103 protein-coding genes, 5 tRNA genes, 2 rRNA genes, 2 pseudogenes and 1 riboswitch (2 of these 113 only partly in view) are annotated in these 114,259 nt (G+C 63.4%); of the genes and pseudogenes, 48 read left to right on the forward strand and 64 right to left on the reverse strand.

Translation table 11 applies throughout. The features are described from left to right. The 4 genes from ACP2YO_RS44625 to ACP2YO_RS44640 all read right to left on the reverse strand — a co-directional run. Positions 1–1,099, reverse strand: a 23S ribosomal RNA gene (locus ACP2YO_RS44625); it reaches 1,747 nt to the left of the window's first position. Between the two features lie 407 nt (positions 1,100–1,506). Beyond that, positions 1,507–1,582: transfer RNA gene (locus ACP2YO_RS44630), tRNA-Ala, on the reverse strand. A 36-nt stretch (positions 1,583–1,618) separates the two neighbouring features. Next, positions 1,619–1,695: transfer RNA gene (locus tag ACP2YO_RS44635), tRNA-Ile, on the reverse strand. Between the two features lie 226 nt (positions 1,696–1,921). Beyond that, positions 1,922–3,412: ribosomal RNA gene (locus tag ACP2YO_RS44640) — 16S ribosomal RNA — on the reverse strand. The 16S and 23S rRNA genes sit together here with 2 tRNA genes alongside, the layout of an rRNA operon. A gap of 853 nt (positions 3,413–4,265) precedes the next feature. Between ACP2YO_RS44640 and ACP2YO_RS44645 the strand changes: the two genes are divergently transcribed. Beyond that, positions 4,266–6,332, forward strand: coding sequence for a M23 family metallopeptidase (locus ACP2YO_RS44645; protein WP_426437490.1), 2,067 nt, complete (start codon positions 4,266–4,268; stop codon positions 6,330–6,332). 88 nt (positions 6,333–6,420) lie between these two features. Here ACP2YO_RS44645 and clpB read toward each other — a convergent pair whose 3' ends face one another. Together clpB and ACP2YO_RS44655 are read right to left on the reverse strand one after the other, a co-directional pair. Continuing rightward, positions 6,421–9,057, reverse strand: coding sequence for an ATP-dependent chaperone ClpB (clpB, locus tag ACP2YO_RS44650; protein ID WP_426437491.1), 2,637 nt, complete (start codon positions 9,055–9,057; stop codon positions 6,421–6,423). Positions 9,058–9,248: 191 nt separating this feature from the next. Beyond that, complete coding sequence (locus ACP2YO_RS44655) at positions 9,249–9,815, reverse strand: helix-turn-helix domain-containing protein (RefSeq protein WP_426437492.1); 567 nt, start codon at positions 9,813–9,815, stop codon at positions 9,249–9,251. Positions 9,816–9,873: 58 nt separating this feature from the next. On the opposite strand from ACP2YO_RS44655, the gene ACP2YO_RS44660 reads away from it, so the two are divergent. Together ACP2YO_RS44660 and ACP2YO_RS44665 are read left to right on the forward strand one after the other, a co-directional pair. Further along, positions 9,874–10,389, forward strand: coding sequence for an N-acetyltransferase family protein (locus ACP2YO_RS44660; RefSeq protein ID WP_426437493.1), 516 nt, complete (start codon positions 9,874–9,876; stop codon positions 10,387–10,389). Positions 10,390–10,459: 70 nt separating this feature from the next. Beyond that, positions 10,460–11,236 (forward strand): MOSC domain-containing protein, encoded by a 777-nt coding sequence (locus ACP2YO_RS44665; RefSeq protein ID WP_426437494.1) that lies wholly within the window; start codon positions 10,460–10,462, stop codon positions 11,234–11,236. Between the two features lie 45 nt (positions 11,237–11,281). Here the strand turns inward: ACP2YO_RS44665 and ACP2YO_RS44670 are convergent, their stop codons facing one another. Then, positions 11,282–11,911 (reverse strand): TIGR02594 family protein, encoded by a 630-nt coding sequence (locus ACP2YO_RS44670; protein WP_426437495.1) that lies wholly within the window; start codon positions 11,909–11,911, stop codon positions 11,282–11,284. Positions 11,912–12,144: 233 nt separating this feature from the next. Between ACP2YO_RS44670 and ACP2YO_RS44675 the strand changes: the two genes are divergently transcribed. Further along, positions 12,145–13,017 carry an alpha/beta fold hydrolase gene (locus ACP2YO_RS44675; RefSeq protein ID WP_426437496.1) on the forward strand — a complete coding sequence of 291 codons (873 nt, stop codon included), beginning with the start codon at positions 12,145–12,147 and terminating at the stop codon, positions 13,015–13,017. 4 nt (positions 13,018–13,021) lie between these two features. Here the strand turns inward: ACP2YO_RS44675 and metW are convergent, their stop codons facing one another. Beyond that, positions 13,022–13,684 carry a methionine biosynthesis protein MetW gene (gene metW / locus ACP2YO_RS44680; protein WP_426437497.1) on the reverse strand — a complete coding sequence of 221 codons (663 nt, stop codon included), beginning with the start codon at positions 13,682–13,684 and terminating at the stop codon, positions 13,022–13,024. Continuing rightward, the gene (gene metX / locus ACP2YO_RS44685; RefSeq protein WP_426437498.1) at positions 13,681–14,889 is read right to left on the reverse strand and encodes a homoserine O-acetyltransferase MetX; all 1,209 of its coding nucleotides are present in this window, start codon (positions 14,887–14,889) and stop codon (positions 13,681–13,683) included. The genes metW and metX overlap by 4 nt, the downstream gene beginning before the upstream one ends. A gap of 84 nt (positions 14,890–14,973) precedes the next feature. After that, a riboswitch (SAM riboswitch) is annotated at positions 14,974–15,053 on the reverse strand. A gap of 173 nt (positions 15,054–15,226) precedes the next feature. Here metX and ACP2YO_RS44690 point away from each other — a divergent pair. The 3 genes from ACP2YO_RS44690 to ACP2YO_RS44700 are packed head-to-tail and all read left to right on the forward strand — an operon-like array spanning position 15,227 to position 18,195. Next, complete coding sequence (locus tag ACP2YO_RS44690; protein ID WP_426437499.1) at positions 15,227–16,090, forward strand: chorismate mutase; 864 nt, start codon at positions 15,227–15,229, stop codon at positions 16,088–16,090. Positions 16,091–16,147: 57 nt separating this feature from the next. Beyond that, a complete protein-coding gene (hisC, locus tag ACP2YO_RS44695; protein WP_426437500.1) occupies positions 16,148–17,245 on the forward strand; it encodes a histidinol-phosphate transaminase in 1,098 nt (365 codons plus the stop codon). Between the two features lie 8 nt (positions 17,246–17,253). Then, positions 17,254–18,195, forward strand: a complete 942-nt coding sequence (locus ACP2YO_RS44700; protein WP_426437501.1) for a prephenate/arogenate dehydrogenase family protein — start codon at positions 17,254–17,256, stop codon at positions 18,193–18,195. A 785-nt stretch (positions 18,196–18,980) separates the two neighbouring features. Here ACP2YO_RS44700 and ACP2YO_RS44705 read toward each other — a convergent pair. The 8 genes from ACP2YO_RS44705 to ACP2YO_RS44740 all read right to left on the reverse strand — a co-directional run bounded on the left by ACP2YO_RS44705 (position 18,981) and on the right by ACP2YO_RS44740 (position 27,233). Further along, complete coding sequence (locus ACP2YO_RS44705) at positions 18,981–20,960, reverse strand: DEAD/DEAH box helicase (RefSeq protein WP_426437502.1); 1,980 nt, start codon at positions 20,958–20,960, stop codon at positions 18,981–18,983. A 262-nt stretch (positions 20,961–21,222) separates the two neighbouring features. Continuing rightward, positions 21,223–21,570 carry a hypothetical protein gene (locus ACP2YO_RS44710; protein ID WP_426437503.1) on the reverse strand — a complete coding sequence of 116 codons (348 nt, stop codon included), beginning with the start codon at positions 21,568–21,570 and terminating at the stop codon, positions 21,223–21,225. Positions 21,571–21,701: 131 nt separating this feature from the next. Further along, positions 21,702–22,313, reverse strand: a complete 612-nt coding sequence (locus ACP2YO_RS44715; RefSeq protein WP_426437504.1) for a GNAT family N-acetyltransferase — start codon at positions 22,311–22,313, stop codon at positions 21,702–21,704. Next, complete coding sequence (locus tag ACP2YO_RS44720; protein ID WP_426437505.1) at positions 22,313–23,140, reverse strand: ABC transporter ATP-binding protein; 828 nt, start codon at positions 23,138–23,140, stop codon at positions 22,313–22,315. The genes ACP2YO_RS44715 and ACP2YO_RS44720 overlap by 1 nt, the downstream gene beginning before the upstream one ends. A gap of 14 nt (positions 23,141–23,154) precedes the next feature. Further along, on the reverse strand, positions 23,155–23,952 hold the full coding sequence (locus ACP2YO_RS44725; RefSeq protein ID WP_426437506.1) for an ABC transporter permease: 798 nt from the start codon (positions 23,950–23,952) through the stop codon (positions 23,155–23,157). Positions 23,953–23,971: 19 nt separating this feature from the next. Then, complete coding sequence (locus tag ACP2YO_RS44730) at positions 23,972–25,414, reverse strand: phenylacetate--CoA ligase family protein (RefSeq protein WP_426437507.1); 1,443 nt, start codon at positions 25,412–25,414, stop codon at positions 23,972–23,974. Positions 25,415–25,621: 207 nt separating this feature from the next. Beyond that, a complete protein-coding gene (gene blaBJP, locus ACP2YO_RS44735; RefSeq protein ID WP_426437508.1) occupies positions 25,622–26,515 on the reverse strand; it encodes a BJP family subclass B3 metallo-beta-lactamase in 894 nt (297 codons plus the stop codon). Positions 26,516–26,609: 94 nt separating this feature from the next. Further along, the gene (locus tag ACP2YO_RS44740) at positions 26,610–27,233 is read right to left on the reverse strand and encodes a CGNR zinc finger domain-containing protein (protein ID WP_426437509.1); all 624 of its coding nucleotides are present in this window, start codon (positions 27,231–27,233) and stop codon (positions 26,610–26,612) included. Positions 27,234–27,378: 145 nt separating this feature from the next. Here ACP2YO_RS44740 and ACP2YO_RS44745 point away from each other — a divergent pair, with 145 nt between their 5' ends. Both ACP2YO_RS44745 and ACP2YO_RS44750 read left to right on the forward strand, forming a co-directional pair. After that, positions 27,379–28,077 carry an alpha/beta fold hydrolase gene (locus ACP2YO_RS44745; protein WP_426437510.1) on the forward strand — a complete coding sequence of 233 codons (699 nt, stop codon included), beginning with the start codon at positions 27,379–27,381 and terminating at the stop codon, positions 28,075–28,077. Between the two features lie 73 nt (positions 28,078–28,150). Beyond that, positions 28,151–29,005: an alpha/beta fold hydrolase gene (locus ACP2YO_RS44750; protein WP_426437511.1), complete on the forward strand. Its 855-nt coding sequence runs from the start codon at positions 28,151–28,153 to the stop codon at positions 29,003–29,005. A 55-nt stretch (positions 29,006–29,060) separates the two neighbouring features. Here ACP2YO_RS44750 and ACP2YO_RS44755 read toward each other — a convergent pair whose 3' ends face one another. From ACP2YO_RS44755 to ACP2YO_RS44770, 4 genes are all read right to left on the reverse strand, one after another. Next, the gene (locus ACP2YO_RS44755; protein ID WP_426437512.1) at positions 29,061–29,804 is read right to left on the reverse strand and encodes an SDR family NAD(P)-dependent oxidoreductase; all 744 of its coding nucleotides are present in this window, start codon (positions 29,802–29,804) and stop codon (positions 29,061–29,063) included. A gap of 63 nt (positions 29,805–29,867) precedes the next feature. Further along, positions 29,868–30,614 (reverse strand): SDR family NAD(P)-dependent oxidoreductase, encoded by a 747-nt coding sequence (locus ACP2YO_RS44760; RefSeq protein ID WP_426437513.1) that lies wholly within the window; start codon positions 30,612–30,614, stop codon positions 29,868–29,870. 34 nt (positions 30,615–30,648) lie between these two features. Next, a complete protein-coding gene (locus ACP2YO_RS44765; protein ID WP_426437514.1) occupies positions 30,649–31,509 on the reverse strand; it encodes an alpha/beta fold hydrolase in 861 nt (286 codons plus the stop codon). Positions 31,510–31,550: 41 nt separating this feature from the next. Then, positions 31,551–32,297: an SDR family NAD(P)-dependent oxidoreductase gene (locus ACP2YO_RS44770; RefSeq protein WP_426437515.1), complete on the reverse strand. Its 747-nt coding sequence runs from the start codon at positions 32,295–32,297 to the stop codon at positions 31,551–31,553. 147 nt (positions 32,298–32,444) lie between these two features. Between ACP2YO_RS44770 and ACP2YO_RS44775 the strand changes: the two genes are divergently transcribed. The 4 genes from ACP2YO_RS44775 (at position 32,445) to ACP2YO_RS44790 (ending at position 37,251) form a co-directional block, all read left to right on the forward strand. Continuing rightward, complete coding sequence (locus tag ACP2YO_RS44775; protein WP_426437516.1) at positions 32,445–33,374, forward strand: LysR family transcriptional regulator; 930 nt, start codon at positions 32,445–32,447, stop codon at positions 33,372–33,374. A 170-nt stretch (positions 33,375–33,544) separates the two neighbouring features. Next, on the forward strand, positions 33,545–35,017 hold the full coding sequence (locus tag ACP2YO_RS44780; protein ID WP_426437517.1) for a cytochrome-c peroxidase: 1,473 nt from the start codon (positions 33,545–33,547) through the stop codon (positions 35,015–35,017). Between the two features lie 266 nt (positions 35,018–35,283). Continuing rightward, positions 35,284–36,375, forward strand: a complete 1,092-nt coding sequence (locus ACP2YO_RS44785) for a class I SAM-dependent methyltransferase (RefSeq protein ID WP_426437518.1) — start codon at positions 35,284–35,286, stop codon at positions 36,373–36,375. 24 nt (positions 36,376–36,399) lie between these two features. Continuing rightward, the gene (locus tag ACP2YO_RS44790; protein ID WP_426437519.1) at positions 36,400–37,251 is read left to right on the forward strand and encodes a hypothetical protein; all 852 of its coding nucleotides are present in this window, start codon (positions 36,400–36,402) and stop codon (positions 37,249–37,251) included. 153 nt (positions 37,252–37,404) lie between these two features. Here the strand turns inward: ACP2YO_RS44790 and ACP2YO_RS44795 are convergent, their stop codons facing one another. Continuing rightward, the gene (locus ACP2YO_RS44795) at positions 37,405–38,706 is read right to left on the reverse strand and encodes a PQQ-dependent sugar dehydrogenase (RefSeq protein WP_426437520.1); all 1,302 of its coding nucleotides are present in this window, start codon (positions 38,704–38,706) and stop codon (positions 37,405–37,407) included. Positions 38,707–39,134: 428 nt separating this feature from the next. On the opposite strand from ACP2YO_RS44795, the gene ACP2YO_RS44800 reads away from it, so the two are divergent. Continuing rightward, entirely contained in the window at positions 39,135–39,401 is a 267-nt protein-coding gene (locus tag ACP2YO_RS44800; protein WP_426437521.1) for a hypothetical protein, read from the forward strand. Between the two features lie 188 nt (positions 39,402–39,589). On the opposite strand, the gene glf is transcribed toward ACP2YO_RS44800, so the two are convergent. Then, positions 39,590–40,792 carry a UDP-galactopyranose mutase gene (gene glf, locus ACP2YO_RS44805; protein WP_426437522.1) on the reverse strand — a complete coding sequence of 401 codons (1,203 nt, stop codon included), beginning with the start codon at positions 40,790–40,792 and terminating at the stop codon, positions 39,590–39,592. A gap of 198 nt (positions 40,793–40,990) precedes the next feature. Between glf and ACP2YO_RS44810 the strand changes: the two genes are divergently transcribed. Beyond that, the gene (locus tag ACP2YO_RS44810) at positions 40,991–42,238 is read left to right on the forward strand and encodes a hypothetical protein (protein ID WP_426437523.1); all 1,248 of its coding nucleotides are present in this window, start codon (positions 40,991–40,993) and stop codon (positions 42,236–42,238) included. Positions 42,239–42,316: 78 nt separating this feature from the next. Next, positions 42,317–43,471, forward strand: a complete 1,155-nt coding sequence (locus ACP2YO_RS44815; RefSeq protein ID WP_426437524.1) for a caspase family protein — start codon at positions 42,317–42,319, stop codon at positions 43,469–43,471. Between the two features lie 19 nt (positions 43,472–43,490). On the opposite strand, the gene ACP2YO_RS44820 is transcribed toward ACP2YO_RS44815, so the two are convergent. From ACP2YO_RS44820 to ACP2YO_RS44835, 4 genes and pseudogenes are all read right to left on the reverse strand, one after another. Then, positions 43,491–44,000, reverse strand: a complete 510-nt coding sequence (locus tag ACP2YO_RS44820) for a peptidase S14 (protein ID WP_426437525.1) — start codon at positions 43,998–44,000, stop codon at positions 43,491–43,493. A gap of 136 nt (positions 44,001–44,136) precedes the next feature. Then, positions 44,137–45,579, reverse strand: a pseudogene (locus tag ACP2YO_RS44825) (MFS transporter). A gap of 116 nt (positions 45,580–45,695) precedes the next feature. Then, the gene (locus ACP2YO_RS44830; protein WP_426437526.1) at positions 45,696–46,676 is read right to left on the reverse strand and encodes a helix-turn-helix domain-containing protein; all 981 of its coding nucleotides are present in this window, start codon (positions 46,674–46,676) and stop codon (positions 45,696–45,698) included. A 218-nt stretch (positions 46,677–46,894) separates the two neighbouring features. After that, entirely contained in the window at positions 46,895–47,344 is a 450-nt protein-coding gene (locus tag ACP2YO_RS44835) for a DUF2059 domain-containing protein (RefSeq protein WP_426437527.1), read from the reverse strand. A 328-nt stretch (positions 47,345–47,672) separates the two neighbouring features. Here ACP2YO_RS44835 and ACP2YO_RS44840 point away from each other — a divergent pair, with 328 nt between their 5' ends. Beyond that, on the forward strand, positions 47,673–48,767 hold the full coding sequence (locus tag ACP2YO_RS44840) for an FUSC family protein (RefSeq protein WP_426437528.1): 1,095 nt from the start codon (positions 47,673–47,675) through the stop codon (positions 48,765–48,767). Positions 48,768–49,120: 353 nt separating this feature from the next. On the opposite strand, the gene ACP2YO_RS44845 is transcribed toward ACP2YO_RS44840, so the two are convergent. Beyond that, on the reverse strand, positions 49,121–49,435 hold the full coding sequence (locus ACP2YO_RS44845; protein WP_426437529.1) for a cupin domain-containing protein: 315 nt from the start codon (positions 49,433–49,435) through the stop codon (positions 49,121–49,123). Positions 49,436–49,764: 329 nt separating this feature from the next. Here ACP2YO_RS44845 and ACP2YO_RS44850 point away from each other — a divergent pair, with 329 nt between their 5' ends. Next, complete coding sequence (locus ACP2YO_RS44850) at positions 49,765–51,357, forward strand: alkaline phosphatase family protein (protein WP_426437530.1); 1,593 nt, start codon at positions 49,765–49,767, stop codon at positions 51,355–51,357. A 213-nt stretch (positions 51,358–51,570) separates the two neighbouring features. Here ACP2YO_RS44850 and ACP2YO_RS44855 read toward each other — a convergent pair. Further along, a tRNA-Phe gene (locus tag ACP2YO_RS44855) sits at positions 51,571–51,667 on the reverse strand. An 85-nt stretch (positions 51,668–51,752) separates the two neighbouring features. Here ACP2YO_RS44855 and ACP2YO_RS44860 point away from each other — a divergent pair. From ACP2YO_RS44860 to ACP2YO_RS44880, 5 genes are all read left to right on the forward strand, one after another. Continuing rightward, a complete protein-coding gene (locus ACP2YO_RS44860; protein ID WP_426437531.1) occupies positions 51,753–52,955 on the forward strand; it encodes a tyrosine-type recombinase/integrase in 1,203 nt (400 codons plus the stop codon). Positions 52,956–53,058: 103 nt separating this feature from the next. Beyond that, the gene (locus tag ACP2YO_RS44865; RefSeq protein WP_426437532.1) at positions 53,059–53,412 is read left to right on the forward strand and encodes a hypothetical protein; all 354 of its coding nucleotides are present in this window, start codon (positions 53,059–53,061) and stop codon (positions 53,410–53,412) included. Between the two features lie 315 nt (positions 53,413–53,727). Next, complete coding sequence (locus tag ACP2YO_RS44870) at positions 53,728–56,496, forward strand: AAA family ATPase (protein ID WP_426437533.1); 2,769 nt, start codon at positions 53,728–53,730, stop codon at positions 56,494–56,496. Positions 56,497–56,766: 270 nt separating this feature from the next. Next, complete coding sequence (locus ACP2YO_RS44875; RefSeq protein ID WP_426437534.1) at positions 56,767–57,099, forward strand: hypothetical protein; 333 nt, start codon at positions 56,767–56,769, stop codon at positions 57,097–57,099. Between the two features lie 775 nt (positions 57,100–57,874). Then, positions 57,875–58,021: a hypothetical protein gene (locus ACP2YO_RS44880; protein WP_426437535.1), complete on the forward strand. Its 147-nt coding sequence runs from the start codon at positions 57,875–57,877 to the stop codon at positions 58,019–58,021. 603 nt (positions 58,022–58,624) lie between these two features. Here ACP2YO_RS44880 and cpaB read toward each other — a convergent pair. Beyond that, positions 58,625–59,428, reverse strand: a complete 804-nt coding sequence (cpaB, locus tag ACP2YO_RS44885; RefSeq protein ID WP_426437536.1) for a Flp pilus assembly protein CpaB — start codon at positions 59,426–59,428, stop codon at positions 58,625–58,627. A gap of 512 nt (positions 59,429–59,940) precedes the next feature. On the opposite strand from cpaB, the gene ACP2YO_RS44890 reads away from it, so the two are divergent. Both ACP2YO_RS44890 and ACP2YO_RS44895 read left to right on the forward strand, forming a co-directional pair. After that, on the forward strand, positions 59,941–60,216 hold the full coding sequence (locus tag ACP2YO_RS44890) for an ArdC-like ssDNA-binding domain-containing protein (protein ID WP_426437537.1): 276 nt from the start codon (positions 59,941–59,943) through the stop codon (positions 60,214–60,216). Positions 60,217–60,416: 200 nt separating this feature from the next. Further along, complete coding sequence (locus ACP2YO_RS44895; RefSeq protein ID WP_426443473.1) at positions 60,417–60,818, forward strand: zincin-like metallopeptidase domain-containing protein; 402 nt, start codon at positions 60,417–60,419, stop codon at positions 60,816–60,818. Positions 60,819–61,187: 369 nt separating this feature from the next. On the opposite strand, the gene ACP2YO_RS44900 is transcribed toward ACP2YO_RS44895, so the two are convergent. From ACP2YO_RS44900 to ACP2YO_RS44950, 11 genes are all read right to left on the reverse strand, one after another. Further along, positions 61,188–61,263, reverse strand: a tRNA-Phe gene (locus ACP2YO_RS44900). 139 nt (positions 61,264–61,402) lie between these two features. Continuing rightward, entirely contained in the window at positions 61,403–61,585 is a 183-nt protein-coding gene (gene yacG / locus ACP2YO_RS44905; RefSeq protein ID WP_426437538.1) for a DNA gyrase inhibitor YacG, read from the reverse strand. 119 nt (positions 61,586–61,704) lie between these two features. Next, positions 61,705–62,334: a Maf-like protein gene (locus ACP2YO_RS44910; protein WP_426437539.1), complete on the reverse strand. Its 630-nt coding sequence runs from the start codon at positions 62,332–62,334 to the stop codon at positions 61,705–61,707. Positions 62,335–62,718: 384 nt separating this feature from the next. Continuing rightward, positions 62,719–63,183, reverse strand: coding sequence for a low molecular weight phosphatase family protein (locus tag ACP2YO_RS44915; protein ID WP_426437540.1), 465 nt, complete (start codon positions 63,181–63,183; stop codon positions 62,719–62,721). 141 nt (positions 63,184–63,324) lie between these two features. Beyond that, positions 63,325–63,828, reverse strand: a complete 504-nt coding sequence (locus ACP2YO_RS44920) for a UPF0262 family protein (protein ID WP_426437541.1) — start codon at positions 63,826–63,828, stop codon at positions 63,325–63,327. Further along, positions 63,825–65,120, reverse strand: coding sequence for a histidinol dehydrogenase (gene hisD, locus ACP2YO_RS44925; RefSeq protein WP_426437542.1), 1,296 nt, complete (start codon positions 65,118–65,120; stop codon positions 63,825–63,827). The genes ACP2YO_RS44920 and hisD overlap by 4 nt, the downstream gene beginning before the upstream one ends. Before the next feature lie 194 nt (positions 65,121–65,314). Further along, complete coding sequence (locus tag ACP2YO_RS44930; RefSeq protein WP_426437543.1) at positions 65,315–65,740, reverse strand: DUF2948 family protein; 426 nt, start codon at positions 65,738–65,740, stop codon at positions 65,315–65,317. A gap of 132 nt (positions 65,741–65,872) precedes the next feature. Further along, positions 65,873–66,697 carry an alpha/beta fold hydrolase gene (locus ACP2YO_RS44935; RefSeq protein ID WP_426437544.1) on the reverse strand — a complete coding sequence of 275 codons (825 nt, stop codon included), beginning with the start codon at positions 66,695–66,697 and terminating at the stop codon, positions 65,873–65,875. Positions 66,698–66,846: 149 nt separating this feature from the next. Next, the gene (locus ACP2YO_RS44940; protein ID WP_426437545.1) at positions 66,847–67,356 is read right to left on the reverse strand and encodes a hypothetical protein; all 510 of its coding nucleotides are present in this window, start codon (positions 67,354–67,356) and stop codon (positions 66,847–66,849) included. Between the two features lie 155 nt (positions 67,357–67,511). After that, positions 67,512–67,820 carry a UBP-type zinc finger domain-containing protein gene (locus ACP2YO_RS44945; RefSeq protein WP_426437546.1) on the reverse strand — a complete coding sequence of 103 codons (309 nt, stop codon included), beginning with the start codon at positions 67,818–67,820 and terminating at the stop codon, positions 67,512–67,514. A gap of 8 nt (positions 67,821–67,828) precedes the next feature. Next, positions 67,829–69,526, reverse strand: coding sequence for an FAD-dependent oxidoreductase (locus ACP2YO_RS44950; protein WP_426437547.1), 1,698 nt, complete (start codon positions 69,524–69,526; stop codon positions 67,829–67,831). A gap of 562 nt (positions 69,527–70,088) precedes the next feature. On the opposite strand from ACP2YO_RS44950, the gene ACP2YO_RS44955 reads away from it, so the two are divergent. Continuing rightward, a tRNA-Thr gene (locus ACP2YO_RS44955) sits at positions 70,089–70,163 on the forward strand. Positions 70,164–70,255: 92 nt separating this feature from the next. On the opposite strand, the gene ACP2YO_RS44960 is transcribed toward ACP2YO_RS44955, so the two are convergent. After that, positions 70,256–70,843: an exopolysaccharide biosynthesis protein gene (locus ACP2YO_RS44960; RefSeq protein ID WP_426437548.1), complete on the reverse strand. Its 588-nt coding sequence runs from the start codon at positions 70,841–70,843 to the stop codon at positions 70,256–70,258. A gap of 87 nt (positions 70,844–70,930) precedes the next feature. On the opposite strand from ACP2YO_RS44960, the gene ACP2YO_RS44965 reads away from it, so the two are divergent. Then, positions 70,931–71,455, forward strand: a complete 525-nt coding sequence (locus ACP2YO_RS44965) for a hypothetical protein (protein ID WP_426437549.1) — start codon at positions 70,931–70,933, stop codon at positions 71,453–71,455. Positions 71,456–71,502: 47 nt separating this feature from the next. Here the strand turns inward: ACP2YO_RS44965 and ACP2YO_RS44970 are convergent, their stop codons facing one another. Next, complete coding sequence (locus ACP2YO_RS44970) at positions 71,503–71,628, reverse strand: hypothetical protein (RefSeq protein WP_426437550.1); 126 nt, start codon at positions 71,626–71,628, stop codon at positions 71,503–71,505. A gap of 95 nt (positions 71,629–71,723) precedes the next feature. On the opposite strand from ACP2YO_RS44970, the gene ACP2YO_RS44975 reads away from it, so the two are divergent. The 6 genes from ACP2YO_RS44975 (at position 71,724) to ACP2YO_RS45000 (ending at position 81,667) form a co-directional block, all read left to right on the forward strand. Next, on the forward strand, positions 71,724–72,044 hold the full coding sequence (locus tag ACP2YO_RS44975; RefSeq protein ID WP_426437551.1) for a hypothetical protein: 321 nt from the start codon (positions 71,724–71,726) through the stop codon (positions 72,042–72,044). Between the two features lie 245 nt (positions 72,045–72,289). After that, positions 72,290–73,018, forward strand: a complete 729-nt coding sequence (locus ACP2YO_RS44980) for an outer membrane protein (RefSeq protein WP_426437552.1) — start codon at positions 72,290–72,292, stop codon at positions 73,016–73,018. A 206-nt stretch (positions 73,019–73,224) separates the two neighbouring features. Beyond that, positions 73,225–75,366: a methyl-accepting chemotaxis protein gene (locus tag ACP2YO_RS44985; RefSeq protein ID WP_426437553.1), complete on the forward strand. Its 2,142-nt coding sequence runs from the start codon at positions 73,225–73,227 to the stop codon at positions 75,364–75,366. 176 nt (positions 75,367–75,542) lie between these two features. After that, positions 75,543–76,613 (forward strand): MBL fold metallo-hydrolase, encoded by a 1,071-nt coding sequence (locus tag ACP2YO_RS44990; protein ID WP_426437554.1) that lies wholly within the window; start codon positions 75,543–75,545, stop codon positions 76,611–76,613. A gap of 200 nt (positions 76,614–76,813) precedes the next feature. After that, positions 76,814–78,043, forward strand: a complete 1,230-nt coding sequence (gene hemA / locus ACP2YO_RS44995; RefSeq protein WP_426437555.1) for a 5-aminolevulinate synthase — start codon at positions 76,814–76,816, stop codon at positions 78,041–78,043. A 114-nt stretch (positions 78,044–78,157) separates the two neighbouring features. Then, entirely contained in the window at positions 78,158–81,667 is a 3,510-nt protein-coding gene (locus tag ACP2YO_RS45000) for a PAS domain-containing hybrid sensor histidine kinase/response regulator (RefSeq protein ID WP_426437556.1), read from the forward strand. Between the two features lie 84 nt (positions 81,668–81,751). Here ACP2YO_RS45000 and ACP2YO_RS45005 read toward each other — a convergent pair whose 3' ends face one another. Both ACP2YO_RS45005 and ACP2YO_RS45010 read right to left on the reverse strand, forming a co-directional pair. Continuing rightward, positions 81,752–82,366 (reverse strand): glutathione S-transferase family protein, encoded by a 615-nt coding sequence (locus tag ACP2YO_RS45005; protein ID WP_426437557.1) that lies wholly within the window; start codon positions 82,364–82,366, stop codon positions 81,752–81,754. A 115-nt stretch (positions 82,367–82,481) separates the two neighbouring features. Further along, complete coding sequence (locus ACP2YO_RS45010) at positions 82,482–83,156, reverse strand: response regulator (RefSeq protein WP_426437558.1); 675 nt, start codon at positions 83,154–83,156, stop codon at positions 82,482–82,484. A 314-nt stretch (positions 83,157–83,470) separates the two neighbouring features. Between ACP2YO_RS45010 and ACP2YO_RS45015 the strand changes: the two genes are divergently transcribed. Further along, entirely contained in the window at positions 83,471–85,105 is a 1,635-nt protein-coding gene (locus ACP2YO_RS45015; RefSeq protein WP_426437559.1) for an MFS transporter, read from the forward strand. Between the two features lie 54 nt (positions 85,106–85,159). Here ACP2YO_RS45015 and ACP2YO_RS45020 read toward each other — a convergent pair whose 3' ends face one another. From ACP2YO_RS45020 to ACP2YO_RS45030, 3 genes are read right to left on the reverse strand one after another with little or no spacing between them, the layout of a single operon-like run. Next, on the reverse strand, positions 85,160–85,633 hold the full coding sequence (locus ACP2YO_RS45020) for a secondary thiamine-phosphate synthase enzyme YjbQ (protein WP_426437560.1): 474 nt from the start codon (positions 85,631–85,633) through the stop codon (positions 85,160–85,162). A gap of 24 nt (positions 85,634–85,657) precedes the next feature. Continuing rightward, positions 85,658–86,176, reverse strand: a complete 519-nt coding sequence (locus ACP2YO_RS45025; protein ID WP_426437561.1) for a hypothetical protein — start codon at positions 86,174–86,176, stop codon at positions 85,658–85,660. 31 nt (positions 86,177–86,207) lie between these two features. Then, a complete protein-coding gene (locus tag ACP2YO_RS45030) occupies positions 86,208–86,471 on the reverse strand; it encodes a hypothetical protein (protein ID WP_426437562.1) in 264 nt (87 codons plus the stop codon). A 191-nt stretch (positions 86,472–86,662) separates the two neighbouring features. Between ACP2YO_RS45030 and ACP2YO_RS45035 the strand changes: the two genes are divergently transcribed. The 5 genes from ACP2YO_RS45035 to ACP2YO_RS45055 all read left to right on the forward strand — a co-directional run bounded on the left by ACP2YO_RS45035 (position 86,663) and on the right by ACP2YO_RS45055 (position 89,303). Next, complete coding sequence (locus tag ACP2YO_RS45035; protein ID WP_426437563.1) at positions 86,663–87,034, forward strand: AtpZ/AtpI family protein; 372 nt, start codon at positions 86,663–86,665, stop codon at positions 87,032–87,034. Positions 87,035–87,106: 72 nt separating this feature from the next. Then, positions 87,107–87,856, forward strand: a complete 750-nt coding sequence (locus tag ACP2YO_RS45040) for a F0F1 ATP synthase subunit A (protein ID WP_426437564.1) — start codon at positions 87,107–87,109, stop codon at positions 87,854–87,856. A 57-nt stretch (positions 87,857–87,913) separates the two neighbouring features. Further along, positions 87,914–88,144 (forward strand): F0F1 ATP synthase subunit C, encoded by a 231-nt coding sequence (locus ACP2YO_RS45045; protein ID WP_016847054.1) that lies wholly within the window; start codon positions 87,914–87,916, stop codon positions 88,142–88,144. 102 nt (positions 88,145–88,246) lie between these two features. Continuing rightward, complete coding sequence (locus tag ACP2YO_RS45050; RefSeq protein WP_426437565.1) at positions 88,247–88,813, forward strand: F0F1 ATP synthase subunit B; 567 nt, start codon at positions 88,247–88,249, stop codon at positions 88,811–88,813. 4 nt (positions 88,814–88,817) lie between these two features. After that, positions 88,818–89,303, forward strand: coding sequence for an ATP F0F1 synthase subunit B (locus ACP2YO_RS45055; protein WP_426437566.1), 486 nt, complete (start codon positions 88,818–88,820; stop codon positions 89,301–89,303). A 75-nt stretch (positions 89,304–89,378) separates the two neighbouring features. Here the strand turns inward: ACP2YO_RS45055 and ACP2YO_RS45060 are convergent, their stop codons facing one another. The 4 genes from ACP2YO_RS45060 to thrC all read right to left on the reverse strand — a co-directional run bounded on the left by ACP2YO_RS45060 (position 89,379) and on the right by thrC (position 93,623). After that, entirely contained in the window at positions 89,379–90,053 is a 675-nt protein-coding gene (locus tag ACP2YO_RS45060; protein WP_426437567.1) for a hypothetical protein, read from the reverse strand. Between the two features lie 127 nt (positions 90,054–90,180). Beyond that, positions 90,181–90,768 (reverse strand): GNAT family N-acetyltransferase, encoded by a 588-nt coding sequence (locus ACP2YO_RS45065; RefSeq protein WP_426437568.1) that lies wholly within the window; start codon positions 90,766–90,768, stop codon positions 90,181–90,183. A gap of 150 nt (positions 90,769–90,918) precedes the next feature. Beyond that, positions 90,919–92,208, reverse strand: a complete 1,290-nt coding sequence (locus tag ACP2YO_RS45070; protein ID WP_426437569.1) for a M16 family metallopeptidase — start codon at positions 92,206–92,208, stop codon at positions 90,919–90,921. Next, positions 92,205–93,623: a threonine synthase gene (thrC, locus tag ACP2YO_RS45075; protein WP_426437570.1), complete on the reverse strand. Its 1,419-nt coding sequence runs from the start codon at positions 93,621–93,623 to the stop codon at positions 92,205–92,207. The genes ACP2YO_RS45070 and thrC overlap by 4 nt, the downstream gene beginning before the upstream one ends. A 337-nt stretch (positions 93,624–93,960) precedes the next feature. Here thrC and ACP2YO_RS45080 point away from each other — a divergent pair, with 337 nt between their 5' ends. The 3 genes and pseudogenes from ACP2YO_RS45080 (at position 93,961) to ACP2YO_RS45090 (ending at position 98,176) form a co-directional block, all read left to right on the forward strand. After that, complete coding sequence (locus ACP2YO_RS45080; RefSeq protein WP_426434766.1) at positions 93,961–95,001, forward strand: IS110 family transposase; 1,041 nt, start codon at positions 93,961–93,963, stop codon at positions 94,999–95,001. A gap of 256 nt (positions 95,002–95,257) precedes the next feature. Next, a pseudogene (locus ACP2YO_RS45085) lies at positions 95,258–96,145 on the forward strand (IS110 family transposase); the annotation flags it as partial. 1,056 nt (positions 96,146–97,201) lie between these two features. Next, positions 97,202–98,176 (forward strand): magnesium transporter CorA family protein, encoded by a 975-nt coding sequence (locus ACP2YO_RS45090; RefSeq protein ID WP_426437571.1) that lies wholly within the window; start codon positions 97,202–97,204, stop codon positions 98,174–98,176. 46 nt (positions 98,177–98,222) lie between these two features. Here the strand turns inward: ACP2YO_RS45090 and ACP2YO_RS45095 are convergent, their stop codons facing one another. Then, the gene (locus tag ACP2YO_RS45095) at positions 98,223–99,356 is read right to left on the reverse strand and encodes an IS630 family transposase (RefSeq protein ID WP_426434275.1); all 1,134 of its coding nucleotides are present in this window, start codon (positions 99,354–99,356) and stop codon (positions 98,223–98,225) included. 38 nt (positions 99,357–99,394) lie between these two features. Between ACP2YO_RS45095 and ACP2YO_RS45100 the strand changes: the two genes are divergently transcribed. After that, positions 99,395–99,676: a LexA family protein gene (locus ACP2YO_RS45100; RefSeq protein WP_283039996.1), complete on the forward strand. Its 282-nt coding sequence runs from the start codon at positions 99,395–99,397 to the stop codon at positions 99,674–99,676. Positions 99,677–99,683: 7 nt separating this feature from the next. Here ACP2YO_RS45100 and ACP2YO_RS45105 read toward each other — a convergent pair whose 3' ends face one another. After that, positions 99,684–100,067: a winged helix-turn-helix transcriptional regulator gene (locus ACP2YO_RS45105; RefSeq protein WP_426437572.1), complete on the reverse strand. Its 384-nt coding sequence runs from the start codon at positions 100,065–100,067 to the stop codon at positions 99,684–99,686. A 156-nt stretch (positions 100,068–100,223) separates the two neighbouring features. On the opposite strand from ACP2YO_RS45105, the gene ACP2YO_RS45110 reads away from it, so the two are divergent. Then, entirely contained in the window at positions 100,224–101,075 is an 852-nt protein-coding gene (locus ACP2YO_RS45110; RefSeq protein WP_426437573.1) for an SDR family NAD(P)-dependent oxidoreductase, read from the forward strand. A gap of 230 nt (positions 101,076–101,305) precedes the next feature. Here the strand turns inward: ACP2YO_RS45110 and ACP2YO_RS45115 are convergent, their stop codons facing one another. Next, the gene (locus ACP2YO_RS45115) at positions 101,306–102,019 is read right to left on the reverse strand and encodes a TetR/AcrR family transcriptional regulator (RefSeq protein WP_426437574.1); all 714 of its coding nucleotides are present in this window, start codon (positions 102,017–102,019) and stop codon (positions 101,306–101,308) included. Positions 102,020–102,225: 206 nt separating this feature from the next. On the opposite strand from ACP2YO_RS45115, the gene ACP2YO_RS45120 reads away from it, so the two are divergent. Then, complete coding sequence (locus tag ACP2YO_RS45120) at positions 102,226–103,509, forward strand: biotin/lipoyl-binding protein (protein WP_426437575.1); 1,284 nt, start codon at positions 102,226–102,228, stop codon at positions 103,507–103,509. Beyond that, positions 103,506–105,101 carry a DHA2 family efflux MFS transporter permease subunit gene (locus tag ACP2YO_RS45125; RefSeq protein ID WP_426437576.1) on the forward strand — a complete coding sequence of 532 codons (1,596 nt, stop codon included), beginning with the start codon at positions 103,506–103,508 and terminating at the stop codon, positions 105,099–105,101. Before ACP2YO_RS45120 ends, ACP2YO_RS45125 begins: the two co-directional genes overlap by 4 nt. Before the next feature lie 9 nt (positions 105,102–105,110). On the opposite strand, the gene gcvA is transcribed toward ACP2YO_RS45125, so the two are convergent. Then, positions 105,111–106,013, reverse strand: a complete 903-nt coding sequence (gene gcvA, locus ACP2YO_RS45130; RefSeq protein ID WP_426437577.1) for a transcriptional regulator GcvA — start codon at positions 106,011–106,013, stop codon at positions 105,111–105,113. A gap of 238 nt (positions 106,014–106,251) precedes the next feature. Between gcvA and ACP2YO_RS45135 the strand changes: the two genes are divergently transcribed. Next, on the forward strand, positions 106,252–107,574 hold the full coding sequence (locus ACP2YO_RS45135; RefSeq protein ID WP_426437578.1) for an aspartate aminotransferase family protein: 1,323 nt from the start codon (positions 106,252–106,254) through the stop codon (positions 107,572–107,574). Between the two features lie 18 nt (positions 107,575–107,592). Next, entirely contained in the window at positions 107,593–108,495 is a 903-nt protein-coding gene (locus ACP2YO_RS45140; RefSeq protein WP_426437579.1) for an amino acid ABC transporter substrate-binding protein, read from the forward strand. 117 nt (positions 108,496–108,612) lie between these two features. Here ACP2YO_RS45140 and ACP2YO_RS45145 read toward each other — a convergent pair whose 3' ends face one another. The 8 genes from ACP2YO_RS45145 to ctaD all read right to left on the reverse strand — a co-directional run. Beyond that, the gene (locus ACP2YO_RS45145; RefSeq protein WP_426437580.1) at positions 108,613–108,816 is read right to left on the reverse strand and encodes a type II toxin-antitoxin system prevent-host-death family antitoxin; all 204 of its coding nucleotides are present in this window, start codon (positions 108,814–108,816) and stop codon (positions 108,613–108,615) included. 116 nt (positions 108,817–108,932) lie between these two features. Then, positions 108,933–109,694 (reverse strand): SURF1 family protein, encoded by a 762-nt coding sequence (locus ACP2YO_RS45150; RefSeq protein WP_426437581.1) that lies wholly within the window; start codon positions 109,692–109,694, stop codon positions 108,933–108,935. Further along, a complete protein-coding gene (locus ACP2YO_RS45155; RefSeq protein ID WP_426437582.1) occupies positions 109,691–110,077 on the reverse strand; it encodes a DUF983 domain-containing protein in 387 nt (128 codons plus the stop codon). Before ACP2YO_RS45155 ends, ACP2YO_RS45150 begins: the two co-directional genes overlap by 4 nt. A 69-nt stretch (positions 110,078–110,146) precedes the next feature. Continuing rightward, positions 110,147–111,043: a cytochrome c oxidase subunit 3 gene (locus ACP2YO_RS45160; RefSeq protein ID WP_426437583.1), complete on the reverse strand. Its 897-nt coding sequence runs from the start codon at positions 111,041–111,043 to the stop codon at positions 110,147–110,149. Between the two features lie 116 nt (positions 111,044–111,159). Further along, positions 111,160–111,798, reverse strand: coding sequence for a cytochrome c oxidase assembly protein (locus tag ACP2YO_RS45165; protein WP_426443474.1), 639 nt, complete (start codon positions 111,796–111,798; stop codon positions 111,160–111,162). A gap of 5 nt (positions 111,799–111,803) precedes the next feature. Beyond that, positions 111,804–111,968: a CoxF protein gene (locus tag ACP2YO_RS45170; RefSeq protein ID WP_426437584.1), complete on the reverse strand. Its 165-nt coding sequence runs from the start codon at positions 111,966–111,968 to the stop codon at positions 111,804–111,806. Positions 111,969–112,005: 37 nt separating this feature from the next. Next, positions 112,006–112,944 (reverse strand): heme o synthase, encoded by a 939-nt coding sequence (locus tag ACP2YO_RS45175; protein WP_426437585.1) that lies wholly within the window; start codon positions 112,942–112,944, stop codon positions 112,006–112,008. A 62-nt stretch (positions 112,945–113,006) separates the two neighbouring features. Beyond that, positions 113,007–114,259 carry the 3' portion of a cytochrome c oxidase subunit I gene (gene ctaD / locus ACP2YO_RS45180; protein WP_426437586.1) on the reverse strand. Its footprint extends 376 nt past the window's final position, so 1,253 of the gene's 1,629 nt are visible here — the last part of the coding sequence; its start codon lies off the right edge, out of view — the gene reads right to left on this strand; its stop codon occupies positions 113,007–113,009.

Consider the following 114,259-nt stretch of genomic DNA (forward strand, 5'->3'; position numbering starts at 1 on the left):
GCCACGAATTAGGGGCCTTAGCTGTAGGTCCGGGTTGTTTCCCTCTCCACGACGGACGTTAGCACCCGCCGTGTGACTCCCGGATATTGCTCTCAGGTATTCGGAGTTTGGTTGGGTTTGGTAAGACGGTAAGTCCCCCTAGCCCATCCAGTGCTCTACCCCCTGAGGCATTCATCCGAGGCGATACCTAAATATCTTTCGCGGAGAACCAGCTATTTCCCAGTTTGATTGGCCTTTCACCCCTAACCACAAGTCATCGGAGTCTTTTTCAACAGACACCCGTTCGGTCCTCCAGTGAGTGTTACCTCACCTTCAACCTGCTCATGGCTAGATCACTAGGTTTCGGGTCTAATACAACGAACTTGACGCCCTATTCAGACTCGCTTTCGCTACGCCTTCGCCTATCGGCTTAAGCTTGCTCGTTAAATTAAGTCGCTGGCCCATAATACAAAAGGTACGATGTCACCCAGAACGTATCTTGGGCTCCATCTGTTTGTAGGTGTCCGGTTTCAGGTCTATTTCACTCCCCTCGTCGGGGTGCTTTTCACCTTTCCCTCACGGTACTGGTTCACTATCGGTCGCTGAGGAGTACTTAGGCTTGGAGGGTGGTCCCCCCGTGTTCAGACAGGATTTCACGTGTCCCGCCTTACTCGTGGATACATCATCGCATTACTCGTACGGGGCTATCACCCTCTGAGGCCCTGCTTTCCTGACAGGTTCCGATTGTCTTTGATGTATCACTGGCCTGGTCCGCGTTCGCTCGCCACTACTAACGGAGTCTCTGTTGATGTCCTTTCCTCCGGGTACTTAGATGTTTCAGTTCCCCGGGTTCGCTTAAAACCTCCTATTTTATTCGGAAGTCTCATACCTTCACTTGATAACTGGAAATCCAAAACCTCGCGGCTTGGTCTCAAACATTGCTGTCCAAACCCCAAGATCGGAGATCTTGGAGTTCCAGCTATCGAAGGTGGGTTTCCCCATTCGGAAATCCGTGGATCAAAGCTTCTTCGCAGCTCCCCACGGCTTATCGCAGCGTAGCACGTCCTTCATCGCCTCTCAGCGCCAAGGCATCCACCGAACACCCTTAAGGCACTTGATTGCTCTCATTATCAATGTCCACACACTCGGCAGAATGTTGACTGCGCAACTGCCACTTAAGGCGCGCATCCTCGATGAATGCGGTCGTCACAGCCGGGCATTGATTAGAAAGACCAGCTTGCTTCGTAAGATCGAACCGATAGCGAGGCGGTCAAGCTTCGCTAAAAAGATCGTTTTACAACTCATCCATCTCACTCACCTTGCGATGAGTTGCGATGGACGAGCGCCGAAAACGATCTGGAGATTATGAGTGAGCGCCCGCAAATTGCTTTGCAGACCCCAAACTCGGGTCGATCTCCTCTTTACGATGTCAGAAAACACGCATGTCACTGCCTATCCAGGCAATGCATGCGAAGCGATGTTTCGCGGACGATTTTGGTCGAGGCATTCTCGAACTTCGAAACCATCTGGTGGAGCCAGACGGGATCGAACCGACGACCTCATGCTTGCAAAGCACGCGCTCTCCCAGCTGAGCTATGGCCCCGTAACCAGAAGACGAATGCTCCGCACTCGATCAAAGTGGTGGGCCTGGGAAGACTTGAACTTCCGACCTCACGCTTATCAAGCGCGCGCTCTAACCAACTGAGCTACAAGCCCCTAACGCTCGTCTCTTTCGAGACGTCGGAGCCCGCTACGCGCATTCGGCTTGCGCCGATGCATCGCACAGCGCGAAAGCCCCTGGCGCGTGTTCGTCCGCGAAGAAAGAGAAACGAAGACGGCGAAATCCCGCCAATGGAGCTCAACAATCCTGAAACTGTTGGCCCCTGAATGTTTCTAAAACGATCCGATAGTTAGCCGAAGCTATCTGAAGGACCATCCTTAGAAAGGAGGTGATCCAGCCGCAGGTTCCCCTACGGCTACCTTGTTACGACTTCACCCCAGTCGCTGACCCTACCGTGGCCGGCTGCCTCCCTTGCGGGTTAGCGCACCGTCTTCAGGTAAAACCAACTCCCATGGTGTGACGGGCGGTGTGTACAAGGCCCGGGAACGTATTCACCGTGGCGTGCTGATCCACGATTACTAGCGATTCCAACTTCATGGGCTCGAGTTGCAGAGCCCAATCCGAACTGAGACGGCTTTTTGAGATTTGCGAAGGGTTGCCCCTTAGCGTCCCATTGTCACCGCCATTGTAGCACGTGTGTAGCCCAGCCCGTAAGGGCCATGAGGACTTGACGTCATCCCCACCTTCCTCGCGGCTTATCACCGGCAGTCTCCTTAGAGTGCTCAACTAAATGGTAGCAACTAAGGACGGGGGTTGCGCTCGTTGCGGGACTTAACCCAACATCTCACGACACGAGCTGACGACAGCCATGCAGCACCTGTCTCCGGTCCAGCCGAACTGAAGAACTCCATCTCTGGAGTCCGCGACCGGGATGTCAAGGGCTGGTAAGGTTCTGCGCGTTGCGTCGAATTAAACCACATGCTCCACCGCTTGTGCGGGCCCCCGTCAATTCCTTTGAGTTTTAATCTTGCGACCGTACTCCCCAGGCGGAATGCTTAAAGCGTTAGCTGCGCCACTAGTGAGTAAACCCACTAACGGCTGGCATTCATCGTTTACGGCGTGGACTACCAGGGTATCTAATCCTGTTTGCTCCCCACGCTTTCGTGCCTCAGCGTCAGTATCGGGCCAGTGAGCCGCCTTCGCCACTGGTGTTCTTGCGAATATCTACGAATTTCACCTCTACACTCGCAGTTCCACTCACCTCTCCCGAACTCAAGATCTTCAGTATCAAAGGCAGTTCTGGAGTTGAGCTCCAGGATTTCACCCCTGACTTAAAGACCCGCCTACGCACCCTTTACGCCCAGTGATTCCGAGCAACGCTAGCCCCCTTCGTATTACCGCGGCTGCTGGCACGAAGTTAGCCGGGGCTTATTCTTGCGGTACCGTCATTATCTTCCCGCACAAAAGAGCTTTACAACCCTAGGGCCTTCATCACTCACGCGGCATGGCTGGATCAGGCTTGCGCCCATTGTCCAATATTCCCCACTGCTGCCTCCCGTAGGAGTTTGGGCCGTGTCTCAGTCCCAATGTGGCTGATCATCCTCTCAGACCAGCTACTGATCGTCGCCTTGGTGAGCCATTACCTCACCAACTAGCTAATCAGACGCGGGCCGATCTTTCGGCGATAAATCTTTCCCCGTAAGGGCTTATCCGGTATTAGCACAAGTTTCCCTGTGTTGTTCCGAACCAAAAGGTACGTTCCCACGCGTTACTCACCCGTCTGCCGCTGACATATTGCTATGCCCGCTCGACTTGCATGTGTTAAGCCTGCCGCCAGCGTTCGCTCTGAGCCAGGATCAAACTCTCAAGTTGGACTTGAAACCTTGAACCGGCTGATCACAACGTTTTGACGAGGTCCCACCATTTTTCGCCGACCGAAGTCTGCGAGCTGCCCACGATTCACATCGTTGGCAACGATGGTGTAACCTTTAAAACGTGTACCGCCGAAGTCTTTCGTCCACCCTCAGAACGTCAAAAGCCGAGGCTTTCAAGTATTCCGAGAGACGCAAGGACTCCGCCGTCCACGTTTCTCTTTCTTCATCTTCACTTGTCAAACAGCCCGGGATCCGAAGGTCCCACACCCTATTGGGTGGTTCTGAGCCCCTCATCCGACAGCGATTCACAACCGATTTACACCGGCTGTTGAGTCGCTCGACGAGTTGAGGAGCATAAAGGGCGCGAATGCTTGCCTTGGCCGGTGGGCCAATGCAGCGCCGCGCTCAGTGGGTGTCTTATAGGCCCGCCCCTTCGGACCTGTCAACACTCATCGTCAAGAAATCGTCGCATGACGACCAAGTTTTTTCAGGTACGGAAAAGTCCTGATATTTTGGGACCTTGCGCCGCACTTGAGCCACAATCCTACGACGTTCTGGCTATAGCGTATGCAATGAACCACTCGAAACCTGTGGGGGCTCGGGTGGTTTTTCAGGGGAACTGGCGATTTCTCCAAGAACCCGTCGCCTCTTTCCCTTCACGGCCGAGCAACATCGAGAGATCTGCACACCATTGACGTTCGAGATAGCGGCTAGCTGATGGCCTTCATCTCCCGGACTTTGATGCGTGTGGCTCGCCACGCTGCCGCAAACCCTTTCTAAGGGGTTAAAGGCAGGGTACGAGGACGAGCAAAGGTCGATCGCATGTTGATGGAATTTGGGGGGATACAGGGTTGAGCCAACGGGCGTCACGCGGGAGCGGCTTTGGGCGCGAGACCGGGATGATCGATCTCGGTCATGAGCCGCCACTTTCCGTCGACGGCACCGAAGCTGCGGTGATTGATCGCCGCCGCGTCTCCGTGCAGTGGTTCAGCGGCACTATTCTCACCGGTCTGTGCGGCGCGGCTCTCATCGGCGGCGCCGTTTTTGCGTCGCTCGACGGTGAGATGACCTTCGCCAGGGTGCCGGAGCGCGTCGAAGGCGCACTTCGCGGCGCGTTCGCCGCCAATGATCGCGTCGTCAGCCTGCACAAGGGCGATCGCCTGCCGCCTCCGAGCGATTCCTCCGCCTCCCGCAGCCTGGTGCGCGTCTCGACCGTGACCCGCGTCGGCAACCGCGACGTGATGCGGGTGCGGCCTTTCATCCGCATTTCCGGCAATCTTTCGATGACCACGAGCGATCTGTCGGCGAAGATCCCGCCGTTCAACGCGCAGCGGCTGCTGACCGACGTCGGTGCCGAAACGTCGAACCCATCCGACAATCCGAACGCGGCCGAGGCCGCCGAGCCCGACGCCGAAGTCTCCTTTGTCACCAAGGATCTCGCGACCGTGCTGCCGAAGGCGAAGCTCGCCGCCGTCGTCGCGCTCGATGACGTTCTGATGCGGGTACGAGATGCCGCCAACTGGCGCGGCGCCGGCGGTTCGGTGCGCTACACGCTCGCCAATGCCGCGGCCGACGCCACCGGCGCCGGGCCTGACATGAAGATGGCTTACGCCGGCGAGGGCAATGTCTCCGATCCCTATGCCGGCTTCGAGACCCGCGTGGTGCCGGAGAACGTCACCCTGCTGCCGAAGACGAAGGATCAGGTCACCGGCGGCAATCCGACCGGCGAACGGATTCACGTCGTCAAGAAGGGCGACTCGATCACCTCGATCCTGCGCGATCAGGGCGCGACGGCCGACGAAGCCAAGGCCATTGCAGCAATGCTCGGGCCCCGCGGCCGCGACGGTGGCCTGAAGGAAGGCCAGAAAGTGCGGATCCTGATGGCGCCATCCGCCCCAGGAATGCGGCTGCAGCCCTATCGCGTGATCGTCGCCAACGATTCGGTCATCGAAGCCGTGGCCGCGCTGTCCGATATGGGCAAATATGTCGCCGTCGACGTGCAGAGCATGAACACCGTCACCGACACCGCGGACAATTCGAAGGACGACGATGACGAGGATGACGGCACCGGCGTCCGGCTCTATCAGAGCATTTACGAGACGGCGCTGCGCAACAAGGTTCCGCCGAACGTCATCGAGGACATGGTCAAGATCTATTCCTACGACGTCGACTTCCAGCGCAAGGTGCAGCCCGGCGACTCCTTTGACGTGTTCTATGCCGGCGAGGACGAGGGCGTTGCCAGCACCGAAAAGAGCGAGGTGCTGTACGCCTCGCTGACGGTGGGCGGCGAGACCAAGAAATATTACCGCTTCCAGAGCTCCGACGACGGACTGGTCGACTACTACGACGAGACCGGCAAGAGCGCGAAGAAGTTCCTGGTGCGCAAACCCGTCGCCAACGCGATCATGCGTTCCGGCTTCGGCGGTCGCCGCCATCCGATTCTCGGCTATGTGAAGATGCACACCGGCGTCGACTGGGCGACCGCTTACGGCACGCCGATCTTCGCCTCCGGCAACGGCGTCCTCGAGACGGTCGGGCTTGAGGGCGGCTACGGCAAATATATCCGCATCAAGCACGCCAACGGCTATGAGACGGCCTATGGCCACATGTCCGCCTTCGCCAAGGGCATGGAGATCGGCAAGAAAGTACGGCAGGGCCAGGTGATTGGCTTCGTCGGGTCGACCGGCCAATCGACCGGCCCCCACGTCCACTATGAAATTCTGGTCAACGGCCGCTTCGTCGATCCGATGCGCGTGAAACTGCCGCGCGGCCGCTCGCTTGAAGGACCGATGATGGCGAGCTTCGAGAAGGAGCGCGACCGAATCGATGCGCAGATGAACAGCCGGGGCAGCTCGCGCATCGTCTCCGACGCCACCGGCACCACCACGTCGCAGACACGATCGATCAGCAACCGCTGATCACGCTGCGTCCTATAGCTGGAACCAACCGAACGACGCCAAACAAAACCCTCCCCGCAGCTTGCGGAGAGGGCTTTTGCATCGAACATCAGTTCAATTTGCGTTTCGGAACCGGCGCGTCGAACAGCACGATCTCGGCGGTCTTGGGCACCTCACCGTTGAAAGTCAGCACGTTACCTTTCTCCGAGATCACGACGCGATCGCCATCCCTGACCTCGCCGGCCAAAATCATCTCGGCCAGCGGATCCTGCACGCTGCGCTGGATCACGCGCTTTAACGGGCGGGCGCCGTAGGCCGGATCCCAGCCCTTGTCCGCCAGCCAGTCCCGTGCTTTCGCGTCCAGCGACAGCTCGATCTTGCGGTCCTCCAGCAGCTTGGTCAGCCGCGCGAACTGGATCTCGACGATCCGGCCCATCTCGTTCCGCTGCAGGCGATGGAACAGGATGATCTCGTCGATGCGGTTCAGGAACTCCGGCCTGAAATGCGCCCGCACGACGCCCATCACCTGATCGCGCACCGTTGCGGTATCTTCGCCTTCCGGCTGGTTCACCAGGAAGTCCGAGCCGAGGTTCGAGGTCATGATGATCAGCGTGTTGCGGAAATCGACGGTGCGGCCCTGACCATCGGTCAGGCGGCCGTCATCGAGTACCTGCAGCAGCACGTTGAAGACATCGGGATGTGCCTTCTCGATCTCGTCGAACAGCACGACCTGGTAGGGCCGCCGCCGCACGGCTTCGGTGAGCGCACCGCCCTCATCGTAGCCGACATAGCCCGGAGGCGCGCCGATCAGTCGCGAGACCGAGTGCTTCTCCATGTATTCCGACATGTCGAGCCGGACCATCGCGGTCTCGTCGTTGAACAGATAGGCCGCAAGCGCCTTGGTCAACTCGGTCTTGCCGACGCCCGTGGGCCCCAGGAACATGAACGAGCCGGTCGGCCGGTTCGGGTCCTGCAGGCCGGCACGCGCGCGGCGCACGGCGGTTGCCACCGCACGCACGGCTTCGGCCTGGCCGACCACGCGCCTGGCGAGGCTGTCCTCCATCTTCAGGAGCTTATCCTTTTCGCCCTCGAGCATCTTATCGACCGGCACGCCGGTCCAGCGCGAGACGACCTGCGCGATGTGGTTGGCGGTAACCGCCTCCTCCATCGTCTCGCCGTTCTCTCTCGCCTCGATATCCGCGAGCTTCTTCTCCAGATCGGGGATCCGGCCATAGGCCAGTTCGCCCGCGCGCTGGAATTCGCCGCGGCGCTGCGCGTTGGCAAGCTCGACGCGAAGCGCATCGAGTTCGCTCTTCAGCTTCTGCGCGTTGGAGAGCCTGTTCTTCTCCGCGCTCCAGCGCGCGGTCAGCGCCGCCGACCGCTCCTCGAGGTCAGCGAGCTCCTTCTCCAGCGTCTGCAAGCGGCTCTTCGAGCCGGCATCACTTTCCTTCTTCAGGGCCTCCTGCTCGATCTTCAACCGGATGATGTCGCGATCCAGCGAATCGAGCTCTTCGGGCTTGGAATCGACCTGCATCTTCAGCCGCGCCGCCGCCTCGTCCATCAGGTCGATGGCCTTGTCGGGCAGGAAGCGGTCGGTGATGTAGCGATTCGACAGCGTGGTCGCGGCCACCAACGCGGAGTCGGTGATGCGGACGCCGTGATGCTGTTCGTATTTGTCCTTCAGGCCACGCAGGATCGAGATCGTATCCTCGACCGTGGGCTCGCTGACATAGATTGGCTGGAACCGCCGCGCCAGCGCGGCATCCTTCTCGACATGCTTGCGGTACTCGTCGAGCGTGGTCGCACCAATGCAGTGCAGTTCGCCGCGCGCGAGCGCGGGTTTCAGCAGATTGGACGCGTCCATCGCGCCATCGGCCTTGCCGGCACCGATCAGCGTGTGCATCTCGTCGATGAACAGGATGATGCCGCCCTCGGCGGACGAGACCTCCTGCAACACGGATTTCAGCCGCTCCTCGAACTCGCCACGGTATTTTGCACCCGCGATCAGCGCGCCCATGTCGAGCGACAGGAGTTTCTTGTCCTTCAGGCTCTCCGGCACGTCGCCGTTGAGGATGCGCAGCGCCAGGCCCTCGACGATCGCGGTCTTGCCGACTCCGGGCTCGCCGATCAGCACGGGATTGTTCTTGGTTCGCCGCGACAGCACCTGAATGGTGCGGCGGATCTCCTCGTCGCGGCCGATCACCGGATCAAGCTTGCCGTCGCGCGCGGCCTGGGTCAGGTCGCGGGAATATTTCTTCAGCGCGTCATAGGCATTCTCAGCGGTCGCACTGTCAGCGGTGCGGCCCTTGCGCAGCGATTCGATCGCCGCGTTGAGGTTTTGCGGGGTGACACCGCCCTTGCTGAGGATGCTGGCGGCCTCGCTGTTCTTGTCGAGCGCGAGCCCGAGCAGCAGCCGCTCCACGGTGACAAAGCTGTCGCCGGCCTTGTCGGCGGCTTTCTCCGCCGCATCGAAGGCGCGCGCCAGCTCCGGGGCGAGATAAACCTGCCCGGCACCATTGCCCGAGACCTTCGGCAGCTTGTTGAGCGCCTCTTCGGTCGATTTCAGGATTGCGCGGGAATTGCCGCCAGCACGGTCGATCAGACCGCCGGCGAGCCCCTCGCTGTCGTCCAGCAGCACTTTCAACAGATGCAACGGCGAGAACTGCCGGTGACCATCGCGCATTGCGAGCGACTGGGCGGACTGGATGAATCCGCGCGCGCGCTCGGTGTACTTTTCTACGTTCATTCGTTTTCCCTCGGCCTGCCGTCACCACCCATCAAGGCATGGTTCCGGCATCTTCATTGGGTTTCCGCGGGCCGCGTTGACGTTCCTCAACTAGCCTTTGGTCGTCGCCATCATTTTTCAGGCTTGCCGCAGATGTGGGCACTTGGTTCCAAAACGGAAGAGCCACGGTTTGCGATTTCGCCTGATCGAGCTCAGCGCCGCACGACGGCGACAAGGTAGCGACAGGACTGAGCACTCTCATTACGGAAGACAACGTCCGATGGCGGGCCGAGCTCGACGCGGTCGCCCGCAGCAAGCTCGTGGCTGATAGCCCCCTCGATCAGGGTAAGGCGTCCACTGATGACCCAGACCACCTGACGGATCAGGTGATAGGCGCTGGCGGGAAAGCCGACCTCCTGCCGCGCGGGCAGCTCGATTTCCACCAGTTCCAGCGGATTGGCCGGGTGCAGAAACACCTGCCGCCGCAGATAGGCCGCCTTCGGATCGCGCCACACAGGTTGATCCTTGGCGCGCTGAAGACGGGCATGACCGGGGGCGACCGCCTCGAACAGCGCCGCCATGGTCAGGCCATAGGCGGTTGCGATCCGCGACAGGGTCGCTGCCGTCGGGCTCGCCTCCGCTCGCTCGATCTTGCTCAGCATGGCCTTGGACACGCCGGCCCGCCCCGCGAGTTCCGCCAGCGACCAGCCCCGCGACTCGCGCTCGGAGCGGATCCGCCGCTCGAGGCCCTCACCCGCCATGTCCTCTATAATTGACATATCGTCTTATATAGTAGACGATCTATCTACTTCAAGACCCCCGCCCGAGGAACTTGCGATGACCATCCGCCCAGCCACCGAACAGGACGTTCCAGCGATCACGGCAATCTATAACGAAGCCGTCGCCAACTCGAACGCGGTATGGACGGAGAAGCAGGACACCGAGGCCGAGCGGCTGGCCTGGATGAAGGCGAGGCAGGCCCTAGGCTATCCGGTGCTGGTCGCTGCCGAGGGATCGACCGTCCTCGGCTACGGCACGTTCGGCGATTTCAGGGCGTGGCCGGGCTACCGCTACAGCGTCGAGCACAGCGTCTACATCCATGCGGATCACCGCGGCCGTGGGCTTGGGCGCGTTATCGTGGACGAGCTCGTGGCCGCCGCCACGGCGCTCGGCAAGCACGTCCTGATCGCCGGGATCGACGGCAGCAATCCGGCCTCGCTGCGGCTGCACGCGCAGGCGGGCTTTATCGAGGTGGGGCGCATGCCGGAGCTTGGACGCAAGTTCGGCCGCTGGCTCGATCTGGTCTTCATGCAGCGCATCCTGGACGCGCCGGGCGCCATGCGTTCCGATTGACGGCCCGTGTCTCGGGGCGGTTTTCCTCGCGCGCCAAACAGGATAATGCGGGCCCCTGGAAGGAACGCGCATGTCCTCTGCCAAGATCACCGGCATCTACCGCTACCCTGTTAAGGGCCTCACGCCGGAGGCCCTGTCACGCACTGAGCTGAATGTCGGCCAGACGCTTCGGTCCGACCGCCGCTACGCGATCGAGAATGGCCCGAGCGGTTTTGATCCATCGGAGCCGAAATGGCTGCCGAAGCCGCATTTCCTGATGCTGCAGCGGGACGAATGGCTGGCGCCGCTGCATGCCCATTTCGACGATGACAGCCATGTACTGACACTGCGCCGGGATGGCGCAATGGTGGCGCAGGGCGATCTCGAAACCGCCGAGGGCCGTGCGGCGATCGAGCGTTACTTTGCCGATACTCACGCCGGCGCGATCAAAGGCCCGCCAAAAGTGCTGACAAGTCCCGGCCACAGCTTCTCCGACGTCCCCCGCAAGGTCGTCTCGATCATCAATCTCGCGAGCCTGCGCGCCATCGAGAACCTGGTGCAGGCACCGGTCCATCCGTTGCGCTTCCGCGGCAACCTCTACGTCGAGGGCTGGCCGGCCTGGCATGAAGCCGGCCTCCTCGACCAGACGATCGCAATCGGCAATGCACGAGCGAAAGTGGTGAAACGCATCACGCGCTGCGCCGCGGTCAATGTCGATCCCGATACCGGCATGCGCGACCTCAATATCCCGCAGGCGCTGATGCAGCGCCTCGGGCACAATGAATGCGGCATTTATGCCGAGATCATTTCCGATGGCGGGGTCGCCGTCGGCGACATGATTGCGGCGGAACAGTCGACGTCGGTGTAGGCGCGTAGGGTGAGCGAGCGTGCACACCCTACGACCTACCGCACCTCAGTTCGTCGGCATCACGTAGGCGTAGATCCGGCCGCGCGATACCGGCGCCTCGCGGACACGATTGCCGTTATTGCCCGAGATCATGATCGGATTTCCATTCGCATCGACGCCGGTGATGATGCCGACATGACCGCCGCCACGGCGGCCCATCACGGCGATGGCTCCGACCTGCGGGCCCGAAACGCGCTGCCCGTATCTGGCGAACGAACTCGCCATGTCGGAGCCGGTGCCGTGATAGCCGGATTTCTGCAGCACCATGTTCATGAACCGCGCGCACCACAGGCTGCCGCGACCGGTCGGATTGCCGCCGAGATATTGGCGCGCTTCAGCGACGATGCCGGGCGAGCCGAAGCCGCCGGAGTTGGGCATCACACTGGCGTTTGCCTGGGCGAGACCCTGCGTCTGCATCCGCGCGACGCCGCGCTCCCAGCGCGAGACACGCGCTGCATGCCGATAGTGGCGATGGGCGTAGTGGCGCGCGTGATAGCCGGCATGGGCCGAATGCGCGTGACGCGAGTGAGTGGGTCGTGCGGAAGCCGGAGCGGCTGAGACAAGGGCGAGAGTGAGCGAACACAGAGCCAGCGCGACAAGACGAAGCGACCGGCGATACGCAAGCAACTGAACCATACTCGATTAGATCCTCTGTAGAGCCCCCCATTCCCCATCGCGCTCCCTTGCGGAAACGCGGTGGGGGGTTTGAAAGTCGGGATGTGGCGAGAGGAAGATTTCATGCGGCGTTGCGGAAACGATTTCTGGGTCATTCCGGGATGATTCGATGACGAAAAAGAAACCTGACTGCCGCATTGCAGCCCCGAAAATTAACTGCAAAATTGTGGGCGGCCGACGAGAAGGAATGCCAAATGTCCCACGCCATCACGAAAGATAATGTCCGCCTCTATTTCGAAGAGGCCGGCAGCGGAACTCCGATCATTTTCCTGCACGAGTTCGCCGCTGATCACACCAACTGGGAACCGCAGATGCGGTACTTCTCGCGCGGACACCGCTGCATCGCCTATTCGGCACGCGGTTACACGCCGTCGGACGTGCCGCCAGCCGCCGACGTCTATACTTTCAAGCATTTCTATACCGATGCGCTCGCGGTGCTCGACCACCTCAAAATCGTGCAGGCGCATTTCGTCGGTCTCTCGATGGGCTCCTATTCCTCGCTGCAGATCGGCCTCAACGCACCGGAGCGCGCACTCTCGATGACGCTCGCCGCGGTCGGCTCCGGCTCGGCCATCGAGAATCTCGACGCCTTCCGCGCGCAGTGCCGCGCCAATGCCGAGCAGTTGGAAGCGATCGGCTCCGTCGAAGTCGCGAAGGTGACCCGCGAGGCGCCGAGCCGAATTCCGTTCCTGCTGAAGGATCCGCGCGGCCACGCCGATTTCTACGCCGCGCTGGCGCGCCATGACGCCAAGGGCTCGGCGAACACGATGCGAAGTTTTCAAGGCGGCCGGCCCTCGATCTACACGATGACCGAGGCGATCCGGCGCGTGCCGACGCCGGCGCTGATCCTGTGCGGCGACGAGGACGATAATTGCGTCGCACCGAGCCTGTTCCTGAAGCAGCATTTGCCGGCCGCGGGCCTCGCCTTCTTCCCGAAGGCCGGCCACGTGCTCAATCTGGAAGAGCCGGCGCTGTTCAACGAGATGGTCGAGCGCTTCATCGCCCTGGTCGAGGCCGGGCGCTGGCCGGTGCGCGATCCGAGATCGATGGTCGCCGCACCGGTTTAGTCCTTCACTTCGCTGCGCCCCGGCTCAGCAGGAACACGCCCTGCTCGCCGAACATGTTCCAGACCCACCAGGGCAAATTCAGCGGCACCGGGCGGCCGTAAAGGTCGAGCGCGACCGCGCGCTCCATCTTGACGTTGATCTCGTCGCAGAGCTGCACGAAATCCTTGATGGTGCAGAAATGGATGTTCGGCGTGTCATACCAGGTCGCCGGCAGGTTCTCGGTCCGCGGCATCTGGCCGCCGATCAGAAGCTGTAGTCGCATCTTCCAGAAGCCGAAATTCGGGAACGAGACGATGGCGCGCTGGCCGATGCGCAGCAGGTTTTCCAGCACCACTTTCGGCTGCCGCGTCGCCTGCAGCGTTTGCGACAGGATCACATAATCGAAGGCGTCGTCGGGATAGTTGACGAGGTCAGTGTCGGCGTCGCCCTGCACCACCGCCAACCCCTTGGCGACGCAGTGATTGACGCCCTCGCGCGACAATTCGATGCCACGGCCATCGATGCCGCGGGTCTCCAGCAACTGCAGCAATTCACCGTCGGCGCAGCCGACGTCAAGCACGCGTGAGCCCGCGCGAACCATGTCGGCGACCAGCAGGTGATCGGTGCGATAATTTCCGGTCCGCTCGGGCGCTACACCCTGCAATGGCAATGTTTGCTGGATGTTCATGACTGGCCGCCGCCACCTTTAAGTCCGCGCGCCTCGCCCGCTGATTGCAAGAAGGCCCGGGCGATATCGAGGAATTCGGGCACATCGAGCAGGAAGGCGTCATGGCCGCGATCGGTCTCGATCTCGGCGAACGAGACCCGCGCACTCGACGCATTGAGCGCGTGGACCAGCGCGCGCGATTCCGAGGTCGGAAACAGCCAGTCGCTGGTGAACGACACCACGCAGAAACGCGTCTTGATACCGGCAAATGCTTTCGCCAACGCACCATCGTGATCGGCGCCGATGTCGAAATAATCCATCCCGCGGGTCAGATAGAGATAGCTGTTGGCATCGAAGCGCTCGACAAAGGACGAACCCTGGTAGCGCAGATAGCTCTCGACCTGGAAATCGGCGTCGAAGGAGAAGGTCGGCAGCTCGCGGTCCTGCATCCGCCGTCCGAACTTGCGATGCAGTGCGGCGTCCGACAGATAGGTGATGTGCGCCGCCATCCGCGCCACCGCGAGCCCGCGATGCGGATGCGTGCCCTCATCGACATAGCGGCCGCCACGCCAGTCCGGATCGGCCATCACGGCCTGCCGTCCCAGTTCATGGAACGCGATGTTCTGCGCCGAATGCCGTGTCGAGCAGGCAATCGCGAGCGTCGCGAACACGCGCTCGGGATAAGCCGCGGTCCATTGCAATGCCTGCATGCCGCCCATCGAGCCGCCGACCACGCAGAACAGCGTGGTGATGCCGAGGCGATCGATCAGCATCGCCTGCGCGCGCACCATGTCGGGGATCGTGATCACAGGGAAGTCGAGACCCCACACTTTCCCAGTCGCGGGGTTGACCGAGGCCGGCCCGGTCGAGCCCAGGCAGCCGCCGATCACGTTGGAGCAGATGATGAAATACTTGCCCGGATCGAGCGGCTTGCCGACGCCGACCATGGTGTCCCACCAACCGGCCTTGCCGGTGACGGGATGGATATTGTTGACGTGCTGATCGCCGGTCAGCGCATGGCAGATCAGGATCGCATTGGAGCGATCGGCGTTCAGCTCGCCATAGGCCTGATAGGCAATCTGGAATGGCGCGAGATCGACGCCGCAATCGAGCTTCAACGGCTGGTCCATGCCGAACTTCGCCACCAGCGAGGTGGGATGATCGGCCTCATGGGCGCGATCGTCGCTGTGGATCGGAGGGCTCGTTATCGGACGCACGTTGCTCATGTAGGCGACCTCGCCCCCGCGCGGGAGGCCTCGAACGGAATCAGGCCATAAAAAACCCGGCCTGAACAAAAGGTTCGGCCGGGAGCTGATCTGTCCCCGGCCTGTTTAGCGAGTTGTTTAACGTGGCTGCAAGCCGGCCGGCTCAAATGACCACGGAGTCCAACAAAGCTAATCCTCAGCCCGCCCAACGTCAAGGCAGCCCGGCCCGCCTGCATGGTTAACCCGATCGCGCAGGGCTGGGCCGCAAAGGTTTCTCTTTGCTTTCGGCGCCCGTCTTTCCTAATCAGGGGCCTTGTCTGACGCGGCATCGGGCCGCCAGGACGACAAGGTTTTCGAGATGTCCAAGCCGCCCCCATCACCGCCGACCTTGCAGGAGCTGCGCAAGGAGATCGACGCGATCGACGAGCAGGTTCACCGCCTGCTGATGGCGCGCGGCGACATCATCGATCGCCTGATCCGGGTCAAGCAGACCCAGGAGGTCGGCTCGGCGTTCCGTCCGGCGCGCGAGGCCAGCATGATGCGCGGCCTGGTCGAACGCCATCGCGGCATCCTGCCGCTCGACACCATCGAGGGCATCTGGCGCGTCATCATCTCGACGTTCACCTACGTCCAGGCGCCGTTCTCTGTCCATGCCGACGTCTCGGTCGGCGAGCCCGCGATGCGGGACTCGGCGCGGTTTCATTTCGGCTTCGTGGTGCCTTACGTGGCGCATTTCAGCGCGCAGGCCGCGGTCGAAGCGGTGGCGAAATCCAAGGGCGACCTCGCGCTGGTCTCGGCGATCTCCAGTCGCACGCCGTGGTGGAGCGCGCTCGAAGCCGACGGCGCGCCGAAGATCATCGCGCGGCTGCCGTTCCTCGAGCGCGCCGACCATCCCGCCGCGCTGCCGGTGTTCGTGGTTTCGCGCGTCGCCGACGACGCCATGGTCACCGAAGTTCAGATGTGGAGCGTGCGCGTCTCGGGCTGGAACGCCGACGTCGCACGCGCGCTGGCGCCGCTCGCCGAGATCGTCGCCGTGCCCGACACGGCCTTCGACGGCGCGGCCCTTTTGATCTCGGTCGCGAGCCAGAACCGTGAGAACAGCGGCTTCGAGACCATCAAGCTTGCCCTGATCAAGGCCGGCGCTTCGGTCCGCTCGTCGGCCCTCGTCGGCAGCCACGCAACGCGCTATACGGTGCCCACCAACGGGTCCGCCAAAATTTGAAGTAAGCTTTGAAGCAAGATTTGAAGTAATAGCTGACCCGCCTATCCGGAGTTGAAGATGTCCCGCCCCGTGCCGAATCCCGGCATTCTCGATATTGCGCCCTACACGCCCGGCAAGAGCCCGGTGCCGGAGCCGGGCCGCAAGGTGTTCAAGTTGTCCGCCAACGAGACGCCGTTCGGCCCGTCGCCGAAGGCGATGGCCGCCTACAAGCACGCGGTCGACCACCTCGAGGATTATCCGGAAGGCACCTCGCGCGCGCTGCGCGAGGCGATCGGCCGCACCTACGGTCTCGATCCCGACCGCATCATCTGCGGCGCCGGCTCCGACGAGATCCTCAATCTGCTCGCGCACACCTATCTCGGCCAGGGCGACGAGGCGATCTCGACCACCCACGGCTTCCTGGTCTACCCGATCGCGACCATGGCGAACGGGGCGAAGAACGTCGTCGCGGCCGAAGCCAATTTCACAGCTGATGTCGATGCGATCCTCAAGGCGGTGACACCGCGCACCAAGCTCGTGTGGCTCGCCAACCCGAACAATCCGACCGGCACCTATCTGCCGTTCGACGAGGTCAAGCGGCTGCAAGCCGGCTTGCCGTCGCATGTGGTGCTGGTGCTCGACGCCGCCTATGCCGATTACGTCTCGCGCAACGACTATCAGATGGGCATCGAGCTGGTGGCGACCACCGAGAACACGGTGGTGACGCACACCTTCTCGAAGATCCACGGACTTGCCGCGCTCCGCATCGGCTGGATGTTCGGTCCAGCGCATATCGTCGATGCCTGTAACCGCATTCGTGGTCCCTTCAACGTCTCGGCGCCGGCGATGCTGGCGGCGGCGGCGGCGATCGAGGACTCCGCGCACGTGCGGATGTCCAAGGTCCACACCGAGACCTCGCGCAACTGGCTGACCGAAGAGATCGGCAAGCTCGGACTGAAGGTGACGCCGAGCGTTGCGAATTTCGTGCTGATCCACTTCCCGACCGAGACCGGCAAGACCGCCGCGGAGGCCGACGCCTATCTGACCAGGCGCGGCCTCGTGCTGCGGGCGCTTGCCAATTACAAGCTGCCGCATGCGCTGCGCATGACGATCGGCACCGAGGAGGCCAACCGCCTCGTGGTCGACGGCCTGCGCGACTTCCTGGCCGGAAAGTGACCGTAGACGTGACCACGGCTCCCATCTTCCAACGCGTCGCGCTGATCGGCTTCGGCCTGATCGGCGGCTCGATCGCGCGCGGCGCCCGCGCGCAGGGACTGGTCGGCGAGATCGTGACCACCGCACGCTCGGAGAAGACGCGCGCGCGCGTCGCCGAGCTCGGCATCGTCGATCAGGTGGTCGCGACCAACGCGGAGGCCGTGAAAGACGCCGATCTCGTCATCCTCTGCATTCCCGTCGGTGCTTGCGGTCCGGTCGCGGCCGAGATCGCTGAATACCTCAAGCCGGGCGCGATCATTTCCGACGTCGGCTCGGTGAAAGGCGCCGTCGTCAAGGAGATGGCGCCGCATCTGCCCGATGGCGTGCACTTCGTGCCGGCGCATCCCGTCGCCGGCACCGAGCACTCCGGGCCGGATTCCGGTTTCGCCGAACTCTTCATCAACCGCTGGTGCATCCTGACGCCGCCCGAGGGGACCGATCCCGCCGCCACCGACCGGCTGCGCGCGTTCTGGGCGGCGCTCGGCGCCAGGGTCGAGATCATGACGCCGGACCATCATGATCTCGTGCTCGCGATCACCAGCCATCTGCCGCATCTGATCGCCTACACCATCGTCGGCACCGCCGACGAACTCGCGCAGGTGACGGAATCGGAAGTCATCAAATTCTCCGCCGGCGGCTTCCGCGATTTCACGCGCATCGCAGCCTCGGATCCGACGATGTGGCGCGACGTGTTCCTCGCAAACAAGGACGCCGTGTTGGAGATGCTCGGCACCTTCACCGAGGATCTCGCAAAACTCACCCGCGCGATCCGCCGCGGTGACGGTGAGGCGCTGTTCGATCACTTCACCCGCACCCGCGCGATTCGCCGCGGCATCGTCGAGATCGGCCAGGACTCGGCCGCGCCCGATTTCGGCCGCCCGCACGCCAATCTGGCGAAGAAGCCGGAGTGAGGCACCCTTTGTAGCCCGGATGGAGCGCAGCGAAATCCGGGGTGTTATATCTGCTGGCGAACGGCCCCCGGGTTGCGCTGCGCTCCATCCGGGCAACGGCCTGCTTTAACGTCACTCTCGGTGTCGTTGCCCGGCTTGACCGGGCGATCCAGTATTCCAGAGACAGTTGTGCTTGAGCCGATGGGCCGCGGCGTACTGGGTCGCCCGGTCCCAGTGCGCAATTGCGCACAAGGCCGGGCGATGACAGCGGTGGGTGCGGCTGCGCATTCTCGCGACATGATTTGCCCGAGCTTTGTCTTTCGTTCCGCCCTCTCCTTGAATAGAGGGCGCAGGGAAAGCCGGGTGCCGATTGCACCCATGGGCCCGGTGCAACAGGAAGCACCGGGGTAGGACCACAGGTGTAACCGGGAACGCCGGCTTTCCCTGCACGATGGTGTTACGGTTTCCTTCGTGATCTCCCCGGTGAGCGCTTCGTTGCCACCGTCGTCCGCGAGTTGCTTTTGGCGTTTCTTGGATTTTCCGCCTGCATTGCAGCGTCAGGACCACACGACTTCGCCGTCCGCTTCATGCGCGCTCGTCTGTCGCGCATTTGGCGTCCACCGCATCTCGCCGCGCGCTGGTGACGTTGCGCAACGCCCCTCTCATCGGGTGAGACGGGCGGATTTATACATCTATTTGTATTTCTGATAAAGCGAAATATTTCTGTGGAGGCTTGCATCGTCGGGCAAATCGGTGATTGGCCCGTCAGGGACGCCGCACCACACCCGCTGCGGGAAGACGGCAGATCAGCCGCGATGCTTCTTCTTTGGCTTCTTTTTCCCGAATGCGCCTTTCGCGGGTGCCGCACCTGACGCGTGCGGTTTCCCGGAGTGGCCGGACTCGTTGCGATGTTTGTTTTTCTTCTCGAAACCCGGCTTCTTCCCAAAGCCCGGCTCGCCAGCGTATTTCGGCCCCTTCTTGCCGTGAGGCTTGCCGCGGTGCTCGCTTCCCGTTTCGTCACGGGAATCGTCACGTCGGGGCGCGCGGTGACCGGTGTCGCCGGCATCGCGCCAAGGTGCCTGCGACGGCCTTTCCGAAGACGCCTGACCTGGGGAAGCGTCCGCGAGCGGCGCGATGCGGATGCTGTCTTCCTTGTCGGGACGCCGGATCTTGACCGCGAAGGAGTCCGCGACCCGTGCGGCAATTTCGAACTCCGTGGTGGTGTCCAAGACCTTGATGGAGCCGATGTCGGCCTTGTCGATGCCGCCGCGGCGGCAAATCATCGGCAGAAGCCAGCGGGCTTCCGCATTCTTCCGTCGTCCAATCGAGGCGCGGAACCAGACGCTGCCCTCCCCCATGCCGTGACGCGCCGATGATTTTCCCGGCTTCGAGCGGGGCCCGGCGGGACGGTCGTCGCCGCGCGATGGCCGGACGTTGTCCCGGCCGCGATCGTCACGATCCCGGCCTCGACTTTGGCCCGGATCGAGAATGTCTTCGGGTGAAGGAAGCCGCGCACGATAGAGACGCGCGAGCGCCGCGGCGATCGTCTCGGGCGACTGCTCGGCGAGCAATGCCTGCGCCAGGATCAGATCGTCGGGAGTCGATTCTTCGGTGAGCACCGGATCGTGCAGCATGCGCTCGTGATCGAGCTTGCGGATCTCGTCCGCCTGAGGCGCTGTGCCCCAGATCGCATCGATGCCGGCCATCCGCAGCAGCAGTTCCGCACGGCGTAGTCTGGCCGGCGGCACCAGTAGGATACTGACACCTTTTCGGCCCGCGCGGCCGGTACGGCCCGAGCGGTGCTGCATGACCTCGGCGTCATTGGGCAGATCCGCATGGATGACGAGGTCGAGATTGGACAGGTCGATGCCGCGCGCCGCCACGTCGGTCGCCACGCAGACGCGCGACCGTCCATCGCGCAGCGACTGCAGCGCCTGGGTGCGCTCGTTCTGGGTCAGCTCGCCCGACAGCGCGACCACGGAAAACCCGCGCTCCAGCAGCGCGGCCTGCAAATGCCTGACCGCATCCCTGGTATTGCAGAACACCAGCGCGCTCGGCGCTTCGAAGAAGCGCAATACGTTGACGACGGCATGCTCGACATCGCTTGGGGCGACGCGGATGGCGCGGTACTCGATATCGGCGTGACCGCCTTCATCGCCCGCGACCTCGATCCGAAAGGCGTGTTTCTGATACTGCTTTGCCAGCGCGACGATGCCACGTGGGAAGGTCGCCGAGAACAGCAGCGTTCGGCGCGTGTCCGGCGTGGTCTTGAGGATGAATTCCATATCCTCGCGGAAGCCGAGATTGAGCATTTCATCGGCCTCGTCGAGAACGACGGCCTTCAATCCGGAAATGTCGAGATGGCCGCGCCGCAGATGATCGCATAACCGGCCAGGCGTGCCGACGACGATGTGAGCGCCCGCGGCCAACTCGCGCTGTTCGCGGCGCGGGTCCATGCCGCCGACGCAGGCGACGACGCGGCCATCCGCATATTCATAAAGCCATGCGAGCTCGCGCTGGACTTGCAGGGCGAGTTCGCGCGTCGGCGCGACGATCAAGGCCAGCGGCGCGGCGGCCCGCTCAAACCGCTCGAGGTCCCCCAGAAGGTCGGTTGCGATGGCCAGCCCGTAGGCGACGGTCTTGCCGGAGCCGGTTTGGGCTGAAACCAGCAGGTCGCGGCCGACGGCTTCGTCCGCCAACACGGCGAGCTGAACGGGGGTCGGCTGATCATAGCTGCGCTCGGCCAAGGCTCGGGCGAGCGGCGCACTTGTGGTCGGAAAGGACACGGGATGGAAACCTTGGTTGGTTCGGGCGCAGATCATCGAGCCAGGTGACCTGAGGCTGCCTGGCCGGCGGGCGGCAGGGCCGCGCGTGTCGCGATCTGATGCGGATGCTTTACGCCAAGAAGGACCAAATCACCATATGCTGATTATATCGTCAGCGGCTCCGCAACCTCGATGCGAAAACGTCAACGCCGGAATCCGCTGTCCCATACGTCGTAGCCTTGGAGTGAACAGTTGATGCGCGAATAACCCGCCCCAGCTAACTTTATTTCGCCTTGAGCGTCTTTTCGTGGGTCTCCAGCGCCGAGGCCATCAGTTTCGGCAGGTGCCTCGCATAGGTCTCGATGAAGGTCGCGTCGCCGCAGGCCTTGGGATCCTGCGCAGCCTGTTCGGCGAGACGCGCGGCCTTGGCCTCGCACTTCGCGAACATGTGCCAAAACCAGTCCGCGTTCTCGCCGAGCGCAGCCTTGTTCCTCTTGATGACGGCCGCCCCGACCGCACTCATCGCGCTCACGGCGCCCGCGCTCAGCGTGCTGATGGCGTGCGGGTTCAGAATATCCTCGCGCTCAAGCGCGTGGGCCCTGGTCGCGGTCGCTCGTCCCTTGGTCGGCATGTTCGGCTCCTGCCATGTCCAGTTCGGCGCGCGTGAGCATCGGCCTCGGCGGTTGACGAACACTCAAGGGAGATGGGTTGAAAAGCGTTTGGGATTTCGCTCCGGTTTTATGCGTTTCAGAGGTATCGGGATCAAGCGGGTTGTCCGATCGGCGCCTCGCTGCCGGCCATGCGGTTCATGAGCCTGGATAGCCGCGATTGCCGCGGGCACGTCGCGGCAATTAGCCCGCGCGCGCCGCGGAGTGCATCCGGCACGAATTCGCAGGCCAGCAGGCGATCTCGCTCATAGGGGCCGGGCATGCGGAGCGCGCCGGTCCTTTCCGCCGAGAAGCCGAAACGGGTGTAATAGGCGGCGTCGCCGACCAGGAGGACTGCGCGGTGGCCGAGCGCGCGGGCCTTGTGCAGCGCCTTCCGCATCAGCGCGGCGCCGATCCCGCAACCTCTGGCGTCGGCAGCGACCGCGAGCGGGCCAAGCAGCAGGCACATGTGGCCGGTTCCGGTAACGACCGGCCACAGCCGCAGCGTGCCGACGAGACGGCCGGCTTGACGCGCAACAAAGGCCAGGCCGAGTGCGGGCTTGCGCCCTTCGCGCAACCGCTCCGAGGTTTTGGCAAGGCGGCCCTGACCGAAGGCTGCATCGAGCAAATGTTCGCGATCGGCGACGTCGGAGCGCCGCTCGCGCCGGATCTCGATCCGCGCCGGCCGTCGGCGATGTTCGGAACGTCCGACGTGAAGTAACGGCATCACGCGACCCTCGCCAGATAGATGAAGACCTCGTCGAGATCCCGGCATTTGAAACGCTCGGCGAGCTCAGCCGGACGCCCCATCGCGACGACACGGCCATGGCTCATGATGACGACGAAGTCGCAGAGTTGCTCGACCTCCGACATGTTGTGCGAGGACAGCAGGATGGTAGCGCCGCGGCGCTGCTGATAGGCGCGCAGCCGGCTGCGCACCCATTCGGCGCGGTCGGGATCAAGTGACGCCGTCGGCTCGTCGAGCAGCAGCACGTCGGGGTCGTTGATCAGCGCCTTGGCGACCGCGACGCGGGTTTTCTGGCCGGCGGAGAGCTGCCCGGTCGCGCGATCGAGCACATCGCCGAGCTCGAAATCCTCGATCAACTCTTCAATGCGGGTCTTGAGGTTGGGGACGTTATAGAGCCGTCCGAACACCGTGAGATTCTCGCGCACCGTGAGGCGCCCCGGCAGCGCGACATAGGGACTTTCAAAATTCATCCGGCTCAGGACCTTGTGACGGCCTTTCGCCATGTCGCAGCCGAGCACCATGGCGCGGCCGAAGGTCGGGACCACCAGGCCCATGATCATGGCGATGGTGGTGGTCTTGCCGGCACCGTTGCCGCCGAGCAGGCCGACGGTCCAGCCTTTCGGGACGATGAAATTCACCTCGTCCACGGCACAATGCGTGCGGTACTTCTTGCAGAGGTCTTCGACCGCGATGGCCGGCGCGTCGCCGGCGTCGGCGCGCACCGGCGAATTGCCCGGCGTAGGAACGGCACTCGCTGGAGCTGACATGACGCGCTTGGCAGGCACGAATTGTTCGATGCGGCTCATGGCTGAATCCCCAATTACTCGCCCATGGTGAGCAGGCCGCCTCGGTGGCGGGCGCTGTGCAGCAGGGCAATGAAGGCGGTGAAGGCGAGAGCAAGGTAGACGAGATTGAGCGCGAGGCACTCGATCATCAAATCGGTGCGGAACACGCCGCCGATCAGCACGGCCCGCATGCCCTCGAATACGTAGGTCGGCGTCAACGACCATGCGATCGGGTGCAGCCAGGCCGGCAATGCCTCCACCGGATAGTAGACGCAACACAGCGGCAGCAGCACGATCATGATCGAGTAGGCGAGGCTTTCCGCACCAAGCCCCTGGCGGATCACGAGGCCGGCGACGACAAGCCCGATCGCCCAGCTGGTCAGCACCAGGTTGAGGAAGAATGCGATCAGTCCGGGGCCCAGCGCGTAGATGTTGAAGCCGAACAGCAGCAGCGTGAGCAGTGTCACCGGAATGGTGCCGATCAAAAGCCGGATCAGGCTCATCAGCATCAGGGAGGCCGCAAGCTCGACCGGTTGCAACGGGCTCATCATCAGGTTCGCGAGGTTGCGCGACCAGATCTCCTCCAGGAAGGTGAAGGTGAAGCCGAGCTGGCCGCGGAACAGCACGTCCCAGAGCAGCACGGCGCCGAGCAGCAGGCCCGCGGTATCGGCCATCGCCGACCTGCTCTGATAGAGGTAGGTGTAGAGAAAGCCCCACACCATCATCTGCATCGCCGGCCAGTAGATGATCTCGAGCAGTCTCAGCCATGACGAGCGCAGGATGTAGTAATAGCGCGCCGTCATGGCAGCTATACGGTTCAACGAACATGTCATGGCGGGTCACCGTTCTCGCTTATGCCATCTCGCGGCGGATCGGGCGGCGCTTGCCGACCTGCGGCGGAAACGCATCGAGCGCATGGGCCTTCACCCGGACCGGATGCTCGAGGCAGGCCGCGAGCAGATCCTGCAGATGCGCGACCGAGTCGTGCAGCCGCTGTAACGGCGTATCGGCCCCGAGCACGACGCGGGCCTCCACCAGATCGACGTCGCGCTGCACGATCTCGAACTGCGCCAGATGCAAATTGCAGTCGAACATCCAGCGATAGGTCGCATCCAGGATGCTGCCGGCGGGGACCTTGCGGCCGCCGCGGTTGACGAAGGCATCGTTGAGCCGGCCGTCGATGCTGGCGATCTGCGACCAGTTGATGTCCGACGGTGCCGGGTTGACCGGCTGGGTGATGTAATCGCCCTGCACATAGCGGATAAACGGCATCGCCTCGTTGAGCAGATTGGTGATCACGGCGATGCCTGACTGACCCGGGACCTGCGGCTGCATCGTGACGGGATCGAGCACGTCGAGATGCACGGTGTCCTCGCAGACATGATACTGTCCGTTGGGCATTTCGAGCGCGATGCGCGTCGCCTCCTCGGAGGAGTATTCGTCGAGCACGGGCACCCCGAGCTGCCGCGACCATTCCTGCCGGGCGGTACGCGAGGAGTATTCCGAATGGGTCACCGCGAGATTAAGGGAGGTGCGGAACTCGTCGACATGCGGCATCAGCGCATCCAGGCTCGACGGGTAGAGCGAGAGAATTTTTGGTCCGAGGTAACGCAGATGCTGGGCGACGCGGGCCGGCGGGATCAGGTTCGAGATGAACGCGGTCGGATATTTGCCGCCGATCGAATCGAACCACCACGGCACTGTGTAGACATGCGTGAGCAGGTCCTCCGCGTGATAATTGCCGCCGCTCTGCATCGCGAACTGGCGGACGCCCTGGATGGTGTCGGTGATGACGGCGTCGTAGTCGACGCGGATCAGGAGCGTCTGGCCGGAGGAACCCGACGAGCGCGTCGGAAACAGATCCTCGGGCTTGTACTTCCTGTTGACGCACTGGTCCGGGAAGGCGGCGACCAGGTCCGGCTTGGTGATGACGGGGATCTTCTGGATATCGTCGTAGTCGCGCAGATGCGCCGGCTTGAACCCGGCCGCATCGTATTTGGAGCGGTAGACCGGGATGTCGCGGTAGGCGAGCTCGACCAACTGCTTGATGCGGGCAAACTGTTGCGCGCGGATTTCTGAAACAGGCAGATAAGGATGGCGCAGGCATTCGCCGAGATAATTTTCGGTCGCCGCGACAAGCTCGGGAGCCGCGTCATTGCTGGGCTCGAAATCCGGCCTCGTGTGCTCGGTTTCCCAGAACTGGCGTTGCGGCGCATCGGCGCCATGGACCTCGGCGGGAACCAGAGAGGCCAGCTTGCTGTCATCGGAAACGAGAGTCGCAAGAGAGATATCCATCGTCAGCTCCATGATTGACTGGGACGCTTCGATCCATCGCGGGGATCGCCCAATCATGGTGCTATCAATGGCTCTCCGCGTTCATTCGCGCCGTGACGCGCATCACACGCGACTGCATGCATCGCAGCGCGCAAGATTTGCAGCCGGCATCATTCCCGGCACCGCCCCCGCTGGCTGCGCCGGGATGACGGACGGAACAGCTTCCGGCTAATTGGCTTTCTGCAGGGCGGCCATCTGCTTGGCGAGCTGCTTGTCGAAATCCTGTTCGAGCCGCGCCACGTAGGTCGCATTCTCACCGGGCTTGATGAACGGGTTCTGCGAGGCGTCCTTCATCTGCGCCCGCTTCTCCTGCATGCCGTAGACCTCCGGGTGAGGCCCAAGGAGCACATCGACCTTCATCCCCTTCACTTTCGCGAAGGTCGCGCGGTAGTCGTCGACGATGCCTGCATGCGTGGGATTACCGACCAGCCGGTTCAGCGCGACGGTGCCGCTACAGAAGAACAGCACCGTGCGGTCCTGATCGCTGTCGCTGACGGTCATCTCCCAGCTGGTGCAGCCGGGCGAGTGGCCGGGCGTTTCGTGCGCGATCAACGTGGTATCGCCGAGCGTGACCTTGTCGCCCTCGGAGACCGCGCGATCGACCTTCACCGGCGGAAAAGCGAGATCGGCGTTCTTCTCATCGCCCGGATAGTATCCGCCTTCGATCAGGGGCACGTCGCGCTTGCCGGCGACCAGTTGCGCGCCGGTCTCCTGCTTGATCTCGGCAAAGCCGCCGGTGTGATCGAAATGCGCATGGGTGTTGAGGATGTACTTGATGTCGCCGAGCTTGAAGCCGAGCTTGGCGATGTTGTCCTTGATCATGCCGGTCGACTGCGGGAGCGCCGTGTCCATCAGGATCAGACCATGCGAGGTCTTGATGATGTAGACCGCGATCCCGTCGGTGCCGACGTAGTAGATGTTGCCGATCAGCTGGAACGGCTCGAACGGCGTGGTCCACTTCTTGGTGACGGCCGCCAGAAAGTCCTTCAGCGTCTGCGCCTGCGCCTGCGCACCGGTTGCGATCAGCGCCAGGGCGCACAGCGCAGCTGTGAACGTCCTCATCGTTGCCTCCCTGCATATTGTTGTTGCTTATGACCGGGAGTTACTGTGCGTGTTTTTGCTTTTCGTCGCAAGCCCACGTCGACGCGGCAGGCTCTCAGCCGCTGTCCTTCATCCGGTTGCGATGCGCGGCCTGCTTGGCGCGATTGCCGCAGATCGCCATGCTGCACCATCGCCGCGCGCGCGCCCGCGTGTGATCGGCAAACATCAGCGTACAGGCCGGACCTTCGCACGCCTTGATGTCGGTAAAATTTTCGTCGCAGACGACTTTGGCCATCGCCTCGCCGACCGGCAGCAGCAATGATTCCGCCGAGCGCCAGCGCCGCGTTCGTTCGAGCGCGAAACCGCCGCCGTTATCGTGACGGTGCGGCACGATGCGGTTGAACGCCTCGTCGCGTTCGAGCAGCCGGTTCAGCGGCTCGAGTTCCCTAAGCGCGCGCGCGGTCAGCGGACGGCCCATATGCTTGCGGACGAAGCCGCGGAACCATTCGCGCATATCGCGCGCCTGATCGGCGACTTTGTCGAGCTCGCCGGTAACAGCGCGGGCCTTCAGTTCGTCGATCACATCTGAGGGGACGAGGTCCGCCTGTCTCAGCCAGCGCAGCAGGCCCTCGCCGTCAGCGATCCAGTCGACCGGCGTATCGACGGGGGTCGCGATCGAATTGATGAAATCGAGGCCCAGCGTATCGGCGATGAAGATGGCTGGCGGATGGGATTGCAAAATGAGGCCCTCCTGGCGGTCTCTTTCGGCTCGTCGCAAATAACCTGCTTGTAGCCTGTTGACAAGTTACTACCAGTGAGCCATAAGCGTTGTAACCTGTCAAGTGGCATTTATACGGTTACTATTGAAAACACAGGAGCGGAAGATGGCGAACAGGGATGTCAGCGTGGTGCTCGCGCATGGGGCGTGGGCCGACGGTTCGAGCTGGGCACGGGTGATCACGGCGCTTGACGCCGATGGAATCAAAGCTGTGGCGGCGCCGCTGCCGCTGACCTCGCTGGCTGACGATGTCGCGGCGTTGAACCGCACGCTGGAGCGCGTCGAGGGACCGATCGTGCTGGCCGGTCACGCCTATGCGGGCGCTGTGATCGCCGAAACCCGCATCCCCCGCGTCAAGGCGCTGGTCTATGTCGCAGCGCTGGCGCCCGACCAGGGCGAGACGGTTGCCGACGTATTCTACCGTCTGCCGCCGCATCCGTTCGCGCCAAAACTCGCGCCCGACGCCAATGGCCTGATCTGGCTTCCCGAGCCGGCGTTCGCTGGGGCCTTCGCGCAATGCGCCAAGCCTGAGGATCTCGCCGTACTCGCAGCGGTGCAGCGGCCGATCTCGCCGGCCTGCATCACGGTGCCGGTCGGCCGTCCGCTCTGGAAGGACGTGCCCGCCTGGTTCCTGGTCGCCGAGGATGATCGGATGATCGCGCCCGAGACCCAGCGCAGCATGGCCGCGCGGATGAAGGCGACCGTGAAGTCGCATGCCGTCGATCACAGTCCGATCGTGTCAGCGCCGGCGCAGGTCGCCGACATCATCCGGGTTGCGATCCGCAACGTTGCGGCCAAGTCATAGCGGGCAAGTCATAGCGGTCAAGTCATCGCCTTCCAAAACCCATCAACGCGTTACGACCTGCAAGGAGCGATCAATGTCAGAGATCAAATACCGCTTTGCCGACGTCGACGGTTTCAAGGTGTTCTATCGCGAGGCCGGTTCGCCCGGTGCGCCAAAACTGCTGCTGCTGCACGGCTTCCCGAGTGCGGGGCACATGTTCCGCGATCTGATTCCGCTGCTTGCGGATCAATTCCATATCGTGGCGCCGGACCTTCCCGGCTTCGGCCAGTCCGACATGCCGGCGCGCGACAAGTTCAAATACACATTCGACAACATTGCCGGCGTGATCGATCGCTTCACCGAGGTGATCGGGTTCGATCGCTTCGCGGTCTATGTGTTCGACTATGGCGCGCCGACCGGCTTCCGCATCGCCGCCAAGCATCCCGAACGGATCACCGCCATCATCTCGCAGAACGGCAACGCCTATGAGGAAGGCCTGAGCGACGGCTGGACTCCGATCCGCGCCTATTGGCAGGACCCGTCGCCGGCCAACCGCGACGCGCTGCGCGCCTTCCTGACGCCGGAGACGACGCGCTGGCAGTACAGCCATGGCGTCGGGGATCCGGAAACGGTGTCACCGGACGGTCAGAACCTCGACAATTTCTACATGGCGCGTCCCGGCGCCCACGACGTCCAGCTCGACCTGTTCGGCGACTACAAGAGCAACGTCGCGCTCTATCCGGCCTTCCAAAGCTATTTCCGCACGCATCAGCCGCCGTTCCTGGCGGTGTGGGGCAAGAACGATCCGTTCTTCCTGCCGCCGGGTGCGGAAGCGTTCAAGCGCGACAACCCGAAGGCGATGGTGCGCTTCCTCGATACCGGCCACTTCGCGCTGGAGACGCACGCCGCCGAGATCGCGGACAGCATCCGCGATCTCCTCGGTCACTGATGTCGTCGCATATAAGAGAGGCGCCGTTCGTTGAACCGACGGCGCCCCTTGCGTGTCAGGCGTTGGTGCCACCGTCCACGGTCAGGTTCGCGCCCGTGATGTAGGAGGCCTCCGGGCTGGCGACGAAGGCCACCAGGGCGGCTACCTCGTCCACGGTGCCGTACCGATTGAGCGCAGTGGCGGCCTTCTGCGGGACCGCCCACTCGCCGGCGGCCGGATTGAGATCGGTGTCGATCGGTCCGGGCTGGACGTTGTTGACCGTGATGGCGCGGTCTCCGACCTCTCGCGACAGGCCCTGGGTGAACATCCTGATCGCGGCCTTGGTGGCGGAATATGGCACCAGTCCCGGCGTCATCATGCGCTCGCCGACACATGACCCGATCGTGATGATGCGGCCGCCCTTGCGCATCACCTTCAGCGCCGCCTGCGTAGCGATGAAGACACCGCGGATGTTGAGGTTGATCACCTGATCCAGTTCCTCCAGCGTCGTGTCCTCGAATTTCTTCGGGATCGCGGTACCGGCGTTGTTGACGAGGACATCAAGCCCGCCGAACGCGGCGACGACCTTCTCGACCGCGGCCTTGACCGCGGAGGGGTTGGTGGCGTCAGCCTGGATCGCGACGGCCTTGCCGCCGGCGCTCTCGATCGCCTTGACGACCGCAGCGGCAGTGTCGACGCCCTTGCTGTAGGTGATCGCGACCGTGGCGCCATCGGCAGCGAGACGCTTGGCGATCGCAGCTCCAATCCCGCGCGAAGCGCCGGTGACGATTGCAGTCTTGCCTTCGAGCTTCTTTGACATTGTCATTCTCCATGTGATCGGGATGAACAGGCCGTCGAATGACAGCCTGGCAGAGACCAAAGTTCAGAGTTTCGAGCCGCCGTCGACGCGGATCGTATCGCCGGTGATCCAGCGCGCGCCTGTTGAGGCAAGGAAGGCGATGGCGTCGCCGACGTCGTCCGGCTGCGCCATCCGCTTGAGGGCCTGCATGCCGAGCGTGTAGTCGCGGCCCTCGTCGGTCTTGGCAAAGGACGACATGTCGGTTGGGACCACGCCGGGCGCGACCGCGTTGACACGAATGCCGCGCGCGCCGAGCGCGCTCGCCAGGTGCTTGACCAGCGTATCGATCGCGCCCTTGGTTGCGGCATAGGCTGGCAGCGTGCCCACCACCGCGTGCGCCGCCAGCGACGAGACCAGCACGACGCTCGATCCCTCGCACAGGATCGGCAGCAATTGCTGCACCAGGAAGAACGGCGCGCGGACGTTGACGGCATACAGCCGGTCGAAGTCCTCGATCGTGGTGTCCTCGATCACGGCCGCCTTGGCAACGCCCGCATTGGCGACGAGGATGTCGAGCCGGGCGCCGACGATGGTGCGGACCTGGCGAGCCAGTTGATGCGCGCCGTCAGCCGCGGCGAGATCGGCCGCGATAGCGTCGGCACGGCCACCGGCCTTGCGGATCTCGGCGACCACGGCCTCCGCTTCCTTGGCGGCCTGGCCGTAATGCACCAGCACTTGCGCGCCGAGCTTGCCGAGCGCCAGCGCGGTGGCGCGGCCGATGCCGCGCGAGCCGCCGGTGACGAGGGCTGTCTTTCCCTTGAGGCTGGTCATGGTGATTCTCCCTGCGAGATGCGACGCCGCCGCCTCACGCCCATTGTGTCTGATCGAGAAACGCCGAGACGTCGGCCACGAACATCGCCGGATACTGGTAGAGCGAGCCGTGCGCCGAATCCGGGTAGACGATCAGCTTTGCGTTCGGCAGATACTGCTGCAGGATGAACGAGTTGACCGTATAGATGATCACGTCGCTGCTGCCGTTGACGACCAGCGTCGGCTGCTTGATCTCTTTCAGATAGTCCCAGGCGTGCTCGCGCTTGACGCCCCATTGCGCGATCGCCGCGCGCTGCGCCAGCGCCGCCTGCTGCGACACTTCGGGGTCGCGGTTCTCGGTGCGCGCCCGGAAGCGCTTGATGAATTCGCGCCCCGCGGCCTGGCTCGCGGCCGACGGCGTGAACTGCACGCGGAGCCAGAGATCATCGGGATCGGCGTAGGTCGCGCCGAAGATGTCCTTGCCCTCAGGGGTGCCGGTATCCATGCTTTCGCCGCTACGCGGCCCGGTGCCCACCAGCACCAGCCGGCGCACCAGATCGGGCGCCTGCACCGTGATTTCCTGCGCGACCAGGCCGCCGATCGAGAAGCCGAGCACATCGACCTGCTTAAGGCCGAGCGCACGGATGAAGGCGATCGCATTGGCGCCCATTCCGGCAATATTCTCGGGCACCTCGCCCGAACTCGAGGACAGGCCGGCATTGTCGAACAGGATGACCTCGCGATCCCGTGCGAAGCCATCGGTCACGGCCGGATCCCAGTAGTCCATGGTGCCCATGAAGTGGATGTTGAAGACGAGCGGTACGCCGCCTTGCTTGCCGAAGCGGCGATAGGCGAAGCGGATGCCGTTGGCCTCGACGAATTGCGTCGGCGCGGTGTGATGGGTGTGCGTGGTCATGACAGAATTCCCGTATTGGCGTTGCAAGGGTTGTCGCGCGATCAACTGGCGGTCTTGCCGCCGTTGACCCGGACGATCTGGCCGGTGATGAACGCGGCCTTTTCCGAGGCGATGAAGGTGACGGCGGCGGCGATCTCCTCGGGCCGCGCGCCGCGCTTGAGCGGCACCGCGGCGTAGAACGCAGCCTTCTTGTCCGGCGTGCCCGTCAGCCGGTCGAGCATCGCGGTCTCGGTCGGACCGGGCGCGACGGCGTTGACGCGGACACCAAACGCCGCGGCTTCGAGCGCGGCCGATTTGGTGAGGCCCTCTACTGCGTGCTTGCTGGCCGTGTACAGCGCGAGATTGGCTGCGCCGCGTTCGCCCATCGTGGAGGAGATATTGACGATGCTGCCGGCGCCCTGCGGCTGCATCACACGCAGCTCGTGCTTCATGCTGAGCAGCGTTCCCAGGACATTGGTGTCGAACATCGCGGCATAGCTGTCGGGCGTCTGCTCGGTCAGCGGACCGGACTCGCCCTCGGTGCCGGCATTGTTGACGGCGACATCCAGCCGGCCAAACCGCGCCATTGTCTGATCGACCAGACGGCGTACATCGTCCTCGTGGCGCACGTCGGCGGCAACGAAGACGGCCTCGGCACCGAGGCGCCGCAGCTCGGCTTCGAGCGTCTTGCCCTCGGTCTCGCGGCGGCCGGAGATAACGACGGTGGCGCCTTCACCGGCGAAGGCAATGGCGGTGGCGCGGCCGATTCCGGTCAGCGCGCCGGTGATCAGCACGACGGGGGCAGGCATGGTCATTTGTCCTTGGCGAGCGCGCCGCACCCTGCCGGAGGGGCATGGTCGAAGCGGAGCGCTCATCGTTGGTGAGCTATTTGGTGCGGGCTGGCGGTTTTGAAAAAGACTTTGTAGGCTGGTATCCATGCCTGATAGGTATGGAACATGGAGCTTCGGCATTTTCGCTATTTCGTCGCGGTCGCCGAGGAAGGCAGCCTGACGGTCGCCGCCGAAAAGCGGCTGCACACGGCTCAGCCATCGCTTAGCCGGCAAATCCGCGATCTCGAATACGAGGTCGGCGTGCCGCTGCTGACCCGCAGCGTGCACGGCGTCGAGCTCACCGCCGCGGGGCGGGCCTTCCTTGACCATGCGAGACTGGCGCTGACGCAAGCCGAGGCAGCCGCGGAAGCGGCGCGACGCGCGGCCCAGCCAAGCAAGCGGGTCTTTGCGATGGGATTTACGACCGGCCAGGAGGTCGCCTGGCTGCCGCGCGCCACCAGCCTGCTGCGCGACGACCTCGCCAGTATCGAGATCCGCGTCTCCAGCGACCACTCGGCGACGCTCGCCGACGAGCTGATGCACGGCCGGCTCGACGTCGCCTTTCTGCGCGCCGAACAATTGCCCGACATCGAAATCAAGATTGTCGCGAAAGAGCCGCTGGTCGCGATCCTGCCCAGCGACCACAGGCTGGCGCAGCGCAAGACCGTCGACGTCAGGGAATTCGCCGGCGAGACCTATATCGGCATCTCGAAAGTGCCACAGGTGCTGCGCGGCATCATCGCCGACTACTTCAAGCGCCACAAAATCGAGATCACGCCGTCACTGGAGATCGACAATTATGCGATGGCGGTTTCGCTGGTCGCCTCGACCCGCGGCGTGGCGCTGCTGCCGGCCTCCGCGAAATATTTCCTGCCATGGTCGGTCGTCAGCCGCCCGCTCAAGGGCGAAGCACCGACGATCGACATCGCGATCGGCTATCACAAGGCGAACACCTCGCCGATCCTGAAGAGTTTTCTGTCCAGGATCGGTGAACTTTCCGCCATGCATCCCGACGAGGGCAGACCAGCCAGATCGCGGCCCGCCGCGGCGCGTTGATGGAACCTTGCTGCCGCTCGCCCAACACAACTGGACACCTCCTGACCCGGTCGCGCTACGAATAGCCATCAGGACCGATTGTGTGCCAAAGACGTGACTTGCACGCTGCTACCCTCGCCGTCTATTTCGCGCAGGCTGCATGGCGAGAGGCAAATCCTGGGGGATGCCAGATGAGTATTCGGATCGTCGCCTCGATCGCCGTTGCCGTCGCGGCAACATGCTCGGCAATCCCGATCTTGTTTGCGCAGGATCGCGTGGGGCCGTTTTCACCTGCCACCCTTTCCGATATCTCGCGCGTCGAAGCCGAGATCGACCGGATCGAAAACGATAGCCTGGCGCGCCTGACGTCCGGTTCCGACAATCAGGTTCAGCAGATCGAACTGCTCGGCAAGCTGTTGCTGTTCGACAAGGAGCTTTCGGTGAACCGGAACGAAGCTTGCGCCTTCTGCCATATGCCCGATACCGGCTTCACGGGACCGATCTCGGAAATCAACCGGACAACGGGCTCCTATCCCGGCTCGGTCCGCACCCGCTTCAGCGAGCGAAAGCCGCAGACCCACACCTACGCGCCGCTGTCGCCGGTGCTGCACTACAACGAAGGCCAGGGCGATCTGGTCGGCGGCAATTTCTGGGACATGCGCGCGACCGGACGGCGTCTCGGCAATCCCGCCGCCGAGCAGGCCGAAGGACCGCCGACCAATCCGGTCGAGATGGGCCTGCCCGATATCGCCTGCGCGGTGTATCGCGCGTCACACCGACCCTATCGCGGCCTGTTTGAAGCGGTGTGGGGCGCACAGGCCTTCGCGATCACCTGGCCGTCCGATGTCGATGATGTCTGCAACACGCCGGGCCCGCCGCCCGCCAACGATCCGCTCCCCGTGCATCTCGGCAGCGTAGATCGCGGCCGAGCCGCCACCACCTTTGACCAGATGGCACAGTCGATCGCCGGCTATGAGGCTTCGCACGAGGTCACGGCATTCTCCTCGAAATACGATGCGGTGCAGGCCGGAAAGGCCACGTTCACAGCGCAGGAGCAGCAGGGATATGAAGTGTTCCGCGGCAAGGGCCGGTGCAACGAATGTCATCGCGACGGCGGCCCCGGAGAAGATCCGCTGTTCACCGATTTCACCGCGAGCAATATCGGCACGCCGGCAAATCCGGAGCTGCCCTATTATGCGGAAAGCGCCCCCGATGATCGCGGCTATGTCGCGAACAAGGACGGCTCCGCGTTCGTCGATGGCGGGGTGGGCGCCTTCCTGGCCGGCGGCCATCCGCTCAGCCAGCCGTCGGCGGTGGATGCGCGCTGGAAACCGCTGGCGCCGCAGACTCGCGGTCGCTTCCAGGTCCCGACATTGCGCAATGTTGACAAGCGGCCATCGCCGGACTTCGTCAAGGCGTACGGCCACAATGGCTACTTCAAGAGCCTGAAGGAGATCGTCCACTTCTACAATACGCGCGACGTGCTGCCGCGCTGCGCGTCGCACGACCCGCGCGAAGGCATCGGCTGCTGGCCCGCGCCGGAGACCACCGAGAACATGAACACCAGTAAGACCGGCCATCTCGGCCTCACCGGCCCGGAGGAAGATGCGCTGGTTGCGTTCATGCAAACGCTGACGGACGGATACGCGCCGGCGAAGAACTAGAGCGCGTACCCACAAATCCGTAATGTCCTTTTGTCTCCAAACAGCGACGCAAAAGCGGACATTGCACTAGGTCCAAGAAGGGCCAATAGGCGAAATTCAAAATGATAGAGGCGGCGCGCCAATGCGGCCTTAATCGGCGCCGAGCCAGTCTCATATGGCCTATGTTAATCAATCATTAACCATACTTGGCAATCCTCGGGCGACTCACGTGCGTGAGCATCGACACATTCCGATGCGTCAGTAGGCGTACCGGCGAGGGGGCGGCCGTGACCGAACACGTACTACAATCAAACGAGCGGGCGAGCGCGACCAAGCTTGAGGAAACGCAGGCCTTCAGAGCTCTCGATCGACTGGCGAGGGACATGGAGGATGGCCTGGATCATCCGGAGCTCTGGCTGCTCCTCAAGGTCGTCGTCGAGGAGGGCAATGCTGGCGACCTCCTTGTGGTCCTACGCGCTTTGCGCTCTGTTCAGCAGCCAAAGGTCGTCAAGATTTTTGATGTCCTCGAGGCGTTCATTCAAGGCATCGCAGGTCCGCGCGACGAGGCCATCACAAAGCTGAAACAGCTTCAAGCGCAGGATCTCCTGTGCCCCCAGGTGGCTGGCGCGCTCTCTTATTTGATGCACGACGGGCAACCACCACCTGAAATCCACATACCGATTGTCCCGAAAAACCCGACGAGGATCCCGTCAGCAGGAATGAACTTTCCCAAACCCCGGGGGGATAGCTTCGACATTTTGGACGTCGCCTGTTTTAAGGCAGCTCTCGACAGCGCGGAGCACTACGAGAAGCATTTTCTGACATGCCCCGCGTTTGACAACGATCTGTCGCTGCTGTCGAAAGCACTGGATCTAGCTCAACCAAACGGCCTCTTCCTTGAATTTGGGGTGGCGTCGGGCCGCACGATCAGCCACATGGCTCGGAACACACCGCAGACCCATTTCTACGGCTTCGACTCTTTTGAGGGGCTGCCTGAGGCGTGGCGGAGCGGATTTGACAAGGGAGTATTCGCGCAGGCACACCTGCCAATTGTTCCGCCCAACGTGACGCTGATCAAGGGGTGGTTTGACGATACTCTGCCAGCTTTCCTTCATGATCGGCCACAAATGCCGCTCTCACTTCTTCACGTCGACTGCGATCTCTATTCGTCAACCAAAACGATCCTGGCAAATTTGAAGGATCGGATCGTACCGGGCACTCTTATCGTGTTCGACGAGTACTGGAACTATCCGGGTTGGCGCGATCACGAGTTCAAGGCCTTCGAGGAGCTGCTCGCCGAGACCGGCATTCGAGCCAAACCGTTCGGCTTTGTGCCAAGCCATCAACAAGTCGGGTTTGTGATTTCCAGGCTGGACTGAGCCCTTGCAGGACACCGCGCTATTATGAAAGTGATCGCCGTCACGCCGGCTGGCCGCCGTAGGTATCTCGAAGTGTTGGCCAAGTATATTCTCAGCGACGAAACAGTCGCCGAATGGCACCTGTGGGATAATTGTCGGGATCCGGCCGACCGAGTCTATATTCAATCGTTGGTCAGTCCCAAGATCAAGATCGTTTCGCTGCCGAACTCAAAGGGTGACAACAAATCGATCAACAAGTTCTATCGGACGATGACCGATCCGAACGCCTTTTACGTCAAACTGGATGACGACATCTGTTACCTGCCTCCAGGTTTTTTTGGGCGCTTTGCGGCAAAAGCCGCAGCAAGCAAGACAAATGCGATTTGGTTCTCGCCGGTGGTCATCAACAATGCGATCTGCTCCTGGCTGCTATCGTTCCATGGTAAGGTCAAATGCTCGGATGCATTGTCGTGTCAGGCTAGCTGCGAAATCGGATGGAAAAACCCTGCATTTGCAGTGCTCCTCCACCGTGCTTTTCTGAATAAGATCGAGACCGATCGGGTTGATTCCCTCCACATTCCAGACGCCACGATGACGATGGGGCGGTTCTCGATCAATTGCCTTGGAGTGTTCGGAGGAGATCGAAACGCGCTTGGTGACGCCTTTTGCCCGCTTGATGTTGATGACGAGGAATATATCTCTGCCTTCCTTCCCATGCTGACAAAAAGACCGGGGCAAATTATCGGTGACGAGATCGTCGCCCACTTCAGTTATTACACACAAGAGCGCGTCGTCTTGGACACTGATATTCTCGCGAGGTATCAATTAGAGGCTATGCGGGTCCGTCCATCCAACTCGCTCATTTCCGCTGAAACAGTTTTGGCGAGTGCAGGATAACTTCACAATCCGACTCCAAAGTTCCTCCTGACATGATATTGCCGCCTGCGACGCTCGTGTCGCGCTTACGGTTCCGTGCTGTTGCACGGTCATATCCAAAAGCCGACGTCCGCGCATTTGTTTGATGAATACAGGCCCTCGCCCGTTCGCATCTCACGCCCCCGTCACACGCCAGATCACGTTGCCGACATCGTCCGCCATCAGCAGCGAGCCGTCGGGGCCGAGCGCGACGCCGACCGGGCGGCCGTAGGACACCTTCTCGTCGGGTGCGAGGAAGCCCGACAGGATGTCGCGCGCGGGGCCGGAGGGGCGGCCGTTCTCGAACGGCACGAACACCACCTTGTAGCCCGACAGCGTCGAACGGTTCCACGAGCCGTGCTGGCCGATCACCATGCCATCCGGAAAGCCCGGCAGCGTGCCTGAAGGCATCCAGCACAGGCCGAGCGAGGCGGTATGGCCGCCGAGCGCGTAGTCCGGCTGGATCGCCTTGGCGACCATGGCCGGATCCTGCGGCACACGATCGTCCACCGTCTGCCCCCAGTAGCAATAGGGCCAGCCGTAGAAGCCGCCGTCGCGCACCGAGGTCAGATAATCCGGTGGCGTCTCGTCGCCGATCCCGTCGCGCTCGTTGACGACGGTCCAGAGCACGTTGGTCTTTGGCTCCCATGCGAGCCCCACCGCGTTGCGCAGGCCGCTGGCGAAGATGCGGCTGTTGCCGCTGGCAAGGTCGAGCTCGTAGATCGCGGCGCGGCCTTGCTCCACCTCCATGCCGTTCTCGGCGATATTGGTGAGCGAGCCGACGCCGGCATAGAGCTTCGTGCCATCCGCGCTCGGCAACAGGCTGCGCGTCCAGTGCCCGGCAGGCTTGAAGGTGACGAGTTTGCGTCCCTGCGCGGTGATGCGATCCGCGCCCGCGACGTAGGGGAAGGCGACCACGCCGTCGGTGTTGCCGACATAGAAGGTGTCGCCGACCAGCGCCATGCCGAACGGCTGGCTCAAACCTTCCATGAAGGCGCCGCGCGTCTCCGCCACGCCGTCGCCGTCACGATCGCGCAGCAGCGTGATGCGGTTGGCGCTGACGCCGAGTGCCGCAGCGCGACGCATCGTCGCCTGCATCGCATAGTGAAACACGGTCCGCGGTGTGCCCGCGATCTGCGTCGCCTCCGCGATCAGCACGTCGCCATTGGGCAGCACGTTGATCCAGCGCGGATGGTCGAGGCCGGTCGCAAAGGCATTGACCTTCAGGCCGGGCGCCGCAATCGGCTTCTGGCCGGGGTCCCAGCCCCTCGCGGTCGGCATCTTGAGCGTTGGAATCGCCCCTTGCGACTTCGCCGCCGGAATCTCCGGCGCGAGGCCCCAGGCTGGCTTGGGCTGCTCGCCCTGCCGCCGGCGCCACGCCACCGCGCCGGCGCCGATTCCCGCCACGACGCGCGCAAAAATACCGGACATGCTCATGAAGTTCCCCTGTTTGATGGCGCACGATCCGGCGCGGGTTGGTTGGACATCGTCGGCCGCCGCCGCCCCTCCGAGGCCGGAAAGTCTTCGCATTGGCGCTGACGCAGATGACAGTAGTTATACTATCTTAGCATTGGCCTCCGAATCGAGCAGATTGCGTCGGCGTTCTCTGTCAGAGCGCTCCTCCCTGAACCTTTGCCCGCCGCACTGGCGGGCTTCTTTTCCGGACCACTGCGGGCAGGCGACGCCCCCGCGGGTGACTGCGCCGGGCTGCATCGCTCACCAGAAAATGATGTCGCGCCGGGCGTGCTTCACATTGGAGAGTTGATCAGGGAACGGGAACGCCTGCTCCGTCGCCATCGTTGGTCGCGACACCAGCAAGGAGCTTGTGCAAGGAGCTTGTGAATGCAAAAAAAAAGATCACACTATTGTCACTCGTCGCAGCATCGCTGATCGCAACCACCGCCGGCGCGTTCGCCCAAGGTTACGATCAATATGGTAACCCCGTGGGGTGGCAACGCGCCGCGCCACGCACCGAGGCGGTGCAGCCGCGGGTGAACTATTATCCGGCCCAGCCGGGCTGGTATGGTTCGTACAGTGGCGCCAATCACCCGGCGCCGAGTTCGTCACAGGGCGATGTCGGCCCTGAGGGCAACAATAACGGCACGCTGACCGGCATCTACAGGCAGTGGTAGCACACGCAGAATTGAGGCCCATCGCTCATCGAGCGGTGGGCCTTTCGTTGTTCCGTCGAAGCAGTTTTACGATGCGGTGACAATTCAAGATGCAGAGGGGTGCCTCACTTCACCATCGCGCCATAGCCAAGCGAGCGCTGGATGGAGAGCCCGCAAACTCGCCCCCCCCCATTGGCGAGCGCGCAAATCTAGGCCGGCTGGAGCGACAGGTTCGCGTCGAGCACCTCGCGAAGCTCGGCGGGCTGTCCGCCCAGGCGGGGCGCGACCTCGTGCTCGAAGGTCTTGAGCGCGGCCCCGATCGCCTGGTGCATGTCGAGATATTTGTAGGAGCCGAGCCGGCCGCCGAAGATGACGTTCGGATGCGCTGCCGTCATGGCGTGATAGGACGCCAGCATGGCGCGGTCGGCGGCGGTGTTGATCGGATAATAGGGCTCGTCTTCGCGGCCGGCAAAGCGCGAATATTCGCGGTAGATCGTCGTTTGCGGCCGCGTATGGGTGCGCTCCGGATGGAGATGTTTGAACTCGTGGATCCGGGTGAAGGGCACGTCCTCGTCGGCGTAGTTGATGACGGCCGCGCCCTGGAAGTCGGCGACGTCATGCATCTCGCGTTCGAAGTCGACGGTGCGCCAGCCGAGATGGCCGCAGGCATAGCCGAAGAAGCGATCGATCGGGCCGGTATAGATGACGAGCTGCCGCGGCGTAATCTGGTCGGCGACGTCGAAATAATCGACGCCGAGCTGGACCGAGATATTCGGATGATCGAGCATCCGGCGGAAGATCGCGGTATAGCCATCGAGCGGCATGCCCTCGTGGCGATCGGCGAAATAACGATCGTCGAACGAGAACCGGACCGGCAGGCGACCGATGATGTCGGCCGAGAGTTGCCGCGGATCGGTCTGCCATTGCTTCTGCGTATAGCCGCGGATCAAGAGGTCATAGAGCGTGCGGCCGACCGAGGCGATCGCCTTGTCCTCGAGGTTCTGGACACTGGATGCGCCATGCGCTTCGGCCTCCGCTGCGATCGCCGCGCGCGCTTGTTGCGGCGTCATGACCCGGTCGAACGCGGCGCACACCGTCGCAAGGTTGATCGGCATCGAATAGACGCGGCCCTTCGCCACCGTGAACACGCGGTGGCGGTAGTCGGTGAACTCAGTGAAGCGGTGCAGATAGCGCCAGACGGCTTCCGAATTGGTGTGGAAGATGTGGGTGCCGTAGCGGTGCACCTCGACGCCGCTATCGGGATCGGCTTCCGAATAGGCGTTGCCGCCGATATGGGGCCTGCGGTCGATCACGCAGACGGAACGGCCGAGCCGGCTTGCCACCTGCTCCGCGATGACAGCGCCGAAAAAACCCGCGCCCACCACGACGACATCGAAGCTATCAAGCTGCATGTGGCCCCCGCCCCGCATATCGACCACGGCAATGAGCCGTCACGAATCCCGACGATTCTTCAACGCGGCGACGCGGCCATTCGGGCGAAATAAATCCAGGGCCATCGGATAATTCCGAGCCCGGAATGGGCGGCTCAACCGTTCAACAAAAAGCAACGACGCCGCGCGAGCGGCGACACGCGAGGAGACCCACCGACCATGTCCGTCATCGCGATCGTGACATCGAACAAGACGACCTATGATTCGTTGCATGGCATCCTGCTGATGGTCGGCGCCGAGCTCGATCGCCTTGGACATGAGGTGCGGATGCTCAATCTGCAGGCGCCCGAGACGCCGGCCCGGCTCAACGCCCTGTTGCCGCGACGCGCCGAGACGATGGCGATCGGCTTTTCCGGGATTGGGCTCGAACTCTACACCAATGAGCAGAAGCTGTTCTGGGACGAGGCCAAGATCCCCTGCTTCACCTGGTTTTGCGACCACCCGTCCTATTTCGCGCGGCGCCACGGGCTCGAGAGTCCCTTTCTCGCCCACGGCTATGTGTTTCCGGACCATGCCGCCTTCAACCGCGATCATCTGCAGGCCAATGGCGCCGTCTTCGCGGCCCATATCGGCATTCCCGATCCGGGTTTCTTCGGCGGCCTGCCGCCGGAGAAGCGCAATGGCCGGCTGGTGTTCGCCAAGTCGGGCTGGAATCCGGCAGAGCTGGAACGCTCCTACCGCAAGGCGTTGCCGCCAAAGCTGTTCACTATCCTGTTCGATGCGATTGCAGAGGCGCGCGGCAAGACCTGCGGCGCGTTTCCCGAGATCATCGTCCGGGTTGCCGCCGAGCATATGATTTACCTGACGCCCGGCCGCGACATCTTCAATGCGATCCTGACCCGGCTCGATAATTACACACGGGCGGTGCGCAGCCGCGAGGTCGGTGCGGTGCTGCTCGACTATCCCGTCGATTTCATCGGCGGCGGCTGGGATGATCTGGCGGGCACGGCGCGGCACGCCCGCATCCTCGGCGCGATGCCGTTCGACGCAATGCGTGCGGGCCTCGGCAGCTATCTCGCGGCCGTCTCGCTCAATCCCAATGTCGACCTGTCGGTGCATGACCGGGTGTTCTTCGCGCTCGGCGCCGGCACCGTGCCGGTGTTCGACGCCAACAGCTTCACGGCAACTCACATGCCGCATCTCGCCCGCTTCGGCTTCGGTCAGGACCGGGACGCCGCCAGCGTCGCGGCCGCCGTAGAGGCCGTGCTGGCCGATCCTGCCGCGGCGCAAGCGGCAACCGCTGCAACGTTTGACGAGCTCTATCCGCGGTTCTCGATGAGCCGGTCGGTGCAGGATATCCACGACATCACGATGAACATGACGGGTATCGCCGGGGCAAGGCTGCTGCCCGCGGAGCCGGCGCCCCCCAACGTCTGGGCACCGACAGCAAGGAAGGCAGTCGCCTGAGGCGAGCCCTGCCATTTCCATGGCTGGCTCGCGCCGACTGAGGTAGCATACGGCCCATCACGTCTGATCAGGGCCGGCATGAATCGACGCGGGTTTGTTTCTGGATTGGCCGTTGCCGCGACGCTTGCTGGTTTCACGTCGGCATTCGCCGCGGCCGATGGCAGGCGCGTCGCGCTGGTGATCGGCAACGGCGCCTACCGCAGCGTACCGGCGCTGCCCAATCCGCCCAGGGATGCCGGCGACGTTGCCGCAGCGTTGAGACGCCTCGGCTTCGCGGTCACGCTGATCGCCAACGGCACTTTCGACGAGATGCGGCGCGGCCTGATCGCGCTCGGGCACGACGCCGCCGGCGCCGACATGGCGGCGGTGTATTTCGCCGGCCACGGCATGGAGATCAATGGCGAGAACTGGCTGATCCCGGTCGATGCCGAATTGAAGCGCGACACCGACGCGGCGAATGAAGCGATCAGCCTGCAAAGCGTGATGCTGCAGGTCGCTGATACCACAAGCCTCGGCCTCGTCGTCCTCGACGCCTGCCGCAACAATCCGTTCGCCGCCAAGATGAACCGGGCGCTGGCGACGCGCGCGGCGGTAAGCGGCGGGCTCGGCCGCATCGAGCCGGTCGGCAATGTGCTGGTCGCCTATGCCGCACGCGACGGCACCACCGCGCTCGACGGCGACGGCCACAACAGCCCGTTCACCGCGGCACTGCTGCGCAATATCGAGACGCCAGGCGTCGAGGTCACCTTCATGTTCCGCAACGTCCGTGACGACGTGATGGAGGCAACGCGCAACGAGCAGCAGCCCTTCGTCTACGGCTCGCTCTCGCGCAAGGCGATCTATCTGGCCGGCCTGCCGCCGCCAGGTACGACGCCGGCGAATGCCATGCCCGCGGTCGCTGCTCCGGCATCACCGATGGCGGTAACGGCGGCCACGGCAATCGATCCCGCGCTGGTCGGCACCTGGGAGATCATGGTGCCGAGCGGCCGCAACCAGTCGCGCTGGGTCCGGCGCATCATGAGCGACGGCAGCTATAGATTCCACGCCGAAGGCGGCCGCGCCGTGCAGCCTCATGAGGGCACGATCACCGCCGCGAACGGCCACTGGACGCTCCACCCGCTCAAGGGGCTGCCGAAGGATTACCGTGACGGCGGGTCGTACGAAATCCACGACACCATTGCCGTGATCACGGGGAAGTTGGGAACGGGGTATTGGAAGCGGAGTGTGGAGTGAGGCGAAGAGCGCGAGCAGATCACAGGACCGCTTCAACTAGCCCGAGGTTCTTTGCTTCCTGCGCTTCCAGGTACCAGTTTGCCGGGGCTTTTTGCAGGACTTCGTCCAGCGTTACGTTCGACCCGAGGACGAGGTTCTGAAAGCCCTCGTTCTGGATCGCGATTGAGCACTCGATTTCATTCAGGGTCGCCTTGACGACCGCGATGCACGTCGTGAGGGGGCCGTCGATGACAAGGCTCTTCGACAGCTTGCGCTCGTGGATCATGAGCCGCGTTCCACGCGTCAAATAGCGGTTCTGCCGCGCGAAGAAACTCATGAACGTCGTGCCGGCCGAATAGATCGCGGCCTTGCCGAGGAAGACGAACCGCCGCTGCGGCTCCGTTTCGCTCGCGAAACGAACATCTTCGCCCATCATCCTGGCAACTTCCGGGTCGCCGCCCAAGGTCGAGAGTTCAATGACGACGATGTTCTTTTCCGAGGCGTTGTCGAACTGGGTCCTGAATTTCGTGTACATCTCGTAGTCGACCACACCAGACAGTGCGATCGCCGGCGATTTGAAGGCTGTTGCGGGCAATGTTTCGAGTTCCATCGGATATCCCTTCTGCGAGCCTGTCGCCGGCTCCATGCAGTTGCCGTGCCGAGATCATGGCGATGCTCCGGCGATCTCACTTGGCCGACAGCGGTTCGGCGATGCTCTCGAGCGATTTGCCTTCGGCGTCGATGCCGAATTTGAGTTCGGCGAGTGCCGCCAGCAGCAGCAACAGTGACGCCACTGCATAACCCGCGCAGACGCGCCAACTGGAGCCGGACTCGATCAGCCATCCGAACAAAGCGGGCGCGATGCTGCCGCCAATCGCGGTGCCAAGCGCGTAAAAGCAGGCGATCGCCAGTGCGCGGGTCTCGAGCGGAAAGATCTCGCTTGCGGTCAGATATGCCGAGCTCGCGGCTGCGGACGCGAAGAAGAAAATCGCGCACCAGGCGATGGTCTGAGTTACGGGCGTGAGCAGGCCATAGCCGAACATCGCCGCGGTTGCTGCGAGCAAGATCCCGCTCACGGCAAACGTGCCGGCGATCATTTTCTTGCGGCCGATCGTGTCGAACCATGTGCCGAGGAGCAGCGGCCCGCAGAAATTGCCCACCGCGAGCGGCAACACGTAAAAGCCGACCTGCTGGCTCGGCACCTGGTAGAAATGCACCAGGATCAGTCCAAATGTGAAGAACACGGCGTTGTAGAGGAAGGATTGCGCGACCATCAGGGTCAAAGCGAGGAGACTGCGCTCGCGATATTTGCCGAGCATCGCCGAGAACACCAGACCGAGGCCGAACGAGCGGCGCGGATGCACGGTCAATTGCTGATCGACCGGTGAGAGCGCGCCGCCATGCGATTGCTCGACGCGCCCCTCGATCTCCTTGACGGTTTTTTCGGCTTCGTCGCCGCGGCAATGCGTGACCAGCCAGCGGGGGCTTTCCGGAACGAACCGCCGCAGCAGAAGGATCGCGGTTCCGAGCACGGCGCCGATGCCGAAGCCGAGCCGCCACCCGACGTCAGGCGGAAAAAGGCGCGTATCCAGCAAACGGGGCGCCGCCAGCGCGCCAAAGGCGGCGCCGAGCCAGAAGCTTCCATTGACGATGAGATCGACCCGCCCGCGGTATTTCGCGGGAATGAGTTCGTCGATGGCGGAGTTCACCGCGGCGTATTCACCGCCGATGCCAACGCCCGTGACCATTCGGAATATCGCGAAGCTTCAGAAGTTCCAGGCGAAAGCGCTCAGCAGAACGCCGCCGAGATAGATCAGCAGCGTGACATAGAAAACCAGCCGGCGGCCATAGCGGTCGGTGATCCAGCCGAACACCAGCGCGCCGGCGACGGCGCCGACGACATAGCAGGACGCAATCGAACCGAGATCGGCGCTGGACAGACGCAAGGTATCCTGGCTCTGCAACGCAGGTCCGAGCGAACCGACAATGGTGACTTCGAGACCGTCAAGGATCCAGGTGATCCCAAGACCCAGAACGACGAGCAGGTGAAAGCGGCTCCATGGCAGCCGGTCGAGGCGAAACGGAATGTCGGTTTTGACGACGTCGCCTTCCTGGTGTGAGCCGTTCATCAACCGTCATTCCCGCGGTGATCCCTCTCTCAAAAGGAGCTGCCACCGCTCGCGCCCCCGGACGGCAACGCGGTCGAACGCCGAAGGTTCGCATGTTCGGCAGACGAGAACCGCGATCAGCCCTCGCGCCGCGTCGCGGCGCGGATTTCCGAGGGCGATGCGCCAAAGTGCCGGCGAAAGGTGCGGTTGAAGTAAGACAGATCGCCGAACCCGGCTTCATACGCGATGGCGCTGATGCTGCGATCGCTGCGGCGTGGATCGATCAAGAGACGATGGCTGCGCGCCAGCCGCTGGCCGAGCACGAATTGCGAGAATGTCGATTCCTCGCCCGCGAACAGCCGCTGGATGTGACGCGGCGTGATCTGCTGGCGCCGCGCCAGGGCGGTCAGGCTGAGATTGGCCTCGCCGATTCTCTGGCGGATATCGGCCTTGACGGCGTCGAGCCGCGCCGCGGCCAGTCCACGGTCATCAGCGACAGCCGTCGCGTCCCTGACAGCGCCGATCACCAGTGCGACGAGATCAACCACATGGGTGACGAAGAGATGCTGCAACCCGGTAACAGCCAATCGATAGGCGCTATCGATTTCCCCGGCATAGTGTGTGAGCAGCCGCAGCGCTTCACTGGCACGTGGCAGCGGGCGCATCAGCAAATCCTCGGGGTTGCGCACCAACGCCGCGAGCGCCTTGCGCGGCACCCGCAGCGTGATGATGCGCGACGGCGAGGGATAGGTGATGTGACCCACCTCCGCGCTCGAGGTCAGCAGCGCATCACCGGCGCCGAGCGTGATCTCCCGGCCCATCTGCGACACCAGCAGATCGCCGCTGGTGGCGATCACCAGCGTGAGATCATCGACGCCGTCGAGCAGTTCGCGTGGCCTGGCAATGCGCAAGCCAGCGAATGCCGAGTGTCCGATCGCCAGTCCAGACAGCGAACGCACGGTCGTCTCGCAATGATAGGGGTCGTCGGCCAGCGGCGCCGGGTCGAGCCGCATGGCGCCGCGTCCGAGTTCCTCCCGAAATATCGCCAAACGATCCCGCTTGGGCAGATCTGCGGTAGAGAACCGAAAGGTCGTGAAATCGGGGGACTGCGATGTCATTGGCTGATCCTGCCACAGCGACCTCGCTGCCCGCCATGTGCGGTTGATTTGTGGCAGCCCTGCTTGCATCGCGCGCCGCGCACGCCGCCCGACCCGGCTCCGATAACGAACGATCGACGTCGTGATCAGCCATCCTAGATATCGTGTCCGCGCTTTTTCATTTCCGCGCGCATGCTGTCGAGGACTTCCTGGGAAAGTTTGGAGGCCCAGGTACTAGCCTAGACCATGCTCTCGTCGAGCACCTTAGGCTCCTCGGCAATCGCTTTTTGGCCAAGCGGACTCTGATAGAAGGCCAGCAGCTGCCTTAATTCCTGCTCGGTGAAATGGCTGGCATAATTGCGCGCTGCGGCATCGACCATATCATTCAGGCGCGGCTGGTACTGCTTCTCCAAATTATGCGCGATCTCGCCGAGATCCTTCTCAAACATGAAATTAGTCTGCAGGAAGAAGTCCCGGGCCTTGCTGATCACACCGGGGATAATCGGCTGGAACGAATCCTTGACGTGCTTGAGATCGAGAATCTGCTTTGCCAACAAGATGGCGGCCGGAGACGGCCGGTTCCCCGACGTCGCGTCCCTCTGCGCTGCGGCCGGTCGAACCATACCGACCAACGCTAGCGCGATCAGCATGGCCGAGGCATAACGCGTCATGATCAGGCGGGCGGACATAGGCGCACTCCCTGTTTGGGCTTGATATCAGGACCGTTCGATGGGGCGAACCCGTCCGGGCCCGCCGCAATAGCAGTCCGGGCAGCCGTCGTATTCGTCGATGTTGGTCATGAGCGCCCCCAGCCGAATTTCGTCCGTTATTGCGGGCCGATGCTGGACGGTGGGCGGAAGCAACGCGGCGCGCCCCCCTCCTGCCCCGCGAAGCTATGGCGCCGCTTGACCCGGTTTGCCATCAATTCGTGGAATCAAGCGCCCGTTGGCACTATGGGTACCGGACCATATCCCGTGGCAAATATTCTGGGCATAGATGACGATCGATCAAATGCCGTTGCGCGATCAGATCAAGCGAGAGCTTGGGAACCTGTTTTCGCTGGACGCCCGGCTTGTCGACGAGCTCGAATGCAGTCTTTCCGTCCTGCTCGCGATCGTATTTGCGCATGTGCTGGGCGCCACCAACGCGTCGTGGGCCGCCTACTCAGGCTATATGGTCATGCGCGGGCATGTCGCGGAGAGCACCCTGCGAGGGGTATTGCGGATCCTCGGAACCTGCGCGGGCGCCGGGCTGGCGATCACCCTGGCACCCCTGGTTATCGATCATCTCGCCGGCCAGGTTCTTGCGAGCGTGATCGTCGGCGGTACGACGCTTTACGCAGCGCTGACCGCCAGGCGGGCCTATGCATGGCTTTTCGTCGGCCTCACCTTTGAGATGATCCTGCTCGACAAAATTCAACATCCGGACCTCGCGGTGACCGCATTTGCCCTCACTCGGGTGGTCGAGGTTGTGGCCGGGACATCGGCTTGCGTCATCGTGAGCGCGCTGTCGACCTTGACCGCGCGCCGCCGCTGGCCGGCGCCTCCGCAGACCGCGGCTGCGCAGTTCGGTTGGCATCCCGACGCTGCCCGCCACGCCGCGCAAGGCGCCGTCGCTCTCGGCCTGTTGCCGTGCCTCGCGCTTTTTCGACTCCCGGAGCCGGCGCAGAGCAGCATCACCATCATGGCCGTCATGCTGGTCCCGGTCGCGACCGTCGGACGTAGCGGCCTCGTTCCGGTCAGTCGTCGTATGATCTATCGAACGGTGGGCTGCGTGGCAGGCGGTCTGTTCGCGGCCCTCATTCTGTTGGCATCACACGGCCATGCCGCGATCCTGATCCTGAGCACTTTCGTCGGCGTCATCCTCGGCCGTCACATCGAGAACGGAGGCACGGCGATTGCCTATTCGGGCACACAGTTTGTTCTGGTCATGCTCGTCGTGCTGGTGCCAGACAGCTACGCCCACCCACGGATCGACCCCGCCCTGGAACGATTGGCCGGCATCCTGATGGGGCTGGTCGTGCTGGAACCGGTCTTGTTGGCCTGGCACCTCATTGCGCGGCGCGGGGAACCCTCACCTGAGAAGGCCTTGCCGGCGAGCGAGGGAGAATGATCTTGCCGGTGGAGACCGCACCGAAGTGATTCCAAAAAAACGGAAGTCAGGTGACAGTGCACGAAGTGACTACGGCAACAGGTGGTCGCGCCTTGCTGTACCTTTTCGTGCACTGTCACCGTAACTTGGGCGACGGCACCCACAAATTCCACGCCGAGGGCGGCTCGGCGCGACCGCATGAGGGCACGGTGAACTTCGCGAACGGCCACTGGGCGCTGCACGCGCTCAAGGGGCTGCCGGGAGATTACCGGGACGGCGGATCCTACGAAGTCCACGACACCGTCGCGGTGATCACCGGCAAGCTCGGAACGGGCTATTGGAGACGTGAGGGTGGGCGCCCACCCTTCAACCGGCTACAGCGGCTTCATGAGATCGGCCGCGGTCGCGCCTTCCGGCGCGATATAGATCGCGAGCAGCGTCGCCGACACCGTTGGGCTCGGATTCCACGACACCCGATGCACGGCGCCGACCGGCTCCCACCACGCGTCGCCGGCCTTGTAGGTCTGCGCCGGACCGTCGCCGACCTGTGAGGCGGTCGAGCCTGATACGACGAACGCCATCACGCCGTTGGCATGCGCATGCACGGGCGAGCCGGTGCCCGGAGGATAGACCACTTCCACGAGCGTGGTCTCGCGCTTCGGATCGCCGGGCAGCGGCTGCTTGATCACCTGGCGCCTGCTCGATTGGCTCGCGGCCCTCGCTGCGTCCTGACCCTGATCATCATCGGCACGATGTTCGCCCGCAGCATCCTGACCGCCGAATTGTCGCGTAGCACCGCGATCAATCGCTAGGGCATGATCATGGGCCTCAACCAGTCGCTGATGTCCGGCGCCAACATCAGCGCGCCGCTCATCAGCGGCGCACTGATCGGCCACCAGCTGTGCGTGACCTGCGCGGCATGCGTAACAGGATGGTCACGCCATCATCATTCCGCTTTCACATCGCCGTCGTGCTCGCAGCGGTATTGAAGAACCCCTAACCTGAGGGAGGATCACCAATGAATCAATTTGGCAAGCTCACGACCGCAGTATTGCTCGGCTCGACCGCACTCAGCATGGCCGCGCGCGCCGACGATGACGACCATCGCGGCATCCAACATGTGCTTCTGATCAGCGTCGACGGCATGCACGAGGTCGACCTGCAGCGTTACGTCAAAGGTCACCCGGCATCGGCTTTCACCAAGCTGCTGCGGCACGGTGTGCATTACACCAATGCGCACACCTCCCATCCGTCGGATTCCTTTCCGGGACTCCTGGCGTTCATGACCGGCGCCTCGCCGAAGACGCATGGCATCTTTTACGACGACTCCTATGACCACACCCTGTATCCGCCCGGAAGCAACTGCGTGGGCAACGCGGGCACCGAAGCCACGTACTTCGAAGCGCTTGACTACGATCTGACCAAGCTCGACGGCGGTGGCCCGGCGAATTCCGACCACATCAATCCGGCGAACCTGCCGCTGCGCAAGGTCGGCAGCGCGTGCCAGCGGGTCTATCCGCACGCGTACCTGAAGAACGACACCACGACCATCATGGAAGTCATCCATGAGGCCGGCCTGCGCACGGCCTGGTCGGACAAGCACCCGGCCTATGAGATCATCAGCGGCCCCTCCGGCACGGGCCTCGATGAGCTCTATGCGCCCGAGATCAATTCAACGAGCGTGCTTGCCACCGCACCCCAGTTGATCCCGACGCCTCAGGCAAGCGACGATTGGACCGTAAACCCGGTCTACACCCGCTACTATGACAATCTGAAGGTCACCGCGGTCCTGAACTGGATCAAGGGCCTCGACCACACCGGGACGAAGTCGGTCGGCGTGCCGGCGATCCTGGGCATGAACTTCCAGGCCGTCAGCGTCGGACAGAAGGTCACGGCTGATGGCTACACCGATGCGGTCGGTACACCGAGCGCGCAGCTCGAAGCGTCGCTCGACTTCGTCGACAGCTCGCTTGGCCAGATGCTTACGCAGCTGGACCAGCAGCATCTTACGAAGAATACCCTGGTGATCGTCGGCGCGAAGCATGGCCAGTCGCCGATTGACGTGACCCAGCTTCACATGCTGAAGGGCAGCACCAATCCGAGGGTGCTGGCGGGCAATGCCGACGTTACCGACCCGGCCGACCTCTTAACCGCCGGCGGCGTCAAGGTCGCGCAGGAGACTGCCGACGACATCTCGCTGATCTGGTTGGCCGATCAGACCCAGGCCACGAAAGCCGTCAGCATCCTCGAGAACGACAAGGTTCTCCTGAACCACGCCCGGATCGAGAAGATCTATGCCGGCGACGAGCTGAAGGACAAATTCGGCGACCCGGCCCAGGGCCGCACGCCCGACATCATCATCCAGCCGATCCATGGCACGATCTACAGCGGCAGCGCGGCGAAGGTCGCCGAGCATGGCGGCCTCACCGACGACGACACCCACGTCCTGCTGGTCGTCGCCAATCCAGGCTTCGAAGGCGCTGCGGTTGACGACAAGGTCGAGAACAAGCAGGTCGCACCGACGATCCTGCGCGCACTCCACCTCGACGCCAACAAGCTGAAGGGCGCCCGTGCCGAGCACACCACCGCCCTGCCCGGTTTCGACCATTAAGGTCAGACGACTGCGATCAGGACCTATCGACGGCGCCCGATCCATTCGGGCGCCGTTTTTTTGCGTCATTCCGTGGAGGCGGCCAGAAGCGGAAATGGACCAGGCGGGTCGCCCGCATGAGCGAATCGATATGCAGTGACGGCACCAGCTTCAAACCCGGATGTTGCTTCGCTCATCCAGGCCACGCGCCAATCAAGGGTGCCGTGAAGTGAATGGTGCCCAGGGGCGGGATCGAACCACCGACACTGCGATTTTCAGTCTCGCCTTCTTCGTCTTCTTGAGTTGTCTCGACGTTGTTGCACTTGAAAACGTAACCATTTCTCCCCAACTCATTTGCTAGACTTTTCCTTCATTAGTTTTCGAGGTTGCACTACGGTTGCAACGGCAAGGTTGCCATGGACGCGATCTCATCCACGAATATCGTGAAGCGACGTCAACAGGTCGCTCGCTCAAAGCTCACGGAGCAGCGTATTGCGGCGCTGGCAAGGCCAGCGCGCGGCGTCGCATATACTTACGATACCGTTGCTCTGTCCCTCGCCGTGCGGGTCACCGCAGCGGGGGCCCGATCATTTGTGATCGTGAAGAAGATCAACGGGAGAACCCACCGCCTGACGCTGGGTCGCTTCCCGGGGCTGCTGCTCGACGATGCCAGACAAGCCGCACGCAGTGTCGCGGGTGAACTCGCACGGGGTGATGATCCCATCGCCTCGCGGAAAGCAGCGCGTGCACGAAAGATCACCCTGAACGACGTGTGGCCTTCCTACCTTGCCCATGTAAAGCAGCGAAATCGCACCTGGGCTCGCGATCAAGAGCGGTGGAAGAACCACGTTGGCCCGGCCCTCGGCCGCAAGGCACTCGTCGAAATAGCCCGCAGTGACTGCCAAGCTCTCCTTGACCGGGTCGGACAGGCCAGGCCTGTCGCGGCCAACAGGGTCGCCGCGTTCTTGTCGGCCATGTTGAATTTTGCCGTTCGATCCGACCGTTTGGCGATCAATCCCGCGAAGGGCTTAATTCGATTTCAAGAAAACTCTCGTGCCCGTATCTTGAAGTCCACTGAACTCGGCGATCTCCTGCGTGCGATCAAGGAGGAAGGCGAACCGTGGGCCGACGTTCTCATGATGCTGCTGTTCACCGGCGCCCGGCGCGGCAGCGTATTGAGCATGAGATGGGAAGACATCGATCTTGCCGCTGCGGTCTGGACTATACCGGCTAGTGTCGCGAAAAATAAGACGTCAACCCCATTACCTCTCACTGTACCTGCTATCACCCTTCTTCAACTGCGACGGCAACGCCGTGCCGCCGAACCGTGGGTTTTTCCGAGCCCCATCGGGGACCACCATCTGGTCGGTTTGCCGAAGGCGTGGGGGCGGGTCCTACGTCGAGCAAGTATCCACGATCTTCACATTCACGACCTCCGGCGTTCGGTCGGGACTGCGCTTGCGCGCGCCGGCGCAAGCCCACACATCATCGCAACTGGGTTGGGGCACCGTAGCATCGCCTCGGCGAGGGCCTACGTGCGACTAGCGGGCGAGGATGCACGGAGGGCACTAGGTGATGCGGTGGCCTCCCTTATAGCCGGGGAGCCCAGCAATGTATAAGTGGGGCGGACCTCCCGGCTGCGCATCGCTTCCGAAAGAGGTCGAGGAGGATTTGCGAACGCGAAGCGCAAACATCCTAGACCGCCATCGCTTGAGGGACAGGTTGGACATCGTTGAAGAGCTTGTGGATGAGATTTCGTGGGCCTTTGCAGGCAGTGGCCATGCGCTGAAGCGGACTGGTCGCGGTCGTCCCGTTGACGGCGCCGAGAAACTGTTGGCAGTCCGCGTTCCCGAAATTTTGAGGGGTCATGGGGTCCGCGGCAACTGGCTCGAAGGGGACGCGGGCGAAATCGGCATCGTTGCCGAACTCGAAGCGGTGGCCCAAGCTGCTCTTCGTCAGGCCCGAAAGGAACAACGGGAAACACACTCGCGCCCTGCCCGCACTAGTGAGGCGGGGAGGATACTAGGCAAAGTACACCGCAACGATCCGCCGCCGAAATTCGACCCAAATAATTAACGTAACAACGCCCGTTTCCTGATCGTGCTGTAAGCATCGTGGAGGTGATCCACGATGACAGATGCCAGCACTCACCAACGTTCCAGCGCTACAGCACGCCCTAGGTTGGCGGCACGCCCCCTGGACGAAATCTATCGGCTCCCCGCCAATGCCTTGCTCACGCCGGAGGAAACGGCGCTAGTCACTCGCCTGACCCCGTCAGCTCTATCCGTGCGGCGTTCGAAGGGTCAGTGGCCACCGTTCCTCAAGTTTGGGCGCTTGGTTCGCTACGGGCTGGGAGACTTGCTCACGCCCCCGAACAGAGGTGCGTGAGTGATGGGCGACCAGATCGCATCCGCGAGCACTACAGCGCAGCGGGGGGAATTTACCGCCACGGTAATCACCGGCCCGAAAGCCGGCGCGAAGCCGACCGCTGCACCAGAGCCCGTTGAGATGACGGGGGGTGGTGACGTCCCAGTTACCACCACGGTAACAATCGGCCCTGAGGCTAGCACGATACCCACCGCGGCAAGTGGCGACACCGGAGTTACCGCTCCAGTAACCAGCCCCCGGGAGGGAGCGTCGTCGACGGACGAAGAACCTGCCACCGGCAAAGACAAGCAGTTCATGAAGCGGGTTGTCGTCTGGCCGGGGCTGCAGGGTCCCGGCTGGATCAACCTGCATTGCAACTTCAGGAGCAGCGACCCAACGAAAAGTGGGGGAAAGCCGGTCGGTGTGACGGGATGGCCATTCAAGGACGTAGATGGCTTCATCAACCGTGCCCTCCGGATCGAGGGAGCCTCCCAATACTTTAACGTGTGGTATTGCACCGGACAGCAGCGGGAACACGGTGCTGTGAACGCGCGCGGCAATCCCAAGGCCAAGCGGGGAGCGAACAACACGACCGCCCTCAAGGCCATTTGGATCGACTGCGACGTGAAGCCCGACGACAAGACGGGAAAGCACTACACCTCCGACGCCAACGCCCTCACGGCCATCCTCGCCTTCCAAAAAAGGATGGGTCTCCCAGAGCCAAGCGCGATCGTACACTCAGGTGGGGGTTTTCACGTCTACTGGATCAGCGACCGGCCGATGGATGTCGCCGCATGGACCCTCTACGCAAACGGTCTCAAGGCTCTGCTCCTGCGAGAGGAGGTCAAGTGCGACACCGGCCTCACTACCGACTGCTGCCGTATCCTTCGCGTTCCGGGGACGCTCAACCACAAATATTCTCCGCCCCGGCTCGTCAAGCTCGTTCATCTTGGTCAGATGTACGACTTCGCTACCGCACTTGCGACCCTACACGGAGTAGCGCGGGTCAACTCAATCACGAAAGCCTCGTCCCCTTCTTTGGTTCCGGTGATCGAGCCGGGCCATGAGAGCGCGTTCGACAATGGACCCGCCCCCGCTTTCGCGTCGCTGCCTAGGGCTGACGATCTCGCCGCTGGCATCGAACCACGTAGCAGCCACCCGCTCGACCCTGGGCCGGTCTTCGAGAAGTGCGGGTTCATGCGCCATGCCAAGGACACCGGTGGCGTCGACTACGACCAGACCCTCTGGATGTACTCCGTGCTGTCGGCCACGTTTCTCGAAGGCGGCGAGGCCATCGCGCACCAGATATCCAGGGGCCATCAGGATTACACCCCTGCCGGCACGCAGGCTATGTACGAGCGCAAGCTGGCCGAACGCGCAGAACGGCGCATTGGCTGGCCTAGCTGCGCAACTATTCGCGGCGCGGGCTGCAAATCATGTGCTACCTGCCCATTTTTCGCGCTAGGCAAGTCGCCGCTTCACCTTACCGTGCCATTTACCGCCACGGTAAATCCTGGCTCGACGACGGCGGCGCCGGCAATCTGGTCGCGAGCCGATTTGAGGGTGACGTTCTCGAACATCCGCCACCGGCGCACCTTGTACGGCTATGACTTGGTCCGCGGCGAACTCACTGTCCTCGGGTCGCCAGGTGGCGGCGGCAAGTCGTCCTTGGCCATCGGCATGATGGTGTCGATCGCCGTCGGCAAGGAACTCCTGAAAGAAGAAATCCGGGGCCACGACCTCAAAGTCCTGATCATCAATGCCGAAGACAGCACCGAGGAAATTCGACGGCGCGTATGGGCTTTCTGCGTGGCCCACGGGGTCAGCGAACACGAGCTGGACCGCCTTTCCGTCGCCGGCGCCGATAATCCCTGCGTTCAAGGTCTCTCGCTGTTGCGCACCAACCTGAAGGGCCAATCCGAACTGGACGAGGCCGGCTTCTCCATGCTGAAGGACGCGCTTCAGGCTTTATCACCGGACGTCATCGTCCTCGACCCTCTCGTCGCCTTGTGCGCCGGCGGCAACATGAACGACAACTCCAGCATGTCGCTTGTGATGCGGGCACTCAAGCGCCTGGCGGGGGATTTCGACTGCGCAGCGCTGATCGTGCACCACACCCGGAAGGGCGGCGACGTCGGCAGCGCGGATGCCATCAGCGGCGCCGCGTCCATCGTCAACTTGGCACGGCGCGCCATCATGCCTGTCCCTCTGTCCGCTGAGGAAGCAGCGGCGCTCGGAATACTTCCGTCGCAGCGGGCATCTTATATCAAACTTGTCGACGCCAAGTCCAACCTCGTCCCCCGCAGCACCGATTTGCCTTTGTATCGCCTACGCAGCGTGGAGCTGCCAAACGCCGAACCTTCGATCTACCCTTTCGGAGACAATGTGCAGGCGATCGTTCGCGAGCTGCAGCCATCCCAGGCTGCTGGAGCCGGCTCAACAGATGATCAGAAAATACGGCAGGCAATCCTCGACCTCGTCAAGCGCGGCAAAACGATCGATGGCAAGGCCTACCCCTACAGCCCGAGCACCGCTGGCGCCGCCAACGAGCGCTGCATTATGGAGGACGCCGTCACCTCGGCGCAGGCCGTCACAGCTCCACGCCAATGGGTCCCCGGTGATCTCGAAGCACTGGTGAAGGCGATGATCAAGAACTTGCTGAAGGAAGGCGCTCTGGCGTCCCGTCCAATCGCGGGCTCCGGCCGATTTCGAAGAGCGCAGGGACTTCACACCGATCCCACGCTCGTAACTGACGGAGACGTCGATGCACCCGACACTCACCTTGTGGCCTGACTTGGCGGTCAATTGGTCAATTGCTGGTCAATGCATTGGCCAATCCCCCGCGGCAGTGGTGGTGGTCAATTGGCCCCCCTTTAGGGGGCCATTGATCACCTGCCGCCATCACCCGTTGCATTGGACACGCCCCATGCCGATGAAGGTCGCAAGGTCGCGCACTGCCGCCCTTGGCTACACCGTTGGAGCGACTGCCGAGGGCCTTACCTGTCTGAAGCGTCACGGATTGACCGCCACCCTAGCTGCCAGCTTCATCATCGGGAAATGCGAATGTCCTTTCTAAAAAAACTGCAGGAAGCAGGCGAGCAACACAATTCTCCGCCCCCCGACCCCTGGCGGAAAATCATTGCCAACGCCGTCAACGGCGTGGAGGCCATGAGCACGGCTGCCCTCCTCGACCTCGTTGGCGCGCGCCGCACGACCAGCAACGCTCGCCGCGTCGCTTCGATCATGCGAGACTTGAAGTTCATCCCGATCCAGTCCCGCCGGCTGGTACCGGGCGGATTTCTAGACACGGTGACAAGGGGATGGGCGCGTCCTCTCCGAGCCGGTGCTCAGGACCGCGGACTGGCCACGAGGGGTCACCAAAATGGCACGACCTAGGATAGATGATCCCATCTTTGATGAACCGCTTTTGGAGCGGAGCTCGGTCGAGATCCCACCGAACTATTTGTCGAATGCTCCAGGAGTGCTGTTTCCTGGCCGCAAGATGTTGCACTTCGCTGGGTGTGTCTCAGGAAAGTCGTGTCCGTTCGGATGGGAGAAGGTGAGACCAGGTGTGTCGGTGAAGTTTCTGAGAGACCACACTCTTCGGGTTCGGCAGTCAGGAAATTGGCGGAGCCGCTGGTGGGCTGTGGAGCGTGTGGATCGCATGACCCGGGAGGTGGAGGCGCTTGTTTTCGCATTTCAGGAAGTTCCAGTCTGGGGCCACACGCGACGCCAAGCGATGTTCTTGGCAGAGTTCTATCAGGCTGCCGCCGCGCTTCAGCTAGTAGGATGCTGTTGGAAGAAGCCATACTAGCCGCGCGCGGAAGCGAGGACGAAGGCGTCGATAAGCGACGGCGGACCGCACTGCTATCTGATGCGAAGGTGTCGCGCACCTAGAGCAGCCGCAGCGAAGCCTTCCCGCCGGAGCGCGTGCGCGGCAAGACAGGCCTCGACGGGTTGGAGCGCATCAGCACGCAGACGCTGTTGGATATCCTGGAGGTATCGCAGCGCGATCGCACCGCCGGCGCACACCGGCACCTTGCGACCTTGATGGCTGAGCTAAGCTGGACGGCCGTGCGTGTCCGCGACCTCACCCTGCCCACCCCGCGATAGTGAGCCACCGATCCTGCCGGCTTCCCCCGCCCCGGTTCTGGCCCTGCCGGCGCCGGCCGTGGATCAGTCGAGCACGGTCAAGGCCGTCCGGGATGACTACAAGGTGAAGCATCTGGAGGCGACGGCCAAGGCTGCCACGATCAGGCGCTTCGTCGGGCTCTTCGAGAAGCACGTTCTCCCGGGCTGGCGTGACCGTGGACTATGACGTGAACGACTATCTCGAAGAGAAGACAGCCCCGTGGAAGCTTTGGAATACCCGCGTCGATGTACTGACAGGTGCCGCGTCATGAGCCTGCGGGTACGAAGCGGGGCAGCACAGGGCAAATTCTGGCGATCGTTGGAGTGGTTCGACCGTGCGGCGTTTCGCGTGATGCTGGCTGTGCTCGCCGTGTTCATGGTGCAGCGAGCCGGACGCACGCGAGCCCGAAGGCGGAGGGAAGCTATTCGAGCAGAGCCCAAACGGAGTCTAGGTGGCTCGCACTCGCCGAGCCCCTTCGCAAGGTGCCGGGAGCTTCGCGCACAAATGCGGCCAAGCAGAGTGCCACGACCACGACCCAGACCAGCGAGAGCTTGAAAAGCAAACCCAGTCTCCACCGCGTGATCCTCCGTGCCCATAGCCCTGCGGGCCACGGGAGGCGCGCTAGTGCTGTGCAGGATCATGATAACGGGCGAAAACAGGCCATTGACTTGCGTCCGAGCGTTTCGGTGAGGATTATCGCTCAAGGCTTGAAGAGGGGAGGAGAGCCCGACCCGATCGCCGGGCTTTTCGTTTGGTCGTTTTAGCTCGCCGACAACTGATCTAGATGAACTAGTTGTGACAGAAGGGATCGCAAGTCAGCTCTTCTTTGACGGATGATCCTCGATAAACGGTGATTGTCTTGCCATCCGCCACCGCAACGTTCGTTCGCTTGCTGTCAGCGATGCTGCGCAGCGCGAGCGACAAGGTGCCGCTGGCACGCGCTTTTACCAACACTCCGACATCGTCTGGCTTGAGCTCAAGGGTTGCTGTCTTTCCGATAACTGCATTTTGCCCGTCTTTTTCCTTGGGGATTTGATCAATAGCCAAAACGCGAATATTGGTAAGAATTGCCTCGGACGAGATCACATCCGGAGCGTTGCCCCCTTCCACAGGAGTGGCCTTAACGCGCTTCGATAAGATAACGTCCACTCGATCATTCGGTAAGATGAAGCCACCTGCACCTGTTTCCGGCGCGATCTCGGTCGAAACCGCGCGCATGCCCGGCGGCAGGATGGCCGCCATGAAGCCGCTGCCGTCGGCCTTGACGAGCTTCTGCTCGCGGATCGGCTCGCCCTGGATGAACGGCGCGCGGGCGATCGAGCCGGTGACGTCCTGGATGGCGTTGGCGTTGGCGTCCTTGCGCATGAAGCTGTTGCTGGCGGTCGCGGCAGGCCAGGTCTGCCACTGCAGATCGTCGGGCTTCACGGTCTGGCCAAGGCCGATGTCGGACCGTGCGACCAGGATGTCCACCGTCGGCAGCTGCGCGACCGGCGGGGCGGACGCTGGCTTGTTGTCGCTGCCGCTTGCCAGATAGAGGGCTGCGAGGCCGGCGCAGCCTGCGATAGCTAGGACCAGAATGCGGGCACGGTTCATAGGTTACTCTCAAAGTACGCCAAGACAACTGCCGAACCTCACAACGCGGTTCGCACTGGGAGACAATTTCTCTTAGTAATCCAAGGTTATGTCTTTGTATTGTGCTCCTTGTGCGTTGACGATGCGTTAAAGCACGGTGCGAACTCTGTGACGCGCAACCCGCGCTGAGCGCAGTCTTGCGGTGACCAGCGGTTAACGGGATGCTTACCGAGGGTAGAGCCCGTTCGATTAGCGGATTTGTTGAAACGGACGGCACCAGCTCAGTGCTTTACGCAGGTAGGCTCTAACCCTATCGGCTTGGACTGGGCCAGCCTGATCCTCCGGCACCCCGCTGTAACGATCTGTTAACGATTTGCTTTTGGGGAGCCCCATCTGCGCCGCACACGTCTTCGCGCGCGCGAGACGGGGGGCCTGTCCATGCCCCCCGGAGGGGTGAAATATCCGGCGAGGGCCCGACGCGGCGATAGCAACGCGACTTTCCTGGTCGCATCAGCCACAGCCAGCGAGCACCCATGAAACGCGATCTCTATGCGGAAGTATCAGCGCGCATCATTGCCGAGCTGGAAGCCGGCGCGGCGCCGTGGGTCAAGCCATGGTCGGCAACAGCTGGCGCCAACACGCCATGCAACGCTGTGACCAATCGACCCTACTCGGGCTGCAACGTCGTTCTGTTGTGGATGGCGCAGGCGGCGGGATATCGCACACCGCGCTTCGTGACCTTCAAGCAAGCATTGGAGTTGGGCGGCAACTGCGCAAGGGCGAGCACGGCACAAAAGTGTACTTCGTGAAGCAGCTGCAAATCCAGGATGACGCGAAAAATGACACTGCAACGCGGCTGGTCCTGATGATGCGGGAGTACACCGTCTTCAATGTCGACCAGTGCGACGGCCTTCCCGATAGCGTCGCTACGAGTAAGCCAATCCGCGCTCGCAATCCTGATATCCGCGATGAGCTTGCCGACGATTTCCTGCACTCAACAGGCGCAGACATGCGCGAGGGTCAGGGTGAGGCGTACTATGTGCCGAGCCGCGATCTCATTTCCGTGCCTGCATTCGAGGCATTCAAGGGCGCGGACCACTTCTACAACGTGGTGCTGCATGAGCTGACCCATTGGACGGGACACAAGAGCCGCCTTGATCGCGATTTGAAGAACCGGTTCGGCTCGCGCAACTACGCCGCCGAAGAGCTGATCGCAGAACTAGGCGCGGCGTTCCTGTGTGCAGAGTTTGGCTTCGACGGTGATCTGCGGCACGCGGGCTATATCGCGACCTGGATCGATCTCCTGAAGACCGACAAGCGAGCCTTCTTTACCGCCTGCAGCCAGGCGTCAAAGGCCGCGGACTACCTGCGCGGCCTAGCACTGGCGGCACCGGCGAATGTCGCGGCATGAGGCATCGTCATGGCCTCTCCCGCACCCGCCCATGAGGCGTTCTTCGACATCCAGCCAGTGACCGGCGAGAGCATCGAGGTATTCCATGCCGATCGATCGCTCGAAACATTCGGCTGGCAGGGTGCTGGCTGGTTCTGGTGGCCTCGTCGGCGCGGCTTCTCACCTACTGGCCGGGCGCTCGGTCCGTTCCCTACAGCGTACGGCGCGTACCGGAATGCACTGGCCCCATCAGTCGTCCGTGAAAGGATTTTCGGCCAGCGCCAGGGAGGTAGTGACCGCCCCGGTTGCAAAGCGGTTGCAACGCCGTTCGTGGAGAAACGGGCGACCGGCGCCTTCATCGAATTTTCTGTGCTGTTTCAATTGATTGAATGGTGCCCAGGGGCGGGATCGAACCACCGACACTGCGATTTTCAGTCGCATGCTCTACCAACTGAGCTACCTGGGCATGCTGGCCGGGCCTAAAGGCGTGAGCCGAGCGGGCGGTTTATAGAGAGGTCGGAGGGCGCTGTCCACCCGCCTTCGCCTGCGGCTTCGGCGGGGCGGGCCCGGTGTCCAGGCTTTCCCCAACTTATTGGGAAATAACACTAATCCGGGTCCTCGACGTCGTCATCGCGGCCGGGGACGACGTAGGAGCCTTTCAGCCAGCGGTTCAGGTCGACGTCGCGGCAGCGCGGAGAACAGAACGGGCGGAACGCCTGCTCGGCCGGCTTGCGGCAGATCGGGCAGGCCTTCTGGGTGGTACTAGGTTTTTGAACTTGGTCGATCATGGCCCGGATACCCTACATCAACCGGAAACGAAGAAAGCCGCCGCGTGTTCCGCTCTGCTCCCTCTCCCGCTTGCTTGCGGGAGAGGTGGACCGCCGATGCCGTGCGAAAATCGATTGCCTCACACCGCGACGGCGTTAAGCCAGCCGTAACGGATCGGAAAGCCCTCGCCGCCGAGCAGCGTCACGGTCTCGTAAAGCGGCAGGCCGACCACGTTGGTGTAGGAGCCGACCATCTTGACCACGAAGGATCCGGCGATGCCCTGCACGGCATAGCCGCCGGCCTTGCCGCGCCATTCGCCGGAGCCGATATAGGCTTGGATGTCTTCCTCGCTGAGCCGCTTGAACCGCACCCGGGTTTCGACCAGGCGCTGGCGGAACGCCTCCTTCGGCGTCACGATGCAGATCGCCGTGTAGACGCGGTGATTGCGGCCGGACAACAGCCGCAGGCACTGCGCGGCCTCGTCGACCAGGTTGGCCTTGGGTAGGATGCGGCGGCCGACCGCCACCACGGTATCGGCCGCAATGACGAACGAGCCGCGCAGATCGTCGTCGAGCTGAACTGACTTCAGCGCCGCGTCCGCCTTGGCGCGCGCCAGGCGGTTGGCGCAGGCGCGCGGCAACTCGCCGCGCCGTGGGGTCTCGTCGACATCGGCCGGGCGCAGCGCATCGGGCTCGATGCCGGCCTGATTGAGCAGCGACAGCCGCCGCGGCGAACCGGAAGCAAGAACGAATTTGGGACGACCAAGCATGCAGGTTTTTGGGCTGGGACTTAGGGGGACGGACGCGCGCGGAACCTATCGGATGCGACATGGATGCACAACCAGGGAACCGGCCGCGAATCGCGTCGCCGAGAGAGGCAAAACCCGATAAGCACAGCTGTTTGTCAGTCTGGCGACAAGGCCTTCAAAGTCACCTCTTCCCTTGTGGGAGAGTGCCGTAGGATGGGTGGAGCGCAGCGACACCCATCATTTCACCGCAAACGTGATGGGTATCGCTGCGCTCCACCCATCCTACTACTGAAGTCCCTCGATAGACCGGAACCCCTCACCCGCATCGCATTCCGCTCCGCTGCATGCGTCGCGGCCTCTCCCACAAGGGGAGACGAACCGGGATCGTGGCGACGATCATCGCCACTACCCGCTCGCGGCACCCACGTTCGCAAAACGGCGGCGGATGCGCAGCAGCAGGCCGTCGCAGACCTCGCGATAGGCGTTGAGCTGCTGGTCGCGGGTGCCTTCGGTTCCGGTCGGATCATGCGTCGGCCAGTATTCGACATCGGCGGCGACCGTGCGGGTGAGATCGAGCGCCTTGTGGTGCGCTTCCGGCGACAGCGTGATGATCAGGTCGAAGTTCAGCCCCTCCCAGTCCTCGAGCTCCTCGAAGGTGGTCGGCTTGTGATGGGAGATGTCCTGGCCGAGCTCGGCCATCACGGCCACTGCGAACGGATCGAGCTCGCCCTTCTTCACGCCGGCCGAACGCACATAGAGGCCGTGCGGAAACATCTGCTGCAGCAGGCTTTCGGCCATCGGCGACCGCACGGCGTTATGTCCGCATGCGAACAGCACGGCCTGCGGGTTGCGCGCGCGCGGCGCTTCCATGCGATCAGGCTTTTTTCGACCGGGGCACGCCCCCGTCGCTGAGCGAGGCCGGGACCATCATCCGCCTCTTCTTTTTGCGGATGATCTCCGCGCAAACGCTTGCGTTTGTCGCGAGCGAAAACCGGTGCCCACTTTTCGGGATCATCCGCCCTCACCCTTCCAGTGGAGCACGGTGATCAGCGTGAACAGGCGCCGCGCGGTCTCGAAATCGACGCGCACCTTGCCTTTGAGGCGCTCCTGCAGCGTGCGCGAGCCCTCGTCATGGATGCCGCGCCGGCCCATGTCGATCGCCTCGATCTTGTCCGGCGTAGCTGTCCGGATCGCCTGGTAGTAGCTGTCGCAGATCATGAAGTAGTCCTTCACGACGCGACGGAACGGCGTCAGCGACAACAGGTGTGCGACCACGGGGGAGCCGTCTTCCTTGCGGATATCGAACATCAGCCGGTTGCCGGTGATCGCGATATGCAAGGTGTAGGGACCGGCTTCCGCGCCTTCGGGCGCGAACAGATTCTGCTCGACCAGATCGTAGATCGCGATCGCGCGCTCGTGCTCGATGTCGGGCCCGGAACGGCCGATCGATTCCTCGTCGAGCGTCACCGCGACGATGCGATTGTCGGAATCGGCGTCGGCAGGTGAGTTGGTCATGAGAGGTTGAGGCGCAATCCGACGGAACGTGAATGGGCATCGAGACCCTCGGCCTGGCCGAGCGTCATCGCGGCGGGTCCGAGCGCGCGAAGCTGCTCCGGTCCGCACTTCAGGATCGAGGTTCGCTTCATGAAGTCAAGCACCCCGAGGCCTGAGGAGAACCGCGCCGAACGTGCGGTCGGCAGCACGTGGTTGGAGCCGCCGACATAGTCGCCGATCGCCTCCGGCGTATGGGCGCCTAAGAAGATCGCGCCGGCGTTGCGGACTTTTTTCGACAGTCCCTCGGCGTCCGCGGTCATGATCTCGAGATGCTCGGCGGCGATCGCGTTCGCCAGTTCGACCGCGTCGTCGAGCTGAGCTACCATGATCACCGCGCCAAAATCATTCCACGAGGTGCGCGCGATCTCGGCGCGCGGCAGCGTCGCGAGCTGCGCCTCGACCGCGCGCTCGACGTCGGCGGCGAGCCGCGCGGAATTGGTGATCAGGATCGATTGCGCGCTGACGTCATGCTCGGCCTGTGCCAGCAAATCGGCCGCGATCCAATCGGCATTGCCGGTGTCGTCGGCTATGACCAGCACCTCCGAGGGACCGGCGATCATGTCGATGCCGACCTTGCCGAACACCTGCCGTTTCGCCGCGGCAACATAGGCGTTGCCGGGGCCGACGATCTTGGCCACCGGCGCGATCGTCGCGGTGCCATAGGCCAGCGCCGCCACCGCCTGCGCGCCGCCGACGCGGTAGATTTCGGAGACGCCACCGAGTTGGGCCGCCGCCAGCACCAGCGGGTTGAGCTTGCCGTCCGGCGCCGGCACCACCATCACCATCCGCGGCACGCCGGCGACCTTGGCCGGCACCGCGTTCATCAGCACCGAGGACGGATAGGCTGCCGTGCCGCCGGGCACGTAGAGCCCGACCGCATCGACCGCGCTCCAGCGCCAGCCGAGTTCGACGCCTTCGGCGTCAATGAAGCGCTCGTCCTTTGGCAGCTGCCGGCGGTGGAAGATCTCGATCCGGTCGCGGGCGAATTTCAGGGCGTCGACGGTTTTGCCGTCGCAGGCCTCCACGGCGGCATCGATCTCGGCCGCGGTCACGCGCAGCTGCGACGCCTCGATCGTCAGCCGGTCGAATTTGCGCGTTGCCTCGAGCAGCGCCGCATCACCGCGCGCCGCCACGTCGTCGACGATAGCGCGGGTGGCGCGCTCGACGTCGGCAGACACCTCGCGCTTGGCGGCCAGGAAATCGCGGAATCGCTGGTCGAAATCGGCGCTCTGTCGGTCCAGGCGAACGGGCATGGCGGCTTTCTGGGAAAACTCAAGGGATCAGGTCCCTGCTCAATGGCGCGGCAGCCAATGGCCGTCAACCCTTGGAAAAGGTCATTACGGGGCGATGCAAAGCATCGAACCCGGAATCTCGAGATTCCCCGCGGCGCAACTGCGCCCCTGAGGTTCGGTCCTGCGGACTGCCCCGGAATGACCCGCAAAAGCCCCTACCCCGCCGTACCCAGATCGTCGGTCCCGAGATCGGTCAGCTCGCATTCCAGGCATTCGACGTCCAGCCGCAGCGCTCCGCCGTGGCCGAACATCAGGAGCGCGCTGCCGCCCGGCGGATCGGAGGCGTGAAACTCGATTCCGAGCAGTTCCAGGTCGGCTTCTGGATCGTCCAGGTCGATGTTTCGCGCCTTGCAGGCCAGCACCCGGTCGAAGCGCAGCGCGGCGATCAGGCGGCGCGAGCAGGTCCCGCCCGCAAGGGTCTGCTCCCAGTCCAGCCTGTTCAGGCCGACCACGAGGCGCTTCTCGTCCTGGCGCCAGACGATATCGGAGGGCTGGACGCGGGCGTCCTGGACATGGGCGGAGATGACCGCGAGGTCATCGGCGTCGAGCGCGATCAGTTTCAGGGGAGCGAACGGCGGCATGGCCACCTTTATAGCGCGTCACCGCGCGGGAGAAACCGCTCCCTCGAAAGAAAACCTGAGGGAAGGAAACCACTCGCCGGTGCGTCCCTTACGTGAGCGCAGTCGAGACCAAGTAAGGTCGTAGCCTTCGACTCAGCCCTTGATGAACGCCAGCAGATCGGCGTTGACGGTCTCCGCTTCCGTCGTCGGCATCCCGTGCGGAAAGCCCTTGTAGGTCTTCAGCGTGCCGTTCTTCAAGAGCTTTGCCGACAGCGGACCGGCGTCGGCGTAAGGGACGATCTGATCGTCTTCGCTGTGCATCACCAGCACCGGCACGGTGATCTTCTTGAGATCGTCGGTGAAGTCGGTCTGCGAAAAAGCGACGATGCCGTCGTAATGCGCCTTCGCGCCGCCGGTCATGCCCTGGCGCCACCAGTTCTGGATCACGGCTTCGGAAACCTTGGCGCCCGGCCGGTTGTAGCCATAGAACGGCCCCGAGGCGACGTCGCGATAGAATTGCGAGCGATTGGCGGCGAGCGCCGTTTGAAATCCGTCGAATACATCCTTGGGCAGTCCGCCGGGATTGGCCGCGGTCTTCACCATCAGCGGCGGCACCGCGCAGAGCAAGGCCGCCTTCACCACCCGGCTCTCGCCGTGCCGCGCCAGATAACGCACCACTTCGCCGCCGCCGGTGGAGTGACCGACGTGAATGGTGTTGTTGAGGTCGAGATGCGTGGTGACCGCCGCGAGGTCGTCGGCATAGTGGTCCATGTCGTGGCCGTCGCCGACCTGGCTGGAGCGGCCGTGACCGCGGCGGTCATGGGCGATGACACGAAAGCCGTGATTGAGGAAGAACATCATCTGGGCGTCCCAATCATCGGACGACAGCGGCCAGCCATGGCTGAACACGATCGGCTGGCCCGAACCCCAGTCCTTGTAGAAGATCTCGACGCCGTCCGTGGTGGTGATGGTGGGCATGCCTTGCTCCTTTACTGGATGGCGTCATTCCGGGGCGACGCGACGCGTCGAACGATGATGTGCACTGCACATCTGAGAATCTCGATCAATTATCTCTTGATTCCGGGTTCACGCTGACGCGTGCCCCGGAATGACGAGACCTGGTCCGATCAGGCAAGTGTCATCGGCCTGAACCGACGCCAGGCGCCGATGATCACCAGCACGAAGAACAGCAGCACGATGCCCTGCACGACGGCGAACACCGGCCCGGACGGCGGGTTCGGCGGCACGGCCGGCGCCAGCGCCTGCAAAGCCGGCACCTTGAGGAAGCTCTGGATCACCAGCACGAAGACGTTGAGGTAGAGCGAGATCAGCGCCGTCACCACATAGACCGGGCGCCACACGCCGGCGAGCCGCATCGCGTAGAGCACGATACAGGCGATCGCGAGCAGCACCAGCGACAGGATCGCGATCATGTGCGACGGCAGCAGTTGCGTGAACGGAAACAGGAATCCGGTGGCGTTGGTCAGGATCGTGAAGAGCAGAAAGATCGCCGTGATCCCGGGCATCGGCTTCGAACCGAGCAGGCCGATCATTGCGATCAGGCCGGTGACGATTGCAATCAGGCTGATGATGACGTGCACGAGCGTGAACGTCGCCAGGCTCATTCCCAGGACCATGTGATGCACTCCCCAATGAAACCACGACCTCAAGTTACGATGCGCTTCCGGAAATTGCCACATGCATCGGTGGCAGGACGGTCAACATTTCATGCAAAAATGCATTCGGGGCGGATCATGGATCGCGGGCCACGTCCGCCTGATGAGGATTTGAATCAATAATAGCGCGGGATCGGCCCGTTATGCGGGGTCTTGCGCTTCGACAGGTCGAACAGCACCTCGTCGACATAGCACCAACCCCAGCCTTCCGGAGGATCGTAACCCTCGATGATCGGGTGGCCGGTGGCATGGAAATGCGCCGTCGCGTGCTTGTTGGGCGAGTCGTCGCAGCAGCCGACATGGCCGCAGCTCCGGCAGATCCGCAAATGCAGCCAGGGGCTGCCGCTCTTCAGGCATTCCTCACAGCCGAGCGCGCTCGGCGTGACGTCCTGGATGCCGGCGATATGATTGCAGCCCTTCGACATTTGATCTCCTAAAGCGTCGGGCTGCCATCGTCGGCGAGGTAGCCGTGCAAGGCGGCGACCACTTGCGCGCCCTCGCCGATCGCGCCACCGACGCGCTTGACCGATCCGGAGCGGACGTCGCCGACCGCGAACACGCCGGGCACCGTGGTCTCGAGCTGCAGCACCGGGCGCGCGTTCCCGCTGCTCTGGGCGCCGGTCAGCACGAAGCCGCCGCGATCGACCTGCACGCCGCAGCCATCGAGCCAGCCGGTCGCCGGATCGGCGCCGACGAACAAAAAGAGATTGCGAATATCGAGCGTGAACTCATCGGGCGCGAGCCGGCTGCGCCAGCGCACGCGCTCCAGCGTCTCCGCGCCCTCGAGCCCGATCACCTCGGCGTTGAACATCAGCTCGATGTTCGGCGTCGCCTCGATCCGCTCGATCAGATAGCGCGACATGCTGGCCCCCAGCCCGCCGCCGCGGATCATCATGTGGACCTTGCGGGCATGCGCCGAGAGGAACACCGCGGCTTGCCCTGCGGAATTGCCGCCACCGACCAGCACGACATCCTGGTTGGCGCAGAGCCGCGCCTCGATCGGCGAGGCCCAGTACCAGACCCCGCGCCCCTCATATGCGTCGAGATGGTCCATCGTAGGCCTGCGATAACGTGCGCCGCTCGCGACCACGATCGACTTGGCGCGCAGGGTGTGTCCGCATCCGGTGAGCAGCGAAAACGCGCCTGAGGCCTTCGAGCAGTCGAGCGACTGCACCGAGACCGGAATCAGCATCTCCGCGCCGAATTTCTGCGCCTGGTTGAAAGCGCGACCGGCCAACGCCTGACCGGAAATGCCGGTCGGGAATCCCAGATAGTTCTCGATCCGCATGCTGGCGCCGGCCTGGCCGCCATAGGCACGGGAATCGAACACTGCGACCGAGAGGCCTTCCGAGGCGGCGTAGACCGCAGTAGCGAGCCCGGCCGGTCCGCCGCCGACCACGGCGACATCATAAAGCCTGTCATGGGTCTTGCCGCCGATCATGCCGAGCGCCATCGCCAGCGCGGTCTCGGACGGATTGCGCAGCACGGTGCCGTTGGGACAGACCACCAGCGGCAGCTCGGCGCGGGACGCCGCATAGCGCGCGACGATATCGGCAGCGTCCCTGTCGGTATCGGGATCGAGGAAATGATGCGGCTGGCCGTTGCGCGACAGGAAACTCTGCAGCCGCGCCATGTCGCCGTGCAACGCCGAGCCGATCAGCACGGCACCGCCGGCTCCGCCCTGGATCAGGCTCACGCGGCGCAGGATCAGAGCACGCATGATGCGCTCGCCAAGGTCGGCCTCGGCGACCAGCAGTGCGCGCAATCGCTCCGGCGGGATCAACAGCGTCTCGACGTCGCCATCGGCATGACCGTCGACCAGCGCGGGGCGGCCGGAAAGCTGGCCGCTTTCGGCGAGGAATTGGCCGGGCCCCTGGTCGATCACGGGCGTAACGACACCGAGGCCGTCGCGCAGGGTGATCGTGACATTGCCCGACAGCACCACGAACATTCCGGGCGCGGGCTTGCCGGTCTCGAACAGCGTGTCACCATCCCTGAACGAGCGCGGCTCGCCGAAGCGGCGCATGCGCTCGATCTCGTGCGCGGTCAACGTCGGGAAGGTCTGTTCGAGACGCGGGAAGGCGTAGGCGGTCGCGTTCAGTCGATCGATTTTGGTTTCGTCTGCAGCCATCTTTGGCGACCCAATTCCCCTTGAGAACAATTTCGAACGAGCTAACGCGCCGGACCGTTTCCGTCCGCGTCATCTAGGGCGTCATCGCCCGCTTCGGAAGATGCAGCCTCATCCCGACCGCGCGCCTGCGATTTCCGCCGCTTCAGATTTTCGCGTAACGCAAGCTTCAGGCGATCCTGTCGTGAATCCTTCACGCGGGATCCGGCCTGCCCACCATCCTTGCCCTGATCGCCTGTCATTCTCGAACTCGTAACCGCCGACGTCGCGCGCCAAACAGAATAGCCAAAGGTCAACGCTTGCGCACCCTAGCCGGCCGGCCAGTTGCAGATGCCGCGGACCGATGATTCGGCTGTGAATGACGGAACAAGGCCATCCCGGCGAGATCGGAAGCCAAATCAGGCCGGAATCGGCCAGATCGGCGACACGATTGGCGCGGAACGTCAACTTCCGCCGTTTTCGCCGCCGACGGAGGCGCCCTTGTGCTTGCGCCGGAGGGGGCCTTGTGGCAAGAACCGCCCGCTTGGACGAGCCCCCGAGGGGCCGATTCACTTTTCCCGGGCATGCTGCCGTAGCTCAGTGGTAGAGCACTCCATTGGTAATGGAGAGGTCGACAGTTCAATCCTGTCTGGCAGCACCATTTTCCTCATTCGAAATGAACGGCTTGGCCGCGTACTGCTTGAAAAGCGCCGGCGAGTACAAACGCGGATACCTGAAAGTAGATGCGGGTCTTTAGAGCCCGATCCAGCCGATCAAGGCGCCCACCGACGTCCAAAGCGTCCAACCAAGGCCAAGCAAGCAAATCAAGGCGGCCACCATCCCGATGGTCAGCAGCAAACCATCCTCCTGAAGGTAGGCGATCGCGATCAAGACGACCGCTATCCCTGGAATGACGTTCACCAGAGGCAGCGGCCAACCAGCGGAGAGAGCCAGCAAAAAGACGACCAATCCGACGAGCCGATTTATCACGTCGTGACGCGCGTTCCAGCGCGGCCGGCTGACGCTCTCGATCGCTTTCAGCAATGGGCGGGCCCGGACCGTGAACTGCTTGAAGCGCTTGAAGTCGAACTGCCGCTTTGACAGGAAACTGGGAAACCAGGGAGCAGTCCGGCCCAGCATCATCTCCACCGCGGGAAACAACAGCGCCAATGTCGCGATCGTCGCAACGCCGGGGATGATGACCAGTAGCCCCAGCAGCAGGAGGAGAAGTCCGAACGAACGCTTGTCGAGATGGCCGAGAAGCCATTCCAGGTCGACGGGACCATCCGGTGCTTTCGCGACGAGCTCTTCCAGGAGTTCCGAGGTATGGGTGGGTGCCAATGGGGATCCAGACGAAGGGGTATGCTGGCCAACGTGGCCAAGCCTGAGCCGGATTGCAACGGCGGACGAGGCCGATTAGGAAGCCTTATGAGCAATGATTCCGACCACGCCTGGCAAGGCCATTCACCCCTAACTCCCCTGCCGGCCCCCCGCCGCCGCTGGCCATGGATCCTTCTGCTGGTCGTCCTCGTCCTGGCAGGCGCCGGTGGCGTCTACGCCTGGCCTCTCATCGGGCCGCTCGTCCCGTCGCTGGGCCACGAGGCATCTAGCGGTAAAGTGGCCGACGACGATAAGGAAGCCCTGCCGGATCTTCTCGCGACCCAGCAGAAACTGGGGGAAGACGTCGCGGCCCTCGGCCGGTCGGTGGCCGACCAGCAGGAGCAGCTGAAGACCGTCATCGACCAGTTGGCAGCCTTGACATCTAAGGTGGATGCCCTACAGCGCCCCGCCCCGGCTCCGATACAGCCTCCGATCGCCACCGAGCCGCCGCGGGCACCGGTTGCGCAGGCTGCTCCAAGGCCGAGGCCACCGCCTCGGGCTCCGAAATCTTCGGGCCCCATTTCGACCGGCGGCGCGCCGCTGACCGTAGCCCCCGGCGATACGGGTCATTGAGCAGCGGCGGCGACGAAGCTTGAGCGTCTCGCCGGGAACGCAGAATCTCAATGGGCAATCACCATCTCCGCGGCTGCGATCATCAGCACGACGTAAAACACGAACACACTGCCGACCCATTTCCAGTCGATCTGTCCGTTTTCGGGACTAAGGCTTTCGATGATGCCGTGCATGGCCGTCTCCTTCGGGGATCGCATGCGCGCCGTATATCGTTGGCCGAGAGTTCTTCGCGTGACCCACTTCACACTTGACGCGGAGCGGAACCAGAGTGACCGGCCCAGAACTCAAGAAATTGCGCGCAGATCTCGCCGAGGCGATCGGCCGGCCGCTCACGGCGGCGGATATGGCGAAGCTGTGCGGACTGCCGGCCGCAGGCGGCGCCGAGAAACTCCGCAAATGGGAAGTGACCGGCCCGACCGCGAAGGTCGCCGAAGTGCTGCGCGTGCTGGCGATGGCGAGCGAGCGCTATCCGATCCTGGAGAAGTTCGACATCTTCGATCGCCACGACGTCCCGGTGAAGGAACGTCCCGCGCGCCGGCAGGCGTTCCGCGAACAGATGCGCGACGACGTGCGCCGGCGGCTTGGTTAAGAAAGCCTCTTGGTTAAGAAAGCCGCTTGGTTAAGAAAGCATCGCGCGCACGAGGTGCGCATTAAGTCCCTCTTCACGCCTCGTTAAGCTTCCGTTAGGCACAAGAAAACGTTTCCGCGCCAACGGGTTGGGTTAACGGTCGCTGTCGTCTTCGAGTGACAGCTTTTTATTCAAATGCGGTCTAACTCGCCGTCATGGATGGCGCCCTTGCGTGGCGCTTACGTGACTTGTCCGGAGACTGACCCATGAAGAAGTTCCTGCTCGCAACCACCGCCGTCGCAGCCTTCGGCGCGACCGCCCAGGCCGCCGACCTCGGCGCCCGCCCGTATTACAATAAGGCACCTGTTTATGCGGCGCCGCTCTACAACTGGACCGGCTTCTATATCGGCGGTCATCTCGGCGGTGTGTTCTCCGGCAACAACACCTTCAACGGCTTGGCGCTCACCGATTCCAGCGCCCGTTTCATGGGCGGCGTGCAGGCCGGCTACGACTGGCAGCTGTCGCCGAACTGGGTGATCGGCGTCGAAGGCCAGTATTCCTGGATCGGCAATCACCAGCTCAATGCCATCTTCCCCGGCGGCCTCGTCTACAACAACAATCAGCGCGGCATCGGATCGGTCACCGGCCGGTTCGGCTACACCTGGGGTCCCGGCCTGATCTATGTGAAGGGCGGTTATGCCTATTCCGACAACAATGAGAGCGTGACGTTCGGTGGCCTGCCGGTCGCCTTCGCGCTCAGCGACAACCACCAGAACGGCTGGACGCTCGGCGGCGGCGCCGAATACATGTTCGCCCCGAACTGGTCGGCGAAGGTCGAGTATCAGTACTACGACTTCGGCGACAGCCGCTTCACCGGGCCGGGCGCGCTGGTCCCGTTCGGCACCTTCCACAATGACGAGCACACAGTGAAGGCCGGCATCAACTACCGCTTCAACCTCGGCAATTTCGGCGGCCCGGTCGCCGCGCGCTACTGAGGCCAGGCAGCACAACCAGGCGTGGAAAAGGCCGGCTCGCGCCGGCCTTTTTGCATGCATCGTGGGTCTCGCGCGGAAGAAAACGTCAGCGCGCGGCGACGCCCAAAAATCGCGCAGCATTGCCGCAATTTTCCCAATTTTATTAACCCGCCCCAACGATACTGCCGCGCGGGAAACATCCAAGGGTAGTACGGGGGCACGGGGTAATGGCGTTTCGGTTCAAGCTCGGCAAACTCTTCCAGTATATCCGCCTACCGCAAATGGGCGTCCGGGGCAGCCTGTTCGCGGCATTCGCGGTCATCGCAGGCATGGCGCTCGTGATCAGCGCCGGCGCCGGGATGGTGCTGCATCAGCTTGGCAACACCATGACCGACCTCAGCGGCCGCGACATTCCGCGCCTTGCCGCGAGCCTGCAGCTCTCCGCGCAGAGCGCCTCGCTCGCAGCCCAGGGGCCCGGCCTGCTCGCCGTGCAGAGCGAAGACGCCTTGAACGACCGCACCAAGGGTGTGAAGGACGTAGCCCAACTCATCGCGGCCAAGCTAGGCGAGATCATCGAACTCGGCGCCGACAAAACCGTCGTCAGCGCGCTCCAGGAGAACGTCAAGAACACCGACGACGCCACCACGAGCCTGATCTCGGCGGCACGCGAGCGGCTGGGGATCGCCGCGCTGCGCGACAAGCAATACACCACGCTGCGCAAGGCGCAGGCGGCGTTCGTATCCGCGGCAAACCCGGCGATGCTCGACGCGCAGACGCGGCTCAACGCCATCCTGGCATCGGCCGAGGTGTCGGCGGATGACGCCGCCGAGGCGGCCCGCACGGTCGGCCAGATCGGCAATGTGCTCGCCGTCGGCAATCTGATGGCCGCCGACATGACTGCGGCACTCTCGGCCAATTCCAGCGACACGCTGGATGCGATCGAAAAGGAGGTCAAGGCCGGCCGCGAACGCATCAAGTCGAACCTGGAAGACCTGCCCAACAACCCGTCGCTGGTCGCCGTGCGGGATACCGTGCAGAAGCTCCTGGTGCTCGGCGAAGGCAAGACCGGCGTATTCAAGCTCCGCGAGAAGGAGCTCGATTCGATCGACTATGGCCAGACCATCCTGGACGAGACGCGAAAGCTCAATGTCGGCCTCGGCATCAGCGTGCAACAGCTCGTCGACGCGGTCCAGAAGGATACCGACAGCTCGACCTTCCAGGCGCGGCAGCAGATCGCGTTTGCGACCATGGTCATGATCGCCCTCGGTGCGCTGACCCTGGTCGGCTCGTTCCTGTTCGTGTGGCTCTATGTCGGACGCAACATCCTGCGCCGTATCCGCGGCCTGCAGCGCTCGATGCAATTGTTGTCCGACGGCGACCTCGAGACCGAGATCCCGCAGAGCCGCCAGCGCGACGAGATCGCCACAATGGCCGACTCGCTGCAGATCTTCCGCGAGAGCATGATCGAAGGCCGCGAGCTCTCGGCCAGCCAGAACCAGGACCGCATCGCCAAGGCCGAGCGCGCCTCGCGCATGGAGACGCAGATCGTCGCGTTCGAATCGACCGTCCGCAGCGCGCTCGGCGGCCTGCAGTCTTCGGCGAGCTCGATGCAGACCACGGCGCAGAGCATGTCGGCGACCGCCGACCAGTCCAGCGCGCTGGTCAGCGCCGTTGCCTCTGCCGCCGAGGAGACCTCGGTCAATGTGCAGACCGTATCGGCCGGCACCGAAGAGCTGTCGTCGTCGATCTCGGAGATCGGCCGCCAGGTCGTGACCTCGGCGGAAATCGCCCGCAAGGCGGTCGAGGAAGCCAGTGCCACCGACACCACGATGCAGGGGCTTGCCGACAACGCCGCGCGCATCAGCGTCGTCGTCGACCTGATCCAGACCATTGCCTCGCAGACCAATCTGCTCGCGCTCAACGCCACCATCGAGGCGGCGCGGGCGGGCGAGGCCGGCCGCGGCTTCGCCGTGGTCGCCTCCGAGGTGAAGAACCTGGCGAGCCAGACCGCGAAGGCAACCGAAGAGATCCGCCAGCAGATCGTCAGCATGCAGAATGTGACGACGACGGCTGTTACCGCCATCCGCAACATCTCGAGCACGATCGGCGAGATCAACGACGTCACCACCGCGATCGCGGCCGCGGTCGAGGAGCAGGGCGCTGCAACCCGCGAGATCGCCCGCAACATCCAGCACGCCGCCGGCGGCACCAGCGAGGTGTCGAGCAACATCGTCGGCGTCAGCAACGCCTCCTCGGAAGCCGGCGCCGCCGCAGGCGAGGTGCTGAACGCCTCCGACGCCCTGCGCCGCGAGGCCGACGTGCTGCGCTCGGAGATCGACAGCTTCCTGTCGAACATCAGGGCGGCGTAGGTCCGCTTCCGTAGCCCGGATGGAGCGAAGCGCAATCCGGGACGGTGCGCTCCGAGGATAGAGGTCCCCGGATTGCGCTTCGCTCCATCCGGGCCACGGAATTCCCGTCCATTCTCCGGACCGCCATCCTGATTTTTCGGCTGGCGCGGCGGCCGATGTGCCGTTAAGCCGGTAGCATGGATACGAAGACCACCAGCATCGCCTCCTCGGCGGAGGCACTGCGATACCCTTGGGAAAACCATCCCGGCCACGACCAGGTGGTGGAGGTGGCGCCCGGTGTGTTGTGGGCGCGGCTGAAGCTGCCGTTCCGGCTCAACCATGTGAACATCTATCTGCTCGCCGATGGCGACGGCTGGGCCATGGTGGATGCAGGCTTCGGCAACGAGGAATCGATCGCAGCCTGGACCACGCTGTTCGAGGGGCCGCTGAAGCACGTCAAGGTCACTCGCCTGATCGTGACGCATTCGCATCCCGACCATGTCGGCCTGGCGGGCTGGATCACCGAGCGCTTCGACTGCCCGCTGTTCATGTCGCAGGTGGAATATCTGCAGTCGGTCTATCACCAGAACCGCGGCACCGAGGAACGGCGCAACGCGCAGCGACTGTTCTTCCGCCGCCACGGCATGGACGAGGACCTGACCGAAAAGCTGCTCGGTCGCGGCCAGGATTATCTGAAGCGGGTCTCGGTGCTGCCGCCGTCCTATCACCGCCTCACCCATGGCGACGAGGTCGTGATCGGCACGCGGCGCTTCAAGGTGATCACCGGCGGCGGACATGCGCTCGACCAGGTGATGCTGTATTGCGCGGCCGACAAGCTGTTCCTCTCGGCCGACCAGGTCTTGAGCAAGATCTCGCCCAATGTCAGCGTCTGGGCGGTCGAGCCCGAGCAGAATTCGCTTGGCGAATATCTGGCCTCGCTGGCGAGCCTCACCACCACCCTGCCCTATGACGTGATCGTGCTGCCCGGCCATGGCGTGCCGTTCTACGGGCTGAAGACCCGGATCAAGCAGCTCGCCGATCACCACGAGGAGCGCTGCCGGCTGATTGCAGAGGCCTGTCAGGAGGTGCCGCGGACCTCGAAGGAACTGGTGCCCGTGGTGTTCAACAAACACGTGCTGGACGAGCACCAGATGGGCTTCGCCTCCGGCGAACTGGTCGCCCACGTCAACTATATGCTGGTCGAGGGCCGGCTGACGGCCGAGACGGCCGAGACGGCCGACGGCGTGCTGCGCTTCCGCACCACCTGACACGGCAAACCAGACGGGGAGCCCGACAGGCTCCTCGCTCCCGCCGATTTGATCGAAATCAAGCCGAAGACGCTGCTGCTAGGGCATTTTGCCCACATGCCGCGGCATGGCCAAATGTGGGATACCGCATAGACATTAGAGCTGGAAAAGCTCTAAAAAGAGCCATCTATGCCGATCAGGTTCCGTTTCTGGGTTCGCCGATGGATTACAGCCACTTCTTCAATACCGCCCTCGCCCGCCTCCATGAGGAACGGCGCTACCGAGTGTTCGCCGACCTCGAGCGGATCGCGGGCCGCTTCCCGCACGCGACCTGGCATTCGCCAAAGGGCCCGCGCAACGTCGTGATCTGGTGCTCCAACGACTATCTCGGCATGGGCCAGCACCCGAAAGTGGTCGGCGCCATGGTCGAGACCGCGACCCGCGTCGGCACCGGCGCCGGCGGCACCCGCAACATCGCCGGCACCCACCATCCGCTGGTCCAGCTCGAAGCCGAGCTCGCCGACCTCCATGGCAAGCAAGCCTCGCTGCTGTTCACGTCGGGCTATGTGTCGAACCAGACCGGCATCTCGACGCTGGCAAAACTGATCCCGAACTGCCTGATCCTGTCGGATGCGCTGAATCATAATTCGATGATCGAGGGCGTTCGCCAGGCCGGCTGCGAGCGCCAGATCTTCCGTCACAACGACGTCGCGCATCTCAAAGAGCTGTTGATCGCTGCGGGCCCCGACCGGCCCAAGCTGATCGCCTGCGAGAGCCTCTATTCGATGGACGGCGACGTCGCCCCACTCGGCAAGATCTGCGATCTTGCCGAGAAGTACGGCGCCATGACCTATGTCGACGAGGTCCATGCGGTCGGCATGTACGGCCCGCGCGGCGGCGGCATCGCTGAGCGCGACGGCGTGATGCATCGGATCGATGTCCTCGAGGGCACGCTGGCGAAAGCGTTCGGCTGCCTCGGTGGCTACATCGCAGGCAGCGCCGCGATGATCGACGCCGTGCGCTCCTACGCGCCGGGCTTCATCTTCACGACCGCGCTGCCGCCGGCGATCTGCTCGGCCGCGACCGCTGCGATCCGCCACCTCAAGACCTCGAGCTGGGAGCGCGAGCGCCACCAGGACCGCGCTGCCCGTACCAAGGCGATCCTGAACGCTGCTGGCCTGCCCGTCATGTCGAGCGATACCCATATCGTGCCGTTGTTCGTCGGCGACCCGGAGAAGTGCAAGCGCGCTTCCGACATGCTGCTGGAAGAGCACGGCATCTATATCCAGCCGATCAACTATCCGACCGTCGCCAAGGGCACCGAGCGGCTGAGGATCACGCCCTCGCCCTATCACGAGGACGGCCTGATCGACGCCCTGGCCGAAGCGCTGCTGCAGGTCTGGGAACGGCTCGGCCTGCCGCTCCGCAACAAGCAGCTGGCGGCCGAGTAACCCTATCCTGTCCTGGTCCTGAAATTGGGCCGGTCGCGCGATGCGCGGCCGGCCCAATGCGTTTATAGTCCCGTATCCGGCCCTTTCCCGGGCCGGGACGGGAGACAGGCAGCAATGCTGCACGACTGGGGCGTCATCGCCACGGCGTTCGCCTACATCGGATTGTTGTTCTACGTGGCCAGCCGCGGCGACCGGATGCCGGCGGGTGAGCGCGGCCGTGCCAGCCAGTGGATCTACCCGCTGTCGCTCGCGATCTACTGCACCTCCTGGACCTTCTTCGGGTCGGTCGGCTTCGCGACCCGCACCAGCGTCGACTTCCTTGCGATCTATGTCGGCCCGATCCTGATGATCGGGCTGTGCACGCCGCTGCTGCGCCGGGTGATCGCGCTGGCCAAGTCGCAGAACATCACCTCGATCGCCGATTTCATCGGCGCGCGCTACGGCAAGAGCCAGGCGGTGGCAGCGACGGTGGCCGGCATCGCGATCATCGGCTCGGTGCCCTACATCGCGCTGCAGCTCAAGGCGATGGCCTCGTCGCTGGAGACGATCCTGAGCGAGGACCAGGCCTTCTCCAAGATTCCGATCATCGGCGATATCGCGCTGATGGTGACACTGGCGATGGCTGTTTTCGCGGTGCTGTTCGGCACCCGCCACACCGACGCGACCGAGCACCAGCATGGCCTGATTCTGGCGATCGCGACCGAATCCATCGTCAAGCTGGTCGCCTTCATCGCCGCAGGCGCTTTCGTCACCTTCTGGATGTTCTCTCCGGTCGAACTCTATGAGCGCGCCCTGAAGACGCCGGAGGCGGTGCGCGCGATCGCATATGTGCCGTCGATCGGCAACTTCCTGATCATGGTTCTGCTGTCGTTCTGCGCGATCATGCTGCTGCCGCGCCAGTTCCACGTTAGCGTGGTGGAGAATTCGAACAGCGCCGAGGTCAGCCGGGCGCGCTGGCTGTTCCCGCTCTACCTTGTCGCGATCAATTTGTTCGTGATTCCGATCGCGATCGCGGGCCTGGTCATCTTCCCGTTCGGCGCCGTCGACGCCGACATGTTCGTGCTGGCGCTGCCGATCGAAGGCGGTGCCCAACTGCTCAGTCTCGCGGTCTTTGTCGGCGGCCTGTCGGCCGCGACCGCGATGGTGATCGTCGAATGCGTCGCACTGTCGATCATGGTCTCCAACGACTTCGTGCTGCCGCTGGTGCTGCCGCGCAGCGACGATGGCCGCGTCGGCCAGAAGGACTTCGGCGATTTCCTGCTGAAGGCCCGCCGCTTCTCGATCTTCGCCATCATGGTGATGTCGTATTTCTACTACCGCGCGCTCGGCAACACCCAGCTCGTCGCGATCGGCCTGTTGTCTTTTGCCGCGATCGCGCAGCTTGCGCCGGCATTCTTCGGCGGCCTGTTCTGGCGCCGCGGCACGGCGCGCGGCGCCATGGCGGGCATGCTGGTCGGCTTTGCGATGTGGCTCTACACGCTATTCATACCTAGCTTTCTCGAGAACTCGACCGCGGGCCTGATGCTACTGCAGCACGGGCCATTCGGAATCGAGGCGCTGCGGCCGCAGGCGCTGCTCGGCGGCGACCTGCCGCCATTGTTGCATGGCACGCTGTGGAGCCTCGCGCTCAACATCCTTGCCTATGTCGTGTTCTCGCTCGCACGTGCGCCGTCCTCGATCGAGCTGCTGCAAGCCAACGTGTTCGTGCCCACTGAGCTGACCCCGATCGCGCCAAGCTTGCGGCGCTGGCGGACCACCGTGACGGTGCAGGACATCCAGAGCACGGTCACGCAATATCTCGGTCCCGACCGCACCCGCGAGGCATTCGCGGCGTTCGCCGCCAACCATAACGGCACGCTCGACCCGGCAGCGACCGCGGATTTCGAGCTGCTGCAGCACGCCGAGCGGCTGATCGCCTCGTCGATCGGGGCGGCGTCGTCACGCCTCGTGATGTCGCTGTTGCTGCGCCGACGCACCGTATCGGCCAAGGCCGCGCTGAAGCTGCTCGACGATTCCCACGCCGCGCTGCATTTCAACCGCGAAATCCTGCAGACCGCGCTCAACCACGTGCGCCAGGGCATCGCCGTGTTCGACGCCGACCTGCAGCTGATCTGCTCCAATCGCCAGTTCAGCGAATTGCTGTCCTTGCCGCCGCATCTGGTGCAGCTCGGCATCCCGCTGCCCGAAATCCTCGAATTCATGAGTGCGGTGAGCCCGCCCCCCGCCGGCAGCAGCGATAGCCTGCTGGAGCAGCGCTTGAGCGCCTACACCACCGCGGGCGAACCCTATCTGGAACGCTTCACCGATCGCCATCTGGTGATCGAGGTACGCGCCAACCGCATGCCGGGCGGCGGCCTCGTCATCACCTTCTCCGACGTCACACCGAGCTTCGAGGCGGCGGAAGAGCTGGAGCGCGCAAATGCAACGCTGGAAAAGCGCGTCCGCGACCGCACCGAGGAGTTGACGCGGCTGAACTCGGAACTCGCGCTCGCCAAGAGCACCGCGGAGGATGCCAATGCCTCCAAGACGCGGTTTCTCGCAGCCGCAAGCCACGACATCCTGCAACCGCTCAATGCGGCGCGCCTCTATGTGACGAGCCTGGTCGAGCGCCAGAACGGCGGTGAGGATTCGCGCCTGGTCGAGAACATCGACGACTCGCTCGAGGCGATCGAGGACATCCTGGGCGCGCTGCTCGACATCTCCCGGCTCGATGCCGGCGCCATGACGCCGTCGATCACGAGCTTCAGGATGGCCGACCTGACCCGCTCGCTGGAGATCGAATTCGCGCCGATCGCCCGTGACAAGGGCCTCGACCTGCACTTCGTGCCCTGCTCGCTGCCGGTCGAATCCGACCGCTCGCTGCTGCGCCGGCTGTTGCAGAACTTCATCTCCAACGCGATCAAATATACCCCGCGCGGCCGCGTGCTGGTCGGCTGCCGCCGCCGCGGCCAACAGCTGCAGATCAGCATCTACGATACCGGCGTCGGAATCCCCGTGCAGAAGCGCGGCGAGATCTTCAAGGAGTTCCATCGTCTCGAACAGGGCGCCCGGATCGCGCGCGGCCTCGGCCTCGGATTGTCGATCGTCGAACGGCTGGCGCGGGTGCTCAACCATCACATCGCGATATCGGCCAACACCGGCGGTGGTTCGGTGTTCTCGGTCACGGTGCCGGTCGCCACCTCGGTCAACCATACCGCCGCCGTCACCAGCGCCACTCCGCTGTCGAAGACGCCGATGAGCGGCGCGCTGATCGTCTGCATCGAGAACGATCTCGCGATCCTCGACGGCATGAAAACGCTGCTGACCGCATGGGACGCCGAGGTCATCGCGGTGACCGATCCCGACGCTGCCATGGGCGCGATCGAGGCCGCCGGCGGTCGCATCACCGGCGTGCTGGTCGATTACCATCTCGACCGCGGCAACGGCATCGCCGCGATCCGCGAGATCCGCCGCCGCTTCGGCGACAACATCCCGGCGATCCTGATCACCGCCGACCGCAGCCCGCCCGTGCGCGCCGCCGCGCGCGAGGAGAACATCGCGGTGCTGAACAAGCCGGTCAAGCCGGCCTCGCTCCGCGCGCTGCTCGGGCAATGGCGCACCCAGCAGATGGTGGCGGCGGAGTAGCGACTTCGATTGCGATCGTAGGATGGGTGGAGCGCAGCGATACCCATCACCTCGCCGCATGCCGCCGCACCGGCGACCTTCAGCTCAATCGACCGTATCACCGGAAAGTGGCGTGAGTAGCATCGATGGACGGCCACGGAATTGTTCGAACCAATGGCTCAATTGGGCATACCGTCTGAAAGAAGGAAGCTCACGAAACTCCAGCCAGTCGAGGGCGGTGGCAATCGCGATATGCCCGATGTGGAGTGGTTCGGCATGATCCAGTTGCGCCTCCAACCAGGCATAGCCTGCGTCGAGCTTGCGGGCATAACCATCCATCAACGGTGGATAGCGCAGCGCTTCCGGCCGACGAACCGTCTCCCAACGTAACTGAATGCCGGTCTCGGCTAGGCCTTGCGCCACGGCTTGCATCCGTAGAGCACGCCAGCGCGCTTCGCCTTCCCCAGGGATCAAGCGTGGACCATCGTGCAGCGTATCGAGATAGGCGCAGATCACATCGGAATCGAATAGCGGCGGCTGCTCTGGCCGCAGCAGCACCGGCACCTTCCCCAACGGATTTTCCGCGAAGACGGTTGCGTTGGCATTGGTCGGGCTGGTCTCGTTGTGCTCGATGGCGATCCGACCGACGAGCGCGGTCTCGTGCGCAAAGACCAGCACCTTTCGCGCATAAGGGGAATGAGTCTGGTAAAGCAGTTTCATGGGATCAGTCCCCGGTAGGTCTGCGGCCTCATGGGATGAGAGATACGCCCGGTCTGCCAGGCGATGGGTATCGCTGCGCTCCACCCATCTACGATCCCGTCAGGTCGTCGGCGTGTCAGGTCGTAGGCGTGCCTTGGCGCCACTGGCCGCCAGCGATCTTGGCGGCGGCGATCACGGCCTGGGTCCGGCTTTCGACACCAAGTTTCTGCAGGATCGCCGAGACATGCGCCTTGATGGTCGCCTCGGAGACGCCGAGCTCGTAGGCGATCTGCTTGTTGAGCAGCCCCTCCGACAGCATCATCAGCACCCGCACCTGCTGCGGCGTCAGCGTGACGAGGCGGTCGCGCAGCCGGGTCATGTCGGGGTCGGCCGCTGCCGAGAGATCCGTGTCCGGCGGAACCCAGACGTCCCCCTCCATTACCTTCATGATGGCATCGCGCAGCGTCTCGACCCCGAAGCGCTTGGGAATGAAGCCGGAGGCGCCGAAATCGAGCGAGCGGCGGATGGTTCCAGCATCGTCGCTGGCGGAGACGATGACGACCGGGATCGCGGGATATTGCGCCCGCAGATAGATCAGGCCGGAGAAACCGCTGATCCCCGGCATCGTCAGGTCCAGCAGGATCAGGTCGACGTCGGAGTCCCGTTCCAAGAGCCCGGTCAAATCCTCGAACGATCCGGCCTCGCTGATCGCGGCCGAACTCACGACGCTCGACACCGCCTGGCGCAATGCATCGCGGAACAGCGGATGGTCATCGGCGATGACAAGATGAGTATTGGCGATAGCAGTCATCTCAGTCCCACAAGCGGGCTTTGGCAATCCCGCGAAGTCCGGTTGTCTCCCGGGCCGCAGTACCACGCAAGCACTCGATAATACCACATGCCAATGCAGTTAATTGCGCCCGCCTTGTGCGCTGCAATAGACGCGAGTTGCCGCGCAGAATCCCATTCACCTTGGCTGACGTTAAGCCGACACGGTGCAAAAGCCAAAAGTCTTATTGGGGCACATTTCACCGCGATGTTACTTTTGGTGGCAAGTCCAAAGTCGATCCGGAGATTCCGGAGCCATTTTGGGACGCGAGGAAACAAGTCGGGGAGCGAAACACAATGACGATGGCTGCAGCCGCGGGCGGAGGCGTCCGCACAGGTGGAATGACCGCTGAGGAGAGAAAGGTCATTTTCGCCTCCTCGCTTGGCACCGTGTTCGAGTGGTACGACTTCTACATCTACGGAACGCTCGGCGCATTCCTGGCGAAGTACTTCTTCTCGAACGTGCCTCCAAACGTCGGCTTCATCTTCGCGTTGCTGGCGTTCGCGGCGGGCTTCGCCGTTCGCCCGTTTGGCGCGCTGATTTTCGGCCGTCTCGGCGACATGATCGGCCGCAAGTACACGTTCCTCGTCACGATGACCCTGATGGGCGTCGGCACCTTCTTCATCGGCTTGCTCCCCGGCTATGACACTTGGGGTATCGCGGCTCCCATCGTCCTGATCGTACTTCGCCTCATCCAGGGCCTCGCGCTCGGCGGTGAATATGGTGGTGCGGCAACCTACGTCGCCGAACATGCGCCCCAGGGCAAGCGCGGCTACTACACGTCCTGGATCCAGACCACTGCGACCCTTGGTCTGTTCATCGCGCTATTGCTCATCCTGGGCATCCGTTCATGGATGGGCGAGGCGTCGTTTGGCGATTGGGGCTGGCGAATCCCGTTCCTGCTGTCCAGCGTCCTCCTGGTCGTATCGATCTGGATCCGGTTGAGCCTGAACGAGTCGCCGGTGTTCCAGCGCATGAAGGAGGAAGGCACGACCTCGAAGCGGCCGCTGGGCGAGGCGTTCGGCGAATGGTCCAACGCCAAGATCGCGATCCTGGCGCTGTTCGGCGCCACCGCCGGCGAAGCCGTGGTGTGGTACGGTGGGCAGTTCTATGCGCTGTTCTTCCTGACCCAGACCATCAAGGTACCTGGCGTCCCAGCGCAAATCATGATCGTGGTGGCGTTGGCGCTGGGCACTCCGGGCTTTGTCCTGTTCGGCTGGCTCTCCGACAAGATCGGCCGCAAGCCGATCATCCTGGCCGGCTTCCTGCTCGCTGCGGTGACCTACTTCCCGATCTTCAAGGGGATCACCCATTTCGCCAATCCGAAGCTGGAACAGGCGCTCGCCTCGTCGCCGGTGACGGTCGTGGCAGACCCCAACGAATGCTCGTTCCAGTTCAAGGCAACCGGCACGGAGAAGTTCACGACGAGCTGCGACGTCGCGAAGTCGGCGCTGGTCAACCTGTCGGTCAACTACACCAATGAGGCCGCTCCGGCTGGCACCAAGGCAAAGGTGAAGATCGGCGATCAGGTGCTCGCGGCTGACAGTGCCGACTTCGCTAAGGCGTTGCCGGCAGCGATCAAGGCGCACGGCTACCCGCCGGCGGCGGATCCGAACGAGATCAATTACGTGATGACCACGATTCTGCTGTGGCTCCTCGTGGTCTACGTGACCTTGGTCTACGCGCCCATCGCAGCCTGGCTTGTCGAGCTGTTCCCAAGCCGCATCCGTTACACCGGCATGTCGCTGCCGTACCACATCGGCAACGGCTGGTTCGGCGGATTTCTGCCGGCGACCGCGTTCGCGATCGCAGCCGCGACCGGGAATATCTATTCCGGTCTCTGGTATCCGATCGTCATCGCCCTGATGAGCCTTGTGGTCGGATTCCTGTTCCTGCCCGAGACCAAGGACGTAGACATCACCAAGACCTGATCGGTCGACACTATGCTTCAAACACATCGGCCGCGGAGCGATCCGCGGCCGATGTCATTTGGTGGCGCCGATGAACTGCAGCACAATCTCGCGCCGGTGCGGGCGGGCGCGATGCTCGATCAAATAGATGCCCTGCCAGGTGCCGAGCGCCGTCTCGCCATCGAGCACCGGAATCTGCAGCGAGGTCGCCGTCAGCATGGTCTTGATATGGGCCGGCATGTCGTCGGGCCCTTCGGTGTCGTGACGCCAGCCGGCATTTTCGGGCGCGGCCCGATCGAGTGCCGTCATCAGGTCGATCAGCACCGTCGGATCGGCATTCTCCTGGATCGTCAGCGACGCCGATGTGTGGCGGATGAACAAGCTCACCGCGCCCTCGCCGGCGCGCGCCTCGCGCAGGAACTTTGCGATCTCACTGGTGATGTCGGTAAAGCCTGCGCGCGACGTCTGCACGGTGAGAAGCGACGAGACGATGCTGGTTACAGCGACCGAGGATGGCGCCGAGCGCGTGACAACTTTGGCCGAGGTCATGGACGGTCCCTCAACAACGTCAGATCAAATCTTGCCGCCGTTGACGTCGCGCTGCACGCGATTGGCCATCTCGATCAGGCGCCGCCAGGCGCGCTCCACGAAGGACATCACGCGGTCCATGTCGCGGTCGCTCGGCAGTGGAATCTCGATCTTGCGCTCCCCCTCGGCGGTCTTCGGCTCGAGCGGCTTCAGCGAGTCCCCCTTCGGCAGCGCCTCGTCGGTCTTGCCTGACACGGCGGGTTCGCGCGCCGCGAGTGCGCCCTTCAGCCTGTCGTTGTCGGCCTGCAGGCGGCCGATCTCCGCATCCATTGCCGCGCGTTCGTCGGGCACCGCATAGCAGGCCCAGCCGGCGCTGGAATTGGTGCAGGTCGACACCGCGCCGGTGCGCGTGTCGAGCCGCACGAAGCCGTCGCCCGCCGGGGCCAAGGTATAGCGGCCGTTCTCGGTGTCGGGTGCCGATTGCGCAATCGCGTCGCCGCAAGTGAGCAGAAGGGCTGCAGCAACCGTAACAGAGAATCTCGAGAGCGATGTCGCTATTGGCATGGGCTTGCTCCGCCTCAACCAGATCCCGCCCCTAAATGCCTGAGCTATAGGGCTTGCGGCCCGACTTCAACGCGTCGTCCAGTAATTCGATCCGACCTTGGCCCGAGAACTGATCGACCAGCAGCACGGGCTTGTAGTTTACCTTGAGATCGTAATCACTTACGAGCCGAACGAACGGCTTGTGGCCGATATAGGCCCACGGCGACCGCAGCGAGTCGCATGCGGATGTCCCGCTATAGAGCTTTCGACCATCCCAACAGAGCGGCAAAACCCGCGCAGGATCGCTTCGTTGCATGCGAGCTGCTGCACTGCGAATGCTGCGTTACTCTGCCCTTGAATATCTTCGAATAAATTCAATGAAATCAACGTCATAACTGGTTACGACGCAATCTTGACTTGATTAGACGCGGTCAGTATGGTCCGCGCGGCTTTTGACGGGGGCAGGCGCAATTTCCATCATCCGCGGCATCGGTTAGTGTTTGCAGCATGGCTGAAAACACCAACCACGACGCAAGTGGAAGTCGCGATCAATCGCCTCCCGACGAAGCTGCGCTTTCCGCAAGGCTCGGAAGTCTCGATCATCGGTTGTCAGAAATTCGCGACAGCCGGAGAAGCAAGACTGATCAATCCGGTACTGAAGGCGGGGACCGTGAGGCCAGAGCTTCGGCGATGGCGCTCGGTTTTCGTCTTTCGTCGGAGCTGGTCGCGGGCGTTGCCGTCGGAGCGGCGATTGGCTGGGGGTTCGACCGTTTGCTGTCGACATCGCCATTCGGCTTCATCGTGTTCACGCTGCTCGGCTTTGTCGCCGGCGTGGTCAACGTGGTGAGGTCTGCGGGCGTGGCCTCGGGCAAGCGCTAGGCGCTGGCGGGAAGTCACGACATTTGAAATTCGATTACCGGCAGGACGGCCGGTGGACCAAGAGCCGCGCGGATGAAAATCGACCCGATCCATCAGTTCAATATCGAGCCCCTCTTCACGCTCGGCCATATCGGCAATCACACGATCGCCTTCACCAATTCGTCGCTGTACATGTTCATCGCGGTCCTCCTGATCGCGCTGCTGATGCTGGCGAGCGGCCGGGAGTTGATCCCGGGACGGCTGCAGTCGGTCGCGGAGATCTCCTACGAGTTCGTCGCCTCCACGATCCGCAGCACGGCCGGCTCGGAGGGCATGAAGTTCTTTCCGCTGATCTTCTCGATCTTCATGTTCCTCTGCGTCTCGAACCTGGTCGGCATCGTCCCCTACACCTTCACGATCTCGAGCCATTTGATCGTGACCGCGGCCCTTGCGCTGCTGGTCTTCTTCACCGTCCTGATCTACGGCCTCTACAAGAACGGTCTGAAATTCTTCAAGATCTTCGTCCCCTCCGGCGTCCCGATCTACATCCTCCCGCTGGTCATGTTCATCGAGGTCCTGTCGTTCTTCCTGCGGCCGGTCTCGCACAGCGTGCGTCTGTTCGCCAACATGCTGGCCGGCCACATCGCGCTGAAGGTGTTCGCGGGCTTCGTCGCGATGCTCGGCTTCTCGCTGGGCGCGCTCGGCTGGGTCGGCGGCGTGCTGCCGCTGGCGCTGACGATTGCGCTGTACGCCCTCGAACTCCTCGTTGCGTTCCTGCAGGCCTATGTGTTTGCGATCCTGACCTGCATCTACCTCAACGACGCCATTCATCCGGGACACTAAGCGGTCCGGAGAATCTCTCCACCCACAATCTGTCTATCTTTCCTCAAGGAGCTAAAAATGGAACCGGCAGCAGCTAAACTTATCGGCGCGGGCATCGCATGCATCGGCATGGGCGGTGCGGGCGTTGGCGTGGGCATCATCTTCGGCAACTACCTTGCCGCAGCGGTGCGCAACCCGTCAGCCGCGCAGGGTCAGTTCGGCAACCTGATCTTCGGCTTCGCCGTGACCGAAGCGCTCGGCATCTTCTCGCTGCTGATCGCGCTGCTCCTGCTGTTCGTTCCGCTCTGAGCGGCAACCCGGTTCCGCACTGGCGGCAACCCGGTTCCGCACTGCGGCAACCCGTCGCGCCGCCTTCGAAGGCGGCGCGCATGACAGCAACAGGAGAACACCATGGCTGAGAGTCATGGCGAGGCAAAAGGCCAGAATGCCGACGCCCATACCGAGGCCGATGGCGGACATCACGGCGGAGCCTTTCCGCCGTTCGATTCCTCCAACTTCGCCTCGCAGCTGGTGTCGCTGGCGATTGCATTCGTCGCCCTCTATCTGATCGTGTCGCGGATCGCACTGCCGCGCGTCGGCGGTACGATCGATGCACGCCAGAACAAGATCGAAGGCGATCTGGCCGAGGCGCAAAAGCTGAAGGACGAGTCCGACGCGGCGCTGAAGGCCTATGAAACCGAGCTGGCGAACGCGCGCTCCAACGCGCAGGCGATCGGCAACGAGACCCGCGAGAAGCTGAACGCGGCCTCCGAAGCCGAACGCAAGACGCTGGAAGAGAGGCTGGCGGCCAAGCTTGCCGACGCCGAGAAGCAGATCGCAACGACCCGGACCAATGCCATGAGCAACGTCCGCGGGATCGCGGCGGATGCTGCCGGCGCCATCGTCCAGCGGCTGTCCGGCATGACGCCGGATGCGAATGCGGTCAACAGCGCCGTCGACGCTTCGCTGAAGGGATAGACCGATGCTTTACGAACCGGAAACCTGGGTCGCGGTCGCGTTCGTCATTCTGATGATCGTGTTCGGCTATCTCGGCGTCCATCGCACCCTGCTGACCGCGCTCGACCACCGCGCCGAGCGCATCAAGGCCGAACTGGACGACGCCCGCCGTCTGAAGGACGAAGCCACCAAGCTGCTCGGCGAGTACAAGGCCCGCCGTGCCAGCGCAGAGCGCGAGGCCGAGGACATCATCTCGAGCGCCAAGGCCGAAGCCGAACGGATCGCGGCCGAGGCCAAGACCAAGATGGAAGATTTTGTCGCGCGGCGGACCAAGACCGCCGAGAGCAAGATCGCGCTGGCCGAGGCCCAGGCCGTGGCCGATGTCCGCGCCGCCGCCGCCAACGCCGCCATCACCGCCGCCTCGATCATCCTGTCGCAGTCGGTCAAGGGCTCGGTCGCTGACGATCTCGTCAACAAGGGCATTGCCGAAGTGCGCTCCAAGCTGAACTGAGGCGCTTCCCCTCCAGCACAAAGCCGGCCCGAGACGATCGCGCCGGCTTTTTTGTTGGCGCCCAGTGCGCCGGCATCACTCGGTTGCGCCGGCCTTTGACGACTTTTTCTTCGGCGCGCGCGGCTTGGGTTCGGGCTTGATGGCCTGCGGGTCGAAGCCGATGTAGAAAACATAATTGTCGTTGTCCGCGGCCGTCGGTGCCGGATAGACGATGTCTTCGGCGACCAGGCTGAACGGCACGCTGCCGCTCTCGTCGATCTGGACCGTGGTCTGATAGGCCTTGGTCGCGATCGTTTTCTCCCCCACGCCGCCGAGCACCACGGCGACGCGAAGCGGCACCTGAATCGTCGGCGGCGCGCCCGACGGGCCCACGATCACCCGCCCCTGGATCCCGATCTTGGCGGTGATTTCGCCGTTGTTGAGGGTGCATTGCCGCGCGGTCTTGGTGATCGACGCCAGGAACTTGACGTCGTTGCCGACCGCCTCCTTACCGGCCACGGCCACCGAATAGGTGGAGGCGCCGGCGCGGATCTGCACCGGCGGACAGGTCAGTTCGGCGTCGGCGTCGTCGAGCTGCTTTGGCCCCGCAGGCGCGGCCGGCTTGGCGGTGTCGGACGAACCGCCGCCAAACAGGCTCTTGAAGCGGTCGCTCAGGGACTGCGCCACGCCGGCCGAAGGCATCAGGGCGGCGCCGAGACTGATCGACGCGGCCGCCATCATCGCGATCCTGATCACTCGTCTGTCACCCATGCGATATCCTCAAACCTCCAACCGAAGTTCCCTGTTCCGCGCGCCTTATAGCAGGGCAATGGCGGCGAACCCAAGGCGACGAATAATGGCGACGAACAAGCCGACGATTCAAACGCAACAACGGCGATCAACCGCGGAAATCCTCATGTAGGAGGCCGAACAGCAAATGGTCCTGCCAGATGCCGTTGATGCAGAGATAGCGCCGCGCGAGCCCCTCGCGGCTGAAGCCGCATTTCTCCAGCACCCGGATCGACGGGGCGTTGGAGGGGATGCAGGCCGCCTCGATGCGATGCAGATTAAGTTCGCCGAACAGCGAGGGCAGCAGCACCCGCAGCGCCGTCGTCATGTAGCCGCGATGGGCATGGGGCTGACCGACCCAATAGCCGATGGTGCCCGCCTGCACGATGCCGCGGCGGACATTGGCCAGCGTGATGCCGCCGATCATCACCCCGTCCGATTCGCGGAAAACGACGAACGGATAGGAGCGGTCGGCCGCGATGTCCTCGGAATACCGGCGCAGCCGGCGGCGGAAGCCGGCGCGGGTCAGGTCGTCGGACGGCCAAATCGGCTCCCATGGCGTGAGATAGGCGCGGCTGAATTCCCGCAATTGCGCCCACTGTGGAAAATCCGACATTTGCGGCGCGCGCAGCAGCAGCCCATGGCCGCGCGGCATCAGCGCGGCCGGTCCGCTGGATGGCAATCGAAACAGGGCCATGGCCCGACACTCCCCGTACCCCCTCGCCCCGCCCTTGCGGGGAGAGGGTTGGGGTGAGGGGCATCTCCGCAGATTCGATTTGCGGATAGGGCCCCTCACCCGAAGCCTTCGGCTTCGACCTCTTCCCGCAAACGCGGGGCGAGGTGAATCTTAATGCAGCAACGTCTTTGCCTTCGACTTCGTCAATCCTTCCGCAAAAGATACCGCCGTGTCCAGACCCCTGCCGCTGCCGAGGGCGACGACGGCCGGGCGGCTGCGCGACAACAAGGCGCGAGCGGCGTTGCGGCTCGATTCGACGCTGACCGCGTCGATCCGCGCCACCAGCTCTTCCACCGTCTGCGGCCTGCCATAGGCTAGCACATGGCGTGCCAATTGTTCGGCCCGGGATGAGCAGCTTTCCAGCGCCATCAGGAGGCCGGCCTTCATCTGCGCCTTGGCCCGTGCCACCTCGGCTTCGGTCAGGGTTTCCACGGCATCGGTGATGACGTCGACGATAACCTCCATCATTTCCGGCGCGTCGGCGGGATCGGTCCCGGTGTAGAGGCCGAAGAAGCCGGTGTCGCTGTAGGGGGCGTGGAAGGTGTAGATCGAGTAGCAGAGCCCGCGCTTCTCGCGCACTTCCTGGAACAGCCGCGACGACATCCCCCCGCCGAGCGTATTGGTGAACACTTGCAGCGAGAACAGCGCGAGGTCGTTCTGCGGCAAGCCTTCGAGCGCCAGCGTCAGATGCGCCTGCTCGAGCTCGCGATGCACCACCCGGGAGCCGCCCTTGCCGAACATCGCGACTTGCGGCTTCGGCGCCGGCGTCGCCTCGAAGCTTGCAAACCGCTCGGTGACCTCCTCGACGATGCGCTTGTGATCGACCGCGCCGGCGGCGGCGACCACCATGTCCGGCCCGCGGTAATGCGTCGACAGATAGCCGCTCAGCATGTCGCGGGTAAAACTCTTCAGCGTCTTGGCGGTCCCGAGCAGCGAGCGGCCCATCGGCTGGTCCGGATAGCAGAGCTCGTTGAGATGCTCGAACACGACGTCGTCGGGCGTATCCTGCGCCGCGCCGATCTCCTGCACGATCACGCCCTTCTCGCGCTCCAGCTCATCGGGCACGAAGGACGGATTGGCGAGGATATCGGAGAGCACGTCGAGCGCCAGCGGCACGTCCGCCTTCATCACCCGCGCGTAATAGGCCGTGGTCTCGGTCGAGGTGCCGGCATTGAGGTCGCCGCCGACCGCCTCGATCTCCTCAACGATCTCGCGCGAGGAGCGCCGCTTGGTGCCCTTGAATGCCATGTGTTCCAGAAGATGCGAGATGCCGTGCTCGTTCGGCTTCTCGTCGCGGCCGCCGACGCCGGCCCAGACGCCGAGCGCCGCGGTTTCCAGATGCGGCATGGTGTCGGTGACGACAGTGAGACCGCTCGCGAGCTTGGTGACTTCAACGCTCATCCGGCAACTCCTTGCTTGGCGGCACGGCTGACCGAGAGCACGAATCGTTCGACCTCCGCAGCGTCGTTCTTCATCACAGTCATATGTTCGGATTTGGTCATCAGACCGTCAAGCCAGGCCGGCAGATGCGGACGCACGCCGCAGGCGGCTTCGACCGCGTCCGGGAATTTCGCCGCATGCGCGGTCGATAGCACGATGTTGGGGGTTTTCGAGTCGGAGGTGTCGCGGTCGGCGACTGCAAGCGCCACCGCGGTATGGGGATCGACAAGGTCGCCGGCCTCGCGCCAGGCGGCGCGGATCGCGGCCGCCGTTTCGGTCTCGTCGGCGCGGCCGGCGTCGAAATCACGGCGCACCGCAGCGAGCGTCGCATCCGGCAGCACGAAGCGGCCGGATTGCTTGAGCGAATCCATCAGGCGCCGGACGCCGCCGGCGTCGCGGCCTCCAGCCTCGAACAACAGCCGCTCGAAATTCGACGACACCTGGATGTCCATCGACGGCGAGGCCGTGGCGTGAACCTCGCGCACCTCGTAGATTCCGGTCTTCAGCGTGCGCGGCAGGATGTCGTTGACGTTGGCGGCAATCCGCAAGCGCCGGATCGGCAGCCCCATGCGCTTGGCCACATAGCCGGCAAAGATATCGCCGAAATTGCCGGTCGGCACGGTGAAATCGACCGTCCGCTGCGGTGAGCCGAGCGCGACCGCCGAGGTGAAGTAGTAGACCACCTGGGCCACGATGCGCGCCCAGTTGATCGAGTTGACGCCCGACAGCGCGACGGCATCGCGGAAGCTATGATGGTTGAACATCGCCTTCACGATCGCCTGGCAATCGTCGAACGTGCCCTCGATCGCCAGCGCGTGCACATTGGCGGCGCCCGTCGTCGTCATCATGCGACGCTGCACGTCGGAGATGCGCCCGTTCGGGAACAGCACGACGAGATCGACATTGTCGAGGCCTGCGAACGCATCGACCGCGGCACCGCCGGTGTCGCCCGATGTCGCGACCACGATGGTGGTGCGCTGCGCCCGCTTGGCCAGCACATGATCCATCAGCCGCGAGATCAACTGCATCGCGACGTCCTTGAACGCCAGCGTCGGCCCATGAAACAGCTCGAGCAGGAATTGATTCGGCCCGATCTGGTCGAGCGGCACCACCGCCGGATGGCGGAAGGCGGCATAGGCCTCGTTCGCCATGCGCCCGAGATCGGCGTCGGATATCTCGCCGGCGGCAAACGGGCGGATGATCTCGACCGCGACCTCCCAATAGGGCCGGCCGAAGAGCGAGGCGATGGTCTCCGGCGAAAGCTGCGGCCAGGTCTCGGGCACGTAGAGCCCGCCGTCACGGGCAAGCCCGGTCAGCATCACATCGCAGAAGCCCAATGCAGGAGCTTCGCCCCTGGTCGAAATATAGCGCGTCAAACGGTCCTCCAAAGGCTTCGATCCCAGCCTTAAGCCTTTGATAGATTGGAATTATCGTGTTCGCATGATGCGAACCGATGGGGCACCATAGAAGATCAGGCCGGCAAAGGGTAGCCCGAACGATTGCGTCTCGGGGGTGATGAGTTGGCGCGCTGCTCCATCCGATTGTCGTCCTGGCGAAAGCCAGGAGCCATAACCACCGCGGTTTGTTGGCAGAACGATCGCGGCCCCAGCGTCATGTCACAACCGGCATTTGTGGTTGATGGTGTGGACGGCCCCCTACGGCATCAGTGTGCCAGAATGAGGTTGTTGCAAATCTCAGACAAGGGAGCCGTCCGTGAGAGAGATTATCCGCATTGGAATGGATACGTCGAAGTATATTTTTGTGCTGCATGGGGTTGATGCGGCGGAACAGCCTGTGTTGCGCAAGAAGCTTGCGCGCAAGCAGGTGCTGGAGTTCTTCGCCAAGTTGCCGCCGACCGTGATCGGGATGGAGGCCTGCGGGGCCTCGCACCATTGGGCACGGGAGCTTCGCAAGCTGGGCCACGAGGTGAAGTTGATGGCGCCGCAATTGGTGAAGCCCTATGTGTCGCGGAACAAGAACGACGGTCGGGATGCGGAGGCGCTGTGTGAAGCGATGAGCCGGCCGAGCATGCGGTTCGTGCCGGTCAAGACGGTCGAGCAGCAGGCCGCGCTGATGCTGACGGGTGTCCGCGCTGGATTGATCGCCCGGCGCACCCAGCTCGGCAATATGATCCGCGGCCATGCGGCGGAGTTTGGCCTGATCGGGGCCCAAGGGACCGACAAGATCGAGCCGCTGCTGGCGCGGATTGCGCAGGACGAGACGCTTCCTGCCCTGGCACGCGAGCTGTTTACGGTGCTGGGCCGCGACTACACCAGACTCGTGGGCGAGCTGCAGGAGATCGAAGCCAGATTGATGGCCTGGCACCGCTCCGACGCCGTGGGCCGGCGTCTGGCGCAGATCCCTTCTGTCGGGCCGATCGTTGCAACGACGCTCGTGATGAAGACACCCGATCCCCATGCTTTCCGCTCCGGCCGTCACTTCGCAGCCTGGCTCGGCCTCACCCCCCAGGATCACTCCACCGCCGGCAAAACCAGGCTTGGCAGGATCACGCGGGCGGGCGACGAGGACCTGCGCCGCCTGCTGGTGATCGGGGCAACGGCGGTCATCCAGCAGGCCAGACGCGGGCGCGGCCATCACTCGCGCTGGCTGCTGGCCCTGATCAAGCGCAAGCCACCGAAGCTTGCCGCCGTGGCGCTCGCCAACAAGGTGGCCCGCATCGCCTGGAAGCTGATGGCGACCGGCGAGAGTTATGACGCCGCACGGATCAATGCCACCGCGGCAGTCGCCGTCTAACAGATTGGCCGGCTGGCGGGCTCGCTCGTCAGCCGACCCGGAGCTGCAGGAGCAGATGGAGCGATCGATCGAGCAACGATGCGAGACAGTCCGTAGGACCCATCGGCCGTCAACAGGCCGCGTGGTTGTTTGGAACTCGCATCGCGCAAACCATCTTGGCCAGCGATCCATCCGATCGCACTCAAAAGGCCGGACATATGGATGCAAGCGATCCGATCCGCTCAAAAAGCTCTTGTGCCACGGGGGCCGTCCACATATGGAGGCCTGCGGGGCCTCGCACCATTGGGCACGGGAGCTTCGCAAGCTGGGCCACGAGGTGAAGTTGATGGCGCCGCAATTGGTGAAGCCCTATGTGTCGCGGAACAAGAACGACGGTCGGGATGCGGAGGCGCTGTGTGAAGCGATGAGCCGGCCGAGCATGCGGTTCGTGCCGGTCAAGACGGTCGAGCAGCAGGCCGCGCTGATGCTGACGGGTGTCCGCGCTGGATTGATCGCCCGGCGCACCCAGCTCGGCAATATGATCCGCGGCCATGCGGCGGAGTTTGGCCTGATCGGGGCCCAAGGGACCGACAAGATCGAGCCGCTGCTGGCGCGGATTGCGCAGGACGAGACGCTTCCTGCCCTGGCACGCGAGCTGTTTACGGTGCTGGGCCGCGACTACACCAGACTCGTGGGCGAGCTGCAGGAGATCGAAGCCAGATTGATGGCCTGGCACCGCTCCGACGCCGTGGGCCGGCGTCTGGCGCAGATCCCTTCTGTCGGGCCGATCGTTGCAACGACGCTCGTGATGAAGACACCCGATCCCCATGCTTTCCGCTCCGGCCGTCACTTCGCAGCCTGGCTCGGCCTCACCCCCCAGGATCACTCCACCGCCGGCAAAACCAGGCTTGGCAGGATCACGCGGGCGGGCGACGAGGACCTGCGCCGCCTGCTGGTGATCGGGGCAACGGCGGTCATCCAGCAGGCCAGACGCGGGCGCGGCCATCACTCGCGCTGGCTGCTGGCCCTGATCAAGCGCAAGCCACCGAAGCTTGCCGCCGTGGCGCTCGCCAACAAGGTGGCCCGCATCGCCTGGAAGCTGATGGCGACCGGCGAGAGTTATGACGCCGCACGGATCAATGCCACCGCGGCAGTCGCCGTCTAACAGATTGGCCGGCTGGCGGGCTCGCTCGTCAGCCGACCCGGAGCTGCAGGAGCAGATGGAGCGATCGATCGAGCAACGATGCGAGACAGTCCGTGGGACCCATCGGCCGTCAACAGGCCGCGTGGTTGTTTGGAACTCGCATCGCGCAAACCATCTTGGCCAGCGATCCATCCGATCGCACTCAAAAGGCCGGACATATGGATGCAAGCGATCCGATCCGCTCAAAAAGCTCTTGTGCCACGGGGGCCGTCCACATATGGGTCCTGGCCTTCGCCAGGACGACGTTGGGGATGGTTCTCGATTCGCTATCCACCATCGCGGTGTCATCACCCGCGCATGCGGTGATCCAGTATTCCAGAGACAGTTGCGATTGAGCTGATAGGCTGCGGCGTACTGGGTCGCCCGGTCCCAGTGCGCAATTGCGCACAAGGCCGGGCGATGACACAGTGGATGGGGATGCAGCTTCGCGTTCTCGCGACATGATTTGCCCGAGTCTTGCATTTCGTTCCGCCCTCTTATCATGCAGAGGGCGCAGGGAAAGCCGGGTGCCGATTGCACCCATGGGCCGGTGCAACAGAAAGCACCGGGGTAGGACCACAGGTGTAACCGGAAACAACCCGGCTTTCCCTGCGCGATGGGTTACGGCTTATACGTGCTCTCCCCGGTGAGACTGGGCTTGCTTGTCACCGCCGTCAGCAAGAGACGTCAGTCTCTTGTGACAGGACACCTGCCACTAGGGCGTCAGGCCTGCACGACTTCGCCGTCCGCTATCTGCCACGATCGTCAATCATGACATCGGCGTCCACCGCATCCCACCGCGCGTTCGTGACGACCGCGAAGCGCCCCTCAATCGGGTGAGACGGGCAAATCTATACACTGAATTGCGCTTCTGATAAAACGAAATATTTTTGCTGCGAGGGCTTGTCACGTCGGGCAAATCAGTGGCATGGGGCGACCCTCCACCCCGTCGCCGTTCCGGAATGACAAGAGATGGAACCGCCCTCCGCGCCTCGCTATTGTCGTGGGCCAGGATACCCCGTGCATGGAGTTCGATGCGTGCTGAATTTGTACAGGTGGGCGACCCATGACTGGCACAGCATCGGCGCGGAGTTGCCGCCGGAGATTATCTGGCTGGATCTCCTCGATCCTTCCGCGGACGAAAAGCAGTTCGTCGAGAGCCGGCTCAATATACGCGTCCCGGCCGAAGGATCATTGGGCGAGATCGAGGCATCCAGCCGCCTGATCGCCGAACATGATCGGCTCTATCTGAGCTCGCCGGCGGTGCGGCTCGATGCCAACGACGAGGCCGAGATCACCAATGTCGGTTTCGTCATCGGCCCGCGCGTGCTGGTGACGGTACGGTTTGCAGCATTGCCGGCCTTCGACACCGTCATGAAACGGGTCGGTTCGGACGACAGCCTGAAAAACGGCATGTGCGTGTTTACCGCATTGCTCGAGGCCATGGTCGATCGTGGCGCCGACGTGCTGGAACACCTCGGTGCCAAGGCTGATGAGCTGTCGAGAGGCGTCTTCAAGGGCGGCCTGGTGCGAACCCGGCGCCCCGTGCGCTCCAGCCGTAAATTGCGTGAGGCGTTGGAGAGCGTCGGCGAATTGGCCGATCGGCTGGCAAAGGCGCGCGACGTCCTGCTCGGCGTCGGCCGCATCGCAAGTTTCGCCGACGACGTCGGCAATGAATGGATCACGCCCGCGTCGAAGCGGCGTCTTGAAGCCGTCTCCAAGGATGTCGTCTCGCTCAGCGACTATGAATCCCGTCTCTCGGACAAGATCCAGTTGCTGCTGGACGCCGTTCTGGGATTCATCAACATCCAGCAGAACGACCTCTTCAAGATCCTGACGATCGTCTCCGTCGTCGGTGTTCCTCCAACCATTCTGGTCGGGGTCTGGGGCATGAATTTCAAGAACATGCCGGAGCTGAACTGGACACTCGGCTATCCGCTGGCTTGCGCGGCGATCATCGCCAGCGGAATCCTGCCGTTACTCTGGTTCAGGCGGCGCGGCTGGTTCGATTAGGGTCGTGGACACCTGGGCGCTCCAGCTTCTCCCGGGTGCTAGTGGTCTACCACAGTGATTTTGACTCTTTGGCGGTGGCTGGATAGGCGCGGCCGAGTTTGGCGCGGGCTTTGTCGGTTGTGAACATCCATTTGATTCGGGCTCGGGTTTTATTTCGCCGCCGTTGCCATGCTGTGATCTCATTTCGGAGCCTTTTGGGGTCGTCGATGCGGCGGCCGAGACACTGGCGCTGAAGCACGCTGATCTCGCACTCAACCATGTTGAGCCAACTGGCGTGCTTCGGGGTGTAGTGGAATTCGAGGCGGCACAGGATGCGTCGGGCCTCGGCGGGCGCGAAGGCCTCATACAGCGCCCCAGGCTTATGGATCGACAAATTGTCCTGCACGACACGGATGCAGGCGGCGTCGGGATAATGGACGTCGACGAGCTCACGCATGCAGTGGGCGTAGTCCACGGCGGCGCGGCGGTCGGTGAGCTTGACGTTGCGCCAGCCCCGATACGGATCGAAGGTGACGAAGAGATTGACGGTGCCGTTGCGGCGATACTCGTAATCGTAGCGCTCGCGCTGTCCCGGTTGGGCCGGGACCGGCTGGCGCACCTCGCCGATCAGCTGGACGGGGGTCTCGTCGAAGCAGACCAGCGGCCGGGCGGGATCCGGCGTCTCGGCGTAGAGATCGAGCACGTCCTCCATGCGGGCGACGTATTCGCCGTCGACATGGGGAATGCACCACATGTCCCTGCGCCATGGTTTGAGGTCGTTCTCGGCCAGCCGGCGACGCACGGTCTCGCCCGACAGGCTGTCGTGATCGGTGAGCTTGACCATCGTGTCGGCCAGCAGCGTCAGCGTCCAGCGTTTGCGGCCGGCAGGCGGCTTGGCGCATGCCGTCGCCACCAGCAGGGCCTCCTCCTTTCCGGTCAGCTTGCGCTCTGCGCCCGGACGCGGCTCCTCACTCAAGGCCCGCTCCAGATTGCCTTCCACGAAGCGGCGCTTGGTCCGGCTGACGGTGGAAAGGCTGACACTCACGGTCCGGGCAATCTCCTCGTCGCTGCGGCCCCTATCGGCCGCCAGCAAAATCTGCGCCCGCTTGAGCTTGCGGGCGGCGTGCTTGCCGCCGCCGAGCATCGCCGTCAGTTCGTCGCGCTCGGCTTGGCTCAATTCGACCCGATAACGTACATTCATGCTTTGCCTCCTTGTCGGAGGCCGGGACGAATCGATCCATGAGTCAAAAATCAGGCGCGCGCTTAACCGAGAAGCAGGGTCACTACCTCGCTTTCATCCATACCTATTCGTACATGTTCGGACAGCCGCCCGCCGAAGCCGACATTCAGCGCCATTTCCGCGTCAGCCCGCCGTCAGTCCACCAAATGATCGTCACCCTCGAACGAAACGGTTTCATTCGCCGTCAGCCCGGCGTTCCCCGAAGCATCGAGATTCTCCTGCCACCCGAAAACTTGCCGATCCTCGAATGGCTCGGTATCAAAACGTCAAAATCACTGTGATGAACCACTAGTCGGCCTGCCGCTGTCGCTCGTCGAACAGCTTCTGTGCTTCGTCAACCTCTTCGATGTGCTCACACGCCCATTGCCCGAGGGCAAGCACCGGCTTGCTTAGAGAACCACCAAGACTTGTCAGCGCATATTCAACCTGAGGGGGACTGGCCGGAAGTATTTTCCGTTTGACAATGCCGTCACGTTCGAGCCCTCGCAGTGTTCTTGTCAGCATCTGCTGCGAGACGCCCTCGATGCTCCGTTTGATCTCGTTGAAGCGGTGGACCCCACCGCCCAGAAGTACGATGACGAGCACACTCCATTTGTCGCCGAGGCGCCCAAGCACCCTTCCGACGTTGCGGCTGTCTCTCAGAATTCGGTCCTTCGAGGCAGTCCTATCCATGTGACTACGTCCTGTCGTTAGGCGTTCTTGCGCGTTCGACATAGATAATCCCATATTTGGCTCGGGTCACATCTGCTGACTGGCTCATGCAGCATCGCCCATGGGAGCCTACCGAGGCTCCATCCTCCAAAGTCAGATCGGATTGAGGACGAGAGCATGAAGACGATAGCCGTTGTGACAGGCGCGAGCCGCGGAGCCGGAAAAGGAATAGCGATTGCGCTCGGTCAGGCCGGAATGACCGTCTACGTCACAGGCCGAAGCGTCGCAGCGACCGACTCGCCCTACGGCGGCACGGTCGCGGAGACGGCGGAACTCGTGACTCAAGCTGGCGGGAAGGGTGTTGCGGTTGCCGTCGATCATACTGACGACCATGCGATCTCCGCACTGTTCGACGGGATCCGGAACGCGCACGGACGACTTGATATCCTGGTCAACAACGCTGCGGCCCTGATCGCAACGACAGCATCCGGCGGCTTCTGGGAAAGGCCATTGGAAGCCGTGGAGCTCATCAACGTTGGTTTGCGTTCCCATTTCGTCGCGAGCTATCACGCCGCGCCGCTGCTGATCGCCAGCGGCGCGGGTCTGATCGTCAATACCGGGCACTATGGCGCAGTATGCTACCATCACGGTCCGGTGTACGGCGCGCAGAAGGCTGGGGCCGACAAGATGGCGGCCGACATGGCCAAGGAACTGCGACCTCACAATGTCGCTGCTGTCTCCATCTGGATGGCCGGCCTCGATACGGAGCGCGCTCGCGCCTATCTCGCAACCCTGCCTCCAGAGGCACACCCGACCGTGAAGCGTGAATCACCGCAGTTCACCGGCAGAGTGATTGCAGCGCTCTATGGCTCCGATCAAAGGATGACGCTATCGGGACGCGCCTTGATCGGCGCAGAGCTCGGAGCTTTGCTTGGCGTTACCGATATCGACGGATCGCACCCTCCCTCGCACCGCTACTCGATGGGCGGGCCGCCCGAGCTTCATTACTCACTCACGACTCGAAATTGACGGATTCCGGACCGGCTTGGCGGACGAGACCGCCGCATGGCGTCACCACCGAAGTTGAAACACTACTTCACCATCGGCGTTGAGAACTTGCTGGGTCCGACCGGCTTCTTCGATCAACCAATCCCGGAAACCCACCAATGTAGCTAGACCCGATGCTGCGCACAATCGGTCACCGGCCGGAGCCGGATTGAGGCGCGTGACATCGCGTCGAGGTGTCGCGCCGGCGTTGCTTATTGGTTGTGAGCCTCAACACCGCCGTTCCGGCAGGCCGCAAGAAAGAACACAACCCCGTGCGCCACATGCGCGTCGATCTCCGGGTCGAGCGCCGCGAGGTTCACCTCGAACAGCGCTCTGAACAGCAGGGGCACGGCGACGATATCAAGGAAGAACCGCGCCGTTGTCGCAATGCGCTCGGGAGCGAACGCTGGCAGCGACCCAAGTTCGTTGGACCGCGTCAGGTCGCGCAGCAGATGAACCCCTAGTTCGGTGGCGAGTTCACGCGCTCTCCGATTGACGCTGGCGGCCAGATCGGGGAAGCGGCGCGCTTCTGCGATCGCCAGCCGCATCAATCCGATCCGGTCGGGGTCGAACGTCCAGTGCAGCAGGGTGGCTGCCGCGCTCGTAAGGCGCTCCTCGATAGTTGCACCGGTCAGCAGTTCGATCTTGAACTCCGCGATGCGCAAAATGTCCCGCGTCACCACTTCGCTGAACAGCGCTCGCTTGTCCTGGAAGCGCGCATAGATCGTACGTTTTCCGGAGCGAGCGACCTCGGCGATCTCGTCGATGCTGGCACCTTCGAACCCGCGTTCCAGGAAGACGGTGCGTGCCGCATCGAGGATGCGCGTATCGACCTCCCCGGCAAGCTCCTTTGGCGGGCGGCCGAAGCGTACTTTGGCGCGCCTGGGCTTCGACGGTGGTGTCTTCGTCAAATCGCTGGTGTTCATATCGGTTGCTCCGGTTCCATCCTGCCGGCGGGCCGGCCGAGCACCCTAATATACCTACATCACGTCTTGTTGTAAATAGAACGGTACGGTCTCGTTCCTATTGACGCGCACGCTCAGCAGGGTTATTTGTCGAATAGAACGGAACGGTACCGTTCCTTTATGCGAGGCCCTTCTGTAGACCTCGCCCTGCAGCAGGAGCAGCTATCATGTTCGAAGACAGTGTTTTGGAACGGGGCGAATCGCGGCCCGAGGGCGTTGAAAGCCCGCCGTTTGTTGCGCCCTCGGATCAGCCCAACCTCAAATCCGATAGCCAGGGGCCCACCGCGCGGGCTCCGTCCCCGCAGCAACGCCCGGTTGGCAAAGAGCCTGCCTCGCCCGTTCAGCCGGAAGCCGCTGAACATCAGACGACCGGCAAAGGCCGCCAGGCAAGCTTCCTGCGCCGCCGTCCCGTCGTCTCCGCCATCGGCGCTGTGCTGCTCGCCGCCACGCTCGGCGGCGGCTATCTCTACATGGACTATGTCGAACATTTCGAGTCCACCGACGACGCCTTCATCGCGGCCCGGCAGTCCGCGCTCGCTCCCAAGGTGTCCGGATACATCACCGCCGTTCCGGTCACCGACAACGAGCATGTCGCCACCGGCGACGTGATCGCCCGTCTCGACGACCGCGACTACCGCGTGGCGCTGGCGCAGGCCGAGGCCCAGGTCGCGGCCGCGCGCGCCAGCATCCAGAATGTCGACGCCCAGCTCGATGTGCAGCAGGCGCAGATTGCCGCCAACCAGGCGCAGGTCGACCAAGCGGACGCGGCGCTGACGTTCGCGCAGCAACAGGCGACGCGCTACCAGCACCTCGAGCAAACCGGCTACGGCACGGTGCAAAATTCCGAGCAGTACACCTCGCAACTGCATCAGCAGCAGGCCTCGCTGCTGAGCGCGAAGGCGACCCTGAATCTGGCGCAGCGGCAGCTCGAATCGCTCAAGGCGCAACGCAAGAGCGCGGTTGCGAGCCTCGCGCAAGCCCAGGCCCAGCAGGACCAGGCGCAACTCAATCTGTCCTATACGACGGTGACGGCCGCGCAGCCGGGCCGTGTCGCCAACCTCTCGGCCGCCGTCGGCCAGTACGCGCAAACCGGCGCGAACCTCACCATGTTCGTGCCTGACGAGATCTGGGTGACGGCGAACTTCAAGGAGATCCAGCTCAACCGGATGCGGCCCGGCGAGAGGGTGACTCTCAGGATCGACGCCTATCCGGGACGCGTCATCAATGGCCATGTCGAGAGCGTTCAACCCGGATCCGGCACCGCGTTCTCGCTGCTGCCGGCGCAGAATGCCACCGGCAATTACGTCAAGATCGTGCAGCGCGTGCCGGTCAAGATCGTGATGGACAACCCGCCGACCGACGTCGCGCTCGGCCCCGGCATGTCGGTGGTGCCGTCGGTGCGGATCGATCCCTCGCCGTCGCTGATCGAGCGTTTGGGGAGGTTGATATGAGCGCCGCCGCGATCGACGCCAAAGGCTTTTCCGCTCCAAGCATCCCCGCCCCCAACCCGTGGCTGATCGCCATCGTGGTTGCGCTTGCGAGCTTCATGGAGGTGCTTGACACCACCATCGCCAATGTGGCGCTGCCCTACATCGCTGGTGGCATGGGGGTGAGCGAGGACGAAGCCTCCTGGGTGGTCACCAGCTATCTGGTGTCCAATGCCATCATCCTCACCGCCTCGAGCTTTCTCGCCAGAATGCTGGGGCGCAAGAGGTTCTTCCTGATCTGCCTTGGCATCTTCACCGTCAGCTCGATCCTGTGCGGCTTTGCCTCCAGTCTGAACGCGCTGTTGATGTTCCGGATTTTGCAGGGCCTCGGCGGCGGCGGCATGGTTCCGGTCGCGCAGTCGATCCTGGCCGATGCGTTCCCGCCCGCCAAGCGCGGCCAGGCGTTTGCGGTGTTCGGCGTTGCCGTGGTGGTGGCGCCCGTGGTCGGGCCGACCCTTGGCGGCTGGCTGTCCGACAATCTTTCCTGGCACTGGTGCTTCCTGATCAATGCCCCGGTCGGCGTGTTTGCGATCGCCCTGATCGCAGCCGTGCTGCACGAGCCCGCGAAGAAGGATGCAACGCAACAGCCGAAGATCGGGTTCGACTTCATCGGCTTCATGCTGGTTGCGACCTTTCTCGGCGCACTCGAGGTCATGCTCGACCGTGGCCTGGAGGACGACTGGTTCGCCTCCCCCTTCATCGTCACCTTCGCCGTGATCTGCGGCATGGCGTTCGTGCTGATGATCCCGTGGGAGATGACCCGCCGCAATCCGATGATCGACCTGCGGATGGTGGCGTCCAGGCAATTCGGCGCCTGCTTCCTGGTGATGCTGGCGACCGGCGCCATCCTGCTCGCGACCACCCAGTTCCTGCCGCAGCTGGTGCAGCAGGATTTTGGCTACACCGCGACCTGGGCCGGTCTCGTGCTCTCGCCTGGCGGCGTGGTCACCATGGTGATGATGTTCGCCGTCGGCCGCATCGCCGCCAAGGTGCAGCCGAAATATCTGATCGTCGCCGGTGCGGTGGTCATCGCGTTCTCGATGTACGGCATGACCAACGTCTATAGCGATCTCGGCTTCTGGTTCATGGCGCGCTCGCGCATGCTGCTCGGCCTCGGCCTGCCGCTGATCTTCGTCCCGATCATGGCGGCGTCCTATGACGGTATTCCGCCCGACAAGACCGACCAGGCCTCCGCCCTGATCAACGCGGCGCGCAACACCGGCGGCTCGATCGGCGTCTCCGTCGTCTCCAACGTGCTGACGCATCGCGAGCAGTTCCACCAGAACCGGCTGGTCGAGCAGGTGATCCCGTCGAGCCCGCAATATCAGGATACGCTGCAGCAGATCACGACCTTCTTCGCCGGCCACGGCAGCTCGCTGGCGCAGGCGCATGATCAGGCGATCCAGTGGATCGGGCAGCAGGTGGCAAACCAGGCGTCATTCCTCGGCTATATGGATGCGTTCTGGGTGCTGATGCTGATCTCGCTGTCGGCCGTGCCGCTCGCGCTGACGCTGCGCAAGGTCAAGCTCGGCGGCGCCGTTCATGTCGGCCATTGAACGTCGCGCTTACGTCGCAGTCATGCGAAGATCTGCGGAGGCAATCTGCCTCCGCAGCCAGGCTTCGAACGCCGCAACATGACTGCGGCCCTTGGCTTCAGCGGACCGCACCAGATAGTAGGTGACCGTCTCAACCTCGAAGCTGAGACGGTCGAACGGCGCGACCAGCGTGCCCTTCTTCAGCTCGTCGGCGGCAAGAAGCTCGCTCTCCAGCACCACACCTAGACCTTCGACCGCCGCGTCGATCGCCATGGTCGACCGATCGAACCAGAGTTCGTGACGTGCCTTGATGGCCGAGCCTGCGACCTTTCGCAAATAATCGGTCCAGGTCAGGGCGTTGGAGGAATGGATCAAGGTGGCTCGGGCGAGATCGGCCGGCTCGCGCAGCTTGAGCTGTTCGATCAGTCGCGGACTGCATAGGGGGCGCAAACGTTCCGCCAGCAGCGGTTCAATCTGCCGGCCATTGCCGGCGGGCGGGCACCCATAGGCAAGCGCGAGGTCGAAGCGGATGGTTTCGAGATCGCGCAAGTCGGCGATCGTCGACAGCCTGATCCCGATCCCCGGGTGTTGCTCGATGAAATTGCCGATCCGCGGCTGCAGCCATTTGGCGGCAAAACTCGGTCCGCTGGCGATGAACAGATGGTCGCGTTGGGACTGCGGCGCCACCAGTCTGGTCGCACCCACGATCGTTCCGAACGCGCGCTCGATCTCGCTGGCATAGACGCGGCCAGCATTGGTGAGTACGGCGCGGCCGGCATGCCGGGAGAACACCTGAACGCCCAGGAAGTCCTCGAGGTTCTGGATGTGGTGGCTCACGGCCGACGGCGTGACCCCGAGCTCCTCGGCGGCACGGCTGAAGCTGCCATGCCGCGAGGCCGCCTCGAACGCCAGCAGCGCCTTGAGCGGCGGCATTCTCGGCCGGTGAGTTGACTGGGCCTCACCGGCTGTTGAGTTTTTTGATGTGGCGCTCATGGTGGCCGCTGGTTACGAATATCGCCGTTAGCTCAGGCAATTCTCGTACCGCGACAGCCCTGACGCAACCGATACTCGACCGATTCCTGCCCAAAACCGCCCCCCCGACGTATTCACCGTTGCCGCGCCGCATTGCCGTTCGCGACAGCGCGCGATGCCGCCTGCCCGAGGAGAGCTCATGACTTCAGCGCTGAAAGCCGCTGCCGACGAATTCCTGGTCAGATATGGCGGGGACGTCTTCCCGAACCTCTTCACCTCGGCGAAGGGAACGATCGTCACGGACAGCGATGGACGTGAATATCTCGATTTCACGTCGGGGCAGATGTGCGCCACCATCGGTCACAACCATCCCGCCATCGTCGACGCAGTAGAGCGCGCCGGCAAGAAGGCGTTCCATCTGTTCAGCGGCATGATCCCCGAGGTCGTCGCCGAGCTCGCCCAGACTCTCGCCAGGGACTGGCTGCCCGGCGATCTCAAGCGCTCGATCTTCATCAACACCGGATCGGAGGCCACCGAAGTCGCGCTGCGGATGGCCAAGATGTACACCGGCGGCTACGAAGTCCTCGTGCTCGGCGGTTCATGGCACGGCATCACCGGCGGCGCGGCCTCGGTGTCGATGGCGAGCGACCGCAAGGGTTACGGCGTGCCGGCTCCCGGCGTCTTCGTGATTCCGGAACCCAATGCCTATCGACCCTACATCACCAAAGGCAGCGACGAAGAATCCGCGCTCGCCAATCTCGATCTCGCGCTGAAGATGTTCGACATGCAGTCGAGCGGACGCGGGGCGGCCATTATCGCCGAACCGATCATCAGCGCTGGCGGCGTGCTGGTGCCGCCGAGAGCGTTCATGGAGGCGCTGCGCAAGGCCGCGCATGATCGCGGCATGCTGTTGATCTTCGACGAGGCGCAAACCGCGTTCGGGCGCATCGGCAAGAAAACGGGATCCGAATATTTCGGCGTCGTCCCCGACATCATGACCATGTCGAAGACGCTGGGGGGCGGGCTGCCGCTCGCCGCCGTGTCGACCACCGAGACGATCGAGAACAAGCTCCACGACGATCATTTCACCTACTACACCAGCCACGTCTCCGATCCGCTGCTCGCGGAGGTCGGACTGGCGGTGCTTGGGGTGATCGCCGAGGAGAAGCTGGTCGAACGCGCGAACGTGATGGGCGCATACCTGCGCGACAAGTTCGAGCGGCTGCAGCAGAAATACGAGCAGATCGGCGACATCAGGGGCGCGGGCCTCCTGCTCGGCGTCGAACTGGTTACCGATCGCAACAGCCGCCGCGCGGCGCACCAGCTCGGCGGACTGACGACGCAAAAGTGCTTCGAGCATGGCCTGAGCATGAACATCCGCCGCCGTCCCGAGCGCGGATCGGTGTGGCGGATCGCGCCGCCATTGACCGTCTCCACTGCCGAAATCGACCGGGCCGTCGAAATCCTGGATCGGTCCTTGAGGGAAAGTCTCGACGAGCTGTCGCGAAACAACGCCGCCTAGCGGCACAGGGAGGCTGAATTGATCCGCAAATGCTCTCCGACATTCGCTCTCGCCGTCCTGTCGCTCGCAATGCTCGATGTTCATGCGAGCCGGGCGGCGAGTCCAACCCTCGAAAAGATCAGGGAGCTCGGCAAGATCACCTTCGGCTATCGCGAGGCCTCAATTCCGTTCGCTTATCTCGGCGCGGATCAGAAGCCGACCGGGCTTTCGCTCGACCTATGCTCCGCGGTGGCCGACAAGGTCCGATCCGCATTGCGGCGGCCGGAGCTCGCGATCGACACCGTCGCAGTGGATGCCTCCAACCGCATTCCGCTGCTTCAGAACGGCACCGTCGACATCGAGTGCGGCAGCACGACCAACACCGCCGAACGGCAGAAGCAGGTGTCATTCTCGATTGCGACCTACGTCGCATCGCCACGCTGGCTGGTCGCCGCCGCCTCGCCGGTCACCGAGCTGAAGTCACTCGAGGGGCAGACCATCGTCGTCACGCAAGGCTCGCTGAATTTCGGAGTTGTCCAGAAGATCATTGCAGAGCAGAAGCTGAAGGTGATGATCGTTCAGGCCAAGGACCACGCCGAGTCGATCCTGATGCTGCGCACCGGCCGCGCGGCGGCCTGGTTCGAGGACGACATCCTGGTTGCCGGAATGGTCGCCAACGCGCCCGATCCCAAGGCCTACCGGATGCTGGCGGCGACCTACGCGCCGACCTATTACGGGCTGATGATGCGCAAGGAGGATCCGGAGTTCAAGGCGCTGGTCGATGCCACGATCAAGGAAACGATGGCATCGGGCGAGTTCAACAAGCTCTACGCCAAATGGTTCGAGCAGCCGATTCCGCCGAAGGGACAGAACCTGCAGCTGCCGATGAGCGATGCGATGAAGGTCCGCGTCGCTGCTCCCAGCGATGCGCTCACGCCGTAGATTCGGCCGGGCGCATCGATTTTGATTGAAGTAACAGTACCCGATATCTTCGCGGCAGCGTTTTGTTACGCCGGCGATCGCAAAGCGCCCCGCAACCGGAACGTTGTTCGTCGAGACTCACGTCTCGTCGCCCTCTTGCTCATAGGCACTCACCGCCTTCTTGAGGTCTTCGAACAAATCGTCGGGCATTCTTTCGAGGCGGTCTGCCGTTCGTCCATCGGCGCTGTTTGCGAGCCTTCGGTAATCCTCAATGCTGAGCAGCACCAGACGCGGCTCGTTCCCTAGCGTGATGGCCACGGGCCGGCGCAGGGCTTCCTGCAATAATGTCCCCCGGCTTTTTTGAAAGGTCGCTAATCGAGTATTCCGTCATCGGCCGCGCTCCACCGCTGCCCCAGTATACAGCAGTCGTCGGAAGGGCTGTAGAGACGGTCTCCCCCTCAAGCCCCCTGGCGCCGCTGGCCGCGCCACCAGACGCCGAAGGCGATCACGACGGCGGCGGCCAGCGAGAACCAGGTGATCGCATACTGCATGTGATCGTCCTTGAGGTGCACCTCGAGCGGTCCGGGCTTCGGCGTGCCGCTGTCCGGCAGCGGCGCTTCCAGGTCGATATAGAACGGCGCCACCTCACCCCAGCCGAGCACTTGCGCCATCGCGCGATGATCGCGCGCGAACCATAGCCGCTTCGGCACGTCCTCCGACGGCGTCAGCCGGCCCGGGGACTCAGGAAAACGGATATAGCCGGTGAGCGCGAACGACGCGCCGGTGACGAGACGGCCAACGACGCGATCCTCAAAGCCACGGTCCTGCATCGTGTTCTGGACAAAGCCGGTATTGATCACGACGGTCTCGCCGCTCGAAAGCTTCGCCGGCAGGAACGCCCAGGTGCCGGGACCGCTGACATCCGCGCGAACCGCGGAGCCTGAGCTGTAGACCATCGCATCCGGCAGCTTGGCATAGGTCGCGGTAAAGGTGACGCGGCGGAATTCGTCCTTCGCCGAGGTCAGCGTGGGCCATGCCGCCGGCTGCGGCAATGCATCCGGCGTGGCCGCCAACCGCGAGTCCAGCGCCGCGATCAGCGCGTGCTTCTCGACCCGGCGCTGCAATTGCCAGACGCCGAGGCCGACAAAAGCCGCCACCATGATCAGGGTGAAGACGCCGAAGCCGGCGGTGCTGGGCCGGCGAGCTACAGTGTCTCTCATGTCGGGTCGCGCCGGATCAACTGGCCTTCCGAGGCCTTGTGGTGGAATTGCAGGGCAATCAACAGCGACTTCATCGCGCGCAACGGCCACAGCGTGGTCACCAAGATCAGCGGCAGCCACAGCGCGGCATGCACCCAGAACGGCGGCTGGTACTTCACCTCGACGATCAGCGCTGATGCGACCACGATCGCGCCGGCCAGCATGATGACGAAGACCGCCGGCCCGTCGCCTGCATCGATGAAGGCGTAGTCGAGCCCGCAATTCGAGCAGCGCGGCGCCAGCGTCAGGAAGCCGGAATAGAGCTTGCCCTTGCCGCAACGCGGACACTTGCAGGCAATGCCGCGCAAGGCGCTCTCGGTCACGGTGGGTCGCGTTTCTGTCATCAGTTCTCTTCGAAAGCAAAAGGGGCGGCCAGTCCGGCCGCCCCCCTGTCTAACACGTCGAACGGGCGGTTAGCCCGCGCCGTGGGCCATGGCTTCGGCGCCGTGACCCCAGACGTAAATGCAGATGAACAGGAACAGCCAGACCACGTCGACGAAGTGCCAGTACCAGGCCGCGAACTCGAAGCCGAGATGCTGCTTCGGCGTGAAGTGGCCGGCATAGGCGCGGAACAGGCAGACCAGCAGGAAGATGGTGCCGACCAGCACGTGGAAGCCGTGGAACCCGGTCGCCATGAAGAAGGTCGAGCCATAGACGTTGCCGGCGAAGGAGAACGTCGCATGGGCGTACTCATAGGCCTGCACGCAGGTGAAGCAGGCGCCGAGGATCACGGTCAGGATCAAGCCCTGCTTGAGGCCCTGGCGATCGTTCTCGAGCAGCGCGTGATGCGCCCAGGTGACCGTCGTGCCCGAGGTCAACAGCAGCAGGGTATTGAGCAGCGGCAGATGCCAGGGGTCGAACGTCTCGATGCCGTGCGGCGGCCAGGTGCCCGGCACGTTGCAGGCGCCCATTACAGTGCCGGCGCCGCAGCCGAACACCGCGTCGCGGGTGGCGTGGACCGCATCGGCCGGGAACAGCGCCGAGTTGAAGAACGCCCAGAACCAGGCGACGAAGAACATCACCTCGGAGGCGATGAACAGGATCATGCCGTAGCGGTGGCTGATCTGCACGACGCGGGTGTGGTCGCCCTTGTACTGGGCTTCCTTGATCACGTCGCCCCACCAACTCGCCATCGTGTACAGCACGCCGATGGTGCCGACGCCGAACACGAACGGCGCGGCCGAATACAGATGATGCATCCAGCCGATCGCGCCGACCGCCATGATGAAGGCCGAGATCGAGCCGACCACCGGCCACGGGCTCGGGTCGACGAGATGATAGTCGTGATGCTTGACTTGCGCCTCAGCCATTGCCGCCTCTCCATTCGCGTGCCGTCAGGCACGTATCGTCTCAAAATTCCATTACTTGAGCATGATCTCTTCGGAAAACCGGACCCCACTTTTCCGGATCATGCCCGTATCAGCCACTAACCGCCCTTGCGCTGATCCGCCTCGCCCGCCGCCACGGGCTTCGGCGCGGGATCGCGCACGGGGAAGAATGTGTAGGATAATGTGATGTTCTTCAGCGTGTCGTTCTCGCTGTCCCTGGCCAGCGCCTGATCGACATAGAACACGACAGCCATCTCGCGCTTTTCACCGGGCGCCATGGTCTGTTCGGTGAAGCAGAAGCAGTTGATCTTCTGGAAATAGGCGCCGACCGTCAGCGGCGCGACGTTATAGGCGGCCTGTCCGGTGGTGGTCCGCGCCGACTGGTTGGTTACGGTATAATAGACCGTGACGACCTGGCCGATCTTGACCTCGATCTGGTTCTCTTCCGGCTCGAACTTCCAGGGCAGGCCTGGCGCGACGTTGGAATCGAAGCTGACCGAGACGGTGCGCCCGAGCGGCGCGCCCGTCGGCGCCGAGGTCGCGACCTGGGTGGTGCCGTTGAAGCCGGTGGTGCGGCAGAACCAGTTGTAGAACGGCACGGCGGCGTAGGACGCGCCGATCATCAGCACCACGACAAAACCGCAGATCGAGGCGACCAGCGCATCGCGCGTCAGCCCGCGCCGCGACAGCTTGGTCGTCGCGGCTTGCGGACCTTGCGGGGTCGGTCGGTTCGCCATCTCACTCATAGCGGCCGCACCAGCACGGCCGGCCCCTTGACCAGGGTGACCGCAAAGAACAGCACGACGAGGACGCCGAGCGCGAGCGCAATGGCGATCGAGCGCTGGCGGCGGCTCTTGAGCTGCGCCGCGGTGAGGACGATTCCTTCTGGCTCGCGATTCTCGTCCATTGATAACCCTTGCGCCCCCATACGCCCCTTGCGCCCCCTACCCGATGATAGCGGGCGCAATTGCGCGGACGACGACCTCGGCGAGGAGAACGGCGAACAACGCGAACAGATAAAGGATCGAGAAGGCAAACAGCTTGCGGGTGGCACGATTGGCGGCCGTGCCCTCGCGGCGGCGATAGACGTCGATCGCAAGCCACAGCATGCCGGCGCCAAGCACCAGCGAGGTGACGCCGTAGATGGCATCGAAATAGCCGAGTGGCCACGGTGCGAACGCGACCGCGACCAGCACGATGGTGTAGAGCAGGATCTGCAGCCGGGTCGCGTCGGGGCCGGCGACAACCGGCAGCATCGGGATGCCGGCGCGCGCGTAGTCGTCGCTGCGGAACAGCGCCAGCGCCCAGAAGTGCGGCGGCGTCCAGAAGAAGATGATCAGGAACAGCAGGATCGGTTCGACCGAGAGCGAGCCGGTGGCCGCCGCCCACGCCACCACCGGCGGCAGCGCGCCGGCGGCGCCGCCGATCACGATGTTCTGCGCGGTCCATCGCTTCAGCCACATCGTGTAGACCACGGCATAGAAGAAGATCGTGAAGGCGAGCAGCGCGCCCGCCACCCAGTTGACGAGGATGCCGAGCGTCATCACCGAGAAGAAGGCGAGCGTGATGCCGAACGCGGCCGCTTCGGCCTGGGTGATGCGGCCGCGCGGGATCGGCCGGTTCGCGGTACGCGACATCAGGGCGTCGACATCGCCCTCATAGGCCATGTTGAGCGCGCCGGAGGCGCCGGCGCCGACCGCGATGCAGAGGATCGAGGTGAAGGCCAGCACCGGATGGATGTGACCCGGCGCAATCATCAAGCCGACCAGCGCGGTGAAGATCACCAGCGACATCACGCGCGGCTTCAGGAGCGCGATGTAGTCGCCCACTTCGGCCTCGGAGATCCGGGGCAACTCGATGGCGTTGTGATCGACAACGGACAAGATCAGGTCTCGCTTCTCTCAAAAGCGCGGCGCACTTTGGGTGCGCCGCGCGTTTTCTGGAATTACTGCACGCGCGGCAGTACTTCGAACTGGTGGAACGGCGGCGGCGAGGTCAGCGTCCACTCCAGCGTGGTCGCACCCGAACCCCACGGATTGTTCGCAGCCTGCTCCTTGCGGACGAAGGCATCGATCACGCCGTAGATGAAGATCAGGACGCCGAAGCCGGAGATGTAGGAGCCGTACGACGAGACCAGGTTCCAGCCGGCGAACGCATCCGGATAGTCGACGTAGCGGCGCGGCATGCCGGAGAGGCCGAGGAAGTGCTGCGGGAAGAACACCAGGTTGACACCGATGAAGGTGAACCAGAAGTGCAGCTTGCCGATGGTCTCCGAGTACATGTAGCCGGTCATCTTCGGGAACCAGTAGTACCAGCCGGCGAAGATGCCGAACACGGCGCCGAGCGACAGCACGTAGTGGAAATGCGCCACGACGTAATAGGTATCCTGCAGCACACGATCGACGCCGGCATTGGCCAGCACCACGCCGGTGACACCGCCGAGCGTGAACAGGAAGATGAAGCCGATCGCCCACAGCATCGGCGTCTTGAACTCGATCGAGCCGCCCCACATCGTGGCGATCCAGGAGAAGATCTTCACGCCGGTCGGCACCGCGATCACCATCGTGGCGGCGACGAAATAGGCCTGGGTCGCGCTGGACATGCCGACCGTGTACATATGGTGCGCCCATACCACGAAGCCGATGCCGCCGATTGCGACCATGGCGTAGGCCATGCCGAGATAGCCGAACACCGGCTTCTTCGAGAAGGTCGAGACGATCTGGCTGACCATGCCGAAGGCGGGCAGGATCAGGATGTACACTTCGGGGTGGCCGAAGAACCAGAACAGATGCTGGAACAGCACGGGATCGCCACCGCCCTCGGCCGCAAAGAAGGTGGTGCCGAAATTGCGGTCGGTGAGCAGCATGGTGATCGCACCGGCGAGCACCGGCAGCGACAGCAAGAGCAGGAACACCGTCACCAGGATCGACCACACGAACAGCGGCATCTTGTGCAGGGTCATGCCCGGCGCGCGCATGTTGAAGATCGTGGTGATGAAATTGATGGCGCCGAGGATCGACGAGGCACCGGCCAGATGGATCGAGAGGATGGCGAAATCGACCGCCGGTCCCGGATGGCCCGAGGTCGACAGCGGCGCGTACATGGTCCAGCCCGTCCCGACACCGTTGGCGCCCGGCTCACCCTCGACGAAAGTGGAGATCAGCAGCAGCGCGAAGGAGGCCGGCAGCAGCCAGAACG

The organism is Bradyrhizobium genosp. P, from assembly GCF_049949265.1.
GTDB lineage: Bacteria > Pseudomonadota > Alphaproteobacteria > Rhizobiales > Xanthobacteraceae > Bradyrhizobium.

Bases quoted from the DNA above. Each gene is read 5' to 3' on its own strand.
- clpB (WP_426437491.1), bottom strand. From the start codon at position 9,057: ATGAACGTAGAAAAGTACACCGAGCGCGCGCGCGGATTCATCCAGTCC.
- ACP2YO_RS44655 (WP_426437492.1), bottom strand. From the start codon at position 9,815: ATGTCAATTATAGAGGACATGGCGGGTGAGGGCCTCGAGCGGCGGATC.
- ACP2YO_RS44660 (WP_426437493.1), top strand. From the start codon at position 9,874: ATGACCATCCGCCCAGCCACCGAACAGGACGTTCCAGCGATCACGGCA.
- ACP2YO_RS44665 (WP_426437494.1), top strand. From the start codon at position 10,460: ATGTCCTCTGCCAAGATCACCGGCATCTACCGCTACCCTGTTAAGGGC.
- ACP2YO_RS44670 (WP_426437495.1), bottom strand. From the start codon at position 11,911: ATGGTTCAGTTGCTTGCGTATCGCCGGTCGCTTCGTCTTGTCGCGCTG.
- ACP2YO_RS44675 (WP_426437496.1), top strand. From the start codon at position 12,145: ATGTCCCACGCCATCACGAAAGATAATGTCCGCCTCTATTTCGAAGAG.
- metW (WP_426437497.1), bottom strand. From the start codon at position 13,684: ATGAACATCCAGCAAACATTGCCATTGCAGGGTGTAGCGCCCGAGCGG.
- metX (WP_426437498.1), bottom strand. From the start codon at position 14,889: ATGAGCAACGTGCGTCCGATAACGAGCCCTCCGATCCACAGCGACGAT.
- ACP2YO_RS44690 (WP_426437499.1), top strand. From the start codon at position 15,227: ATGTCCAAGCCGCCCCCATCACCGCCGACCTTGCAGGAGCTGCGCAAG.
- hisC (WP_426437500.1), top strand. From the start codon at position 16,148: ATGTCCCGCCCCGTGCCGAATCCCGGCATTCTCGATATTGCGCCCTAC.
- ACP2YO_RS44710 (WP_426437503.1), bottom strand. From the start codon at position 21,570: ATGCCGACCAAGGGACGAGCGACCGCGACCAGGGCCCACGCGCTTGAG.
- ACP2YO_RS44715 (WP_426437504.1), bottom strand. From the start codon at position 22,313: ATGCCGTTACTTCACGTCGGACGTTCCGAACATCGCCGACGGCCGGCG.
- ACP2YO_RS44720 (WP_426437505.1), bottom strand. From the start codon at position 23,140: ATGAGCCGCATCGAACAATTCGTGCCTGCCAAGCGCGTCATGTCAGCT.
- ACP2YO_RS44725 (WP_426437506.1), bottom strand. From the start codon at position 23,952: ATGACATGTTCGTTGAACCGTATAGCTGCCATGACGGCGCGCTATTAC.
- ACP2YO_RS44730 (WP_426437507.1), bottom strand. From the start codon at position 25,414: ATGGATATCTCTCTTGCGACTCTCGTTTCCGATGACAGCAAGCTGGCC.
- blaBJP (WP_426437508.1), bottom strand. From the start codon at position 26,515: ATGAGGACGTTCACAGCTGCGCTGTGCGCCCTGGCGCTGATCGCAACC.
- ACP2YO_RS44745 (WP_426437510.1), top strand. From the start codon at position 27,379: ATGGCGAACAGGGATGTCAGCGTGGTGCTCGCGCATGGGGCGTGGGCC.
- ACP2YO_RS44750 (WP_426437511.1), top strand. From the start codon at position 28,151: ATGTCAGAGATCAAATACCGCTTTGCCGACGTCGACGGTTTCAAGGTG.
- ACP2YO_RS44755 (WP_426437512.1), bottom strand. From the start codon at position 29,804: ATGTCAAAGAAGCTCGAAGGCAAGACTGCAATCGTCACCGGCGCTTCG.
- ACP2YO_RS44760 (WP_426437513.1), bottom strand. From the start codon at position 30,614: ATGACCAGCCTCAAGGGAAAGACAGCCCTCGTCACCGGCGGCTCGCGC.
- ACP2YO_RS44765 (WP_426437514.1), bottom strand. From the start codon at position 31,509: ATGACCACGCACACCCATCACACCGCGCCGACGCAATTCGTCGAGGCC.
- ACP2YO_RS44770 (WP_426437515.1), bottom strand. From the start codon at position 32,297: ATGCCTGCCCCCGTCGTGCTGATCACCGGCGCGCTGACCGGAATCGGC.
- ACP2YO_RS44775 (WP_426437516.1), top strand. From the start codon at position 32,445: ATGGAGCTTCGGCATTTTCGCTATTTCGTCGCGGTCGCCGAGGAAGGC.
- ACP2YO_RS44780 (WP_426437517.1), top strand. From the start codon at position 33,545: ATGAGTATTCGGATCGTCGCCTCGATCGCCGTTGCCGTCGCGGCAACA.
- ACP2YO_RS44790 (WP_426437519.1), top strand. From the start codon at position 36,400: ATGAAAGTGATCGCCGTCACGCCGGCTGGCCGCCGTAGGTATCTCGAA.
- ACP2YO_RS44795 (WP_426437520.1), bottom strand. From the start codon at position 38,706: ATGAGCATGTCCGGTATTTTTGCGCGCGTCGTGGCGGGAATCGGCGCC.
- glf (WP_426437522.1), bottom strand. From the start codon at position 40,792: ATGCAGCTTGATAGCTTCGATGTCGTCGTGGTGGGCGCGGGTTTTTTC.
- ACP2YO_RS44810 (WP_426437523.1), top strand. From the start codon at position 40,991: ATGTCCGTCATCGCGATCGTGACATCGAACAAGACGACCTATGATTCG.
- ACP2YO_RS44815 (WP_426437524.1), top strand. From the start codon at position 42,317: ATGAATCGACGCGGGTTTGTTTCTGGATTGGCCGTTGCCGCGACGCTT.
- ACP2YO_RS44830 (WP_426437526.1), bottom strand. From the start codon at position 46,676: ATGACATCGCAGTCCCCCGATTTCACGACCTTTCGGTTCTCTACCGCA.
- ACP2YO_RS44835 (WP_426437527.1), bottom strand. From the start codon at position 47,344: ATGTCCGCCCGCCTGATCATGACGCGTTATGCCTCGGCCATGCTGATC.
- ACP2YO_RS44850 (WP_426437530.1), top strand. From the start codon at position 49,765: ATGAATCAATTTGGCAAGCTCACGACCGCAGTATTGCTCGGCTCGACC.
- ACP2YO_RS44860 (WP_426437531.1), top strand. From the start codon at position 51,753: ATGGACGCGATCTCATCCACGAATATCGTGAAGCGACGTCAACAGGTC.
- ACP2YO_RS44870 (WP_426437533.1), top strand. From the start codon at position 53,728: ATGGGCGACCAGATCGCATCCGCGAGCACTACAGCGCAGCGGGGGGAA.
- ACP2YO_RS44875 (WP_426437534.1), top strand. From the start codon at position 56,767: ATGTCCTTTCTAAAAAAACTGCAGGAAGCAGGCGAGCAACACAATTCT.
- cpaB (WP_426437536.1), bottom strand. From the start codon at position 59,428: ATGAACCGTGCCCGCATTCTGGTCCTAGCTATCGCAGGCTGCGCCGGC.
- ACP2YO_RS44890 (WP_426437537.1), top strand. From the start codon at position 59,941: ATGAAACGCGATCTCTATGCGGAAGTATCAGCGCGCATCATTGCCGAG.
- ACP2YO_RS44895 (WP_426443473.1), top strand. From the start codon at position 60,417: ATGCGCGAGGGTCAGGGTGAGGCGTACTATGTGCCGAGCCGCGATCTC.
- yacG (WP_426437538.1), bottom strand. From the start codon at position 61,585: ATGATCGACCAAGTTCAAAAACCTAGTACCACCCAGAAGGCCTGCCCG.
- ACP2YO_RS44910 (WP_426437539.1), bottom strand. From the start codon at position 62,334: ATGCTTGGTCGTCCCAAATTCGTTCTTGCTTCCGGTTCGCCGCGGCGG.
- ACP2YO_RS44915 (WP_426437540.1), bottom strand. From the start codon at position 63,183: ATGGAAGCGCCGCGCGCGCGCAACCCGCAGGCCGTGCTGTTCGCATGC.
- ACP2YO_RS44920 (WP_426437541.1), bottom strand. From the start codon at position 63,828: ATGACCAACTCACCTGCCGACGCCGATTCCGACAATCGCATCGTCGCG.
- hisD (WP_426437542.1), bottom strand. From the start codon at position 65,120: ATGCCCGTTCGCCTGGACCGACAGAGCGCCGATTTCGACCAGCGATTC.
- ACP2YO_RS44930 (WP_426437543.1), bottom strand. From the start codon at position 65,740: ATGCCGCCGTTCGCTCCCCTGAAACTGATCGCGCTCGACGCCGATGAC.
- ACP2YO_RS44935 (WP_426437544.1), bottom strand. From the start codon at position 66,697: ATGCCCACCATCACCACCACGGACGGCGTCGAGATCTTCTACAAGGAC.
- ACP2YO_RS44940 (WP_426437545.1), bottom strand. From the start codon at position 67,356: ATGGTCCTGGGAATGAGCCTGGCGACGTTCACGCTCGTGCACGTCATC.
- ACP2YO_RS44945 (WP_426437546.1), bottom strand. From the start codon at position 67,820: ATGTCGAAGGGCTGCAATCATATCGCCGGCATCCAGGACGTCACGCCG.
- ACP2YO_RS44950 (WP_426437547.1), bottom strand. From the start codon at position 69,526: ATGGCTGCAGACGAAACCAAAATCGATCGACTGAACGCGACCGCCTAC.
- ACP2YO_RS44965 (WP_426437549.1), top strand. From the start codon at position 70,931: ATGAGCAATGATTCCGACCACGCCTGGCAAGGCCATTCACCCCTAACT.
- ACP2YO_RS44970 (WP_426437550.1), bottom strand. From the start codon at position 71,628: ATGCACGGCATCATCGAAAGCCTTAGTCCCGAAAACGGACAGATCGAC.
- ACP2YO_RS44980 (WP_426437552.1), top strand. From the start codon at position 72,290: ATGAAGAAGTTCCTGCTCGCAACCACCGCCGTCGCAGCCTTCGGCGCG.
- ACP2YO_RS44985 (WP_426437553.1), top strand. From the start codon at position 73,225: ATGGCGTTTCGGTTCAAGCTCGGCAAACTCTTCCAGTATATCCGCCTA.
- ACP2YO_RS44990 (WP_426437554.1), top strand. From the start codon at position 75,543: ATGGATACGAAGACCACCAGCATCGCCTCCTCGGCGGAGGCACTGCGA.
- hemA (WP_426437555.1), top strand. From the start codon at position 76,814: ATGGATTACAGCCACTTCTTCAATACCGCCCTCGCCCGCCTCCATGAG.
- ACP2YO_RS45000 (WP_426437556.1), top strand. From the start codon at position 78,158: ATGCTGCACGACTGGGGCGTCATCGCCACGGCGTTCGCCTACATCGGA.
- ACP2YO_RS45005 (WP_426437557.1), bottom strand. From the start codon at position 82,366: ATGAAACTGCTTTACCAGACTCATTCCCCTTATGCGCGAAAGGTGCTG.
- ACP2YO_RS45010 (WP_426437558.1), bottom strand. From the start codon at position 83,156: ATGACTGCTATCGCCAATACTCATCTTGTCATCGCCGATGACCATCCG.
- ACP2YO_RS45015 (WP_426437559.1), top strand. From the start codon at position 83,471: ATGACGATGGCTGCAGCCGCGGGCGGAGGCGTCCGCACAGGTGGAATG.
- ACP2YO_RS45020 (WP_426437560.1), bottom strand. From the start codon at position 85,633: ATGACCTCGGCCAAAGTTGTCACGCGCTCGGCGCCATCCTCGGTCGCT.
- ACP2YO_RS45025 (WP_426437561.1), bottom strand. From the start codon at position 86,176: ATGCCAATAGCGACATCGCTCTCGAGATTCTCTGTTACGGTTGCTGCA.
- ACP2YO_RS45030 (WP_426437562.1), bottom strand. From the start codon at position 86,471: ATGCAACGAAGCGATCCTGCGCGGGTTTTGCCGCTCTGTTGGGATGGT.
- ACP2YO_RS45035 (WP_426437563.1), top strand. From the start codon at position 86,663: ATGGCTGAAAACACCAACCACGACGCAAGTGGAAGTCGCGATCAATCG.
- ACP2YO_RS45040 (WP_426437564.1), top strand. From the start codon at position 87,107: ATGAAAATCGACCCGATCCATCAGTTCAATATCGAGCCCCTCTTCACG.
- ACP2YO_RS45045 (WP_016847054.1), top strand. From the start codon at position 87,914: ATGGAACCGGCAGCAGCTAAACTTATCGGCGCGGGCATCGCATGCATC.
- ACP2YO_RS45050 (WP_426437565.1), top strand. From the start codon at position 88,247: ATGGCTGAGAGTCATGGCGAGGCAAAAGGCCAGAATGCCGACGCCCAT.
- ACP2YO_RS45055 (WP_426437566.1), top strand. From the start codon at position 88,818: ATGCTTTACGAACCGGAAACCTGGGTCGCGGTCGCGTTCGTCATTCTG.
- ACP2YO_RS45060 (WP_426437567.1), bottom strand. From the start codon at position 90,053: ATGGGTGACAGACGAGTGATCAGGATCGCGATGATGGCGGCCGCGTCG.
- ACP2YO_RS45065 (WP_426437568.1), bottom strand. From the start codon at position 90,768: ATGGCCCTGTTTCGATTGCCATCCAGCGGACCGGCCGCGCTGATGCCG.
- ACP2YO_RS45070 (WP_426437569.1), bottom strand. From the start codon at position 92,208: ATGAGCGTTGAAGTCACCAAGCTCGCGAGCGGTCTCACTGTCGTCACC.
- ACP2YO_RS45095 (WP_426434275.1), bottom strand. From the start codon at position 99,356: ATGAATGTACGTTATCGGGTCGAATTGAGCCAAGCCGAGCGCGACGAA.
- ACP2YO_RS45100 (WP_283039996.1), top strand. From the start codon at position 99,395: ATGAGTCAAAAATCAGGCGCGCGCTTAACCGAGAAGCAGGGTCACTAC.
- ACP2YO_RS45105 (WP_426437572.1), bottom strand. From the start codon at position 100,067: ATGGATAGGACTGCCTCGAAGGACCGAATTCTGAGAGACAGCCGCAAC.
- ACP2YO_RS45110 (WP_426437573.1), top strand. From the start codon at position 100,224: ATGAAGACGATAGCCGTTGTGACAGGCGCGAGCCGCGGAGCCGGAAAA.
- ACP2YO_RS45115 (WP_426437574.1), bottom strand. From the start codon at position 102,019: ATGAACACCAGCGATTTGACGAAGACACCACCGTCGAAGCCCAGGCGC.
- ACP2YO_RS45120 (WP_426437575.1), top strand. From the start codon at position 102,226: ATGTTCGAAGACAGTGTTTTGGAACGGGGCGAATCGCGGCCCGAGGGC.
- ACP2YO_RS45125 (WP_426437576.1), top strand. From the start codon at position 103,506: ATGAGCGCCGCCGCGATCGACGCCAAAGGCTTTTCCGCTCCAAGCATC.
- gcvA (WP_426437577.1), bottom strand. From the start codon at position 106,013: ATGCCGCCGCTCAAGGCGCTGCTGGCGTTCGAGGCGGCCTCGCGGCAT.
- ACP2YO_RS45135 (WP_426437578.1), top strand. From the start codon at position 106,252: ATGACTTCAGCGCTGAAAGCCGCTGCCGACGAATTCCTGGTCAGATAT.
- ACP2YO_RS45150 (WP_426437581.1), bottom strand. From the start codon at position 109,694: ATGAGAGACACTGTAGCTCGCCGGCCCAGCACCGCCGGCTTCGGCGTC.
- ACP2YO_RS45155 (WP_426437582.1), bottom strand. From the start codon at position 110,077: ATGACAGAAACGCGACCCACCGTGACCGAGAGCGCCTTGCGCGGCATT.
- ACP2YO_RS45160 (WP_426437583.1), bottom strand. From the start codon at position 111,043: ATGGCTGAGGCGCAAGTCAAGCATCACGACTATCATCTCGTCGACCCG.
- ACP2YO_RS45165 (WP_426443474.1), bottom strand. From the start codon at position 111,798: ATGGCGAACCGACCGACCCCGCAAGGTCCGCAAGCCGCGACGACCAAG.
- ACP2YO_RS45170 (WP_426437584.1), bottom strand. From the start codon at position 111,968: ATGGACGAGAATCGCGAGCCAGAAGGAATCGTCCTCACCGCGGCGCAG.